The following is a 115,343-nucleotide window of genomic DNA, read 5'->3' as shown; positions in this document are numbered from 1 at the left end:
CAGGCGTTCGACCGCTCAAAAATACATCAAGCACTTTCTTTCGTTAGGTGTCGATTCATTTGCCGTAGCCGACCTGATGCTGTACAACATAGAGGTCGCCCAACGTTATACCGCAAAACGTGAAATGCGCTACTCGTCGTTCTACAAAAGCATGTTCAATTCTTACGAGCAAGCGGTAAACTTCATAATTGCGAATTCACTGCTGTCCGATTTTCGAAAAAGGCTTCAATCCATCGACGCAGTCGTGCAGTCGCAAAATTGGGATAATCGCTATGATTTTGAGGTAGTTACAGAAAATATCGAAGAGATGTAACTTCTAAAATGTGAGAATTATGAAAGATTCGAAGAAAATTCTGTAAGCAAACATATTCGCATTTTGAGACATTTGTAATACAGCGTTTCCAACTCGCTTATCAAAGCCGCCCCATTTCTTTAATTTGATAATGCAATTATGTCGTCTCAGCCAGCAATACATGAGCGGATATCAACAGTTTTGTTTCGTATTCCGCATATATCCAACTTCTTGATTTTTAAGGATATCTTAAAGAATAAAGAGTCGCTGGTATCTGTGATGATCGAGTTTCTCAAGCTTGGTGCCCCGAAATATTGTACCACGGCTACGACCACGCACATTCGCTACGCAAGGATGTCATCGGGAAAAAAGGCAATGCGGCCGTCGTAAGGATTTGCATCCCCGGCAAAGAAGTGATCAGGCGCGATAAGAAAAGAACCATCAATCTTTTGATCAAGGAACTCCAGAAACCTCGCAATATTGTCACGTTGGCATCTCAAACCATTTGTTGGGAGCAGGACATCATCGCGATAGCGATTACGATCGAATCGATCACGCACTATAACAAACACGCCGTCGGATGCACGCCTGTTGTCCTTAACGAAATTGCGTAAACAGTTCATTATTCTCATCCTGCAATCCTTCCTCGAGTTGCGACGCCCTAAAAAGATTAACGAGTTCGTGCGCAATCCTGGTTGGCTCAGGGATGCGATATTTTCCGACGCAATTCTGAACGATGGCAAGGCTTTCATCGGCAGTGATAAGATTTCCGGGTGAAATATAAATGGGTTTCACGGCGTTTTTTGTCCGAAGCGCATAACCGAGCAACTGATCTTTTTTCACGATAGGGCAGGTGCTGCCTTTTTCAAGCCCCAATTCTTCAAATTCACCATGCAACATGCTCTTGGCGCATCCGATGGTTACTTGGTCCTCGAGTATTCCAAAATGGGTCGCGATGCCCATTTTTCGCGGATGCGTGATTCCCTGACCGTCCAATATGAGCAGATCCGGTTTTTCGGGAAGCATTTCCCAGGCTTTTAGAAGCGCCGGAATTTCGCGGAACGCCAGAAATCCGGAAACGTATGGGAAGGTCGCCTCGGCCTGTGCAAGTGCGATGTGTTTGATCGTCAGTTCGGGATAATTGAAAACGACGATTCCAGCGTGAACCGTCGTGCTGAATTTATTGAACGAAATATCGGCGCCCGCAATGGTCTTAATGGCTTTTTGAAGTGGTTTGATTGCGATCCTTTGACGCATTTCCTTTTGGATCTGCGTGGCTTCGGCAATGCTCAGGTTGTCGTAGGTTAACATTAAAATAGGCTTAATTGATTGTTGTTTTGTTTTTGGGGTGGTTTTTCAGGGCCCGAAACCGTGCGTCCTCCGTAGCGCCACGATTCTTCGCGTTCCTTTTGGATGACGGCATCGAAGTTGGCGTTGGGCGTGAAATCCTTCTCGGCATCGCGCGCCATTTCCGACAGTTTTTTGATCGCCTGAAGCTTGTCTCCGTTTCCGATCCTGGATTTCCGGACGGCGGTCTGCAACGTCGAAATCGTCTCGTCGTACACTATCGTCGGCACCGGAAACGGATGTCCGTCTTTGCCGCCATGTGCGAATGAAAACCGCGCCGGATCGTCGAATCGCGATGGAGTTCCATAAATCACTTCGCTCACCAAGGCCAGCGATTGCAGCGTTCTGGGCCCCATTCCTTTCAAAAGTAAAAGCGATTCGAAATCCTCGGGTTGTTTCTCATGCGTGAGCCAGAGCATCGCGCCGAGTCGTTTCAAATCGACATCTTTGGCGCGCACGTCGTGATGTTTGGGTAAGATCAGATGTCGGGCCTCGCGGATTATCCTGTCGGGATTCTCACGACTGATTTCAAGCGACCGCGATCTTGTTTCGGAGGCGTCCTTATCGGTAAAATTCAAGATCGCGCCCTGATTTTGGCCGTAGATGAACGTGTGCGGCTCGTTCACGAACGATTCGATATTCTCTGAATGCCAATGATAGCGGCGCGCCGTCGACGTTTGCCCGTTCATTCCCCGTTGGATCACCGCCCATTTCCCGGTATTGCTGACCATGAAATTGTGCAGGTACAATTGGAAACCGTCCTGTATCGCCGTGTTGTCGACTTTTGCGGTGAGTTTGCTGTTCTGGGCGAGAAGGTTTCCATTGAGTCCCGTGCGTTCGCCGATTCTCAGGAGTTCGTTGGGCGTTTGGAGTGAATGTTTGCCTTTTCCGCCGCAGATGTAGATGCCAAGTTCTTTTGAATGTGGGTTGATCGCACGTTTCAAGGCGCCCATGACCGAAGTCGTAATGCCCGACGAATGCCAGTCCATTCCCATGACCGCGCCAAGGCTTTGGAACCAAAACGGGTCACTCATTCGTTTGATCACTTCGTCCGATGAAAACTCTGAAACCATCGTTTCCACGATCGCGAGCCCAAGTTTGGACATACGCTCATGCAGCCACGCGGGAACATGGCCGTTGTGCAACGGTAAATCGGCGGAACCCGAGCGCTTCATAGGCGAGATTCTAAGTTGTACGATAGTTTGGGAAACCCAAATTTACGTATTAGAAACGTGAAATGCCCGCGAAATATTAGGATTTTCGAATTATTCGATGAACTGCATGTCGCAAAAATCAAGAGGTTTCGTCAGGTGTAAAACTTCACTATAATGTTGCGTCTTCATCAATTTTTACATACGCACGTCGCGTTTAAAGTGTTCACTTGGGGCATGCGCGCGTTGCTGTTTCTGGCATTTTTGCCGTCGGGATATAAGAAGCTGGCGGGTTTGCGTTTTACGCAGATCGGAATCGACAATCCGGTCGGTTTCTTCTTCGAAGCCTTGTACCGATGCGGGATTTACTGGAATTTCCTGGGGTTCATGCAACTGCTCGCCGGAATCCTGCTATTGATCCCGCGAACCTCGACTTTGGGCGCGTTGCTTTATCTGCCCATCGTCCTAAACATTTTGATCATCGTTTGCGGAATGCATTTTACGGGAACGCCGATTGTAGTCGGCTTGATGCTGTTGGCAAATCTGTACCTACTATTTTGGGAATACCCGAAAATGAAGCGGATCGTCCAAATCCTGTTTGCGAAATCCTGACTAGATTCCGGTCTTTTTGCCGTGAAGCTCACACAAAGGTTTCCATTTTCCACCGCGGTTCACTTCCCATTTTTCATCGAAACTTTCTCCATCACGGCTGAATGTCCTGATCGCGCGCTCAGTTTCTCCCGTGAATTTCCAAGAAAGTCCGTCGGTATCCAATTCGTACCGACGCGAGAAACCGAGATTGTCGAAATTGTGCGAAACGAGCGTCTCAGAATCGACATCGAACCCGATAATCGACGTTCCAGAATGCGTTGCCTTCCCGAAGTCGTGGTTCCAATTGCCCTGTAAAAAGAAATCGCCGGCGAGCCATTGGAAGGTTTCGGTGCCCACGACTTCGACCTCGGAATCTTTTCCTGCGCCTTCAAGGTTGCGCCCGACGATGCCCCAATGACCAGTAAAAGCGCGCAATGTTTCGGGTTTCATGTGAATTTCAGTGGTTTTCATATCCGATAGTATTTAAGGAACATAAAAATAAAAACGGGTGCTATTTTGCGCGTTATAGGATTTCGCGAATTTTTGCACGTTCACATTTAAGGTTGTTTGAGTTGCATCACTTCTTCGAGTAAAGGCGGAAGACCGCTCGCGTTAATTTGGTCCTTGTCCCAATAACTGAGCACACAGGCCACATAATTGCCGCGAACCGGTGCGACGACATAGTAGGCGGTAAGTGTCTTTACGCCCGACATCGCAGTCAATAAACCCGTCACGCCCGTAAAATCGAGCACACGTTTTCTGGCCTTTACGGGAACCGATTCGAAGATGATGTCGACTTCATCGTCTTGAAGGATTTTCACGTTTTTCCTGTTCTTCGTAACCGCAAACTGGGCGGCGACCGCCTTCGAAGCCGTATTTTCCTTTTCGTGCACCGACCAGCTTATCTCGCCATAATAAGGGCATTGCAGCGTATTCAAGAACGTCCAGTAACAGCTCGAACTTCGCTTGAATTTTCGGCCCGCGAAATTGATGCTGTCGGGTTCCATCGTCGTGTAGGTGCTTTTTGGGATCGCGTTGTCGAGAAGCATTTTCGTAAATCGCCGTTCGAACGCCGGATTCGGGTCATCCATTGTTGAAAGCCCGACGACGAGAACATTCTTTTCCTTGTTTTCTACAAAATAATACGTGTCCGATTGGACGATTCCATCGGCTATGATCTTTGAACTTTTAACGACGTAGTTTTTATGTCCGAGGCTGTCGTCGGAGACTTTCAATTCATCGACATTTAATTCGTATTTACGTGCCGGTTTCTTCAAGCCTTTCGCGTCAAACTTATTTTCAAATAGTTGACTTGTAATGATATATCCGTCGATGGTGTGAAAAGCGGCATCGGTATTTTGAAGCGACTGGAGACGCGTTTCAAAGCCTCTGTCCTGAGAAAAACCGACGATCGGACACAGCACAAATAAAACAAAAAAGTGACGCATAACTTTGCTTTTTACAACAAGATACGCAAATGATCGGCAATCGCGAAACATAGCCGTTCGATAAATTTAACGATAACGTCGTAGGAAAACTTTTTTTTCACCGTACTTTTGCAAAATTGGACAAACCAGACATGCAAACAGGGGATTTAGCGGCAGAAACGAGCGGACGGAAGGAACTTTACGGCTATCAAAAAGGCGATATCGACGCAATTTTTGAGCGCCTCGACAACGCTGCGCCCAATTATCACCTGCTTTACCAATTGCCGACGGGCGGCGGGAAAACGGTCATTTTCTCAGAAATCGTGCGCCGATATCTCGAAAAGCACGACAAGAAAGTAGTCGTCCTCACGCATCGCATCGAATTGTGCCGTCAGACGTCGAAGATGCTCACGGGTTTCGATGTCAAGAACAAGATCATCAACAGCAACGTCAAGGATTTGCCCGACCAGAACGAGTATTCGTGCTTCGTGGCGATGGTCGAAACATTGAAAAACCGTATCAACGACGCGAAATTGCATCTCGACAACATCGGTTTGGTGATCATCGATGAGGCGCATTACAACTCGTTCCGAAAATTGCTGGCTTCGTTCAAGAATTCATTCATCTTGGGCGTGACCGCGACGCCTTTGAGCTCGAACATCCGATTGCCGATGTACCAGAACTATAACGAGTTGATCACGGGCGACACGATCAAATCGCTCATCGATAACGGTTACCTCGCAAAGGCTTCGACATATACGTACGACGTCGGGTTGACCTCGCTCAAAGTCGGGATCAACGGCGATTACACGGTAAAATCTTCAGAGGAATTGTATTCGACGATGCTCATGCAGGAGAAACTGCTGCACGCTTATACTGAGAAATCTCTCGGAAAAAAGACACTCATCTTCAACAACGGAATCAATACGTCGCTTTATGTGTACGACACTTTCAAGGAGGCCGGTTATCCGATCCGCCATCTCGACAATACCACGGGAGCCGAGGAAAGACGCGACATCCTGACGTGGTTTCGCAAAACGCCCGATGCGATTTTGACGTCGGTTGGGATCCTTACGACAGGTTTTGATGAACCGACCGTGGAAAGCATCATCCTGAACCGCGCCACGAAATCGCTCACGCTGTATTTCCAGATGATCGGCCGCGGCTCGAGGAAACTTCCCGGGAAAAGCGATTTCCTCGTGATCGATTTGGGAAATAACGCCGCCCGATTCGGAATGTGGGACGAACCCGTGGACTGGCAGCTGATTTTTAGGTCGCCCGAATGGTATCTCGAAAACCTGCGCGACGACGCCGAAATCGAATTGTATTTCCGTTATCAGATGCCGCCTGAATTGCGCGCCAAATTCGCGAAGACCGAGAACGTCGATTTCGATGTCGATGAAGAGCATCGCCTGGCTTTGGCCGCGAACCAGCGTTCGAAGGTCGTATTCGAGAAATCACTCGAACAGCACGCCAACATGTGCGTCGACAACAGCGAAACTTTGCCAGAAGCGCGTCAACTTACGAGAGATCTCGACGAGGACATCCGTTCGCGCATGAAGCGCTACGCGTCCTGTTTGAGCCACACGAGCAAGAACTATCGCGAATGGCTCGTGGACGACTACAAAAGCAAGCTCGCGCTCTTGGTCGGAAAGAAATTCCGAGAGGCGATGGTCGACTGAAAACTGTAAGTTATTTACGATTTTTATAAGTTATTTCTTGTTGTTTATCGTTAACAATCAGTCCGTTCGTTCGATAATCGGCAAAAAAAACAGGCACATCTGCATAGTATATTAACAATTGTGCATTTCATCGACTTTATTTTAAGTTCAACAGAACTTTTTTTGCAGGCAATTCCATTGGCCTACCTTTGCTTCATCCTAAACAACTAACGGGAAAGAAATGCAATACGTCGTAGTCAATTTGTTTTCTCTCCCGAATGCCACCAACCTAAGATTAGAAAACTGATTTTGCGGGCGCTCAACAAAAATTTGGGCGTCGGCGACAAGGAAACTAATAGCCTCTAATTATGAGTGAAAAGTACAATGTGTTATTGATTCTCGAAGGAACTTACCCGTACAATGGTGGCGGGGTATCGACCTGGGCGCATATGTTGTGTAACGACGTGAGTAATTCGAACTACACGCTTTACAGCATCAACGCCGATTTTGAAACAAAGTCAAAATACGAACTCAGCGAAAACGTAGCCGGAGTAGTGCAAGTGCCGCTTTGGTCGCCGCTTGAGCCTCAGGAGATGATCAGCTACGGAAAGAAATTCTACAAGTTCGTCGAGCGTAAGGAAAACACGCTGGACAACGACATCGACACCATTTTCCTGCCGATTTTCGAACGCCTCATCAATGCGATATACGCACAGGTTCCCGACAGCGAGGACATGGACGACGTCGTTTTCGACATGTGGCGTTATTTCCAAAAACACGATTACAAGAAAACCATGCGCAGCAAGCAGGTTTGGGATATGTTCTGCTACATGATGAGCGACATCATCTCGGCCGACGGCGATATCGAAGCCACGCTTTACGACCTTACCGTTGCCATGCGTTGGATCTATAGATTCTTGATTCCGCTTTCCATCGATGTCCCGAAAGCCGACCTTTCGCATTTGACGTTGTCAGGTTTTCCGGTAATTCCGGCACTTGTCCTCAAGTACAAATACGGGACGCCGATGATCGTTACCGAGCACGGAGTTTTCATCCGTGAGCGTTTGATCGCGATCAATTCGTCGGAATACTCGTTTTTCCTTAAGCAGATGTTGATCAAATTCTCGGAAGCGATCACAAGTCTGGTGTATTACAAAGCCGACAGGATACTTTCGGTGAACAAATTCAATATGACCTGGGAGAAAATGTACGGAGCCGACCCGAAGAAAATCGATGTGATCTACAACGGAATCGACCATAAATTATTCGTTCCGAAAAAGAAACCCGAACACTTGACGATGACGCCGACGGTTGTTGCCGCAGCGCGTATCTTCGAATTGAAAGACATCATCACGATGATCAAGTCGTGCTCAGTCGTAAAAGGAGCGATCCCGAACGTAAAGTATTTAGTATATGGCGACAACAACGCCGTACCTGAATATACGGCCGAATGTAACAAACTCATCAAGGAACTTGGATTGGAAGAGAACTTCATCCTCGCGGGCTACCATGCAAAACCGCATGAATTGTTCTGCGAAGGCGATATTTCGATCCTGACTTCGATCTCTGAAGGTTTCCCATACACGGTTCTTGAATCGATGAGTTGCGGAATACCTGTCGTAGCTACCGATGTCGGTGGTGTGACCGAGGCTCTCGACAATTCTTGCGGATTCATCTGCAAACCGAAAGATTACGTCGAAATCGGAAACGCTGTCGTAACTTTGCTCCAGAATGAGGAAATGCGTCGCGGCATGGGAATCAACGCCCGTAAAAAAGTAATTGAGAATTTTACCATCGGTAAATTCATTTCAGAATACGAGCAAGTGTATGACCGCATGCTCACCAAACGTACCAAGCAAATTGTTGAACCAATCTTTATCGAGCTGGAAAGACAGGAAGCGTCTTAACATCCTGATTGCATTTGATTCCATTTCCCCCCAAATCTATGGAAATTCAAAATGAAAATATAAAATCCCTGATCGTTGACATCAGAGACAAGGTCGGCAAGCCCGTAAGCAACCGTGTTGTTGTGGCTGCGATCGAATCTTTGGGTATTCGCGACATCGACACGAAATCTGATTTCGGGATGCCGTCGATTTACGATCTGGCTGATTTGGTTTACTACGAGCTCACGACTTCTGAAGAGCACAAAGGCGCCAAGAACATCAAGGAACGCGAAGCAGAGCTCAACAATCCGCAGACGATTCCCGTTTCGGATTACATGGCTGTGAAGGCCAAAATTTTCGCCCAGTATTATTCCCAGGGTATTTTCCATTTGTTTCCCGTGTTGTTGCAGATCATCGCGATCATTTATTTCGGGTATTCGCTCTGGACGTTCGTCGGATTCAACAACCTGCAGTCGACCGCCGTGGTTTTGGGCGTCATCGTAGGTCTCGTCTCGACGGGCGGATTCGTCCAGGTCATTGGCCGACAAGCCTCTTTCTATTGGAACCACGCCGATTATGTGATGACCAAGCGCACCGTGAATTATCTTTTGAAGATCGGGTCTTTGTCGATTTTCGCGGTTTTGGGTGCGATTTTCATCTGCAATTTATTTTTCCATATTTATCCGTATTCCTTCCTTTTCGTCGTGTTCACGTATGCGCTGCTCATCGGGTTGCTCGTACTCTTGCTCGCGCCTTTGCACACGCTCGACCAGCGTTGGGTAATTACCGTGGCGATCACTTTGGGAACTACGGTTGCGATCTTGCTCAAGCAACTCACGCCGATCATGACGTATTTCACGCACTGGATCGGCATCGCGACGGCGGTTTTGACGGCCTGGATTTTCCTTCGCGTGTACTTCAAACGATTGCTCGCCCAAAAGAATGCGAAATCGAACCTCGAAGTAAAACCGAACTTGTTTTTCTACCACAATTACAAATTCTTCCTTTACGGACTTGCGATCTACATCTTCATTTTCATCGACCGATTGCTCGCGTGGTCAGCCGATCATAACGGTCCGCTTCCATTTGTAGTGTATTTCGAAAAGAACTACGAATTGGGAATGGATTTCGCGATTTTGGTTTTCCTGTTGCTTGCGGGCGTGCTGGAATTTGCGATCGCGTCGTTTTCGAAGTTCATGGACATCGGGCAAAAAACCGTGTCGGCCCAGAACGTTTCCAAGTTCGGAAAAGATTTATACCGCATGTATTGGCAACATGTGACGATGCTTGTGGCTACTGGAATTGGCGTTTTCATCCTTGTTTACTTTATGATGTTCGCCAAATGGGGTTATGCCGGGCAGTTTCATGAAACGCTCGATCCGGTCAGCATTCGCGTGTGCTTCATCGGAGGTTTGGGTTATCTGTTCCTGGGTTGGGGAATGCTCAACACGCTTTGCCTTTTTACTTTAGGTCAGCCTGATAAACCATTGAGAGCCATAGTTATTTCGTGCATCGTAAACTTTTCAGTAGGTTTTATCCTAAGCCGATTCGTAGCGTACGAATACAGCGTCGTCGGTTTGCTTTCGGGCGGAATCGTCTTCATGATCATGACATCGATATCGGTCAAAAAATTCTATAAAAATCTCGATTATTACTATTATGCGGCTTACTAGACTTTTCCTTTTCCTGTTGCCGTCGTTAGTTTCGGCAAATACCATCGCGCCGCCGGTTGCAAAAAGCAGCGTGCTGGTTTGTTATGGCAGGCTCGACCCTGAGGAAATCAAAGGCTACAGCTATGTGATTCTCGAATCCCAGTTCTACAATATTTACGAGATCCGAAAAATCAAGTCGCAGAACGAAAAAGTCGTCGCGTATATCAGCATAGGCGAGGTGAACGCGAACGCGCCCCATTACAAGGATTTGAAAGATCATACGGCCGGAAAAAACGAAATCTGGGACAGTTACTATCTCGACTTGAAGTCCGAGAAAACGGTTTCGACATTGTTGCGCATCATGGATGGCATCATGGAAAAAGGATACGACGGGCTATTCCTTGATAACGTCGACAATTATACGACATTCGGCGCGCAACCGAACCAAAAAGCCGATTTGGTGAACCTGCTCAAGAAGATGTCGGAAACTTATCCCGACAAGATTTTCATCCAAAACGCCGGCCTCGAACTCGCCGCTGAAACCGCGCCGTACGTGGACGCGCTTCTCATGGAATCAATCGCGACGAATTACACGTTCGACGACAAGACATACAAACTCCGTAACGAAGCCGATTTCAAGGCATATGTCGCAAAACTTGACGCCATCAATAAAAACCAGAATCTGCCAATCCTTTTGATCGAATACGCCGACACTGAAAAGTTGTACAAACAAGTCGTGCACCGCATCAAATCACTGGGTTACGATTACTTCATCGGGAGTATCGAATTGCAGACCATGCCAAAATTCAACTAAGAAATGCCATTAACCAGTTCCATATTGTGGGGATTCATCCGGCTGTGCTTCATGCTGCTGTTCATCTATTATCTGAACAGGAAGTTCGTGAACACGTCGGGGTCGAACAATTTCCTGGAATTCCTGGTGTGGCAATGGTTCCGATACGGCACGATAATGGGCGTCGTCATTTTCGCGACCGTCCAGCTAAACATCTACAGTCTCGTGAATTGCGTGATTATCTTGATCATGATCATTGCGATCGACTACATCGGGCTGAAAAACCTGCGACATCCGATAACATATTACAACAATGTCGTGCGCAACAACGTGAGTCTCGTGTTGCAACGCATCGAGATCAGCTATCCGAAAACGGCCTGGTTCAAATTCAAGAAGAAAAAGAAAAGCAAGGAAAGCGGCCTGTATGTATTGCTGCTGGTCATCGTGCTGTCTATCATCACATTCGCGAGCCGCGTTTATTTCTTCAAATACGATTCGTATTCGCTTTCTCCGGTTTGGATCGCCGACCTTGAAACCGTGATCGGGTTCGACCTGCAGAATTGGTTTGCGGGCGAATCGACCGTAGTAGGGGATTTGGCCTACGTGAATTTTTACGGAAAGATCGCGAACGTCACGCCTGAAATCGCGTTGCAGTCCATCGGGATCCTCGAATCGATCCTAATCGGCGTGCTCATGTTCTGGGTCGTACGCAAAGTCACCCAATCCAAGAACATCGCGCCCGTGATCGCAGCGTTGACATTCACGGTCGTTTACACGTTATCGCCCGTAAATATTTACTACGTTTTGCAGAACCGTCCGGTATTCCTCGCGCTCACGTTCGGGCTTCCCGTCATGGTGTATTACCTGAAACCCGGCGTGCTCAAAATGAGCAAATGGCAATTTTTCTTCAGTTTCCTCGTCGCATTTTTCGTGATCGGCCTTATCGATCTGTTCACGCTTACGATCTTGTTTCCGCCATTCATGCTCGTCGGAATCTTCTTCGCAAAGAAAAAATCGGGCAATTTCAAATGGGTCGGATTGCTTTCGTATTTGATGTCGGTGGTTTGTATCATTGGAATGTACACGCTTTTCGGTATGTATTTCCAAACCGATCTCAAGATGTTCCTGCATTCGAATTTGCTCGCGGTAAGTTCCTATACGTATATTCCGCAGCTCGTCGTGGAACTCGATACGTTGCTATTGTATTACAGGATAGCATCGGCAGGCGCATTGCTGTTACTGCTGGCGTTTGCGATTTTCAAGAAGGAAGATTGTCGCGCGGCATTGGCGTTCCTGATTTATTTCAATCTTTTGCTCGTGCTCCGATCGATGAACAACTCATGGATCGACGACGATTTGCTTACCCAGGGCCTCGCGGTCTTCATGCCGATCGTGGCCGGAATCTGCCTCGCGTCGGTAATCAGGGTTTTCATGCCTTTGTATGCTCGCTTAGGCAAAATCAGGATTGCGTTCGTGGCCGTCGTGTTGGTTTGCGGCGTTTCGGCTGCGGCTTTTTATCAACAGACGAATTTCGACAAATTGACCGAATCCGATCCCGCGCAGCGCGAAGTCCTCGAAGCTTACGACAACATCACGCGCAATTATTTCCCGTATTCGTATGCCGTCGTCAACAACAACATGACGCAAACGCTGAGTACGAACAAGCACTTTTTCATGAACTACTCTGACTTTATTTACGATTATCCGCAGCAGGATTCGGTGTATTTCAAGAACATAAACAATCCCAAATTTGTCAAACAGCATCCTGATGAGATCATTCCCAAAAGTGTGCTCGTATTCGTTTTCGATGAGGAAAAGGCCGCCGATTCTGAGGTCTATGCTGAAAACGGAGAACTCAAACCTATATTAATGGATCAGCTGGCTTTGCTCAAGAAAAGAGGAAGAAAAGTTGAACTGTTTTACGACAACGACCATGTCAAAGTCTATGAAATAGTCAACGAGCCCAAGTCAAGCCGAACATCCGACCTGATATTCTAAAAATGAACCAACAAACACAAATACAAAAGAAAATACGGTTGCGCTTTCTCGCGATGCTGTCGCTGTTCGTAGCGGCGAGTTGCGGGTCGCTCGATAATTTCGATGCGGACGACTTCAGTTTCTTTAACGACGACAACAAAGGCAGCAAAGCCGAACTGCGCCATTACACGCTTCCGGGTGAAAGCCAGACGCCATTGATCATGTACATTCGGGATAACGCGAGCAACACCAGCGTAGCGAATGACCGAAACATCAGGAAAGTCTGCGATTACACGAAATTGCCGTTCCGTTCGCAGGACATTGAAGGTTTCAATGCGAAGCCCGCGTTTCCGGCATCGACGCGCGTGGTCTGTGTGACCGACATCAAAAAAATGAATCAGGCGGCATTGAACCGACTCACCGATTTTGTCGCGTCGGGCGGAACATTGCTGTTGCCATTGGCAAGTGAAGATCGTCGTATGGGATTCTTCGTCGGATTGAAACCTGAGAACGATTTCGACACCGATATTACGTCCAAAGGTTTCTTTTTCAGCACGGCGCTTTTGCCAAACCTCAAAGGGAAAGTGTATGGAGAACAACAGCTCCACTACGGATACGCGCGCAAGAATTTCAAGAAAGACGTAAAAATCCTTGCGACTTCCATAAACAATCGGGAATATCCTGCAGTCGTTGAAAATCCGATAGGCAAGGGGAAGGTTATTTTTTACAATACGACGTTGGAATACGAAAAAATTCACCGAGGCCTTTTGTTCTCGGGACTGTTGCGCGGCCTTGAAGGAATTCCATACCCGATCGCGAATACGAGTACGATTTTCCTCGACGATTTTCCGTCGCCCGTTTACGACATCAAGTCGGAACCGATCAAATCCGAGATGAACCTCACGATCACTGATTTCGTCAAGGACGTTTGGTGGCCTGACATGAAGGAACTCGCGGTGAAACACAAGATCAGCTATTCGGCCATGATCGCGTTTGACTACAAGAACAATGTCGAGCCTCCATTTTTGTTCGATCAATGGGATTCGCACAAGATCAAGGCGAACAAGAAAACCGAAGTACTTTCAGATTGGCTCATTTTCGACTCGAAGAAAAACGGACATGAACTCGCGTTTCACGGTTACAATCACGTCGAATTCAAGAAAGGCCATTGGAAAAACCCCGAATTCATTGGGATGGCGCTCAAAGCCGTGCAAAAGAAATGGGGAATCGCGAATTACGGACCGTTGCCGGTTACCTATGTTCCGCCATCGAACATCATCGATAAGGACGGCGTGCAATATCTCAGGAAAGGAATGCCGTCGATCCAATACTTGTGCAGTTTGTACCTTGGCGACCAGGCTGAAGGCGGCGGACGCGAATTCGATTTTGACCCGTACAACAAGGATTTCTTCGATTATCCAAGGATTTCCGATGGATTCTATCTGGAAACCGATAAGTCATTTTCGCTCGAATCCATGTATCTATACACGGGAATCTGGACGCATTTCGTCCACCCGGACGACATTTACCAGATCCCAAGCCCGTTCAACAAATCGGCTGGAGATTTCGATCTCCGCAATAGCCGCGAACTGGGTTGGCGCAAGACCAAAGGAAAACCGACATCTATGTTTGGCGAATTCAGCAATCTTTTGGATGCGATGGCCAAGACCTATCCGCAGTTGCGTTACGTGAATGCCGGAGAAGGAGGGAAGATCGTCAACGACTGGCGTGCCTCGCATTTTATCCACAAAAAAGCTGACGGTCTTTACACTGTCGTAGAATCCGAACCTGAAAAGAGCCTCGGAAATACCCAATATTGGTTCATGTACAGCGGTTATCAGGCGGCACCGAAAATGGACGCCTCGTTGCAACGCGAGGAAGCCTTATATTCGAAAACGCCTTTCCTCGATGGATTTTTGTATTCGATCTATACGCACAAATCATCGCTTACCGTTTCGGATTTGAACGACAAGACGCCGTCCCAACTCAAGGAGAGCGCGAAAGTCGTGAAATCGGTCGCCCAACAATACAAGGCGTATCAGGCGAAATTCAAGAAGTATATGCTCGGCACGCCAGACAGCAAATATGTGGAAGAAGATTCGGAAGCATTGCTCGACAAGGAAATGTTCCAGTTGAGCCAACAACTCCTGAAAAAACCTACGATCGATTCCACCCAATGGAACAAATATGCGAAGTTCATGGCTTGGGACAGGGAGAAGCCCGTCGATCCGTGGAAATTGCTCGAGGAATATTGCGTAAAATATCCGACGCCTGAAAACATCATGTATTCCAAGGAACTCGATCGCGTGATCGGATACCCGAACGACCTTACAAGGGAAAAATGGATGTCGGCCCAACTCATCGTAACCCCGAACGACGTGCATTTGCTGAACAGTTATGTCGCTTCTTTCTATTCGGACGAGAATCAGGAAAAAATCAAAAAAGCGTTGCAGGCATTGCTTAAAGTGGAGACGAATTTCGATACGTACCTTCAATACCTGCAGCATTTGCTCACGTATGAACCCGAGACGGCGAAGCAGGAAATCGACAAAATAAAACCGGAGGAAAAATACAGTCCGATCGCGAGCGATGCCGCATGGATGTACGCCGACCATAATGATTATGAGAAAGCGTACGCTTGGTCGGTACTCAGCGACGACATCGATTTTGGCTCGAAAATGTCATGGTTGATGGAACTTAAAGCCTACAAACCGCTTGAAGCCGAATACAAAAAATATATCGCGATCAACCCCGAGGATTACCAGACAAAAGCCGTCATGGCGACTGTTTACCACGAACAAGGCCGTTTCCTCGAGGCTTGGGTCCTCGCCAAATCACTGCCCGACAGCCCTGAAAAAGACGAATTGCGTGCGATGCTCAACAAAGACGTCGTCTACGTCGAGGAAGAGTTGCAACAACTGCTTATCGTAAAACATCCGGAGTTGTTCTATCCGGAGGTCTTGGCCGCGTTGACGAAGGATTATCGCAAACAGTTCGGGGATTTCGTAGCATTGAAGAGCGCGATGGAAACCAACAAGGATCTGCCGCAGTTCTTCAAGAACAGCTTGACTTACGGGCATTTCGACAAGAAAAAAAGAATGCATAGTTTTAGTTTTACGTATGCGAAGATGTACGACATCGACATCGATCTGTTCGACCCGAAAGACAACGTGACGGCGAGTGCCTATGGATTGCAGTACCAATTCAACAATGCCGTAGATGCTGAAAAACTTCAGTATTGGGGAAGCGGACGCGTGGAGTATACTGATTACGGGAACTTTTACGTTCACGCCGGTTTGGGCGCGAGTAAAAATTATGGAAAGAATTTCCTCTCGGTTGAAGCAAGGCTTTTCCCTGCCGAAACCGGTCCGGCGTACCGAAAAGAAATCTACAGGACGCAAGCGGTCGCCTATGGAGAGTTTTACTTTTTCAAGCATCTGAACCAAAATATAACAGTCGAAGGAAATTATTACACGCCAAGCAAGTCAAAAACGCCTGTAAAAATCGATGCGTCGTATGAAGTAATTCTCACAAGCAAGACGATCTGGGACAACGGCGCCGACGTAAGGATGAAGTTTCTTCCATTCGCCGAAGTGTCGTTCTCGCAAGGTTCGATCGGTACTACGGCAAACGCGAATACCGAATTCGGATACCCATATTGGATGCTCGATGAGCGTTTGTATTATGGTGGCGGACTTGGCTGGAGATACGGAAAACTCGAAAGCGATCTGACGGCAAGGCTCGAAGCCGCTTATTTTCTCGACGATTATTCAGGGAACTTCATGCGCTACACGGGCGAAGCGAATTGGCAGATCTGGGATTACACATCGATCTCCGCAACCATGGAAATGTACACCCAGGACAAATTCTACTCGAACGCGTTCCTGTTGGGCGTGAAACACAATCTCAAGAAAAAGCAAAAAAAATAGTTGACGGGAGTAGGTGCCCGCCAACTATTGGAATAATGAACTCAAAAACCGATAGGTTAGTGGCTCACTATGAATTTTCTTGTGGTTTTGCTGCTTCCGTTGTCAAGCTGAACGAAGTAGATTCCGTTGCTCAACTCTGAAGTATTGAACGTCAGTTTGTTTCCTGAAACTTCTGATGAAACACCGACGCGCTGTCCAAGTGAATTGAAAACCGTCGCCCTGAAATCTTCGATACCGTCGTATTGAACCACGAGTTCGTTGTTCGTCGGGACCGGATAGACACGAAGCTCGGTGGCCAACGCCACATCTTCCACGCCAAGCGCAGTTCCGACAGTGATCGTGTGTTTCAAATCGTTATAACCTGTAGCGTTTTCCCAAGTGGCATCGTTCGCCAAACGGATCGAATATTCGGGACGAGTGCTCAAAGCAGCCGCTGGATCGGGTAAATTCAAGTACATTTTATAAGCTCCCGCCGGAATGTTTGCCGGCAAAGTTAATGTCTGAGCCACGGTTTGAGTAGCGTTTGAAGCCCATAAACGCACATTCGTGGTCAACGGCAAGCTGAAAATCTGTCCTGAAACGGTATTCTTTAAAACAACGTAAGCCGTTCTCGGATTGTAAGGTGATGCGAATCCTGTATTCTTGACTTGGAACGAAAAGGCGAGATTGCCTCCGATGTTCGCAGCATTCGGATACGTTCCGTTCAACAATTCGAAGCGGTAACCCAATCTTCGTTCCATGTCGTCCAAACATGAATTCGCTTCGAAACCATCGATAACATCAGGATGATAATCGACATTCAGGTACGACCAGTGGAATTTCGCCATTTCTTCAAGCGCCTTTGCACAACCCGAACGAGGCTCGTTTACTTTGCAGGTTTCGCCTCCCATCGGAGTAAATTTCGTTTCCTGTTCAAGGTATGGATATTCGGTAGTGATATTCTCATACGTTCCGTAATCATCGGCGCTCGCGAGGAAACAATCGTTGTGGTGTCCGATTCTCGCAACCGGCAACGAAGCGTTGAAAGCTTGTGCTGCGGTAAGTGCGGCAGTCGTATTATAGGTGTTTCTCTTCAAAGACGGCGTCCTGATCTGTACCATTCGGCTCGTTGGGAGCGCTGCCAGAATCGCATCGACAACTTGTTTGCGGTTCGCATAATCGGCGGCGGTCGGTTCCATCCCGAAGTGATCGGTGTAATACCATTCGCCCCAAGCTCCGATGAACCCGGCTTGTACGACCGCGATGACGTCGGCATTCGTCTGCAACATCGATTGCAATTGGCTGATGTGCGAAAGGATTTGGGCTTTGCTCGCGTCTTGGGCGTTTCCATTGTCGTTGTCGTCAGAGTAGGCGAAACGCAAAATACATTTCATCCCGGCATTTCTGATCTTCGTGAAATCTGCCTGCATTGCCGTTAAATACGTAGAAGAAATCTGTCCGTCTACGAAATTCTCGAGGTAACAAACGCGCAAAATCAAAGTGTAGTAACTGCTCACGCGGTAATTCGTTAGCGTAGTCTGGTTAAGACTGCTGTAGGAATCGGAATGCGTTTCAGTGTGACGGTAAAATCCTCTTTCCGGATTCGAAAAGTTAGCGGTCGTCGGGCTGTACGATACAGTGGTGTTCTGTGCATTCCCGTAGATGGAAAGAAATGCACCCAAAAGAGCCAATAATTTCTTCATAATAGTAGGTTAAGATTTTTTTCTAAAAGCACTACGAATGCTTTGTGGATTAATATTATGTTTTGGGTATTAGGGCGTTTTGATTGACATTTTGATAAAAACGGGGCATCATTCTGTCATTGGTAAAGCTAAATTGCTAGCGGGATAAAAGTAGAAAAACGAATGTTAAAAAAACTAATTTAATCGATAAAGTGTAAAATTTAAGAATTTATGAAATTTAATTCTTACAAAAATACATAGTACTGTAAGAAATTATCCGACAAAACATGGTTTTGAGTTTTTAACAATTCCATACACAATTGTTCATAACTCAAAATTTTTGACAGAAAAGTAATAAATGTACTTAGTCGATAATAGAATGTAGTTCGTCGATTAATTAAAAACGGAATAAATAACCGTAAAAAATATGTTACAGTTAGACCGACGTAAATCCGCAGACGTATTTGATTTTTTTCTAATAGGTACAAAAAAACCGGAACAAGTCCGGTCTTTAAAAAACGATTTATATGTCAGCCCTTTAATTTTGATTTAGCTTCGCCGTTCACCGAATAAACCAAATATTTATGGTCGTTCGTCATTTGGACGACGAACATTGCGACATTGGTTCCGACGAGATAAATTTCAACCGACGTATCGCCGGAATTGAACTTCAGCACATCATTCTCATATAAGTAATACAAGTCGCCTTGATCTGTAGTCAATAAGTAACATGCGATTCCCGCGGCATCGTACGATTTGTAACCGTCTTTAAGTATCGGGACATCCTTATAATATTTGTGTACGAGCTGCAAAAAATCCTGGGACGAAAACGGAATCGTTTCTTTTTTTTGCGAAAACGCCAAAACTGGCAACGCTAAAAGCATTAAAAAAATGGTTTTCATAATTGTCGGGTTTGCTTGGATAAATGTATTCATTTAAACAGGTCTGATTTACAGTACTTAATAAAGTTATTTACCATGGGTTGTTGAAAACTGTAACGTATCGGATTGCAGATACAAACATGCAAGTTTACGAACTATAATTTATATTATGTAAAATAGAAAATTTGTAAGTTGGATTGTAATATCCTGTATTTTCAACCGCTACATTGACCGCTAACGCTGGCTTTCCCGAATCTACTAATCCTGTTTTCAGTTCTTCTTGGCATGTCGAATTCAAACAAAAATCCCATTAGAAACTTCTGATCCAAATCGTCCTAGAATCGTCTGTATAAAAATAATAATCCCATAGTCCAGAATATCGCCAAAAAAACGCATTTGGATTCTATGCGAATTTTACTCACAAAATCCTCAAAAATCGTCATTCTTACCATAATTATCTGTGCGACAATCCGATTCCAACTTGCACGAAATGCGTTTCGACTTGACCCGGCTTTACCTCAAACTTCCGTTAATTTCAGGCCTCAGCGCATTTGATTCCCGGCTTTAAATTCGTATTTTTAGGCTTTGATCCAAATCATGAGAAACAGTATAGCCGAACGTATCGCCGATTTCCTCAAAGACTTTCCGCCGTTCAACAAGCTTTCGTACGACGACCTGCTTAAAATCGCCACCGACATCCGCGTGGTCAGTCTTGAAAAGAATCAAACCTTATTTACCATAAACGATTCGTTGCATGACAGTTTTTATGTCGTGGCTTCGGGCGTGGTAAATTTGTCGGTGATCGCCGATGCCGAAGAATCGTTATTAAACAAATGTCTTCCCGGAGATATCTTCGGGTTGCGACCGTTCTTCGCCCGAAACAATTACATGATGACCGCGAAAGCCCGCGAAGAAAGCCTTGTCTATGCGATTCCGATTGCGACGTTCAGGCCTTTCGTCGCGCAGAATTCTGAAGTGCTGAACTTCCTGTTGGAAAGTTTCGCGACCAACAGCCGCAATCCCGCCGACCAGGAAACACGTGGCAAATTGTTGTCGGACGATGTAACGTACAGTTCGAAACAGCCTGAAATTCAGTTCTTCCAGTCGCTGAACTACAACAAGACGCCATTGAAAATCTCGACGGCTTCGCTCGTAAAAGATGTGGCGCAATTGATGACCGACAACCTGACCACGAGCGCAATCGTCGCACAGGGAAACCTGCCGATCGGAATCATTACCGACGGCGACATGCGAACCAAAATCGCAACCGGCCGTTTTCCCGTGACGATCGCCGCCGACCGAATCATGTCGTCGCCCGTGATCACTGTTCCCGAGAATGTTTCATTGGCCGAAGCCCAACTCCTTTTATTAAGGAATAACGTCACGCACCTTTGTGTCACGGTCGACGGTTCCGATAAGTCTGAAATTCGAGGCGTGATTTCCCAACACGACCTTATCGTCGCCCAGGCAAGTAATCCCGGCGTGCTAATCAAGGAAATCAAACGCGCACAAAATACGCGCGATCTGCGTCAGGTGCGCGACAAACTTACCGATTTGATCAGGACGTCGATCGCGAAGAACATTCCGCTCTCGCACGTGAACAACATCGCTTCTGAAATCAATATGGCGCTTATAAGACGATCGGTCGAGGTGTCGATTCTCGATTTGGGCTCGCCTCCTGCCCGTTTCGCTTGGTTCGCGATCGGAAGCCAAGGTCGGAAAGAACAACTATTGCTGACCGACCAGGACAACATGCTCGTATTTGAAGATGTAGCGCCCGAAAAATACAAGGACGTACGCGATTACTTCCTTAAACTCGCCAAGCGAACGGTCGCGATCCTCGAGAAAACGGGTTATCCGCCATGCCCGAACGGCCACAACGCCAGCAATATGCTGTGGTGTAAATCGCTGACAGATTGGGTGAAGCAATTCGAAAGCTGGATGAACACGCCCGGAGAAAAAAGCAACGAGATCAGCCCGATTTTCTTTGATTTCGACCTGGCTTTCGGCGAACCCAAACTCGAAGAAGCGCTGCTCGATACCATATATACGAACACGAAACGCAACTCCTTCTTCGATTATCTGGGCAACGATGCGCTGCGAAAGCCGCCGTCACTGAGTTTCTTCAAGAAATTCAACGTCGAGGAAGAAGGCGAAAACCGCAATAAATTCGACATAAAACTGCGTGGAATCATGCCGTTTACCGACGCTGCCCGATTGATCGCGCTCGGCCAGAACCTGCGCGGCGTAACAAATACGCACATGCGTTTCAAGCAGTTGGCGATGCTCGAACCAAAAAATTCCGAAGTATATCTCAATTGCGCCGAAGCCTGGCTCGTGCTTGAAAAATACCGGACGCTCGAAGGTTTGAAATACGACAATTCGGGCCGATACGTGAATCTCGATGATCTAACCAAGATCGATCGCGAGAAGATCAAGGCGGCACTCGAGAATTTCGAGGATCTAACAGAAATAATAAAAGGTAAATTCAGACTCACACAATTTTCGTAATGTTTGATTGGATTAAAAATATAAGTAAGGACTATCCTGAATTCTGGCGAAAATATCTCGCGAAATTCGAACACCGTTCAAAGCGTTTCGTCGCGATAAGCCTTGAAAGTTCGGGCACGAATCCCGAGCGTGACGTGATTTTCTCGTTCGGCGCTATCGGCGTTTTCAATGATAATGTCGTGATCGGCGACCAATTCGAAATCCTGATTCCGCAGTACAAATACCTGCATGACAACGAAATGTCAAATGAATTCATCATTGAAAGTAAACAGGATAAACTCACTGAACCCGAGGCGATTGAGGCGTTCGTGAATTTTATAGGGAACGCCGTTCTGGTCGGACATCGGATCCATCTCGAGGTCGACCTCATAAACGAAGCGCTCGAAAAAATGGGTTGCGGCCGATTGCGAAATGAAGCGCTTGACATCGAGATCATGCATAGAAAACTCAACGATATCACCGACAAGCAATTCTCGCTCGACGACCTCGCACGCCATTACAAAATCCCGGTTTCCGAAAGATTGTCGGCGATCGAGGACGCGTACATGATGGCCTTGCTTTTCGTAAAACTAAAACTGCGCCTCGGCATAAACTAAGACCATGTCAAACATCCAACTCATCATTGAGGAACGTCCCGCCGATATCGGGAATTTCCTCGTAGGCAGGCTCCTTCCATTTCGCGAAAAACGCATGGTCGGGCCGTTTGCATTCATCGACCACATGGGGCCGGCGAAACTCAGCGACCATCAGAATATGGACGTTCCGCCGCATCCGCATATCGGTTTGTCGACGTTGACCTATCTTTTCGAAGGTTCGATCATGCACAAAGACAGTTTGGGTAGCGAAGTTGAAATCCAGCCCGGGCAAGTGAATTGGATGACCGCCGGAAAAGGAATCGTGCATTCGGAACGCACGCCCGAGCATTTGCGCCATTCCGAAAAATTCCTGCACGGGCTGCAAATCTGGGTCGCGTTGCCCAAACATCTCGAACAAGGCGAAGCGTCTTTCCATCACGTCGAAGCCCAGGATATTCCGCATTGGGAAAATGATGGCGTACACTTCAGGCTCATCGCGGGTGAAGCGTTCGGAAAGAAGTCGGCGGTTCCCGTTTACAGCCCGTTGTATTTGCTCGAAATCAAATCGACATTCCCGAAAATTGTCAGCATCGGTAAAGATATGTTCGGCGAAAGCGGCATGTATATTCTCGAAGGAAATGTTTCATCGGACGGACACATCTTCGGTCCGAAACAACTTCTCGTAGCCAAAGACGCCCAATTGTGCGAATTCGAAATGGGCGAAGACACGACGGTTTACATTTTTGGAGGCGAACCGTTTCCTGAAGAACGGTTCATTTACTGGAATTTCGTCGCGTCTTCGAAAGAATTGATCGAGGAAGCCAAAATCCGCTGGACCAATCAGGAATTCGACAGAGTTCCCGGAGAAACTGAATTTGTTCCACTTCCACAACCACGATTTTAATGGCAGATACTACAACGATTATCGGACGCGAAAAATACAAGATGACGATCACATCATCACACGGAAACACCTTAATTTCTGACGAACCGCGCCATTTGGGCGGACAGGATTTGGGCTTCTCCCCTTTCGAATTGCTGGCTTCGGCATTGGGCGCATGCACGTCGGCCACGATGCGCATGTACGCCGATCGGAAAGGCTGGGATTTACAGGAAGTTTCGACACGCGTCAGTTTCGAACGGGACGACAAGGCCGACAAATCTTCGTTTATCCGATACATTGAAATGAAAGGAAATCTCGATCCCGACCAATGCGCGCGACTTCTTGAAATCGCCGAGAAATGTCCGGTTCATCGCACACTAACCGGGAAAATCGAAATTGAGACGATCGCCGATTAGTGCAAGACAAAACTCGAATCGCCCGTGATTACTAACCGTTGCAGGTATTTTTTTTTCGCCCGACATAAAAAACGGAAGGCCGTCGATTTTTTGGATCGCCGTTTTTTCGACCGACAAGATCCTTGAAAAATAACATTTGTCTGAAACCGCTATCGTATGTATTGAATCGTTTTGAATTTCCGTACGACTGAAAATCGCGGCATTCTCATAACGAACCGTACTTTCAGACTCAAGATTTTCACATACAAAATGCTGCGGATTGAACGCGCGGATCCCCGTCTGTCGGTTGAAGATTTTATAAGCCGCCTCTTTCCTGCTCCACAAATCCCAAACGGAAACGTCGGCATTCTGAGATGTTTTGATCAGATGAATTTCGGATTTCGAAAACAATTTTTCAAGAAAACCCTTGCGACGCCAATCGCTCTGAACCGCTGCGAGTTCCAAATCGATGACGTCGTTGCCTATCATTTTTCAGCGAGTTTGGCTTCGATGATTTCGAGGGACGCTTTCACGTTCAGCATTTTTTCCATCGACGCATTGTCGATAGTGATGTCGAACGCTTCTTCCACGTCGAGCGCAACGTCGACCAAATTGGCCGAATTGATCTGTAAATCTTTGATAAAATCAGTGTCTTCGTTGAGATTGTCGAAGGCTTCAATATTCTTGACGTAAGGTTTTACGATGGTTTTTAGTGTGGCGATGGTTTCGTCTCTGTTCATGGTTTGGGTTTTATTCACGCAAATAACGCCTAAATATAACACATCCGCTCACATCTCCAAAACCGAAACTCGCCTTGGCCACGACGTCAATCTGTTTCTCAACGAGTTGCGTCGGAATCTTTTTTCGTGCGACCAGATTTTCGATTTCAGGATGCAAATCCTCGCAGTTGATGTTCGGGAAGACGAAGTTGTGCTCGATCTGCAGGACCGCGGCGACGCTTTCCACGCTTCCGGCACCCGAAAGACAATGTCCGACGCTTGATTTAAGTGAATTTATGTATGGGAAATCGGCTCCGCTCCTGCCCAATGCTTTGGTCCAATTCTCGATTTCAAGCCCGTCTTTTGAAGTTGCGGTCAAATGCCCGTTTACGGTGTCGATGTCATTGGCCGAAATTCCCGAATTCCTGATCGCGTCCGAAATGCATTTCTGGACCGCGACCGGATTCGGAGCCGTCATCGTTCCTTCACCGCGTTGCCCGCCCGAATTTACGTTTCCGCCCAGAACTTCGGCGTATATTTTCGCACCTCGCTCGAGCGCCGATTCCAAATCCTCGAGCAACAACGCGCCCGCTCCCGCTCCGGGAACAAAACCCGAAGCCGTTTCGCTCATAGGTCTCGAACCTTTTTCAGGATCGTTGTTGTGTTTGAACGTACACACGCGCATCGCGTCGAAACCGCCCCAAATGTATGGTCCGGAATCGCTCGTGCTGCCTGCGATGATGCGTTTGGCCTGACCTGAGACGATTCGGTCGTAAGCGAGCATAATTGCTTCGGCTCCTGTCGTACACGCCGACGAATTCGTAGTGACGATATTTCCGAGCCCGAGTTTCCCGCCGATATAAGCGCTCACGCCACTCGCCATCGTTTGGGCGACCGACGTACTTCCGAGGCGGCGCGTCTGCAGATCGTCAATTTTGTAAATGCTTTCACGGAATTTTTCTATGCCCGACGTTCCGCTGCCGAAAATAGTTCCGCTGTCGAAATCAGGCTCGGTCGAATCCATCGGTAAGCCCGCGTCTTTCCAGGCGTCGATCGCCGAAATTACGCCATAGATGATTCCGTCGGCATTGAAATTTCGAAGTTCAAGTTCCGAAAAATAGTTGCGTTTGAGTTCTTCGGAAATTTGCGGTTTGGCCGAAATCTGACAAGAGAATTGCAGATCGGCCAATTGCTGATCGAATCGCACCCCTGATTTTCCCGATTTTAAAGCATCGAGGAATTCAGAAATTCCGACACCGTTCGGCGCGGCGACGCCCAATCCTGTTATGACGACTCTTTTTTTCATCTTTTGTTGGTGATCATTCCTGCGATCGTGCCTGAACAGACGGTTTCGCCTTTTTCATTTTTCATATCGACTTCACATTTGAGTTTCCCGAAACGGAAGTATTTCTTGGTTGAAGTTACGGTTACTTTCTCGTTCGGAAAAACGGGTTTCAAAAATTCGATTTCGGTTGACGTCAAGCCGATTGCGATTCGTGAATTGAATTCGTCATCCAATAGAAAAATCCCGAGGCAAACCAACCCGATCTGCGCCATGCATTCGGTAAGGATTACGCCCGGCGTTATCGGATTGTCTTTGAAATGCCCTTTATAGAAATCGAGATTGTCATCAAAACGAAATGTTCCTTTCGCGCCATTTTCGTCCACTTCGAGAAGTTCATCCACGAAAAGGAACGGCTTCGAATACGGCAATCTCGTTAGTATTTGGTCCGATGTCATCATTGTAAATGCTCGCCTCCGTTCACTGGAATTATCGCTCCGTTGATCCACGCGGCCTCGTCCTTGCAGAGCAAATACACGACATTTGCGACATCTTCAGGCGTGGTCAATCGCCTGAACGGATTGCGCGAGATCGAACCGTCTTTCAATTGTTCGTGTTTCGGGATCATGCGTAAGGCCGCTGTGTCGGTCACGCCGGCCTGGATGCAGTTCGATCGGATGCCGAAGGGTGCGAATTCGAGCGCAATACTTCTCGAGATCGCTTCAAGGGCCGCTTTCGCCGCTGAAACCGCCGCGTAGTTTTTCCACGCCTTTGAACTTCCCTCGCTTGTGAACGCAAGGATACGCGCATCGTCGGCAAACAGCGACGTGTTGAAAAGCAGTTTCGTCCAATCGTATAAGCTCACGGCCATCGCGTCCAGTGTCGTCCGGAAATCATCATTGGAAAGACTTTCGTTTTCGGCCATCGGTTTTAAATTTCCTTTAGCGATGCTGTGTAAAAGGCAGCGGATTTTTCCGTTTCCGATCGTCGACCTCAATTTCGAAAGCACTTCGATCTGCTTGTCGGTGTTCATCGCATCGCAATTGAACTCAACGAATTCGACGCCTGTTTTTCGGATTTCATAAAAATGTGATTCGACGGTTTGGCTTTCAGAACGCGGGCTGCGATAAATCACGCAGATGTTCATGCCGTGAGCCGCGAGTTTCTTCGCCGACGCCAATCCCAATCCGCTGCTGCCGCCCAAAATGACCGCCCAGTACTTTTTGTTATCGAAATCGCCCATTAGAATCGAAGTAAAACACGTTGGGCCGAGAATCCGGGGCCGAAACTCAGCATCAAGCCTGTCTCTCCGGGTTTTGGTTTTTCGTCCATGATTTCCTCGAGTACATACAAAACCGTCGCGCTCGACATATTGCCGTAATTGCGCAGGATCGCTTTGGTCATGTCGATATTCTTGCCCAATCCCGCGAACAAATCTTCGACGGTCTGGATGATCTTCCGTCCGCCGGGATGGAAAATCAAATGGTCGATATCATCGATCTTGAGTCCTTGTTTTTCGAGGAACGGATGCACGATTTTCGGGAAATGGGCCGCGATCGTATCGGGAACTTCCACATCGAGGATCATCTGCAGTCCTGAATTGGTGAGCTTGAAACCCATCATGTGTTCGTTGTCATAGAAGTGGTACATTTCTTCGGCGACCACTTCCGGACCTTCGGCATCTTCCTCGGACGACAATAAAACGCAGGCCGCGCCATCGCCGAAAATCGCGGCGCTCACGATGTTGGGCATCGAATAATCTTCGAGTTGGAACGTCGCCGTCGGGCTTTCGACCGCTAGCACCGCGCAACGTTTTCCCGGATTCGCTTTCAGAAAATTCTTTGCGTAGATGATGCCCGAAATTCCGGCCGCACAACCCATTTCGGTCACAGGCAGACGCACGATATCCTGTCGCAACCCGATCAAGTTTACCAGGTACGCATCTAGCGACGGGATCATGATTCCCGTACAACTTACGGTGATTATGAAATCGAGCGACAACGGATCCCAAGCGGCTTTGTGCAACGCCTTGCGCAATACTTTCTCACCGAGATCGATGACTTCACGGGTGTAGATGTCGTTTTTTTCCTCGAACGAAGTAGCCGTGAAAACTTCCACGGGTTCCATGATCGAATAGCGTTTGTCGACCGCCGCGCCTTCAAAGATTTTCTTGACTTTCCGAACGAAACGCTCGTCCTGGCCGTTAAGCCAATTATCCAGGAAGTCAATGATTTCAGGGGTTTCTTTGCTGTAATTGGGTAATTCTTTGGCTACTGTCTTGATTCGTACACTCATAGAGTCGATATGATCCATTGGTAGCGGAATGCCCATTTCCAACGGATGCTGTATTTATTGAAGTTTAGTTTTTTTGAGAATTTGCGCAGTTCGCTTTTCTTGAAACCGCGTAGGATGGAAATCAATCCATCGTTTTTTGGCATCGCGCCGAGTCCGAAAACGAAACAGACCAGTTGGAACAGACGATACGCGATCGCACTGCGGTGCAAGTCATTTATCACGATCCCAATCGACGACTGTCTATTGAATTTACGCAGCAAATCCTCGATTTCCTCATCTGAAAAATGATGCAAGGTCAACGTGCAGACGATAACATCACATTCAATTTGTTCGAATTCGTCGTCGAAAATATTTTCGCAAGCGTAGGCGATATCGGGATAATGTTTGGAAAGACCTTCGGCGTGTTTGATGGTGTCGAAATTCGCATCGATTCCGACGAGCGAGAAATTCCGTCCCGATTTGTCGCCATAATCGGCGATGTCGCGCAACATGTCTCCATTTCCACAACCGACATCCATGATCCGGACGCGTTTGTCAAGCGGAACATTCTTGATTAATTTTTTGATTCCTTCGAGCGTGAGTCGGTTGCCGCCCAACGTTCGGTTTAGGCCCGCAATCTTGTCGAGCGTGTCGCGCAATTGTTTTCCTTGCATCGACAAATCGTCCATGATTTCAGGCATTTCGCTGCGGTATGTGGTATCTACTGTCAGGTTCATGCTGCTATTTTCAAAGGTTTGCCATGTGTCATTTTTATGATTTCAGGGAGCAGCGACGGGAAGAACAAAAGCGTCCGAAGCAAAATGTGCGACAGGGTTTGTTGTTGCAACGCCGAAGCCAGTAATCGTCCGGTTTTCAATCGTCGGCTGAAATTATCATTCCAAATTCTAGTGTAATTTTCTTCTAATTTTTCTCTCGTGATCTCATCCGACAGGAAATCGGATAAACATTCCGACGCCAACTTCGCGCTGTGGATCGCCATCGCCATTCCATTTCCGCACAACGGATGTATCAAACCCGCCGTATCGCCGATCATCAGGACGTGTTTCTCGATCGGCTCTTTTTTCTCGAACGAGATCTGGCTGATCGTGAGCGGCTGATCGAACAACGGCACGCAATTGTCGAAAATTTCGTTGAGTCGCGGATTCTCACAGACAACGGCCGCCTGATATTCTTCGATATTCCTATATTTTTTGAACGACTCGAAATCGGCGAGATAACATACGTTTATGTTGCCGTTCTCGACTTTTGAAACGCCGCAATAACCGCCGTTGAAATTGTGCAGCCCGACGAGATTATCCGGAAAATCTCCCGAATAATGGGCTTTCACGGCAAGCCAAGGCGATTTTTTCGCGATGAATTCCCGATCGAGCTTCTGGTCGATGTTCGATCGTTTTCCGTGCGCTCCGATCACGACCCTGGCTTTGAGTTTCGTATCGTTTGAAAGTGTCACGGTAAATTGGTCGTTGTCGAACGAAATGTCTGAAACTGTCTCGCGAATCACGGCGCAACCGTTGTTCACGGCGTGTTTATAAAGGAAATTGTCAAGCGCGTATCGGCTGATCCCGAAACCTCCGAGCGGCAAATCGCAATGGATTTCCTTGCCGTCGACGGTTGAGAACGACGCCTTTGTGATTTGCGCGGGATCGAGTTCCATCGGGTTCACGCCCAACCATTTTAGATATGGCAACACTTCGTTCGAAATGTATTCGCCGCAGACCTTGTGTTTCGGGTATTCCTGCTTTTCAACGAGCGTCACATCGGTTCCAATTTTGGAAAGATGAATGGCGGCCGTGAGTCCGGCGAGCCCGCCTCCGATGATGATAACGCGATTGTTCAGCATAGGGGCTAATTTAACAATTTCGGTCGACGTCGGTTTATAAATGCGGGGTAAATATTTACAGGATTTACAGGAAAGTGTTGTAACAAAATTATTGGATCACGGTCGCTACGTTTGGTTTTGAACGAAAAAAAATAGCCACAGACTCACGGATTTTTTATAGCGGTTATCGGAATGATCGGTTTAAAAATCTGTAAATCTGTGGCTAAAAATATCTTCATTCAAGAAAGAGATGTTGGCAATTGACTATTCGACCCGCCCGGCCTGGATTTCCTCAACGATCTCAGGATTCAGCAAGGTCGAAGTATCTCCGAAGTTACTAAAATCTCCCTCGGCGATCTTCCTCAAAATACGTCTCATGATCTTACCCGAACGCGTCTTTGGCAAGCCCGAAACGAACTGGATCTTATCGAGTTTCGCGATCGGGCCGACCTGATCTGAAATCAATTTGTTGATCTCGTTCCTAAGGTTTTTCTGGTCGCGTGTCTCGCCGTGTTCTTTCAAGATGATAAAACCGTACAATGCATTTCCTTTGATGTCATGCGGGAACCCGACGATCGCGCTCTCGGCGACCGCTTGGTGTTCGTTGATCGCATCTTCGATCGGAGCGGTTCCGAGGTTATGTCCCGAAACGATGATCACGTCATCGACGCGGCCCGTAATCCTGTAATAGCCGACTTCGTCACGCAGCGCGCCGTCGCCCGAGAAATATTTACCCGGGAACGTCGAGAAATAGGTGTCCTTGTAACGTTGGTGATCGCCCCAGATCGTGCGTGCGATTCCAGGCCACGGAAACTTGATGCACAAGCTTCCGACGACTTGATTGCCTTCGATCTCGTTGCGTTTCTCGTCCATCAAAACGGGTTGGATTCCCGGTAACGGCAAAGTTGCGTAGGTTGGTTTCGTCGGAGTTACGAAAGGAACGGGCGAAATCATGATGCCGCCCGTTTCAGTTTGCCACCACGTATCCACGAGCGGGCATCGCTTCCCTCCTACGTGGTCGTTATACCAATTCCAGGCTTCCTCGTTGATGGGTTCGCCCACCGATCCGATGACTTTCAACGACGTAAGCGGATGTCCTTGCACGAAATCGATGCTTTCTTTTGCGAGGGATCGGATCGCAGTCGGAGCCGTGTAAAATTGATTGACCTTGTGTTTTTCGATGACTTCCCAGAATCGGCTGAAATCGGGATACGACGGAACGCCTTCGAAAATCACAGTTGTTGCGCCATTCAAAAGCGGCCCGTATAAAATGTAGGAATGTCCCGTGATCCAACCGATGTCGGCCGTACACCAATACACGTCGTTTTCCTCGTATGCGAAAACATTTTTGAACGTGTACGCCGAATACACCATGTAACCCGCGGTCGTGTGCAACATTCCCTTTGGTTTTCCGGTCGAACCCGACGTATATAAGATGAACAACGGATCCTCGGCGTCCATGATTTCAGCGACGTTGTTGTCTGACGCTTCGTCGAGCAACGGTTGCAGCCACATATCGCGGCCGTATGTCATTTCAATTTTCTCGTTCGTGCGTTTCGCGACAAGCACTTTGTGAACGCCCGGACAGGTTTGCAGCGCTTCGTCGATGATTCCTTTGAGGTCGATGGTTTTGTTGCCGCGGAAACCACCGTCGGATGTGATCACCATTTTCGCGTCGCAATCGTTGATACGGGTCGCAACCGCAGCGGCTGAAAATCCCGCGAATACGACCGAATGTATCGCCCCGATTCGCGCGCACGCCAAAACCGAAACCGCCAATTCAGGAATCATCGGCAAGTAGATGCAAACGCGATCGCCTTTTTCTACGCCTTGTTCGCGCAACACGTTCGCCATTTTACAGACGCGTTGGTGCAGATCGTTATACGTTATATGTTGTGCTTCTTCTTTCGGGTCGTTCGGTTCAAAGATGATCGCGGTCTTGTTGCCTCGGCGCGCCAGATGACGGTCGACGCAATTCTTGACGATGTTTACTTTTGCGCCCGTGAACCATTTGATGTCGGCTTCGGCCATGTCGAATTCCATGACTTTGTCCCACATTTGGTACCATGTGAAGTTCTCTTCGGCAATCTTTCCCCAGAATTTGCGCGGTTCACGGATCGATTTGTTATAGTGCTTGAAATATTGTTCGAGATTGCTGATTTTGTAATAACTCATGCGTTTAATTTTTGATAACCAATTTTAATTTGGAAATGTTTTTTGTAAAGATAATTATACGAACCTTTTTTTGCGATATAGTTTTGCTAAAAAGATATACATTATAATCCGATGCGGTTTTTTCCGACGCTTTGCTTCTTGAATTCGATGCGGATTTCGGTTATGATTGACGCGTCGTCGATCGTGGACGGAATTTGAAAGTCGTTCCCGTCGGCGATATCGCGAATCAATTTGCGCAGGATTTTTCCAGATCTTGTTTTGGGCAGACGCTGCACGATCACGACATCCTTCAACGCCGCAAACGCACCGATTCTTGTTCGGACCAATTGGATGATTTCCTGCTCCAGTCGGAACGTTTCCATGTCTTTGCCCGACTTCATCACGACGAGCGCGAGCGGGATTTGTCCCTTCATTTCATCGTGAACACCCACGACGGCACATTCCGCGACGACTTCGTGCGAGGCAACGACTTCTTCCATATCGGCAGTCGAAAGCCTGTGACCCGCGACATTTATGAGATCGTCGATTCGTCCGGTGATGTAAAAGTAGCCGTCAGAATCCTTGTAACCGCCATCGCCGGCCAGATAATATCCCGGGAATTTTTTGAAGTAACTGTTCCGGAAGCGTTCCTCGTTTTCCCAAAGTCCAAGCATATTTCCGGGCGGAAGCGGCAGTTTAATAACGACCAGACCTTCTTCGCCATCAGGAACTTCCTTGCCATTTTCGTCGAAGATCCTAATATCGTAACCGCAAACAGGTTTCGCCGCCGATCCGGGTTTTATCGGGAACATTTCGATTCCCGTCGGATTTGCGATCATCGGCCAGCCCGATTCGGTTTGCCACCAATGATCGATCACGGGAATCGGGATGTGTTTTTGATACCATTCCAACGTCGCGACATCGCAGCGTTCCCCGGCAACGAACTGGGCGCGCAAACTGCTTAAGTCGTATTGTTTTATAAATTCGCCTTCGGGATCGTCTTTCTTGATCGCGCGGATCGCCGTCGGAGCCGTGAACATCGTCACGACCTTGTGTTCTGAGATCACGCGCCAAAACGTACTCGCGTCAGGCGTTCTCACGGGTTTTCCTTCGAAGATCACCGACGTGTTCCGATTCAAGAGCGGCCCGTACAAAATATAACTGTGTCCGACGGCCCAGCCCATATCGGACGCGGCCCAGAAAACGTCGCCGGGTTCGACATTGTAAATGTTCTTCATCGTGAATTTGAGCGCCGTGCAATAGCCGCCCGTGTCGCGCACGATTCCTTTTGGTTTTCCGGTCGTGCCCGACGTATATAATATGTACAGCGGATGATTGGAATTCACGTTAACACAAGGCGTTTCCTCAGATCCATAAACGAGCGCATCGTAATCGACGTCGTATTTCTTGAACGGAATTCTCGCGCCAAGTTTCCGATTTAAAACGATGACTTTCTTTGGTTTATGCGTCGCAATCTCAATCGCTTCATCAACCAAGGGTTTGTATGCGATCAGTCGGTCAAACTCGATGCCCGACGAAGCCGTGATGATGCCGCGCGGTTTGCAATCGTCGATGCGGATCGCGAGTTCGTTCGGAGCAAATCCACCGAATACGACCGAATGGATCACGCCTATTCTCGCGCACGCCAACATTGCAAACGCGGTCTGCGGAATCATCGGCATGTAAATGATCGCCGTGTCGCCTTTTTTGTAACCGAGTGAAAGCATGCCGCAAGCCAATCGCGCGACTTCGGATTTTACTTCGTCGAATGTATATTTCCGAACCGTTTGCGTTACCGGAGAATCGTAGATGAACGCAATCTGGTCGCCGAATCCATCCTCGACGTGTTTGTCGACGCACAAATAGCACGCGTTGAGCTCGCCGTCGGCAAACCAAAGCGGATAATCGGTGTCACTTTTTGAGAGTATGGTTTGAGGCTTCTTGAACCAGTCGAGCGCTTCGGATTGTCGTTTCCAGAATGTTTCGGGATTCGAAATGCTCTCGTCGTAAATTTCTTCGTACTTCATGATGGCTGCGTTAGCTCGGCGGCTTTTTCAATGAGTTTTTTGACCGAGAACGGTTTGGTCATGTACGCATCGGCGCCCAAAGCCAGTCCTTTCTCGATGTCAGATTCTTTGTTCTTGGCCGATAGGATCAGGATTTTACAGCCCGCCAAATCCAAGTTTTTCTTGATATTTTCGATCACCGAATAACCGTCGAGATTCGGCATCATGATATCGAGGATAATGATTTCGGGCGTTTCGGTCTTCAAAATGTCGAGCGCTTCCACGCCGTCGCGCGCGATGAAAACCTGGTATTGTTGTTTGCGGAACGTGTATTCGAGCGACATGATGATGTTGGGTTCGTCGTCGGCGATCAGTATCTTTTTCATTTAATATTTTTTTTCATGCGGAATCGTAAACGTAAAGGTAACGCCTTTGGGTGAATGGTTCGTCGCCCAAATTCGTCCTTTGTGCTGTTCGACGATCTCTCGAGAAATCGCGAGTCCGAGCCCCGTTCCTATTGGTTTTTTCGTGGTTTGGTCACTCGATTGGTAGAACTTGTCAAAGATCGCGTCCTCGTCTTCGGGATTTACGTTCCGGCCGTTGTTGAACACCGAAATCCGCGTTTCTTCTTTCATTTTCTCGATGGAAACCGTGATGCGTCCGTTCTGGTCGTCGGCGAATTTAATCGCGTTCGACAGCAGATTGTTGATGACCTGGATGACACGCTCATCGTCGTAAAGCGAAATGATCGAGCGTTCTTTTTTATAGATTTCGAAATCGATGTTTTTCGACGAGATCAACTGTAACAAAGGTTCAGCGGTCTTTCGGACGGTTTCGATCAGATCGCCTTCAAGCGGTCGGACCGTTTGTTTTCCAGATTCGAATCGCTCGAGATCGAGGATTTTATCGATCAATCGGTTTAAACGATCGCTTTCGGAAATGATGTTCTGCAGAAAGTGTTGACGCATTTCCTGGGGAATTTCATCGTCGTCGTGCAAGATCTCGCTAGCGGCACGGATTGCGGTGATCGGCGTCCTGAGCTCGTGCGTCACCGTGTCGAGGAATTCGTTCTTTTGCTGGTCTTTTTTCAGCAGCGAGCGGTTGGCGTTTTCGAGTTCCGACGAGAGTTTTCGAAGTTCGTCCGAGGTTTCCGTAAGCCGTTTGTTCGTAATCAGATTCTGCTTCGATTCCTCGAGTATCTTCAACACTTCGGGCAAACTGATTTTGTCTTCCTGCGTAACCCCTGAAATCAATATTTTCGCCGACGCCGTACCTATATGTCCCGTCAAAAGATTCTCAGCGAACTTGATCAGTCGCGAATCGGCCATCGTCGTATCGCTGTCGATGTTGTATTTGAGACGGAAAATCCGCATCGCCCGCGTCGTCCTGTCGGCGCCCAAAAAACGAGTGAGCACTTTCTCTATGTCGCGAATGTAAGCCGTTCCTCTCCAGACGAACGAATTCTCGTGGTTGTTGATGTGTCGGTCGATGTCGACATACATTTCGGCATAATTTCGCTCTCGGTAATCGCCTTTGAAACTCACCGAAACGACGAAAAATGTGACGAAATTGAAGAAAAGACTCCAGAAAAGCGCATGCGGAATCGGTTCCAGATAATCGAGTCCGAACAACGCATACGGTTTCAAAAGCGCGATTCCCAAAGGTCCGTTCGCGACGAAACCATTCCCGAAATCGGTCGAGTTCAGGATAAACGGAAACATCAGCGTGTAAAAGCAAATGACCATGCCGATGATCAAGCCCGAAACGGCGCCTTTCAAGGAACCGCGTTTCCAAAAAATCGACCCGAAGAACGACGGAGCGAGCTGAGCGATGATCGTAAATGAAATCATCCCGACCGAAACCAGCGAATAATTGAGCATCAAATATCGGTAGCAGACGAACGCGACGATGATCAACAGGAAAATCCCGATACGGCGGCTGCGGATAATGCGGCGGCTGTTCGTGGTTTCCTTGTCGGCCTGGATGCCGATGAAGCCGTACGGAATCAATAGATTGTTGCTGAGCATCGTGGAGAGCGTGACCGACGAGACGACGATCATCGAGATTGCGGCCGAAAAACCTCCGAGGAAAACCAAAACGGCGATAAATTGTTGGTCGAACGCCTTCGGGATCAATAACGCGTACATGTCGGCGTTGAGGATTTGCTTGCCGTCGAAAAGGATGTTTCCGCCCCAGGCGATCGGGAAAACGAAAACCGTGAAAAGCAACATATACAACGGCAGCAACCAGATCGCGGTTCGGATATGGCGTTCGCGGTTGTTTTCGACGACGGCCATGTGGAATTGTCTCGGCAACAAGAAAATCGCGAAAAACGACAGCATGATGTACCAAAACCAGTTGAGCGCGCCTTGCAATCCGTGGATGGTATTTTTCTCGTGAAAACCTTGCAGTTGCGAAGCTTTGGCATAAATGTCATCGAATCCGTCGAACACGAAAAAGGTTACGTAAAATCCCAGCAACAAATAAAAACACAACTTCAACGCCGACTCGAGCGCGACGACGGCGACGATTCCCTTGCGTTTCTCGGTCGCATCCACGTAACGCGTTCCGTAATAGGTCGAGAAAAGTGCGAGCGCCAACGCGACGTAGGTTGACGTATCGAAGAAGATGTTTTCGGCCCGCGCGTTTCCGGTCATCACGTGGAAGGTTTCGGAAATCGCCTTTAGCTGTAGTCCGACGTACGGCAAAATCGCCAATATCGAGATCAACGTGACCAATGCGCCTAAGAATCTACTGTTTCCGTAACGAAGCGAAATGAAGTCGGCGATGCTCGAAATCTTATTGACGCGCGAAATCCGGATGATTTTCTTGAGGATGTAAATCCACGCGGGGAATGCGATTACGGGTCCGAGATATGTCGGGATGTAATTCAATCCGCTGTTGGCCGCGGTTCCGATGCTTCCGTAATATGTCCAGGCCGTGCAATAGACCGCGAGCGACAACGTGTACACGTATGGATTGTTCACCCATTTGGAATTCGCTTTTTTTTCGGCCCATTGCGCCGCGATGAAAAGCATTCCCAAATATCCGACGAGGATCAAAAGTAAAACCGCGCTATTCATCGAATCGTTTGAAAATAGCGAAACTCATTATGGCCGAAAACAGCCAGACCGAGAAGAAATACACGTAAATCACAGGGAATCCAAGAACCGCTTCGGACGAATTGAACAGTAAAACCAATGGCAAGTTGAACGCCAACAGTAGGAAAGCGCTGATTAATAGGAGTTTTTGGATGTGGCGTTTTTTCATTTACGATTGGTTTTTGCCACGAAGGCACGAAGGCACGAAGTTTTTTATCGGGAATTTAGTTTTTTTGCCACGAAGACACGAAGTCTCAAAGATTTTCTTGGATTAATTTCAGCTTCAAAAAAAACTAAAAAATCCTTTTCTTCGTGTCTTCGTGCCTTCGTGGCAATATTCCTGTTTGTAAGAAGCAACCGAAAGCTAAATTCGCAAAAGAAATTAAATTTAAAACTTTGTGCCTTAGCGCTTTCGTGCCTTCGTGGCAAAAAAAGTCATTCCTTGTATTCGTCCGTCAAAGCATAATACCCAAAAGTAGCCAAACCCAAACAAACCAAAGGCAACAGAATAAAGAAAATAATAATCCCGAAAACAAGGTCATCCTGTTTTCCCGACGAGAGTTTCCCTCCGAAAATGTCAATGCAATAATAAGCCGTCGCCGCAGCGAGCAAGATCCAAACGATCCCGAATATTTTTTTGATAGCGTTCATGATAGCTGTTTTAGTCGTGAGTTGTATTGTTTTTCCTGTTTAAATAAATGAGTCCGATGACAAGCGAAACGCCCGCGATGATAATCGGATACCACAAACCTTCGAGATAGAATTCCGGATCGCCGTTGTCTTTAGCGTTGGTCACGAAATATGTGGAAATCGCCGGAAGCAATCCCCCGAAGATACCGTTTCCGATGTGATACGGCAACGACATCGACGTATATCGAATCTTGACCGGGAACATTTCAACAAGGAAAGCCGCGATCGGTCCGTACACCATCGTCACGAAAACAACCTGTATGAACACGAGGAAAACGAGCATCCATTTGTCTCCGCTTGGAATCGTCTTGGTGACTTTCGTGTCGATTTTCTCTTTGCCTTTGTCGTCGGTGATGCGTTTTCCGCCGTCCATGTGTACGGTTCTGGTTTCTTCGAACGCGGTTCCGTCGGTAAACATTTTGGTCGTCACATAAATCGAGTCGGTTTTGGCGGCTTCAATTTCTTTTGAGGTTCCGACAATTTTCACGCTGCCTGCGACTTCAGTTTTGGTCGACACGTCGGTGAGTTCGTACATCGATTTGTATATCGGTCGGTACAGGAATATCGCGAGCAACATACCGCCGAGGATGATGACTTTACGCCCGATTTTGTCTGACAACCATCCGAAGAATACGAAAAACGGCGTCGCGAGCAACAATGAAATCCCGAGCAACGAATCGACCTGCGTGGAATCGACACCCATAACGGTTTTCATGAAACTCATAGAATAGAATTGTCCCGTGTACCAAACCACGCCTTGTCCCATCGTGGCGCCGAACAACGCGAGCAACACGAATTTCAAGTTGTATTTGTTTCCGAAACTGTCTTTCAGAGGATTCGTCGACGTTTTCCCTTCGGCTTTGGCTTTCGCGAAAACCGGCGATTCGTGCATGTTCTTGCGGATGATGTACGACACGAAAACCATAAGGATCGAAATCCAAAACGGAACTCTCCAACCCCATTCGTCGAACGCTTCTTTGGAAATCAACGCCTTCGTACTCAAGATCACGACGAGCGAAACGAACAATCCGACGGTAGCTGTCGTTTGTATCCACGATGTCCAATATCCTTTTTCGCCTTTGGGAGCGTGCTCGGCCACATAGGTCGCCGCGCCACCGTATTCGCCTCCGAGCGCCAAACCTTGCAGTAAACGCAAGACCAGGACGAGCAATGGCGCCATGAATCCGATGGTTTCATAACTCGGGATACATCCGATAGCGAACGTCGCGCCGCCCATGAGCAAAAGCGTGACCATGAACGTGTATTTGCGTCCGATCAAATCGCCGAGTCGCCCGAAGAACAGCGCTCCGAATGGTCGGACCACGAAACCTGCCGCGAACGTCGCAAGCGTTGAAAGGAATGCCGCCGTCGGGTTATCCGATGGGAAAAACTTTGTCGAAAGCACTACCGCGAGGCTGCCGAACAGATAGAAATCATACCATTCGATAAGCGTCCCGACCGACGAAGCCGAAATTACTTTCCAAATGCCTTTTGTTGAAGTTGCACTCATTTTTGGTTATTTAAGATTTATGGTTTTATTTTTTATATTTTGATTTTTAGATTTTTGACGAATGACGAAAGACTAATGATGAAGGACTTTTCGATTTCGGAAATTAGGAACATCGCGTTCAATTGTTTCTTGTGCGAGTCCTTTGTCATTTGTCATTTGTCTTTCGTCTTTCGTCTTTCGTCTTTCGTCATTTGTCTTTCGTCTTTCGTCATCACAGATAAATTTGAAGTTGCACCACGAAATCGCCCTTCAACTCACTGTCGCTCAACGTCGAATACACAGGTCGCATCGAATACTGCGTCGTGATTTTGGCGTGATGTCCGTCGATGAAGAAGTTCGCGCCTATATCAAACTGGCTGCTGGCTTTGTCGAGCGCTTCGAAATTCTTATACGTGTACGCGCCGAAGGGTTGGATGCGCACCTTTGGTTTTTCGTTCGCATTCGGAAGCAGAAAGCCCGCTTGCGTGTACCAGATATTTCCGGTTCCGATCATCGGTTGCGTGTTTCCGGGACCGGTAATGTTGGTTCCGGTAAACGTCGGATCGAGCGAACCGACATTCATGATGCCGATGTTGCGCAGATAATTCGGTCCGAAATCATAGCTGAAAAATCCGCTGTAAGCCGTGATCGCCATCTTTTTTTCCTTGTTTCCGACGGGCAGATCGAGAAAAACGTCGCCTGCAAATAATTTGATGTCGTGCTTTTCGACGTTTGCATTTACTGACGTGCGCGTTCCATCGGGAGCCGCGTAAAATCCGGCGCCGAGGTTGAACACTTTCTTTGTGCCCAAATACGACCCGACTTTGTATGGCAACAGATTCGATTCGATGTCAAAGAATTGGTATTCGAAATATCCGGCTTTGGACCATTTCGTGTTGCCGTTGTTGTCGACCGCGATCGCCGCGCCTTCAGTTGCGACATCGGTCGGTGCGAGATTCGTCGCATACGGTTTGTTGTAGCTCACGCGGTATTCGAAGCGTCCGTATTTTCCTTTGGCGAAGATTCCCATCTGACGCGCGAACTGATCGGAATTGTCGATCAAAGGCCAGCTGAAAATCGGTGAATCGATCGTCAGGAAATTGAGCGTCGAAGCCATCGTCATACGCGACAATCCCATGTAATAATGCAATCCGCCGCCTAGCGTCAAGCTGAATTTCCCCGATTCTCCGGGCAGGACGACCGCGTATTCGTTCCACGCATCGTGAAAGAACAATCCCGGTTTTTTACCTTGCCCATAGCCTCCGGTGCCCGACGTTCCTGCCGATCCTCCGTTGGTAAATGTCTGGTTGTTGATTCCGATGTGCGTCACGATCATATAACGTTTTGAAAGTTGTGCGTGAAGCAACAGGCGCAAACGGCGGTTCCCGATGTCTTCACTTGAGCTCGCGCCTTCCCCGTTTATGTTCGTTCCGGGATTCATTTCGGTCGAGCGCAACCAAATCTGGTTCCATGCCAAAACGCGGAGGTATTTCGAACCGTCTTCGTTAAGGTTGAACTTAAGTCCGCTTCCGTAATCGGGCGAACCCTGACTGTAACTTGCCATCCCGATAAAGGACAGCAACAGCGTGGCAACTGTTTTTTTCATACTCAGAATTTTAGGAGGTTGGTTGGTTTTTAACTACCGCCAAATTCTGTTTTTATGAAAGGGAAAAAAATTATGGTATATCTTTTTGTAAAAAACTATAGTTAATCCTTGAAACGCTCCCATTTAATGAGCATGAACTTGTCGCCGAGTTCAGTGATAATCATGCCTGCGCCCGATAAATGGCTCTTGTCCTTCAAGAATTCCACGAGCTCGGCATGGTTGTAAATCTTGTACGTCGGATGATAATCCGTATGCGACGGTTTCTTCACCTTGAATTCCTTGACCCAATTGCTCACCGTTACGTGCGAAACCCCGATGATGCGCTCTATCTCGCGATAACTGATTCCTTCGAGATACAACTGCAAAGCCTTCGTAACGTAATAATTGTCAATCTTTTTACCGAGTTTGTTTACCGTGAAATAATACTTGCATTTTTTACATAAATACCTTTGTCTATCGTTGATTACGCCGCTTTTTACGACTTGGTCGTTCTGACATTTCGGACACGCGAAAACTTCCATGTATAATTATTTTGCATAAATATAGCAATTTAGCAAATATGTAAAAACGATTTGAACAAAAAATGTCTGGTATTTTAATGTGATGTAAAATTTTACACCGAATTTTTTGCCACATATTCAAATGTAATGGAAATTCATCCAAATCCTACTTTCAGATTTTCATCGCCCCAACTATACATGCTATGCGAAAAATTCGCTTAATTTGTAGAAACACGACAAGCATGCAATTTGATCCCGAAACGCTCGATCGATCGGCCGTTTACAAACTGTTGACCGGAGCGGTGATTCCACGCCCGATCGGATGGATTTCTACCGTCAGTGAAGATGGAATCAACAATTTGGCTCCTTTTTCGTTCTTCAATGCGATTGGCGAAGATCCGCCTCACGTGATGTTTTCGACAGTCCGCGGTGGCGACAAAAACAAGGATACGCTCAACAACGTATTGGCAACGAAGCAGTTCGTCGTGAATATGGTGACCGAGGATGTCGTCGAGAAAATGAACCTTACCGCTACCATTGTTCCCCAGGATATCGACGAATTCACGCTCGCCGACCTCACGCCTATTCCATCGGTCAGGATAAAACCGCCTCGCGTCGCCGAAAGCCCGATCCATTTCGAATGTGAGCTCGTGCATCATTTCGCGCTTGAAAATCATAGCCATGGCGGCGCGGTGATGCTCGTCGGGAAAATCGTGATGATGCATTTCGACGACAAAGTCCTGCTCGAAAACCACAAGATCAATCTTGAAACATATCGCCCGGTCGCTCGTTTGGCCGGGGCGAATTATTCGAAGCTCGGAGAAATTTTTGCCGTGAAACGGATCGTGGAATAGCGTTGAAAAAGTGTAGGGTTTCGAGTTTAAGGTTTGACGTTGTGCAACGCTAAACACTAAACCCTAAACTAAAAAAAACAAAATAAAAAATGAGAATAACTGTTATCGGCGGCGGTCCCGGCGGATTGTATTTTTCGATTCTTTTAAAGAAAACAATCCCAGACGCGCAAATCGACATATACGAGCGCAATAAATCTGACGACGCTTTCGGCTTTGGCGTCGTATTTTCAGACGAGACGTTAAGCGAATTCCTGTCGCGCGACCCGAAATCGTACGAATTGATCCGAAGTAAATTCGCGTATTGGGACGACCTCGATGTGGCCCGAGACGGCGAAATCGTGCGCATCACGGGAAATGGATTCTGCGGCTGCTCTCGAAAAACATTATTGCAATTACTGCAACAACGATGCGCCGAGGAAGGCGTGAATCTTCATTTTGAAGCCAACGTCGACGATATTTTGCAATTCAAGGATTCCGACTACATCATCGCCGCCGACGGCATCAACAGCCAAGTCCGCGAACGATTCTCGGCCGAATTTGGAACCAAAATCGAATTACAGCGCAACAAATTCGTGTGGCTCGGTTCGACGAAACCGCTCGATGCGTTCACGTATTTCTTTCGTTCGACCGATTTCGGAAGTTTCGTCGCGCATACGTATCAGTACGAACAAGGCAAAAGCACCTGGATTTTCGAATGTACGCCCGAAACATGGAAGAAAGCCGGTTTCACTACCGAAAACGAATCCGATACCATAGAAAAACTCTGTAAAATTTTCGCCGAAGAACTCGACGGCCACGGCCTGATCTCGAACCGTTCGCACTGGCGTCAATTCCCGACGATCACCAACGAACGCTGGCACTACGAGAACATCGCGCTCTTGGGCGACGCGAAGGCAACGGCACACTACTCTATCGGTTCGGGCACGAAACTCGCGATGGAATGTGCGATAGGGCTCGCCGATTCCATAATCGAATTCAGAACTGAAAAGGAAAAAGCATTCGCCAAATACGAGCAACTGCGCCGCAACCGTGTCGAGCAAATCCAATACGCGGCCGCGGTCTCACTCGATTGGTTCGAACACATGGACCGACACATGCAGCACGATTTCTACCAATTCGCATTCGGTGTGATGACGCGCACCAAGAAAGTCACGTTCGAGAACCTGCAGTTGCGCGATCCGAATTTCACCCAGAAAGTATTGACCGAATTCAATTGCGCGATCGGAAATTTCAAAGTTAGCGTCCCGGCTGCATTCACGGGTTTCGATTTGCGCGGCATGCACTTGAAAAACCGGATCGCGATGTCGGCGATGAGTCAATATTCGGCCGAAAACGGTCTTGTCTCCGATTGGCATTTGGTTCATTACGGCGCGCGTGCGACCGGTGGCGTCGGGCTCATCATCTGCGAAATCACGGCGGTTTCCAAGGAAGGCCGAATCACTTTAGGTGACGCCGGATTGTATTCTGAAGAACAGGTGATTGCATGGAAAAAGATTGTCGATTTCGTACATCGCAACAGCAAGACGAAAATCGGAATCCAACTCGGACATTGCGGTCGCAAAGGTTCGACGAAACTTCCGAATCATGGCTTCAACATTCCGCTCGACGAGAACAACTGGGAATTGATGTCGGCATCGGCAATCCCGTTCAACGACCAAATGCCGACGCCTCGCGAGATGACCGAATCGGACATGCACAAAGTCACGGCAGAATTCGTAAACGCGACCGTCAACGCTGACGAGGCCGGTTTCGATATGATCGAACTCCAGGCGCATCACGGTTTTTTGATCGCGTCGTTCCTGTCGCCGCTTACGAACCAACGCAAAGACGAATACGGAGGCAGCATCCAAAACCGTCTGCGTTTCCCGTTGCAGGTTTTCTCAAGCATGCGCGAAGTTTTCAATCCCGACAAGCCGATGTCGGTGCGCATCACGGCATCCGATTGGGCTGAAAACGGAATCACCGACGACGAAGTCATTACGATCGCAAGAGCGTTCAAGGAAGCCGGAGCCGACATCATCGACGTTTCGTCGGGGAACACGGTCGCGCACCAGAAGCCTGAAATTGGGCGAATGTGGATGACGCCGTTCTCGGACGCGATCAGGAATACGGTTCACATTCCTACGATCACCGCGGGCTCCATTCAGGATATCGATCAGATAAATACGATTTTATTGAACGGACGCGCCGATTTGGTCGCGCTCGGAAAGCCGTTGTTGCTCGACCCGAATTTCGTGCGTCACGCCCAGGCTTATGAACAGTTTCAACCCGACGACATTCCAAACCAATACCATTTGGCGACGACATCGGTTTTCGCGCAAAAGAAATCGGAACGGAAGGAAAAAGAAGGAATGAAAAAAGCATTAAAACCTGAATCGCATAAGACGAAATGATTTCTTCTGCGGCAGATTCGGTATTTAAGTGAGGTTGTCGCTACACTTCATATTTAATTTTTTTTGCCACGGATTCACGGATTTCCACGCATCATACCGATGAGATCTTTATAATCTTAAAAAAAACAATAATCTGATTATGATTGTGAAACAGTTTAATATTTCTAAGCAACAATCCGCGACCCGAGCGAAGCGAACTGGCGAAGCAAAATCCGTGAATCCGTGGCAAAAAAAATGCGAACCATCCGTCAAAAATAAAATTCCCACAACTTAAAATCCGTCGCTAAAAAAATATCAAAATGTCCTACGCCGACAATTTCGCCAAAGAAAACCTCCCGCCGACCGAACTCCAGGCGGATTACATTTTAAACGAACCCGATTTTCAATTTTCAGATGACCTGAACTGCGTCGACTACCTACTCGACCGCCATATTCGCGAAGGAAACGGGAACAGGATTGCCGTCAGCACATTCGAACGCGATTGGACGTTCCGGCAACTCTACGAAAAGGCCAACCAGATCGCGCACGTCCTAACCGATGACCTCGGTTTTGAAACCGGCAACCGCGTCATGATCCGTTCGGCAAACAACCCGATGTTCGTCGCTTGCTGGTTCGGGATCCTGAAGGCCGGAGGAATCGTTGTGGCGACCATGCCGTTGCTGCGAGAAAAAGAACTCACGGTCATGTGCGACAGCGCCGAAATTTCACACATCCTTTGCGACAAGCGATTACTCGATGAAATGAAAAACGTGAAATCGGCGTTCCCGAAATTCATTTGTCATTTCGACGGAAGCGAGACGAACCAATCGCAACTCGAGCGCTTCATGGAAACGAAGCCGAAGGAATTCGTGAATTTCAATACGAAATCCACTGACATAAGCTTGATCGGATTCACGTCAGGAACGACCGGAAAACCAAAAATGACGGCGCATTTCCATCGCGATGTGTTGCTCATCTGCGAAGCGTTTCCGAAATATTCGCTGCAACCGACGCCCGATGATATCTTCACGGGAAGTCCGCCGCTTGGCTTTACGTTCGGGCTTGGCGGAATGGTGTTGTTTCCGTTTTACTTCGGCGCATCGACTTTTCTGATCGAGAAACCATCGCCCGAATCGTTGCTTAAAGCGATCTCGGAACACAAGGTTTCTATCTGTTTCACCGCTCCGACGGCGTATCGCGTTTTGACTCCAATGGTCAAAAACTTCGATATTTCCTCTTTACGTAAATGCGTGTCGGCCGGAGAAACCTTGCCGCTCAAAGTCTGGCAGGATTGGTTCGACGCGACGGGATTGAAGATCATCGACGGCATCGGCTCGACCGAAATCCTGCACATCTTTATTTCATCGACCCAGGAAAACATGAAACCCGGTGCCACAGGATTGGCCGTCCGCGGTTACGAAGCGAAGATCGTCGACAACGAAGGAAACGAAATGCCAGCGAACGAACCCGGACGTCTCGCTGTTCGAGGCATGACAGGCTGCAAATATCTGAACGCGCCTGAAAAACAAATGGAATACGTGGAACGCGGCTGGAACATCACGGGAGATATTTTCAGGCGCGATGAAGACGGTTATTTTTGGTTCGTGGCGAGAGGCGACGACATGATTATTTCGTCTGGTTACAACATCTCGGCGATCGAGGTCGAAAGCGTGCTCATCGCGCATCCCGACATAGCCGAATGTGCTGTCACGTCTTGTCCCGACGAGGAACGCGGCATGTTGGTTTGCGCGTACATCGTGCTCAAGAATCCAAGCCAGGCTTCAGGCGAAAAAGCGAAAGAGATACAAGATTGGTTCAAACAGGCCGCGGCGCCATATAAATACCCCAGAATTGTTAACTTTATAGACCAATTGCCCAAGACCGAAACCGGAAAAATCCAACGCTTCCGCCTAAAAACCTAATATGAGAAAAATATTCTTCGTCGCCAGCGCCACAGCACTTGCTCTCACGGCCATCCTGACTTTCGTCAATTGGAAGTTCGTGTTTCTGCTCGTGTTTTTCGTACCGCTGATCGCAATGGGACTGTATGATATGTACCAATCGCGGCATACGATAAGGAGAAATTTTCCACTCGTCGGGCGATTGCGTTATGTACTGGAATCCATCGGGCCTGAAATCAGGCAATATTTCGTGGAAACTGATATCGAAGGCCGTCCGTTCGACCGATTGCAGCGCGGTCTCGTGTATGCCCGAAGCAAAAAAGAGCTCGACACGAAACCGTTCGGAACCCAACTCAACGTGTACGACGAAGGCTACCAATGGATCAACCACAGTATAAAGGCGATCGCATTTTCAGACATCAATGAAAACCCCAAGGTGCGAATCGGTTCGATCCAATGCGAGAAACCCTATATGGCGAGTTTGTTCAACATCAGCGCGATGAGTTACGGTTCGTTGAGCCAAAATGCGATCCTGGCGTTGAATTCGGGGGCGAAACAAGGCGGATTTTTCCATAATACGGGCGAAGGCGGGCTTTCACCGTATCATCTTGAACCCGGAGGCGACGTGGTTTGGAACATCGGAACGGGCTATTTCAGCTGTCGCGACGAATACGGACATTTCTCGGCCGAGAATTTCGCCAAACGCGCCACGCTCAACAATGTAAAAATGATCGAAATCAAGTTCTCACAAGGCGCGAAACCAGGACACGGCGGAATTTTGCCCAAGGAGAAAGTCACCGACGAAATCGCGGCGATCCGATTGGTGAATAAAAATGGCGGCGACATCATTTCGCCTCCGAAACACTCAGCATTCAAAACGCCTTTGGAACTCATGGATTTCCTAAAGCAATTGCGCGAACTGTCGGGTGGAAAACCGGTCGGCATGAAGATATGCATCGGAAACAAATCCGAATTCATTGCGATCTGCAAAGCGATGGTCGAGACCCAAACCTATTTCGATTTCATTACGGTCGACGGCGGCGAAGGTGGAACGGGCGCGGCTCCGATCGAATATTCGGACCACGTTGGAATGCCGTTGCGCGATGCGTTGGCGTTCGTGTACGATTGTTTGAACGGCTTCGGAATAAAAGATCAGATCAAAATCATCGCAAGCGGAAAAATAGTTAGTGGTTTCGATATCATACGCGCGCTTTCGATGGGCGCCGATCTGTGCAATTCGGCTCGCGGGATGATGTTCGCTTTGGGTTGCATCCAGGCGCTCGAATGTCATGCGAATACGTGTCCGACAGGCGTCGCGACCCAGGATCCGAAATTGACGAAAGGTTTGGTTCCCGAACAAAAAAGCATTCGTGTTGCGCGCTATCAGCACGAAACGGTAAAGTCGGCGATGGAACTGATGGCGTCGGCGGGAATCGATCATCCGGATAATGTCGGACGCGATTTGGTGAGCATGCGCATCGACAAGATAAATATCAAGACGTTTGCCGAATTGTTCCCCGAATTAAAACCCGGAAGTTTATTGACGCCCGAAACCGTTCCCGATCGATTTTTTTATGATTGGAAGAAAGCTTCCGCCCAGACGTTCTAAAGAAATGAGATTTTAAAATGACCTGAAACCGCAGCCCGGATCGCAGCGAAAATCCTTTTGATCGCTTCTTTAGCGAGCGAAAGGTTATAGCGCAGAGCCGGAAATGTCTGCCCAAAAAAATAAAAATGAAATTTACAAAACAGGAAACCATCCGTTTCAAACACGTCGACTTCGCAGGCATCGTATTTTATCCGAGATTCCTCGAAATGCTCAACGATCTTGTCGAGGATTGGTTCGGAGAGGAATTGGACCGACCGTTCTCGAAAATTCACGAGACGAACGGAATTCCGACCGTCGATTTGAAGGTACAATTTAGGAAACCGGCAAGGATCGGCGATGAATTGAAAAAATCGCTTTGGGTCAAAAATTTGGGTGGCGCGTCGGTTACGTGCGGTTTCGATTTCAGACATCTGGATGACAGCGTTTGTCTTGAAGGCGAAGTCACGCTCGTCAACGTCGGGTTGGACAAGGTTTCGAACCAGATAAAAGCCGTTCCATTTGCCGACGAAACCAAAACCCGAATTCAAAAATTCATAATTCATAACTCATAATCAAAATGGAGTTTCCAAAATTCAAAGCCGCAACCGTACAGACTTCGCCGGTTTTCCTGGATGTCGAAAAGACGGTCGATAAAGCCGTTTCGATCATCACGGAAGCGGCGTCAAATGGTGCGAAATTAATTGCATTCCCCGAGGTTTTCGTCGCGGGTTATCCGTATTGGAACTGGATCATGACGCCGGTCCAGGGCAGTAAATGGTACGAGGAATTATACCGGAATTCGGTGGACGTTTCGGGTCCCGACATGCAGAAAATTTACGATGCCGCAAAGGAATTTGATATTCATATCGTCATCGGGATCAATGAACGCGGCGAAAGTTATGGGGAGATTTACAATACGAATTTGATTATCGATAACCTTGGGAATTTGATTGGAAAACATCGAAAACTTGTACCGACTTGGGCCGAAAAATTAACCTGGACATCAGGCGATGGCTCGTCTTTGAAAGTCTATAAGACCGACATCGGACCGATCGGAACTTTGGCCTGCGGTGAGAATACGAATACATTGGCGCGATTTACGTTGTTGTCCTTGGGCGAGTTGATCCATGTCGCGAATTACATTTCGCTACCCGTCGCTCCTCCCGATTACGATATGGCTGAGGCGATTAAGATCCGTGCGGCTGCACATTCGTTCGAAGGAAAATTGTTCACGGTAGTTTCGTGTTCGACGATTTCCAAGGAAATTATGCAGCGATTGAAACCCGATGTTCCGAATGTGGAAGAATTGTTGACGCGGAAAAATTCGGCATTTTCGGGTTTTATCGGGCCCAATGGAACGACGATCGGGACGCCGTTGATCGATGATGAGGGAATCGTTTACGCTGAGATTGATCTGGCGAAATGTATTCAGCCGAAGCAGATGCATGATATTTTGGGACATTATAATCGGTTTGATATATTTGATTTGCGGGTGAATGTGGCGCCGACGTCGAAAATTAGGTTTGTGGATGGATTTAACAATTTAGGTGGATAATGTGGAATTTTGGGTGGTTTTGAGTTTTTAACTTGGAACCCTTTAAGAGTTTTAAACTCTTAAAGGGTTAACCAAAAAATCAAAAATCAAAAAACATGAGCCACAAACCCGAAAAACTCCAACCGGAAAAATGCTACCACATCTTCAACCAAGGAAACAATGGAATTGAGATTTTTATGCAAGCTGAAAACTATTCGTATTTTTTAAAATTGTACCGCAAATACATCGATCCGATCGCTGATACATTGGCGTGGTCGTTACTGCCCAATCATTTTCACGTTCTGATTCGTGTAAAGGAATTGGATTCTGTAAATCTAACCGATTTTCATTTTACCACTACGAAATCACCAAAAACGATAGATGCCTCAAAACAGTTTGCCCACCTTTTGAATGCGTACACCCAAGCCGTAAATAAAAGATTTCAACGAACCGGAAGTTTATTCGAGAACCCGTTTAGAAGAACAGAAGTCGTGGGACTCGATATTGTACGTGATTTGATTGTTTCGATCCAACAAGTGCCAAAGACGCAAGGTATATGTGATTCCATAGCGGCCTATAAATGGACATCGTATTGGGAAAATAAAAAAAATCCAAAGTTGATTTTGAAATATTTTAACGATTTGCAAACGTATGACCGACTTCACACTGAATCTGGTGAATCCACATTTTAACTAACCAACCCTTTAAGAGTTTCAAACTCTTAAAGGGTTTCAAAATAAATAAAATGCAAGCAAAACACTCCGACGACATCCTCGGCCGCGCCCGAGTCCAAACCACTCCCGAACTCGAAGCCTACTACAAAGAGCTCGAAACCCTGGGAGCCGGCGCACTCTGGACGGTCGCCAACGACATCGAACCCTGGGAGCCGCGCACATCGTCAATCCCAATGCTTTGGAAATACGATGACTTGCGCGAACTCGTCCTGAAATCATCCGAACTTGTAACGCCTGAAAAAGCCGGCCGTCGCGTGGTATATTTAGTCAATGACAAACGCAAAGACGTATCGGCCGCAGTCGGTTGGTTGTACACGGGAATCCAGGTCACGCGTCCCGGAGAAAGCACATCAGCTCACCGGCACAAAGCATCCGCGCTCAGGTTTATAATGGAAGGCGAAGGCGGTTATACCGTCGTAGATGGAAATAAAGTGACATTCGAAGTCAATGATTTCGTGATCACTCCGAATTCGGCGTGGCACGAGCACGGCGTCGTCGAAGGCGGAAAAACCTGCGTCTGGCAAGACGGGCTCGACATTCCATTGGTCAACGCGCTCGAAGCCAACGATTACGCCGTTTACGACGGAAAGCAACCACTCGTCGCCCCAAACAATTTCCTGCCACTTTCCTACTCCGGCGCCGGATTGTTGCCATCGGGACACAACTGGGACAAACCCTATTCGCCCCTGTTCAAATACGCTTGGAAGGACGTGTATCCCGCTATCGTCGAAGCTTCGAAAGTCAATGAAGATTCGCCTTACGACGGAATAATCATGCAATATTCAAACCCGTTGACGGGCGGCCACGTGATGCAAACCATGGGCGCGTCGATGCAACACCTGCGTCCGGGATTCAAAGGGAAAGCCCATAAACACACAGGTTCGTTCGTATACCAATGCGCCAAGGGAAAAGGTTATTCGATCATCGGAGGCAAGAGATTCGACTGGAAAGAGCGCGATATTTTTTGCGTGCCGAGTTGGGTAAACCACGAACACGTAAATTTGTCCGAATTAGAGGACGCTTGCCTTTTCTCGTTCAACGACCTGCCCGTCATCGAAAAATTAGGATTGTACCAACAACAGGATTTTCAGGAAAACAACGGCTATCAATTTATAGAAGCATGATCCCGCTGCCCGCTTTTAGCTTTCTCGAAACCGCCGGCTTTTGTAAGTCTTGGCAAGAGCTTCCGTTGGTCGCTTCGCCAAGCCAACAAAAGCAAGGCGTTTTCCGCGAAAGGCTAACCGCTTGCATCGGGGCTAAAGGTTCCGTAAACCACGACGAAACGTCATGAATCACGCAAAAACCACAACCGAACGTATCGAGTCCATCGAACGCGAATTGCTCGAAGCCATGAAAACAAGCGATGTAGAAATCCTCGACAAGTTGTTGCACGACGACCTGATTTTCCTGCTCTCGAACGGCCAAACCATCGACAAGAAATCCGATCTCGACGCCCACAAAAACAAAGTCATGATCCTTGAAACCGCCGAATTCGAGCAAGGCGAAATTTCAATCATCGACGATTGCGCCGTCTCAAAAGTAAAATTGACAGCCTCCGGAAAAATGCTCGGACAACCGCTCTCAGGCGAATTTCACTATATCAGGGTCTGGAAAGAGTTTGACGGCCAACTCAAAGTCATCGCCGGAAGCTGCATCCAAACAAAATGAATCTCCCAAAAATTGTCAAAACTTAACTAATCTTAACTACCTTAATTGTTCAAAAAAAGAAATGAATACCGAACTCCGCAACTTAGTGTCTTAAACAAAAAGACAAAAAAACTTACTGCCTTCGTGTCATCGTGCCTTCGTGGCAAAAAAGTAACGAATAACGAATAACGAATAACGAACAACGAACAACGAATAACGAATAACGAATAACGAATAACGAATAACGAATAACGAATTTGAAACTAGCAACTTATACAACGAAAGGCTCCGAACCAAAAATCGGGATCGTACACGGCGATGTCATCATCGACCTTGAAACCCTCGGGTTCAAGCACAACACGGAATTTCCTAGAACGATGCTTGAACTCATTGACGCTGGATTGGACGAAGTAAAGAAAATCGAGAATTCCATCAAGGCCTCAAGCGAAAATGTGATCGCATCGAGTTCTATCCCGATGAGCGAAGCCACATTGCTCGCCCCGATTCCACGCCCGCGCAAGAACATAATCGGCATCGGATTGAATTACACCGAACACGTGGCCGAAAGCGCGCGCACGCTCGACACCGACAACGCACTTCCCCAGAAGCCCGTCATTTTCTCGAAACCGCCCACGACCGTAACGGCCACAAACACGAACATACTTCATAACGAAGACCTCACGAAACAGCTCGATTGGGAAGTCGAACTTGCCGTCATCATCTCGAAAAAAGGGAAATACGTTTCGAAAGCAAACGCCATGGATTACGTGTTCGGTTACACGGTAATCAACGACATTTCGGCTCGTGATTGCCGACGCTCGGGCCAATGGATCGTCTCGAAAGGTCAGGATACGTTCGCGCCGATGGGGCCGGTTCTGGTCACCGCCGACGAAATCGACGATCCGCACAACCTGAACCTTTCTTTAACCGTAAACGGAGTCGAAAAACAGAACTCGAACACCAAATTCATGCTGTTCAAGATCGAGGATCTAATCGAGGATTTGAGCACGGTATTCACGCTTGAACCCGGCGACATCATCGCAACGGGAACGCCAGCCGGAGTTGGAGCCGGACGCGATCCGCAGGAATGGATGTGGGACGGCGATGTCGTCGAAGCCACCGTCGAAAACATCGGAACATTGACAAACACCGTAAAGAAAATAAACCGTGAAAAATAAATCCGTATTACTCGTCTTGATCGTGCTTAACGCATTGGTACTTTTGGGACAGTTGTGGCCTGAAGGCGCGCCACCGTTCGCACGCGTGATCAACATCATATTTCTGATTTGCAGTTTTTTGTTTTTCGCGGCCGCACTTTCAAAGGCAAAAAACGGTAATTAAGACTATATCGCGCTCGCTGCGCCAGTTCGCCCCAAACTTGATAAACACGATTACGTCATTCGGCGCAACGCCCAAATAAAAATAAAAAATAACAATGAAGAAATATAGAATAGGCCAAATCGTCCCATCATCGAATGTGACGATGGAAACCGAAATCCCTGCGATTTTCCGTTCACGCGAAACCATATTGCCTGAAAGATTCACGTTCCATTCGTCCCGCATGCGCATGAAAAAAGTGACCAAGGAAGAACTCGAAGCCATGGATGCGATGAGTTTGAAATGCGCCCAGGAATTGTCGGACGCGCACGTCGACGTCATGGGTTACGCCTGCCTGGTCGCGATCATGAGCATGGGCCGAGGCTATCATTGCGTGAGCGAAGTCAACCTGCATCAGGAAACGGTCGCGAACGACTTCCCTACTCCGATCGTCACGAGTGCCGGAGCGTTGATCAACGGATTGAAGGTTTTAGGTGCGAAAAAGGTGGCCATCATCACGCCTTACATGCGCCCGCTGACCGATTTGGTCGTCGACTACATCGAGCATCAGGGTTTCGAAGTCGTCGATTCTATCGCGCTTGAAATTCCCGATAATCTCGAAGTAGCCGCTCAGGATCCGATGAATTTGCTCGACATCTACAAACGGTTGAACCTTGAAGGCGTCGACGTTTTGGTCGCTTCGGCGTGCGTGCAAATGCCGTCTCTCGAAGCGATCGATTTGATCGAAAAGGAAATCGGAATTCCGGTCACTTCGGCTGCGGTGTGTACGACTTACGAGATGATGAAAAAACTCGGAATCGAAGCAAAATCAACGATTGGCGGAGCTTTGCTAAGCGGAAAATACTAGAATATAAGAATTGTATAACTCAATATGAAAATCCTGTAAGAGTTTCCTAAATCGTTTTCGGCAATTTTGTAACACATCAAAAGCTACTACACTATGGAAACGAACTACTCAAATTACGACTACAACGCCGATAGCGATATGGACAACATCATCCGAATCAATAATTCCGAAGATGAATCTGACGATCTTCAGGATTTCGACTTCGATTATGATCCGAATGAGATGTACTTCGCACTGCTGAATGACAACAACTAAGAAAACAACAACCACAACTAAGCTGACTTCCAGGAGTCGGCTTTTTTTTTATGGTTAATGCTACAAGTTTTCGTCAGAACTGCGTAACGCCAAATCACGAATCAGGCCCTAATTTTATTGAACTATAAAAACACAACTATCATGGCAACAGTAAACAAAGGCGGCCAAGCCCGTCACGACGGTCAAAAAAACTACGACCATTCGAATCAGACGAATCCTGACAACGTAAGGAACGCGACTCGCAAGCATGAATACAAAGAACATGACGAGACGCTGACCAATGATCAGAATTATAATCTGTACAACAAGAAAGTCGAAGGCGATCCCGAATTCGATGACAAACGCCAAAACGTCGACAAGCACAGCAACGACCACGGCATGGAATAATTCCCTAACCCTGACCAATAACTAAAAACAAACACCATGAACGGATTTTTCAAAACCATCATTGCCGGCTTCACGGCCAAAAAACTCGGCGGCGGCTGCCTGAGCATGATCATTATTTTCGTAATCGTATATTGGCTGCTGGGCAAATTCTAAATATGACATTTGACATTGTAGGCCGTTTCTAACGAAGCGGCTTTTTTTATGCACCGAAATCGTACAATTCTTGCTTCGGAATTTGTAAGGTAATCCTAAATTCAAAATCCGACATTTGAGTAACAACTAAAACCGACGATTATGAATACGAACGACAAAGACAGGAAAAATGACAGCGAACTCGATTCGAAAGTCAACACCGATTCCAATTCGAAAGGGAAAGACGACGAATCGCTGACCAATGACGAATCGGCTGATACCGATCCAAATGAAGTGCCCGATAAACCCAGCTTCGACCGAAGCGATGTCTAACTTAAAAACCAAAAATCATGAACACTCCAGATAAAGACCGCAAAGTAGACGACCCGAAACTGAACCAGGACGCGTCAACCTACGACAAAGACGAAACTTTCGAGGATTCCGACGACTTCCATAAATACGACGATACTGACCACAGCAACGTCACACAGGAAGATCCGATCGCCAAGAGCAATGAATCCACGAACGACAACAGCAAAACCGCGACGCCGACGTTCACGCGCACGTACGATAAGAATGCGTCGGATGTTGAGAATTCGGGGAAAGACGATGGAAATATTGGAATTTGACGCGCTGCTGTAGACGCGTTGCACTTTAGACACGCTGCGCTTTGGACACGCTGCGCTTTAGACACGCTGCGCTTTAGACTGCAGGAAGGATCGCGTAAATGCGTAAACTAAGAAATCCCATTCCTTTTGGAACGGGATTTTTCTTTTAGCAAAATCGAATCCAAAGCGAAGCGTGTCTAAAGCGAAGCGTGTCTAAAGCAAAGCGTGTCTAAAGCAAAGCGTGTCTAAAGCGAAGCGCGTCTAAAGCAAAGCGGTCTAAAGCGCAGCGTGTCAAACACTCTAAACCACATCGCGTCCCAAAATCATTCTCCTTTAACCAATCTGTCCAACAAGATGTTTAAATTGACCGTCGCAAATCCCGAACTGTGATCGCTCAAACCATACGGAATGATCAAATCGCCGTTATGCACGATCGACCCGCACGAATACACGACATTCGGCACATAACCTTCGCGTTCGTCCGGATTCGGCATGATCAAAGGTTCTTTCAATCGGCCGATCTCCTTTTCGGGATTGTTGATGTCGAGCAACGAAGCTCCGATGCAATAACGTCGCATCGGCCCGACCGCATGCGTGATCACGAGCCAGCCGTGAGGCGTTTCGATCGGAGAACCGCAATTCCCGATCTGCACCAGTTCCCACGGAAATTCCGGACATTGGATCTTGATAGGATTTTCCCAGACGTTTATGTTGTCAGAATACATCAAGTAATTGTTCCAACCGTCTATGCGTGAAAGCATTGCGAATTTTCCGTTGACTTTTCTCGGGAACAAGGCGAGGTTCTTGTTCTTCGCACCATCGCCGTTGAGCGGAGAGGTTTTGAAATCGTAAAAATCTGTCGTCTGCAATAACTTCGGCATGATGTGCGCGCCGTCGTAAGCCGTATATGTCGCATAATAAACGACCTGGCCGTTTTCCTTTATGAACCGCACGAAACGCGCATCTTCGATTCCTTTGCTTTCGAAATCCGAAATCGGGAAAATCACACGGTCGCTGATGTCGGTGTCTCGCGAAAAACTGATCTTGCGGTAACTGTCACTCAGCGCCAAAATCTGCTTGTATTGGGACAAAGTCGTCTCGTCGGTCGTATTCTGACGCGCTTCGATGATGATTTTCTTCAAACTTTCATAGTCGAAACGTTCCTCGAGTTCCTTGTCGACGACTTGCAGAAACTGCGGATCGATATCGGCTTCCTCTCCTTTTTTAAGGAAAAGTTTTTTCTGGTAAACCGTATTGTGCATTTTTTCGGCCTCATCGATGTAGTTTCCGGCCGGGATAATCGTGATGTTGTTATGTCGGTCGATCATCGCCCTTCTAAAAACCACCGACGAAATATGGCCTTCACCTACCGCCCTGAAACTTATCAAAAGACGCTGCTGGCCTTCTTCCAAATGGCTTTGATCAGGATCGATGATAATAGACGGATTGAAAAATGCCGCTGATTCTATCGAATATTCGTGCGTGAAGTACGATCCGATAAGGTATTTCTGGTAATCGGAAAGCTGTGAATAATCGCTTCCGGCGAGCTCAACATACGGTTTTACCTTCTCGCAATGCTTGAGCAATTTCTTCGTGATGTTCCGGTGCCGTTTCGAAAAATCCTGCAGCAACGGCAGCACGATCGAAATCACGGTCTCGTTATTCAAAGCGAGAATTTTCTTGATGAGTGAAACGGCCCGTTCTTCGCCGTTGAAGAAATAGCGCGCGATCACGCGTCTCGGGTCAGGGTAAACTTTAACGTCCTTGCGTTCTACGGATAATCTCATGTATTGAATTTAGAGGTTTTGGAGCCAATTGTCTTTTCTAAATTACAATTTATATGAAGAGGAAATGTGAAAATAAACCTAAAACGAGGAAGATATTAGTGTTTAGGATTTAGAGTTGCACGCTTACGCCGAACTCGAAACCCTAAATTTCTACCAGCCTGCGTCCCGCTTCCAACAAGGTTTCGTCTTTCTTTGCAAAACACAACCGAATCAATTTATCGTCGTGAGAATCCGAATACAAATGCGAAACGGGAATCGCGGTCACGCCATGATCTTTTATGAGGCGCACGCAGAAATCAAAATCGCTTTCGCGTGAAACGTCCGAGAAATCGAAGAGTTGAAAATACGCGCCGTCGCACTTCAATGGTTTCAATTTGGTTCCTGCCGAAGCTTCGAGCAGCAAATCGCGTTTTCTCTCAAAAAAACCGACGGGATCAGGCTGGGCGAAGTTTTCCATATATAATCCGATGGCTTTCTGCAACGGATGCGAAGCGCAATACGTCGCGGTCTGATGGACTTTCCGAAGCTCTTTCGTCAGCATTTCAGGAGCGACACAATACCCGACTTTCCAACCCGTGACGTGAAATGTCTTGCCGAATGAGAAACACGAGAAAGTTCGTTTTCGCAATTCAGGATATTGCAACGGGCTTATGGGTTTTCGGCCGTCAAAAACCATGTGGCCGTAGACTTCGTCGCTCATGATCAGGATGTCGGTTCCTTCGACGATGCTGCAAAGTGCTTTCATATCCGAATCGTCCAGGACAGTTCCCGTCGGATTGTTCGGCGTGCAGATACAGATCATGCGCGTCTTGTGCGATACAAGTTTTTTGAATTCGGCCCAATCGACCTTGAATTCAGGAGCGCGCATTTTATATACGACAGTCTTCGCTCCCGCCAAATCGATTGCAGGTCGGTAACAATCGTAGCACGGTTCGATGATGATAACTTCATCGGCTGGCCAGACGGTTGCCATGATGGCCGAGAAAATCATTTCGGTCGCTCCGGTTCCGATGGTAATTTCCGATTCGAAATCGACACCGACGCCGTAGTCTGAAGAAATCTTGCGTGCGATCTGCTGGCGAAGTAACGGTAATCCGGGCATGGGCGCGTATTGGTTCGCACCTTCTTTTATGCAGATGTCGACAAGATTCAACAACCTCGGGTCGGGATCGAAATCGGGAAAACCTTGAGAAAGATTTACGGCACCGAATTCGTTTGACAGCGCGGACATATGTGAGAAAATGTGACGCTGTATGTAGGGAAGTTTGGACTTGAGTTGCATGTGAAACGTTTGCCACGAATTTCACAATTTTTCTTTAATGTTTTAGAAGAAATGTTGGCGGCGGATTATTTTCATTGTGAGCCACGGATACACGGATTTGCACGGATTTTTTAAATGGTTTTAGTCGAAGGAAAATGATAGCGAGAATGAGTTGGATTTTTTGATGGTTTTTGAGGAAGGAAATGATAGAGGCTAAGGAATTGGATATTTAACCACGGATATACGAATTTCACGATTTTTATTTAATATTTTAGAAAGAAATGTTGGCGGCGGTTAAATTCGATTTTAGCCACGGATTTATGGATTTGCAGGGATTGTTTCAGGAGTTTTAATTCAAATAAATAGCGACAAATGAATTTGACTTAGCCACGAATGCACGAATCTTTAGGGTTTTTAGCCGAAGGAAATTTCAGTAAAGAATACACGGATTTGGGGAAACTTTCAATGGCTTTTCAGTAAAAATTAGTCAGGGCGATTTTATTTTTAGCCACAGATTCACAGATTTCATAATAGATTTTAAAATCTGTGAATCTGTGGCTAATGTTACTTTACAATCCGAATTGTCGTCGTCTTTCCTGTTGGACACGAGAATCTTCAAGACGTTCGATTTTCTAAAATTCGGAAAATATATAGCCGAGTAAATTCGTGTATTCGTGGCAAAAAAATAAAAAAGCCACAGAAATACTCCGTAGCAAATCAATAGATTTCAAAATCTGTGAATCTGTGGCTATTGTTTAATACTCGCATTACCAAAAGAAAATATTTATAAACTTTGTAATCCGAGTAAATTCGTGTATTCGTGGCAAAAAAATAAAAAACCACAGAAATACTCCGTGGCTAAACCAATACATTTCAACATCTGTGAATCTGTGGCTAATGTTACTTTATTCCGAATTGTCGTCATCTTTCCTGTTGGACATGAGAATCTTCAAGACGTTCGATTTTCTAAAATTCGGAAAAATAGATAATCCCTAAATTTGTGTATTCGTGGCAAAAGTTGCAAAAGCCACAGAAAAATTATGTGGATAAACCGTGATGACATTAATTAAAAATTAACTAACTCGTGCAAAGTCTCCTCAAACTTGCTTGGGCAAATGCTGATCCTCAAGCGCTTTTGTAATTCGATTTTAGCCACCAATATATGGATTTGCGTGGATTTTTTCAGGAGTTTTATTTTAATAAATAGCGACAAATGAATTTGATTTAGCCACGAATGCACGAATCTTTAGGGGTTTTAGCCGAAGGAAATTTCAGTCAAGGATACACGGATTGGGCGAACTTTTAATCATTTTGCAGTTTAAATTAGCTGTTGCGATTTTTATTTTTAGCCACAGATTCACAGATTTCATAATAGATTTCAAAATCTGTAAACGTGTGGCTAATGTTTAAAACTCGCATTACCAAAAGAGAATATTTTATAAGCTTTGTAATTCGTGCATTCGTGGCAAAAAAATAAAAAAGCCACAGAAATACTCCGTGGCAAACCAATAGATTTCAAAATCTGTGAATCTGTGGCTAATGTTACTTTACAATCCGAATTGTCGTCGTCTTTCCTGTTGGACATGAGAATCTTCAAGACGTTCGATTTTCCAAAATTCGGAAAATATATAACCGAGTAAATTCGTGTATTCGTGGCAAAAAAAATAAAAAAGCCACAGAAATACTCGGTAGCTAAACCAATAGATTTCAAAATCTGTGAATCTGTGGCTAATGTTTAATATTTTACCTTACCAACAGAGAATATTTTATAAACTTTATAATCCGTGTAGATCCGTGTATCCGTGGCAAAAAATCAAAAAGCCACAGAAAAAATCCCTGGCTAAACCTATAATGACCTTAACTAAAAATCAACCAACTCACGCAAAGCTTTCTCAAACCTACTCTTCGGCAAATATTGATCCTCAAGCGCCTTCGTAAACGGAATCGGCGTATCCAAACTCGCCACGCGTTTCACCGGCCCGTCGAGCCATTGGAAACATTCCTCGGTAATCATCGCCGACAAATCGCTCGCGATCCCGCCAAACAAACTGTCTTCCTGAAGAATGATCACTTTGCTCGTCTTTTTGAGCGACGCGTAAACCGTTTCCTTATCCAAAGGTTGCAACGTTCTCAAATCGATAAGATCGGCTGAAATGTCCGGATTCTTGTCGAGCGTGTCCAAAGCCCAGTGAACCGCGGCTCCGAACGCCAATATCGTCACGTCTTTCCCTTCGCGCAAAACGGCCGCTTTTCCCAAAGGCAATGTGTAATATCCCGTCGGAACATCTTGATAGATGCTTCTGTATAGTTGTTTGTGTTCGAAAAACATCACCGGATTCGGGTCGTTGATCGACGCGTTCAAAAGTCCTTTCGCGTCGTATGGAAACGCAGGATATACGACTTTCAATCCCGGGGTTTTCGTAAACCAGGCTTCGTTGGTCTGTGAATGGAACGGCCCGGCTTGAGTTCCGCCGCCGCACGGCATTCGCACCACGACGTCGGCTTTTTCGTTCCATCGGTAATGCACTTTTGCGAGGTAATTCACGATCGGATTGAAACCCGTCGACACGAAATCGGCGAACTGCATTTCCACGATCGCTTTGTATCCATTGATCGAAAGCCCCATTCCGGCCGAAACCACGGCGCTTTCGCAAATCGGCGTATTGATGATCCTGTCTTTCCCGAAAAGATCCACGAAACCATCGGTAATCTTGAACGCGCCTCCGTATTCGGCGATGTCCTGACCCATGATGACCAAGTTGTCGTGACGTTCGAACGATTGCTTCAAGCCCTGCGAAATCGCATCGACGAAACGGATATTTTCCACTTCACCATTCGGTTTAAAGTCTTCGAAATCATACGGTTTGTAAACGTCGTCCAGTTCCTGCTCGAGGCTCGCGACGATTTCGGCTTCGGTGTTCGCCAACAGCAAATTGTCGTCGATTTCCTTGCGGATTTCCTCTCGCCATTTTTCGTCCTTATCGGCGCGCAGGATATTCTGTTTCATGAGGTAGCGTCTGAAATTGTCGACCGGATCTTTTTCGGCCCACAAATCCATCATTTCCTGGGGAACGTATTTGGTTCCGCTGGCTTCCTCATGGCCGCGCATACGGAATGTCTTGAATTCGAGCAGGACCGGACGCGGGTTGACGCGCATCGATTCGACGATTTCCGACAATTCGTTATAGATTTCAAGGATGTTGTTCCCGTCGAGAATGTGCGCCTCCATTCCATATCCGATTCCTTTGTCGGCAAGATTTTCACAGCGGTATTGCTCGTTGGTCGGCGTCGATAATCCGTAGCCATTGTTTTCGATGATGAACAGAACAGGCAAATCCCAAACCGACGCGATGTTGAGCGCTTCGTGGAAATCACCTTCCGACGTCGCGCCTTCACCCGTGAAAACCGCCGTTACTTTCCTGTTCTTCTTTAGTTTATTTGCGAGTGCGATTCCGTCGGCGACGCCCAATTGCGGGCCCAAATGCGAGATCATCCCGATTATTTTGTGTTCCTGCGTCCCGAAGTGGAACGACCTGTCACGACCTTTCGTAAAGCCGCTCGCCTTCCCTTGCCATTGCGAGAAAAGTCTATACAACGGAATGTCACGACCCGTGAAAACACCAAGATTTCGGTGCATCGGAAGTATGTATTCATCTTTCTCAAGCACAGCCGTCACGCCGCACGCTATCGCTTCCTGCCCGATTCCCGAGAACCATTTCGATACTTTCCCCTGACGGATCAGGATAAGCATCTTTTCTTCGATGAGGCGTGGTTTGAGCAGGCGTTTGTATAGGTCAAGCAATTGGTCGTCTGACAGGTTCCGGCGTTCGAAATTCATTAGGACTGGGCTGGTTTTAATTGAAAACATGCCCAAAAGTATAAAAAATTGTTTAGAGTTTCGGGTTAAAGGTTTCGTGTTTAGGGTTTAGGGTTTCAAGCCACGCCAGAGCAACTCCAAATGCGAAATCCTAAACACTAAACAATATTTCTATACATTTGTATAATCAGGCCTACAAGGGTTTTGAGATATAAATATAATTGTAAACCTATGCAGAACATTCCAAGTGTGGATTTACGTGATTTCCTTTCGGGCGACCCGGAACGTAAACAAAAGTTTGTAAATGAAATCGGAAAAGCCTACGAAGACATCGGATTCGTAGCATTAAAAGGTCATTTTCTGGATGACAAACTCGTCGATGAATTGTATGGAGAAGTACGCAACTTCTTCAACCTTCCCGTCGAGACGAAAAAAAAGTATGAAATCCCGGGAATCGGCGGGCAACGCGGTTATGTTTCGTTCGGGAAAGAACATGCGAAGGGCCGTTCGGCGGGCGACTTGAAGGAGTTTTGGCATTTCGGGCAGTACGTCGAGAACAATCCGGCGCTTGAGGCCGAATATCCGGACAATGTCTCAGTCGACGAACTTCCGAAGTTCAACGAGGTCGGCAAGGAAGCCTACAAAATGCTTGAAAAAACGGGCATTTACGTACTTCGCGCATTGGCTTTATATTTAGGATTGGACGAATTTTATTTCGACAATTACATCAAGAACGGAAACAGTATTTTGCGTCCGATCCATTATCCGCCGATCACCGACGAACCTGCTGACGGGGCCGTACGAGCCGCAGCACACGGCGATATCAACCTGATCACGCTTTTGATGGGCGCGCAAGGAAAAGGATTGCAAGTGCAAAACCACGACGGGGAATGGATCGATGCGATCGCCGAGCCGGACGAATTGGTCATAAACGTGGGCGATATGTTGTCGCGCCACACGAACAATAAATTGAAGTCGACGATTCACCAGGTCGTGAATCCGCCGAGGGAATTATGGGGAACATCGCGTTTCTCGATCCCGTTTTTCATGCATCCGATAAGCGAGATGAAACTGGACGTGTTGCCCAATACGATTGATGAGAACCATCCGAAGCAATTTGACGACATTACTGCGGGAGATTTCTTGTACGAGCGTTTGGTTGAATTGGGGTTGATTAAAAAATAAATTCATATTTTTATAATTGAAAAGCATTAGGTTTTCCTGATGCTTTTCGTTTTTTTTTATGAACGCGGATTTTGCGGATTTACGCAGATGGTCGCGGATTTATATACGCCACGAAAAAATTGTATTAATGATAGCAGATAAATTATTATTAAAGGATACTACGGATGTAATCCTCAAATGTTTCTACGATGTTTACAACGAATTAGGATATGGTTTTTTGGAAAAAATCTATGAAAATGCTATCTGTTATGAGCTTCGTAAACTCGGCTTCACTGTTGATGTTCAGAAAAGAATCGATGTATTCTATAAAGAAATTTCCGTTGGTCATTATTTTGCGGACCTATTAGTAAACGAAAAAATAATTCTCGAAATAAAGGCCTGCGAAAATTTGATTCCTGAACATCAATATCAGCTGATAAACTATCTTAAAGCTACTGATTGTGAAGTTGGTTTATTGCTTAATTTTGGCAGAAAGCCGCAATTCACCAGAAAAGTATTTGAAAATTACAGAAAATAATCCGCGACTATCTGCGTAAATCCGCAACAATCAGCGTTCCCAAATGGCAAAAAAACTAACATCCCTAAACGACCTCGGCGGTTTCGTATTCTCCACGAACGAAGACTTCGAATTCGATAACGACGAAACGTCGGGCGAAACGATCGATCCCAATAAACAACGCCTCGAAGCCCATCTCGACAAGAAAAACCGAGGCGGAAAAGTCGCCACGATCATCAAAGGTTTCGAAGGAAGCGAAGACGATTTGAAATCGCTCGGCAAAATGCTAAAAACAAAATGCGGCGTCGGCGGCGCTGTCAAGGATGGCGAAATCATCATCCAGGGAAATTTCCGGGACAAGATCATGGAGATTTTAAAAACCGAAGGTTATAACGTGAAACGCGTCGGCGGATAAGGTTAAACGCAAACGTAAACAAAGCCACGAACGATTAGTTTGTGGCTTTTTTGCATTATACATGAATCGTAAGTCGTTCATTAAGAGAAATTTGCTATGTTTGTTCGCCCCATCTTTCCGGCGTTAAAAACAAACATTTATTTAGTTTCGATTGTTAGTGACTGTCGTTGACTTCGGATAATCCAAATTCACCGCATGCGACCGAACCGCAAAAACGCAATCCCATGAAAAAAACTGCTACTTTTTTTATTTCTATTTGAGCCGATTTTTTGTCGGCCAAAATGTGTCCGAGGCGACACTTAATAAAATCATGGCGATCAAAGACCTCAAAAGACGATTGAAAAATTAGAACCGCAACAATCATGAAGAACATCGTGTATTTACTGTGTACGTTTTTGCTGAGTGCGATGGCTTTTGCCCAACTGTCGGATGGCGCGATGGCAAAATATACCAAAGTGCAGAGCCCGAAAGAAAAAAGCATGGTAATCTATGCAGAGTTCGTTTCGGCAAGTTCGGCTGACAGTTTGACGATCGTCAAGGCGATCCGGCTTGGAGAATGGTTCAAACGCGAGGATGACATTGAAGGCAGCGATTATATCGATCTGTATCTGGCGAACGTTTTCGGTTTCAAAGGCGATTACAATTCCGCGTTGAATCTGGCCTTGCCAATCCTGGAACGTTTCCGCCGGCGCAAGGACGATTATGGCATAATGCTTTCGAATCACGCGATCGCATTGTCTTACGCCCAATCGAAAAACTGGGCGCTTTCTTTTGATTATGCTAAAAAAGCGATCGCCTTGGCCGAGAGGATATCGCCCAAACAATTCCTGTCTACGGCCTACAATGACCTTGCCGTTGACTATTCCATAGCGAAGATGCCCGATTCGGGACTCGTATACGCCCAAAAAGCCATCAACATCGACATGTCGAATAAGGACAACCGAAGGCTTTGCGCATCGTTGAGTACGATGGGGGAAAATTACATGGCGGCCGGCGAATACGAAATCGCGTTGCCTTTCCTGAGAAAATCGATGGGTTTTTTCAAGACATTCGGAAATCGCGCCGACAAATATTCGCTCGTCTATGCGCTTAATGATTTCGGGCAGGCGTTCCTTGCGCTCAAGCAACACGACAGCGCGCGTTTTTACACTCGGAAATCAATAGCGATTTCAGAGAACTCAGGGTTTAACGACCAACTTCTGCGGTCTTACGAATACATGTATGCGAGTTTCGAGCAGACGAATTCACAAGACAGCGTCAATGCCTATTTCAGGAAAGCCATGGCGGCCAAGGACGAACTGTTCAGTCTCGAGAAAATGCAAAATCTCGAAACGATGAAATTCCGGGAACAAATCAGGCAGCAGGAACTCGAGGTTAAAATTGTAGAAGCTGAAAACCAAAGACATCAAAACATTCAGTTTATTTTGATCGGTACGTTCATCATTTCTTTTTTTATCGTGTTCCTGATGTTGAGCCGAACGGTCATCGTCAACGAAAAATGGATTTCTTTTCTCGCGATCCTCGCGTTATTGTTGGTTTTCGAATTCGTTAATCTATTGATCCATCCATTCCTGGAAAAAATCACGCACCACTCGCCTGTCTTGATGCTGTTGGGATTGGTGATCCTGGCATCGATGCTGATTCCGATGCATCACAGACTCGAGCATTTCATCAGCCACAAACTGACGGGGAAGAACAAAGCAATCCGTCTCGCCGCCGCCAAAAAAACAATTGCGCAATTCGAGAACGAAACCCGTGCGGAATAACCGGCCAAATCCCTAAATTTACGCTTCAATAATTTTCCAGTGATCCAACCATCTGAACTCATATTAAATCCCGACGGCAGCGTCTATCACCTGAACCTGCGTCCGGAACACATCGCGAACGACATCATTTTCGTGGGCGACCAAAATCGCGTAGAGAAAATCACGCAATTCTTCGATACCATAGAATTTTCGGCCCAAAAGCGCGAATTCAAGACGCAAACGGGAATGTACAAAGGCAAGCGCATGACGGTTTTGTCAACGGGAATCGGCCCTGACAACATCGATATCGTGATCAATGAACTCGACGCGCTCGTCAACATCGACCTCGAAACGCGTGAGTTGAAGGAAGAATTGACGAGTTTGAACATCATTCGTATCGGAACTTCAGGATCGTTGCAAGAGCAGATTCCGGTCGACAGTTTCGTGATGAGCACGTTCGGGCTTGGACTGGACAACATGCTTCGCTCCTACCGGATCGACGACGTTTCGAACGCGGCGATTGAGGACGCATTCATAAAACACACGAATTGGGATGCCAAAAAGGGCCGACCGTACGCGATCGCATGTTCTGAAAAACTCCAACAATTGATGGACGGCGAACGCATGTTCAAAGGAATCACCGCGACAGCCGGAGGTTTTTACGGGCCGCAAGGACGCGTTTTGCGACTCGACATACAGGATTCGGAATTGAATTCAAAGATGGACGATTTCGAATTCGAAGGCAACAATATCACGAACCTCGAAATGGAAACCGCCGCGATCTACGGGCTGAGCGCATTGCTCGGCCACAACGCCCTGTCGTTGAACGCGATCATTGCGAACCGTGCGAGCGGAACGTTCAGCGACGATCCGTACAAGGCTGTCGACGAATTGATTGCGTACGCGCTCAACAAAATCGCAGCTTCGACATAATGGAAAAAGTAGTTTCAAGAATCGAGGAGCTGCTCAAGAAAGGCACGCAGGTTTTCATGAATTTATCCGACGAGCAACTCGAGGTAAAGCCGAGTCCTGAAAAATGGTCGAAAAAGGAAATCCTCGGGCATTTGGTCGATTCGGCCATCCATAATCTCGTTCGGTTCACTGAGGCGCAATATTCGGCCCAACCTTACAAACACCGGACGTACGACCAAAACGAATTGGTTCTCATAAACGATTACCAACACAAGGAAAGCGAGGATTTATTGGTGTTGTGGCTCGCGATCAACCGACAAATCGTCTCGATCATCTCGAGTGCAAGCGAACGAATCCTGCGAATCCCGATCCAATTCACCGACGGAACGACTGCCGATATGCGTTTTCTAATGACCGATTACGCCGACCATCTCGAACATCACCTGCGTCAATTGGACCGAAATCATATGACGCGTTAATATTTGGTGAAAACCGACCGCTGATTTTACCGAAAAACGTACTTTCAACAACGGGTTCGCGTTAGGGATTGAGGCATTTGTCTAAGCTCGTTTATGTAGCTCGCGGAATAAACAGCGAGTGCCGAAAGCCCGGCGCCGCTTGATTGCGAATGGAACAAAGGTCGCGAATCGGCGCAACGCCCAAATCTAAATCTAAAATCTACCCATGAAAATATCCGGAGTTCCCGAACATTTCAACCTTCCCTGGCGCGTCGCGATCGAGGCCGGCGATTTCGAAAAACTCGGCATCGATGCCCAATGGATCGACGTTCCAGAAGGCACGGGCAAACTTTGCCAGATGTTGCGTTCGGGCGAAACCGACATCGCCGTGATCCTGACCGAAGGAATCATCAAGGACATCAATGCGGGAAATCCGTCGCGCATCGTTCAGGTTTACGTGCAATCGCCTTTGATTTGGGGAATTCACGTTTCGGCAAATTCAGGGTATCAAAATTTGTCGGATATTGAAGGAACGGTCGCCGCGATCAGCCGCAAAGGTTCGGGGTCGGAATTGATGACGTATGTGAACGCCCAAAACCAAGGCTGGAACAAGGACGAGCTAAAATTCGAGATTGTAAACACCATTGACGGCGCCGTCGAAGCGCTTACGAATGGTTCGGCCGATTACTTCATGTGGGAACGATTCATGACAAAACCGCTCGTCGACAAAGGTATTTTCAGGCGCATCGCCGATTGCCCGACGCCTTGGCCGTGCTTCGTGATCGCGGTAAGAAGTGATATTTTGGAAACCCAGTCGGAAACCATCGAGGCCATTTTGTCGGTGATCAACAAATGGACGCAACAGTTCAAGAAACTTCCTGAAATCGATATGGATTTCGCGAACCGTTACCATCTGAAGATCGATGACGTGCGCGATTGGCTCGAACTTACCGAATGGTCGCAGCGCAATCTCAACGAGCCAATGTTAAACAATATTCAAAATCAACTCTTTGATTTAGGCATTATAACGAAAAAAGGTACTTTTGCCGATATAGTCCACGGTTAGCGCGGCTTTTGTCCCATGATAAAATTGAGTGAGATTCCTTTCCGCAAAATTCGTGACAGGCTTCGGGTTAAGAAACCGTGGGACAGTGTCATCATTTTCGTGCTCAATTTGCTCATCGCGATCCCGATCTTCATCATTCTGCACCAAAATCTGATCGATCCGCAGTGGCCGTTCCAGATTGACCGTATCCTGCTATTCATAGGAATTATCGTTTTGATCCAGCTCATCCTGCGTTTGCTCCGAACGATCATCATCGTGTGCATGGCGCTTTACGTGATCGTGCTGATTTGGGGAAGTTTGTTCGGTGATTATGGATTCAACAGCGTCTACGAAGATTATCGCTACATGATTTATGCGATGAACGACAGCCCGAATCCTCAGGACCTGATCATTTCGAAGTTGCTCCCGTTCCCGAATAAGTCGCGCATCTTGAAAGCCGTCCAGTACGATAATCCCAAAGTCCGGAATTTCTCGGTCATGGCGACGACCGAATATTTCAAGGACGTCAAAGGTTATGGTGATTACCGCACGATCATCCAATGTTTCGCGGTGTTCAAGGAAATCAACAGCCGATGGAATTACGTGAGCGATCCCAAAGGCCGCGAATATATCGCATCGGCTTCAGAATCGATCCGATATTTGTCAGGCGATTGCGACGACCATTCGATCTTGATGTCGGCTTGCGTGAAATCGATCGGCGGCACTCCGAGGCTGATCCATACGGGCGGACACATTTATCCGGAAATTCTCATCGGTACCAAAGCCGACCTCGAAAAAATCAATTACCTGATCAAAAAAGTGTTGTTCGTCAAGGAAAGCAAGGGCAAGACGATCCATTATCACATAGACGAACGCGGACAAGTCTGGCTCAACCTCGATTATACGGCGACATATCCGGGCGGGCCGTTTATGCATGAGGAGATCTTGGGAGCTTTGACGTTGAATTAGTTTATTCGTTGATGCGTTGATTTGTTTATTTGAGTCATTGCCTAGCGTTGAAGTATCTGCGTTGAATCGACAATTGAATATTGAGAATTGTGTAAGTGATTTTGAATCTGTTTTTTTTTAATTTAGTATGGGCGTTATTTTTGTTCCAATGCCATCAAATCAACGCATCAACTTAAACCCTATCTTAGCCAAAAATTACCAATGAAAAAACTCCTCATAACCTGCCTGCTTTCCACGGCATTCGGGTTCGCCCAGGACAAAGAACCCGAGACGAAGCCTGAAAATCCGATGCTTGCCAAGAAAAACGAAGTCCGCGTCGATCTGCTCTCGCCTTTCGCTTTCGGTAAAGGCGTCGTTTCCTACGAACGCTTTTTGGGCGAAGATTGGTCCGTCGGGCTTAGCGGATCGTTCGCGTTCGGCAAAAAACTCGAAGAAGATTTTGACGAAGGTTACAGCAGCACGCTTTCAGACGTTGAAATCATACCGTATGTGCGTTACCGTTTATCGAAAAGTCCCGCGAATTTTTATTTTATCGAGGCGTTCGCGTCGGCTAACAGCGGGAAATTCCGTGAAATATTGCGCGAGGACAATGGAACGTCAGGTTATTATTCGATCGCCGAAGACGACTATTTCGATGTTGCGCTGGGCGGAAGCGTCGGCTATAAAATGTATTTCAAGGAACGCGTCGCGCTTGAATTCCTCGTCGGCGCGGGATATAACTTGTTCAACACCGATAAAAGTCCTGATGTGATCACGAGAGTCGGCATCAACCTGGGTTATCGCTTCTAAAAAAACGGCCATGAAAAAAATAAAATATTTTGCTTTTGCCCTGTCGGCTCTATTGTTGACAGGCTGTGACGATGAAGATGGTTTCTACAACGAGAAGTATGTCGATGTAGCCAACCTCGTTTCAATAAGTACGCAACCAAGTTATTCGGTTGGCGAGTACATATACGTTCAGGCGGACTTTTCGCGCTATCTCGAAGAACCCGGCCAAACCACCGACCTCGATATTTTCACGACGACGAGCGGCGCACCCGGATTCGTCTTCTCGTACATTATCGAGAAGGAAAATGGTGGCGTCTGGACGGCGGTCGAATCAACGACGAATACGCTCAACATCATAGACGGAACGGCCCAAACGGGAGGTTTCATCTTGGCGACCGCGGTTTACGACGCTACCGACGAGAGTTACGAATACAACATCGGATTTCAATTGGCGACGGCCGGGAATTACCGAATCAGTTTCGGCGTGAACAGCTCGTCCACGAATGAAATTGAATTGAGGTCGAAATCGCCCGCAAACAAGTTGTTCCTGAACCTTATCTCAGACACGACCCAGTTGAATGGCGGTTACTACACGTTTACGGTGAACTGATTACCAGTCGATTTCAGGTAATCCTTTCGATTTCAAGTACTCGTTGGCCTTGCTGAAGTGTTTGTTTCCGAACCATTTTCCTTGATTAGCGCTCATTGGCGACGGATGTCCTGACGTGAGAACGCAATGTTTCGATTTGTCGATATTCTTTCCTTTTTGTTGTGCGAAGGCGCCCCAAAGCAGGAACACGACGTTTTGCCTGTCGTCTGAAATATGCTGTATGACGGCATCGGTAAACGTTTCCCAACCTTGTTTTTGATGGCTTCCCGCCTCGCCTTGCCGGACGGTTAGCGTCGCGTTTAAAAGCAGTACGCCTTGGTTCGCCCAGCGTTCGAGATTTCCGGTTGCTGGGATCGGTTTACCCAAATCGTTTTTTATTTCGACGAAGATATTGCGCAGCGAAGGCCGAATAGGAATGCCGTCGGCGACTGAAAAACACAATCCGTTCGCCTGTCCGGGACCGTGATAAGGATCCTGGCCGATGATGACGACTTTCACTTCATCGAAAGGACAATGGTCAAATGCCGAAAATATTTGAGACTCGGGCGGATAGCATGTTTTTCCATTTTCAGCATCGAATTCGCGCGAAATGAATTCCCGGAGTTCCTTGAAATAAGGTTTTTCAAATTCCGATTGCAATTCTTTTTTCCAGCTTTCCTCGATCTTCATTTTTTTATTTCAAATATACAATCGGCCATGATTTTGCCGACCTATACAACCGCTAATTTTTGACTAAATTTGCACAAAGCCCTTTACAACTAAATGATCAGTATTACCGATAAAACCCTGCAGGATTTACAGTTTCCGACGATTTTGGAAACCATCGCCGAATCGTGCATCACCGACCTCGGAAAAGAAAAAGCCAACGCGATAAAGCCGCTAAGAAACGAAGAACAGTTGATGGCCGCGTTGTTGCAGACGTCCGAATACGTTTCCTCGTTCCAGAACAACAACGCCTTGCCAAACCACGGCTTTGAGTCGGTCGCCCACGAGATAAAATTCCTTGCGATCGAGGACAGTTTTCTGGATGCGGCGAGTTTCCGGAAGATTTCAGTGCTGTCTGAAACCGCGAACGTGCTCATCCAATTCCTTAGGAAATTCGACGATTACTATCCGAAGCTCAACCTGCGCGCCTCCGAAGTTACGTTCACCAAGGAAATCGTCACGAAAATCGATGCCATAGTCGACAAATATGGAGAAATAAAAGATACCGCATCGCCCGAACTCAGGGAAATTCGACAGCAGATGAACTTGGTTCGCGTGAAGGTCAACCAAAGTTTCGGCCAGTCGTTGAGCCAATACAACGGGCTCGGATATCTCGATGACATCAAGGAAAGCATAGTCGAGAATCGACGCGTGCTTGCGGTTTTGGCGATGTACCGACGCAAGGTCAAAGGATCGATCCTCGGAAGTTCAAAGACCGGAAGCATCACATATATCGAGCCTGAGGCGACTTTGAAATTCTCGCGTGAACTCGCCAATCTAGAATATGAGGAAAAGGAAGAAATCAACAAGATTTTGCGAAAACTTTCGAACGATGTCAGGCCGTTCAATGACGTTTTGATCCAATATCAGGATTTCCTGAGCGACGTCGATGTCGTGAGCGCGAAGGCGAAGTATGCCCAGCGTATCAACGGTTTGTTGCCGAATATTACGAAGGAGCGCCGTTTGTATTTCCGCGAAGCGTTCCACCCGATCCTGTATCTGACGAACAAACGCAAGCAGGAAAAAACATTTCCGCAGACTTTCGAACTCGACCAGGAAAGTCGCATTATCGTGATTTCTGGACCGAATGCGGGTGGAAAAACCATCTCGTTAAAAACCGTCGGATTGCTGCAATTGATGTTGCAAAGCGGGATGTTAATTCCCGTGCACGAACGCAGTGAAACGTTTTTGTTTGACAGGATTCTTACCGACATAGGAGATAATCAATCGATTGAAAATCATTTGAGTACGTACAGTTACCGATTAAAGAACATGAACTACTTCCTCAAGAAGTGTAACGACAAGACGTTGTTCCTGATCGACGAATTCGGGACGGGTTCGGATCCAGAACTGGGCGGCGCGCTTGCCGAGGTTTTCCTCGAGGAATTCTATCATCGCGAAGCCTTCGGAATCATTACGACACACTACTCCAATTTAAAAATGCTCGCGAACGAATTGCCGTATGCGACGAACGCGAACATGCTCTTCGACGAGAAATCGCTCGAACCGATGTACAAGCTCGTATTGGGTCAAGCCGGAAGTTCGTTCACGTTCGAGGTCGCACAGAAAAACGGAATCCCGTACGGATTGATCAATCGCGCCAAGAAGAAGATCGAAGGCGGTAAAGTGCGTTTCGACAAGACGATCGCGACCTTGCAAAAGGAACGCTCGAAACTCGAAAAAACATCGGCGAACCTCAAGGAAGAAGAAACCAAGGCTCGTGAGGAAAGTCGCAAGCTCGAAGATATCAATTCACGCGTGCGATCAAAGCTCGAAAGCTACCAGGAATTATACGACAGCAACCAAAAGACGATTTATCTCGGGCAAAAAGTCGAAGATATGGCCGACAAGTATTTCAGCAACAAGGACAAGAAATTGTTGATCGGCGAATTCCTAAAAATGGTTGAGATCGAAAATTCCAAACGCAAGAAAGTCGCGCCGAAGGAGAAAAAAGTCGAGGAACAAAAGAAAAAGGAAATTATCCAGGAAGTAAAAGTCGTCGTCGAGGAAATCCGACAGGAAAAGAAGGAAAAGAAGAAAAAGGAAGCCGCGGCTCCAAAACCGAAAGCCATCCTGAAAGTCGGCGATCGCGTGCGAATGCTTGACGGGAAAGCGGTCGGCAGCATCGACAACATCGAGAAAAACAAGGCGACCGTGAATTATGGTTTGTTCACGTCGAAGGTTAGTATTGATGAACTTGAACTTGTCGAGGCGAAGAGAAAGTAGTCGAAGGTTGGATAAAGAAAGCGGTTTAAAACAACCCTGACAGGGTCATGTTTAAAATTATGAATATCAATAACTTATAACGATTTTTAATACATATTGCATCCAAAGCCAACAATAAAAAACGACCTTTTCAAAAGGTCTCAAATTAAACTATAGACCGTTCACAACGCTGACTGATTCATTACGCCGTACGCTCGACTATCGACTTTGACTAAAATTTCGCCAACGTATCACGTTCTTAAGAACACAATCGCTAATTTTACCCATTCGGGAATTTTTCCACTTTTGACCTCTGACTTTCGAATAAATGACCGCCTCCGAACTCCCAAAAAACAAAAAAATCATCCTCTTCGACGGCGTCTGCAATCTTTGCAATTCGTTCGTGCAGTTCGTGATCAAGCGCGACAAGAACGATGTTTTCAGGTTCGTGCCGTTACAGTCGGAACTCGGCGAAAGTATTTTGAAACACATCGGCATTGATCCGAAGCAAATCGACAGCATTATCTTATATGAACCCGGCGTCGCGTATTATTACAAGTCGACGGCGGCGATCGAGATTGCGAAAGGCTTGGGCGGATTTTTTAGCCTGAGTACGATTTTCAAGATCATCCCGAATTTCCTGCGAAACCCGATTTACGATTACGTTGCCAAAAACCGCTACAAATGGTACGGCAGGAAAGAGAGCTGCATGATCCCGACACCTGAATTAAAGGCAAAATTTTTAGAATAAAAAAAGCCGGACGATATTGCCCGGCTTTATTTTTTGACGCTTTTTTATTGCTTCATTATTTTCTTGGTGACCGAAGCGTTGTCGCCGTTTACCGTCATCAGGTAAAGTCCTGACGACAGATCGGAAAAACTGACCTGCGCCTCTGAAACCGAGTCGAATTCCTGTTGTTTTACCGTTCTTCCGTTCAAATCGGCAATTGTCACCGAACGGATTGCGCCGACTGTCGAAACGTTTACGAAATCGTTCGTCGGATTCGGATAGACATCAAAGTCGGCAGCGGTAATCGGGTTTCTGACATTGAGCAAAGGTCCGTCGGTGGCCAAAGCCCTGAAATTCAAGTTGTCGAATTGATTTGTTGCGGCCACTGTGTTTGTCGTTTGCGTGCTGAACGAGACCGCGGTTGCCACGAAGTTGAGTGATCCGATGGCATCGTTCGCCGCAGCACCTGCGCGGGTTCCGAGTGTAATCGGCAAGGCCTCAAGTGACTTGAACTTGAGTTCACCCGTCGTGCGATTGTAGCTGAATCCAAATGTATACCAAGTGTTTTCGGCCAGGATGACAGCCGCGGGAGCAGTTTCGGTTCCGCCAAGCGTAAACGAGAAATTGCCTGTCGTCGTTCCGTTATTGTAATAGCCGAGCCCACGCAATTCACGTGTCGGCATCGCGATCATGATTCCCGCCAAAAATTTCGTAACGCCCGCGTCGTATAACGCGACCCGCATCGAGTTCGTACTCGTCGTTGCCGGCCCGGTAAAATAACTGAATTGTACCTGCGCGACCTCATTGCCGGTATCGCGCGTCGCCCAAATTCCGCTTACGTCCTTGAACATACGGCGCGTATTTGCGGCAGCCGCGTTCGAACCTGTGAGTTGGATCGTATTTCCGTACGTAGATCCGACGTTTACGACTTGAAAGTCAGTGACAGCTCCCGTTGGGACAGGAACGGTCGTCAGCCAGCCGCCTTGTCCTGGTGTCGTACCCGTTAGATCGGTTCCGACATTGCCGACGGTAAGCGATGTTCCGTCTTCAGTTAGCAATGTTTGTGCTCCGGCAATCGAAGAAACAAGGATTGCAGAGAAAATGAGTAGTTTTCTTTTCATAAATACTTTGTGTTAAGTTCTGTATTGCAGTAAAAATATGCAATTAAAACTTTAAAAAACAAAGTATTACTCAGAGTTATTCATAAAATTTAGAAAATCAATTTTCGATTTGCAGATCCGTATCTTTCTCCCATTTTCCGACGACCGACGTAGCCAGCGCGTTTCCGAGCACGTTCGTCGCGCTTCGGAACATATCGCAAAAGTGATCGATCGGCAGAATCAACGCGATGCCTTCGACGGGAATCTTGAACATGCCGCAGGTCGCCGCGACAACGACCAAGCTAGCGCGTGGCACGCCGGCGATTCCTTTACTCGTAAGCATCAGGACGAGCAACATCGTGAATTGGGTCGGGAGACTTAATTCGATATTGTAGAATTGTGCGATGAAGATACTCGCGAACGTCATGTACATCATGCTTCCGTCGAGATTGAATGAATAACCCAGCGGCAACATGAACGACACGACCTTGTCGCGGATTCCGAAACGTTCGAGTTCTTCAGTCAATTTAGGGAAAACGGCTTCGCTGCTTGTCGTACTGAACGCGATGATAAGCGGCCCGACGATTCGCTTGAGCAAAATTGACATCGCCTTTCCCAGAAACAAATAGCCGACCAAGAGCAAAATCACCCAAAGTGAACCGATTCCGACCAAAAACGAGCCGAAAAACCGCAAATACGTAATCGCCAGTTCGTCAACGTCGCGGATCGCAAAGACGCCTGCAATCGCGCCAAAAACGCCTATCGGTGCAAAATTCATCACGTAATTCACCATTTTCAAAACGATGTGCGACGCTTTATCCAAGGCGTTCACGACGGGTTTCGAATGGCTTCCGATTGACGCCGCGGCCAGTCCGAAAAAGATTGAAAACACCACAATCTGTAAGATTTCATTCGTCGCCATCGCTTCGAACACACTTTTAGGGACGATGTGCGTCACGAAATTCTCGGCCGAAAAATCTTCGGTCTTCGCCGTAACTTCTTTCGCTCCGGCCAGATCGAGGTCGTCTACTTTAAGCCCGACGCCGGGTTCAAGAATGTTCACGTAAAACATCCCGATGAGCAACGAAATGAACGAAGCGGTGAAAAACCAGCCCAACGCCTTTCCTCCTATTCGCCCGACGGTTTTTAAATCGCCGAGTTTCGCGATCCCGACAACCAATGTCGTGAATACCAAAGGCGCGATGATCATCTGCACCAATCGGATGAAAACGGTCGCGAGCAATTTGATGTAACCGCTGAATTCCTTGGCGCTTTCTTTCGGGTAATTCTCGTGGACGTATACGCCAAGCGCGATACCAAGGACCATCGCGATTAAAATTTGTCCCGTAAGGCTTTTGAAAAATGGTGTTTTTTTGGTTTGGTCAGTCATGCGTAAGTTGGCGAAAAGCCTATTTGTAGGTTTTGTTGATCAGGTAAAAATCGGCGAGCACGATGGCCGCCATGGCTTCGACGATAGGAACGGCGCGCGGAACGACACAAGGATCATGACGGCCTTTGCCTTGCATCGCGACGATATTGCCCTGGTTGTCGAGTGCGTCCTGTTTTTGGAGCAACGTCGCGACCGGCTTGAACGCGACCCGGAAATAAATATCCATTCCGTTTGAAATGCCGCCCTGGATTCCGCCCGACAGATTTGTCTTCGTCGTGCCGTCCTCGTTATATAAATCGTTGTGTTCGCTGCCTTTCATGCGTGCGCCGCAGAAACCGCTGCCGTATTCGAAACCTTTTACCGCGTTTATCGAGAGCATGGCTTTGCCTAGTTCGGCGTGCAATTTATCGAAAACAGGTTCGCCCAGTCCGAGCGGAACATTTTGGAGCACGCAGGTCACGGTTCCTCCGATCGAATCGCCTTCCTTGCGGATTTCGCGGATTCTCGCTTCCATTTTTTCAGCGGTCGCTTGGTCGGGACAGCGGACATCATTCGATTCGATCTTGGAAAAATCGAGCGCCTGATACGGTTTGTCGATGAAAATATCTCCGACCGACGACGTGAACGCGTTGATCTTAATGTCTTTCAAAATTTGTTTCGCGATCGCCCCGGCAACGACTCGGCACGCGGTTTCCCTTGCCGATGAACGTCCGCCGCCACGATAATCGCGGATTCCGTATTTCTTTTCGTAGACGTAATCGGCGTGGCTCGGACGATAACTGTCCTTGATATGCGAATAATCGTGGGATTTTTGGTCGGTGTTCGGAATGATGAAACCAATCGGAGTTCCCGTAGTCTTGCCTTCGAAAATCCCCGACAGGAATTGCACTTCATCAGCTTCCTTGCGCTGGGTCACGATTGCCGATTGTCCGGGTTTGCGTCGGCCCATTTCAAATTGGATCGCGTTCAGGTCGAGTTCGATTCCCGCAGGACAACCGTCGATCACGCCGCCCAAAGCGGTTCCGTGCGATTCTCCGAATGTGGTTAGTTTGAATAGGTTTCCGTATGAGTTTCCTGCCATTTTACAAAAATAGCATTATTAGCGAGAAACCAGCCAATACTCGCGCAAACTCAATTGTCGGAGACAACAGAAAAACGTTTATATTTGGATCAAATGCCGCGTAATGAGCACATTCATTCCTCTTTTGTTGTCGATACTTTTCGTGGGTTATCTCGCGTATTTGGGATTCGTGAAAAAACAGCTTAGGCAGAACGTCGCGGGTTTCGTCATGCCGGGCGTTTTCTTTCTGTGCGTCTGGGCGGTATTTTATTATTTGCTGATGCATTGATTTCTTAACTGTCGGAAAAGTTTCAATTAACATTGGCGAAGTTTATTTGCGAAACTTCAGTCCATGAAAAAGCGCAAAGTCGAACTCCTGGTATTATCGGACGTGCATCTCGGAACCTACGGATGCCACGCCAAAGAACTGCTCCACTATCTGAATTCGATAAAACCGAAGACGCTCGTGCTCAACGGCGACATCATCGATATCTGGCAGTTCCGAAAGTCCTATTTCCCGAAATCGCACCTAAAAGTGATAAGTAAGATCATCGACTTCGCCTCAAAAGGCACGAAGGTTTTTTACATCACAGGCAACCACGACGAGATGTTGCGCAAGTTCAGCGATACGAAGATGGGAAATTTCAGCATCCTCGATAAATTGGTGCTCGATCTCGACGGTTCCAAGGCGTGGATCTTTCACGGAGATGTGTTCGATGCGTCGGTGCAACACTCTAAATGGATCGCTAAATTGGGCGGAATCGGTTATGATTACTTGATCTTGGTAAACCGGTTCGTGAATTGGTGTTTGCATAAAATCGGGAAAGAACCGTACTCGTTTTCCAAGAAAATCAAGGGAAGCGTGAAAAAAGCCGTAAAATTCATCTCGGATTTCGAAAAGACAGCCACAGAACTCGCAATCGAAAAAGGTTACGATTATGTCGTCTGCGGACACATACACGAACCCAAGATTACCGACGTGGAAAACCGTCACGGCAAAACGACCTACCTGAATTCGGGCGACTGGATAGAAAACCTTACGGCCCTGGAATACAATAAGAAACGCTGGAAACTGTACCGTTACGCCGACAACAAACCCGAAGTCGACGAGGAACTTTTCGAAATGGAAAATATGCTCAGCCAAGCCGATTTGACGGGAATGTTGTTTTCACGGAAGCGACTCGCCCATCGTCAAAACTAATGTTAAAAATTTGGTAAGCGGCTTTTCACCGCGGTTATGTTGGGGTACATTTATATCAAATAACCCAAAATAACACAACATGAAGAAATTGATCTTTTGCGGCGCATTCCTTATTGCTGCTGCATTTTCAGCTCATTCACAGTCGATTCCCGACAATGCGATCGGAGTCCGATTGAGCGCCGGAGACGGAATCGGAGCCGACGTTTCCTACCAGAGACGCGTATTTACAAACAATAGGTTGGAATTCGACCTCGGAATCCGCGAACAGGATTGGTACGACACCGCCAAATTCGTAGCCGCTTTCCATTGGGTTTTCCCGATTGAGCAAGGTTTCGCATTCTATGCCGGACCGGGAATCGGAGCCGGACGTTGGGAATTCGACCGATACAACGATCCTGACAACGATTGGGATGACGACGGAACGTTCGGTCTGATCACCGGGGTTGCGGGAATCGAATACAAATTCGCGAAGATTCCATTGCAGCTTTCGTTCGACATCAGGCCTGAAGTCCACTTTGGCGACGACCGCGACGATTTCGATGACGATCATCACAACTTGGTTCCGGACGTTGGTTTAGCTGTCCGATATACATTCTAAAAAAAAGCCCGGCAAATTATCGTCGGGCTTTTTCTTTTTATTTTATTTCGATCGTTTTTTTCGAATTGATCTTCACGATCGCATACGGATACGTAATCGCCTGCGTGGTCATCGAATCTTCGTCGGGTTTGGTTTCCTTAACGGTGACCACGATCTTGTCAGCCGTTTCCTCGACCTTCTCGACATCTATGGAATAGCCGCCGGATCGCTTCTCGCCCATGTTCAGGATGATGAAGTTTGCCGAATTGATATCGTCTGGCTTGATTTTTCGCTTGAGGTTCTCGTCGCCCAAAAGCATCCTGAATTCGTCGGAAGTTGATACGACTTCATAGAAACGGATGTTTCCGCCCCCATCTGATTTACTCGTCAATACTTCGTATAAAGGTAACGTCCCGGCCGTTTTTTTGGTTGACGAACAGGCTGCGAGGAACAGGATCAAAAATGCGGTTGCGATTTTTCTCATACTTTTATTTGTAAGGCTTCTTCGTATAACGCTTCGTACAGCGGTAATATTTTCCTGATGTCGAATTGTTTGGCCACACCGAGTGCATTGTTGCGGAATTGTTGCAGCACCGAATCGTCTTTTAAGATCCGAATAGCGTTCGTTCCCATTTCCTCGACATTCCCGACATCACTGAGATACCCTGAAATTCCGTTGAAGTTGACTTCAGGTAAACCACCTGAATTCGTGGAGATTACAGGAATTCCCCAAACCATCGCTTCAAGTGCGGCAAGCCCGAAACTTTCGGTTTCCGACGGCAGCAAAAACAAGTCGGTGTAACTCAAAATCTGGTCGATCTCGTTGCTGTTCCCGAAGAAAATCACCTTATCTGAAATGCCTAATTTTTGACACAATTTCTCGGCCTTTTCGCGTTCGGGCCCGTCGCCGACCATCATCAGTCTCGATGGAATGTCCCGTTGGATGCGCTCGAAAATCTTTATGACATCGGGAATTCTCTTGATCTTCCTGAAGTTACTGATGTGCGTCACTATGCGCTCGTTTTCGCCCGCCATGACCGAACGGCGGCAACGAATGCTTGGGTCCGATGTGTTTTTGTCGAGTTCGATGAAGTTCGGTATTACGTGGATTTCCTTGCGGATATCGAAATGTCGGTACGTATCGTCTTTCAAACTTTGGGAAACCGAGGTCACGATATCCGATTTATTGATGCTGAACGCGACCGCGGGTTTGTAGAACGGATGGCTGCCCACGAGCGTGATGTCGGTTCCGTGCAATGTCGTCACGATCGGCACGTAAATGCCTTCGTCCTTGAGCATCTGTTTGGCCATGTAGGCGGCGTAAGCGTGCGGAATCGCGTAATGTACGTGAAGCAGTTCGATGCCGTACAGTTTCACCATATCGACGAGTTTGCTCGACAGCGCCAATTCATACGGCTGGTAATGGAACAACGGATATTCGGGAACATTTACCTCATGATAATGCACATTCGGGCTCAATTGCGCCAAACGCACGGGCTGGCTGTAGGTGATGAAGTGTATTTCGTGTCCGCGGCGTGCGAGTTCGAGGCCCAATTCGGTAGCGACGACACCACTTCCGCCAAATGTCGGATAACAAACTATAGCTATTTTCATTGTAGTCGTATTGTTTTGCGAAGGTACGAATAGCGGGTCAAACGGCGCATAAAAAACCGGCGGAATGGCCGGTTCGGGTACAGTTTTAATTTTGTTTGAAGCTTCCTTCGAAGGAACCTTGAACCGTAATGTCAGGAGATGGGCTTGTGCTATGTGAGTCGGTTATGAGATCAGTGAACACGATTTTGTAAATGTCATTGCCCAGCTCGGTGATCGAGACCGTTCCTGAAACGAATTGCACGCCGTAATCGCCCATGAGGTAATAGCCGTAATTGTCAAATTCATCGATGGTATAAATGCCCGTGGCGCTCGTTTGTCCTGCCGCATAGTGAATTGAAAACGAAATCGCGCTACCCGACCAAGAATCGTTCATCTTTCCGTTAGAAATGAAAAATACACGCGATTGGAATTCGTTATAGAATTTTGTAGTGACGTTATCGGCTGATCGGCCAATCTCAAAAGGAATGTTATTCACCGTTAGCGTCGACACACCGTTAACGGCGGAATTATCGTCGTCGCTGTTGCAGCTTACCAACATGGAAACCGCCAAAATGCAAAAGAATAGTTTTTTCATGATTTTGTGTTTTGTTTCAGACAATAATTTTCCCGGAAGGTCGCGTCAACAAGATTTAATTCCATTGGCCGTTCGCCGTCCTGTAATCGAACGGAATAATTTGGAAATTTCCCTTGACTTTTCCCGTGAGTCCATGGTTTTGGGACAACATCGTATTTTCCAGAAATGTGAGTTCGTATTGTCCATTTTCGAATGCTATTTGAATACCGCCTGAAATGGATTGCGCACTGTTTTTATAATCGTACACAAAGGCGTAAGGCGATTCCTGAGTTCCGAACGAATACGTTCCCACAAGCAATGCCTGGTTCATCGGTGTGACGACTTTGACATACATTCCGATAGGGCGCGAACAAGGCGCACTGTCGCATGGAATTTCTTGGGTAAGATAAAAATAATGCGTTTTCATTTCAGGGTCCGACAACGGAAACGCACTCGCGTCACTCATCAAAAGCCTGTCGAACGTGTATTTTTGTCCTGAGATTTTTAGTGTGGAATTGTTATCGCCTTCGTTGCCGTCGTCAGTCGAACAAGCGAACGTCACGCAAAACATCGTAAAAATCAAAACCTTTCTCATCAGGATAAATTTCCCGAAATATAGAAAAATTAGTTGTTGATGATCGCTTCCTGAATCACTTTTTGGATGTCTTCGCGAATGTTCTCCTTTGAAAGCGTGTTCACGGTCGAATCAGGGAACGTCCTGTTCGAAAGGAAAATATATACGATTTCAGTTTCGGGATCGGCCCAAGCCATCGTTCCCGTAAATCCGGTGTGGCCGAAACTCTTCATCGAAACGCAGTTGCACGTCGGCCCGGCCTGACCCGGAAGTTGCGGTTTGTCGAATCCGACGCCGCGGCGATTGCCTTCTTTTATGAACCATGCCGTGTTGAAATCGTCGAATGTCTTGTCTGAGAAAAATTGTTTGCCGCCGTAGTTTCCTTTCTGGAGATACATCTGCATGATCTTGGCGACGTCCATCGAATTCGAGAAAATTCCCGCGTGTCCGGCAACTCCGCCTTCCATCGCGGCTTCCATGTCGTGTACGTAACCCTGCACGATCTGGTAGCGGAAATACTTGTCGTCCTCGGTCGGTGGAATCATGCTCATGTCGAATTTGCGCAACGGATTATACATCGTATTGCTCATGCCGATCGGCCTGTAAAAATGCATGTTGCTCAAGCTGTCGAGCGTTTTCGCGGTCGATTTCTCAAGATATTCCTTCATGATGATGAACGCGAAATCGCTGTATTTGTACTCCTTTTTGGGAAGCAGCTTGCTCTTTGCGATTTCCTTCATGATCGTGTCGTGGTAATCGTTTCGGATGTACAGATTCTCGGCGACTTGTTTCGAGAACATCTGGTCGTACATCTTGCGGTAATATTTGTCGGCGGGATGCAACGTGCTGTCGAGCGTCGCCTTGTAGAACGGAATCCACGCCTGGAGCCTTGCGTAGTGTGAAAGCAATTCCTTGACGTTTATGTTCTTCTTGTCGGTGCGTTTGAAAACCGGCAACATTTGGCCCAGACGGCTATCGAAGGTTATCTTCTTCTGGTCGAATTGTTGCATCACGTTGGGCAACGTCGACACGATTTTAGTGAGCGAGGCGATGTCGTAAATATCGGTGTTCTTCACTTTCTGAATCTGCTCGTATGTATGGAATCCGAACGACTTCTGGTAAATTACCTTTCCTTTCCGCGCAACCAGAACCTGAATTCCAGGCGCCATTTTGCCGCTGATCGCCTTGTTCGCGAGCATGTCGATCTTGGTCAGGATTTGAGAGCTCATGCCGACATTTTCGGGAGCGGTGAAACCAAGACGATTTAGTTTTTTGGTCGACAATCCGTCGCCGACCTTAAAGTTCGAATTCAATGAAACCGGAAGTTTTCCTTTGGCTTCAACCGCGCCGAAAAGCAATTCGCCCGAAACGACCTGCGCGACATCGCTGTTTTGGTAGGAAACCACGAGCGCCTTGATGTTCGAATAATCGGTGATCGGCAAAAGCGAGTACGGTTTGGCGAAAATATCGAGGATGACTTTGTTGTGCTTACTGATCGAATCGAGTTTTGCGAGTTCTTCGGGCTTGAAATTGTGGTTTTTCCACGCGCCGTCGCTCTTATGATATCCGACGATAACGGTCGAATAGGGTTTCAGTTTTTCGAGAAGCAGATGGATACTGTCATCGGCTACTTCAGTTACCTCGGTGTATTTCTGGATTGTCGACACGAACGGCGAATTGCTGTCCTCGCCGAGTTTCACGTAAGCGATTTTCTCGTTTTCAAGATTTTGGATCGGAAGCGTTTCGTTGTCATTTTTCAACACCGTAACCGCATTCTCGTACAACGTGTACTGCAAGGCCGCGTTTTCGATCGTATTTACATCCCGGCTTAAATTGTCGAGGTTGATCGGCGTATACATGTCAAGCCCGACGCGGTATTTGTAGCGCAAAATCTTCTTGACCGATTGGGCCAGGCGTTGTTCTGAAATCAAACTGTCCTGATAAGCGACGCAAATCTTGTCGATCGCGAGCGGTACGTTCTCAGGGAAAAGCAACACGTCGTTCCCGGCCATGAATGCCTCAAGATCTATTTCTCCCGCCGATTTGAAATTGCTCGCGCCTTTCATGTTCAAGGCATCGGTAAAAATAAGTCCGTTGAAACCGAGTTCGTTCTGCAGCAGATTCGTCACGACATTATACGAGATCGACGACGGATAACCCTGTCGCGTCTCAAGCGCCGGAACGTTCAGGTGCGCGACCATGACCGAGGCCAGGCCTTCAGAAAACAATTTCTTATAGGGATAAAGTTCGACTTCGTCCAATCGCAGTTTCGAAAAATCCACGAGCGGCAACACATCGTGCGAATCGACGGCCGTGTCGCCATGGCCCGGAAAGTGTTTACCCGTCGCCAGGACGCCTTCGCGTTGGATGCCTTTCATAAGTGCGAGCGCGCGTTCGGTGACTTTGAGTTTGTCTTCGCCGAACGATCTGTTTCCGATGATCGGATTTTTTGGATTCGTATTGATGTCGAGAACGGGCGCGAAGTTGAAATGGATGCCCATTCGCTTGCTTTGCTTGCCGTATTCTTCCCCGACTTTTTCGATAAGGCTCAAATCCTGAATCGCGCCCAACGTCATATTCCATGGAAAACGCGCGACGGAATCGAGTCGCATCGCCAATCCCCATTCGGCGTCGATGCCTATGAACAAAGGAACTTTCGATTGGGATTGATAAAGGTTTGTGAGTTTTGCCTCGCGATACGGTCCGCCTTGAAGGAAAAGCAATCCGCCGATTTTGTTGTTTTTGACGAGTCGGCTGATCGAATTCACGTGGGCCGTATCCTTGTTCGAATATGCCGCGACCATGAACAATTGCCCGACGCGTTCGTCGAACGTCAAATTATTGTAGATACTGTCGACCCAAACATCTTCCTTTTGGCGATGCACGGGCTTTACGTGCCTGAACTGGGCAAGCGCGAATTGGGAAATAAGAAGCAGGGCAACGGTGAGTCGTCTCATCATGGTTTTTTAAAAGAAGCGGCTGTGCCAGCTTTCGGTTGCGGGCACTTCCCAAAAGTCGTTCCACTCTCCGAGCGTATTCACGAGATTGTTGAAAACGACCGTATTTCCGGTTACGGCTTTTTCCTTGGCCATTCGCTTGAAATCAATAAGGCTTTTGTGGGCGATGTGTTCACCGTTTCGGAACGTCACGTTCATTTTATCAAGCAGGTCGATCCCGTATTTTTGTTCGAGGTCTTGTATGAATCGCACCGAATCATCGATCGAACAACCCGTCGCGGCCTGCGTTTCCTGATTGACCGCGATGATGATGAAGCGATTGTACTTCAGTTGGTAAGAAGCTTCGAGCCCTGTGCCGTGAGCCGCCCATTTTTCCAGGAATGCTTCGAGCGATTGTTGGATTTCGGCTGTTTCTTCGTCCGATAATTTACGGTTGGATTGGTAGATCCAGATGCGTGATTCTTCGGGTAAGGTATCAAAGGGTACGTACATGTTTAGTTCTTAGTTTTGAGTAGTGAGTTTTGAGACTTTGCACCTTGCACTCTGTACTTTGCGCTTCACTACAAATCCTGTGCGTTGGCAATCAATTCGGCTATGTCCATAACCTTTACGTCGCCTTCGCGCTCTTTTACTTTAACGCCGTCGGTAAGCATCGTATTGCAGAACGGACAAGCGGCCGCGATGATTTGTGGTTCGGTCGACAACGCTTCTTCTGACCGTTCGACGTTTATTTCCTTGTTTCCGGGTTCGGCGTCCTTGAACATCTGGGCGCCACCGGCTCCACAACACAAACCGTTCGAGCGCGAGCGTTTCATTTCGACTAGTTCGGCATCGAGCTTTTGGATGAGATCACGCGGCGCTTCGTAAATATTGTTCGCCCGACCCAAATAACACGGATCGTGGAACGTGATTTTCTTTCCTTTGAACGTACCGCCTTCAATCGTAAGTCGGCCGTCGTCGAGTAAAGATTTGAGGAAACTCGTATGGTGTACGACTTCGTAGCTTCCGCCCAGTCCCGGATATTCGTTCTTGATCGTATTGAAACAATGCGGGCAAGCGGTCACGATTTTCTTGACTTCGTAGGCGTTGAGCAACTCGATGTTCATCATCGCCTGCATCTGGAACAGGAACTCATTCCCTGCCCTTTTCGCGGGATCGCCCGTGCAACCTTCCTCAGTTCCCAACACGGCAAACGAAACGCCGGCGCGGTTGAGCAACTTCACGAACGCCTTGGTGATTTTCTTGGCGCGGTCATCGAAACTACCCGAACAGCCGACCCAGAACAAGACTTCGGGTTGCTTTCCTTCGGCCATGAATTCGGCCATTGTTGGGACTTTTAAATCTTCAATCATAATTTTTAGATTTACAGATTTACAGATGTCAGATTTACAGAGTCAGAATCCATCTGACAATACGTAAATCTGCAATCTGTCAATCTATTCGTGGATTTACAGATATCAGATTTATAGAACCAGAATCCATCTGACAATCCGTAAATCTGTAATCTGTCAATCTATTCGTGGATTTGCAGATATCAGATTTACAGAGTCAGAATCCATCTGACAATACGTAAATCTGTAATCTGTCAATCTATTCGTGGATTTACAGACATCAGATTTACTGAACCAGAATCCATCTGACAATCTGTAAATCTGCAATCTGTCAATCTATTCGTGGATTTAAAGATATCAGATTTACTGAACCAGAATCCATCTGACAATCTGTAAATCTGCAATCTGTCAATCTATTCGTGGATTTAAAGATGTCAGATTTACAGAATCAGAATCCATCTGACAACCTGTTAATCTGCAATCTGTCAATCTATTCGTGGATTTGCAGACATCAGATTTACAGAATCAGAATCCATCTGACAATTTGTAAATCTGCAATCTGTCAATCTATTCGTGGATTTAAAGATATCAGATTTACAGAACCAAAATCCATCTGACAATCTGTAAATCTGCAATCTGTCAATCTATTCGTGGATTTGCAGATGTCAGATTTACAGAGCCAGAATCCATCTGACAATCTGTAAATCTGCAATCTGTCAATCTATTCGTGGATTTACAGATATCAGATTTACAGAGCCAGAATCCATCTGACAATCTGTAAATCTGCAATCTGTCAATCTATTTGTCAATCTATTCGTGATTTCCGTCATCGAACACCTGAATCGTCACTTCCTTATCAATCAAGTCGGTAAACTTCCCGCGGTAGCGCGTCGCTTTAACCAAATGATTGTCGATCCAGTGGTAGTTTCCGCCGCGTGGTTTCCCGAAAAGGATGCCGTGATATTTGAAACCGTGCTGTTTGAGCCATTGCTCGGTTACTTCGCGGTGTGCTTCGGTTCTCGAGGTAAAGAAAAAGATCACATGGCCTTCGTCGTACCATTTATTCAGTGTGACCAACGCATCGGGATATAATTCGGCCGTAAGCATGCGTTCCGGTTCCTCGTTGGGAATGTCGTCGCAGATCGTTCCGTCGATGTCGATCAGGTAATTCTTGATGTCGGCCGGCAACACAGGGCTGATGTGCTTTCCGTTCTCAGTTGCGGGCTGGAGGTTGTCCTCGATTTCTTCCGTTTTCATTTTTTTTTAATTGATAATTGACAAATGATAATTGACAATTAAAGGTTCTGTTTTAAGCTGGCGAATCATCGGTCGCCTTATCCTATTCTAATATGAATGTTTTTGTTTAAGTTCTGATTAATTGTCAACTGTCAATTGTCCATTATCCATTGTCAATTGTCCATTGTCAATTCTCATTCTTCCAATTCAACCGATCCTGCTGATTATACGGCCAAGGCGCAGCGTTGTTCTCCACGTTGCTCATCATCGCGTTCAATGACATCGGCGCGGCGCTTTGCTCCATCACAAGGAATCTCCTCATATCCATGATGATCGAGAGCGGGCTGATATTCACAGGACATTCCTCGACGCACGCATTACACGTCGTGCACGCCCACAATTCCTCGGGCGTGATGTAATCGTTGAGCAATGTTTTATTGTCGGGCACGAAAGTACCTTTATTCGCGTCTATGTTTTTTCCGACTTCTTCCAATCGGTCGCGCGTGTCCATCATGATCTTGCGCGGTGACAATTTCTTGCCCGTGATGTTTGCGGGACAGGCCGACGTACAGCGTCCGCATTCGGTACACGTATATGCGTTGAGCAATTGTACCCAGTTCAGATCCTGCACGTCCTGGGCGCCGAATTTTTGCGGCACGGCGTCGGGATTCGCAGGCGCCGCGAAAGGATCGGCGGTCGGATCCATCATCAACTTCACTTCGGCCGTAACCGAATCGAGGTTGTCGAATTTCCCCTTCGGATTCAAATCGGCGTAATACGTATTCGGGAACGCCAGCAAGATGTGCAGGTGTTTCGAGAAATATAGATAATTCAGGAAAATCAATATCCCGACGATATGCAACCACCAGAACGCTCTTTCGAATACCCAAAGGTTTCCGCTCGAAATCCCTTCGAACATCGGCGACAAAAAACTACTGATTGGAAACGCGCCATGTCCGAGTTCATAATCGCCGAAACTGCGCAATTGCAACTGATAGTCGGCGGCGTTCATCAATAGGAAAAGCGACATCAGCACGACCTCGAAATATAAAATGTAATTCGCATCGCTTTTCGGCCAGCCTTTCAGGTCGGAATGGATGAAACGTTTAAGTTTGATGATGTTACGCCTGACGAGAAATGCAATCACGGCAACCAAAACCAACAACGCCAAAATCTCGAACGAACCGATCAGGAAACTATAGAATCCGCCCATGAATGAAAGGATCCTGTGTGTTCCGAACAAGCCGTCGATGACGATCTCGAGCACTTCGATGTTGATGATGATAAAGCCCGCGTATACGATAATGTGCAGAAAACCCGAAACCGGTCGGCGTACCATTTTCTTTTGTCCGAGCGCGATCATGGCCATATTCGTCCAGCGCGCCGCGGGATTGTCGGAGCGATCCACGTCTTGCCCGAGTTTGATATTGCGCATGATCTTGCGGATGCTTACGGTAAAGAATCCGACGCCCAATGCCAAAACGATGGCAAAGAATATGTTGTCAAGGTAACTCATGAAAGGCTATTGCTTTGGAATCGTATCTTTTGGCGCGACATACGGCTTGTTCTTTTTGCCGAAAAGCGAAACGTTTACATAACGCGTCGGATTGAGTCGGACGTCCTGCAACAAAAGTTCAAGTTCGCGCGATGTTTTGGCAAGATTGTCATACAGCGCGTCGTCCTTGACGAGTTTGCCCATGGTTCCTTGTCCCGAATCTATCGTCGCCATCAAATTGTCGACTTTTTTCAGCGTCGCTTTTAGGCTTTCGACGGCTTTGTCGAGCTCGGCTTTTTCAAGATCGGTCGAAATCTTGTTGAAATCTGACGATACTTTCTCGAAGTTCGTCACGACATTATCGATCTTCCCTTTATTATTGTCGAGTATCGAATTCAAAGAACCCGACGCCTTGTGGAATTGCTGCATGGTTCCGTTGAGTTCTGCGATCGTATTCTTCAAGTTTGCCTGGCTCGTCTTGTCGAGGATGTTGTTCACGCTCGTGATCGTCGTGGTCAATTCGAGCAACACGCGATCAAGTTTTTCCTGCAATGGCGCGAGTTTATCGCCTACCAAGGCCGTCAGTCCCGGAACGTTTTGTCCGCGAAGGGTGTCGCCCGATTCGGCAAGTTGCTTGTCGGCGAGGTTCGGAACGATCTGGATCTGTTTACCGCCGATGAGTCCGGGCTCGTAAATATTGGCCGTACTCGACTTTGAAATCGGAAAATCCTTGTTCGTGATCTCGATTTCAACAAGCAGTTTCGCAGTCGTGTTATTGAGTGTTATCTTCTTGATTTTGCCTACGACGAGACCGTTGATCGTAACCGGAGCCGCGACAACGAGTCCTTCAACGTTATCATATTCTATGTAAAAAGTCTTGTCGGTGGTAAGGATATCACTGCCTTTAAGAAAGCTGTATCCCCAAATGAACAATAAAATCGAAGCTATGACCAGGATGGCCGTTTTAATTTCCCTTGTAATTTTCAAAGCGCTGTTGTTTTAAACAAAGTTAAGACAATTATATTAAAAAGCCCGCGCTTATTTCTTGTTCAATGCTTCGTCCAGACTGATGCGTTGGCCATTGCGAAACGCCACGACATAAGCCGATGGAAATCCTTTTGCCTTCGCCTCGGACAAACTTTGGCGCGCCTGGCTGTAATCAGATGTTTCGCCGTAGAAATACTTGAAAAGTTTTCCGTCCGATGAAACCGAAACGCCGCTCAAGCCTTTAAAATTGCTTGGTTTCGTCTCAAGCCTATTGCCGCTGGCCGATATTTGGACCTTAAATACGACACCGGCCGAAGATGATGACGACGCTACCGGAGCAGCCGTTTCCACGGGATTCGAAATCGGGATCGTGCGCGCGGGAGTCGAATCGGGCGTCGGAGTTTCGACGATGCGTTGTGACGGACGTTCGTCGGCAAGATCATTGCCCGCGCCTCCGCTGCCGAAGTATTCTTTTTTGTATCCGATGATGGCGTTCGCGATCGCACGTGCGATTTCGTCCTGTCCGTCTTCGGAATCAAGGAACGACCCGTCCTTAGAATTTGAAATAAATCCCATTTCTATAAGGACGCGCGGCATGTACGCCTTGTGCAATACCATATATGGCGCCTGTTTCACGCCCCGGCTTTTCTTCCCGAGCGATTTCACGAACAAATCCTGGATCTTGCTCGCAAGTGAAATAGAGTTGTCGAGGAATTCTTCCTGCATGAGTTCCACGCCTATCATGGTTTCCGGGTTGTGCGGATCGTAGCCTTCGTATTTTTGTTTGTAGTCTTTCTCGAGTGTGATCACCGAGTTCTCGCGTTTCGCCGCTTCAAGGTTGGAGGCGTTCTTGGTCATACCCATTACGTAGGTTTCGGTTCCCTCGGCCGCGCTGTTCTTGTTGGCGTTGCAGTGGATCGAAACGAAAATGTGCGAATCGGCGCGGTTGGCGATGTTGGCGCGCTCCACGAGTTCGATGAAAACATCGGATTTACGCGTGTACATGACCTCAAAACTAGGCGTTCCCTCAAGAATGCGCCCGACTTTCTGCACGACGGCAAGTGAAATGTTTTTCTCGATGTGCCCGTTGTAGACCGCGCCGAAATCCTTGCCTCCGTGACCTGCGTCGAGCGTGACTTTGAATTTCGGGTTCTGTGAGAAAGCTCCTATCGAAAATGTTAGGAAAACGAGTAGAAACGACGCTTTAAGCTTGTCGGAAATTCCCATAAATATAAAAGTTAATTTTAATGAAAACCGAGAGGCTAAACTCATTATTTGATTATTTTTGACCGAAAATTATACGTAAGTTTGGCGCTTAATTCCATAGTCATATTTTTACAAAATTAGCATTAATAGCGTTGCGGACAAACTTATTCCATATCGTTTTATCAGCAATCTTGCTAACAGTCGGAGCCTCAAAATCCTACTCACAAGAAACCAAAACCGATACTACCAAAACGAGCGTGTCAACTCGTATTGACTCTACGTTAGTAAACGCGGCCGACAGCACAAAAATTGCTCCAGTTCCACTCAACGATTCCCTAAAACAGAAAAAACCGATGCTTTTGAGCCAGGTTCGCCGTAAATCCAAGGATTACGAGCGCATCGACCAGAAGAACAAGAAGCTTACCTTATATAATGAGGCCGAACTTTATTACGAAGACATCGAACTCAAATCGGGAATTATCGTAATGGATTACGAAAAGAGTGAAATCTACGCGGGTCGCATTAAAGATTCGGCCGGAGTCTTGTCGCAACGACCGATGTTCAAGCAAGGTTCGAACGTCGTGGAACCCGATTCCATCCGATTCAACACCAAAACCAAGAAGGCGCTCATCTGGAATTCCCGAACCGAACAGAGCGAATTCCGAATAAAGGCCGACATCGTAAAGCGCGAGAACGATTCGGTTTATTACATGAAGAAGGCGCGATTCACGACATCGAAAGACATTGACGATCCCGAATACTATTTCGTGACCTCGAAGGCGAAGTTCGTTCCGGGTGAAAAAGTCGTGGTCGGTGGAACCAATATGGTAATTGCCGATGTTCCGACGCCGATCTATTTGCCGTTCGCGTTTTTCCCGATGACCGACGAAGCCCAATCGGGAATTTTGTTGCCGTCGTACGGAGAGAATAACACGCGCGGTTTCTTCCTCCAGAACCTGGGTTATTATTTTGCGCTGAGTGATAATTACGATCTCGCCGTCATGGGCGATTACTACACCAACGGAAGTTACGCGATGCGTTTCGAGTCGCGGTATGCGTGGCGTTACAACTTCAGCGGAAACATAAACGTGCGTTTCGAGAACCTGATCGCGGGCGAACGCGGATATCCCGATTACGCGAAAACGAAGATATACAACATCCAATGGTCGCATACGCAAGATCCGAAATCGAATGTGAATTCGCGCTTCTCGGCGTCGGTAAACCTTGGTAGTAGCCGCTATTTCCAGCAATCGATCAATCAGATCAACGTCGGATCGACACTTAACAACACGCTGAGCTCGTCGATTTCCTATTCGAGGACGTTCAACACGGTTCCGCAGGTCAATCTTTCCCTGACGGCGTCGCATCAGCAGAACACACAGACGCAGGCGATCAACATGACGTTGCCGACGCTTCAGGTGAACGTAGATCGTATTTTCCCGTTCGCTCCCGCCGACGGCCCGAAGAAAGGGTTCATCAAAAATTTGAACCTACAATATACGTTGCGAGGTGAAAACAGGATCGCGACGACCGATTCGTTGTTTTTCAAACCCGAGATGTTCCGCGACGCAAAAGTCGGGTTCCAACATTCGATTCCGATTTCGACGAACTTCAAGCTCTTCAAATATTTCAGTGCTTCAACCAGTGCGAACTACAATGAGGTTTGGTACTTGAAAACCATCCGAAAAGAATATGATCCCGTGAATATCCGCGACACGACGATCAACGTCAACGGTTTCGACCGATTTGGGACGTACAATTTCGGTGCGAGTCTGGGGACGACGATCTACGGTACGTTCAACTTCGGTGAAGACAAGAAAATCCAGGCCATCCGTCACGTGATGCGCCCGAACGTGTCGTATAGCTATACGCCGAGTTTCGAACAATATTACGACACGTACGTTACCCAGGTTACGGCCGAGACGATCGTCAGGGAATACACGAGATTCGAAGACGGAATTTTCGGGGCGCCGGGCAAGAACTATTCGAACAGTATCGGTTTCAGCTTGAGTAATACCTTCGAAGCCAAAGTGCGCGAGCGCGATTCGACAAAAACGGAACCCCGAAAGGTAATGTTGCTCAACAACTTCAATTTCTCTACAGGTTACAATCTTGCCGCCGACTCGCTGAAATGGTCGCCTTTGCGCATCACTGGAGGAACGACGTTGTTCAAGGATAAGATGAACGTGAACTTCGGAGCCTCATTGAACCCGTATGCACTCGACAATGCGGGCCGAACGATCGACATGTACAACATTGAAAACGGCGGAAGTCTTTTCAGGTTGACAGCCGCTAACCTTACGATCGGGTACTCACTCGCAAGCACCGATGGAGACGAAGCCGCCAAAAAGAAAAGTCCCGGTTCCCAAGGCGTGCGAAATGGAGGACGCGATGATGATTTGTTCGGTGTCAACACTGACCAAAGCGACCCGCGACAGGACGACGATGAAGACGAAGAGGAAGAAGCGATTACCGAATTCTTCAAACTCAACATTCCGTGGGACATGACGCTCGCCTATTCGCTCACCTATTCGAACACGCGACGCGAAAGTGACGTAACGGGAAACTCGATAATGGTCTCCGGAAATACCGACATAACACCGCGTTGGAAAGTCGGGGTTTCTACGGGTTATGATTTCGTGCAGAAAGGATTCACGTTCACGCAACTGCGTTTCGAGCGCGATTTGTTGAGCTGGAGAATGAATTTGAGCTGGGTTCCGTTCGGGACGAATACGTACTGGAGTTTCTTCATCGGAATCAAATCGAGCATCTTGCAGGATGTTAAGTACGACAAACGCAGCGTTCCGGATAGGACGATTGGGAATTGATTTTTGTTGATTCGTAAATTGTTGATTTGAAGAGAGATTTGACTTCGTCTGAGTGTTTTCGTTTTTTTGGATGCCGCTTCATCAATTTAATTTCGAGTATTAAAATTACAGTCCGATACCGCAAAATTTTAGGGATTTTACGTCAAATTTGAATTGCGTGGAAAAAAGTGCTTTCCGCGAAGCAACTCAACTCAAATAAACAAATCAACAAATCAACGAATCAACGCATACGACATGAAAACAATCATCAATACCAAAAACGCCCCCTCTCCAATCGGTCCATATAGCCAGGCAGTTCAATTCGGCGATACGCTGTACACGTCGGGACAAATCGCGATAAATCCGGAAACCGGAGAACTCGTGTTGGGCGATGTCGAAGCCGAAACGAAGCAAGTCATGGAAAATCTCAAGGCCGTACTCGAGGCCGCCGACATGACGTTTGAAGATGTAATCAAGACCTCAATTTTCATCATGGATATGAACGACTTCGCGAAGATCAACGCCGTTTATGGAAGTTATCTGAATGAGGAAACCGCTCCTGCGAGGGAAACGGTTCAGGTTGCGGGTTTGCCGAAGGGCGTGACCGTTGAGATTTCTATGATAGCGAGGAAGTAATTTAAGAAGATAGTGCCTGAGTGCCAGGTGCCTTAGTGCCTGAGTTTCGTGTGCGTAAATTGAACAATCCGATTTCAAATACTCGAATGTCGCAAAGCGGTGTACCCGCCCGAATATTCCGGATGAATCCAGAAAAACAAAACTGAAAAAAAAAGTATAAAAAAAGTCGGTCCAATCAGAACCGACTTTTTTCATTTTGTAATTTCACTCAGGCACTCAGGCACTCAGGCACTCAGGCACTCAGGCACTCAGGCACTAATTCAACGAATGATACGCAATCAATCCATCAATCGGACGACGCAACACATTCCCTAAATTGATCTTGTGCTTTTCAAGAACTTCTCTCAATTCCTCACGCAAGTAAAACGCGATCGATCCGATGAAGTGAACCGGATACGTTTTGTGTTCATCGTATTGTTTGATATACAACTCCACGAAATCTTCCATGGCCGAAAAAATCAACTTTTTGCAAAACGGATGATCTTTGTGCTGGATCAAAAACTTCGCGAACGTTGCCAAATAGGCGTTCGGGTTGGGTTCTTTGTACAGGTTGTGTTTGATGACATCGGGATCGAGGTTGTGCGCTTTTTCAAACTCCACGACAAGATCCTTGGGCATTTTATTGAAGTAATACGAACGGATCAATTCGCGGCCGAAACGATTTCCGCTGCAATCGTCCATCGCGATATAACCAAGCGACTGCACTTTCTGATGCAATTCCTTCCCGTCGAAATAACTGCAGTTCGAGCCCGTTCCAAGAATGCAGACGATCGCCTTCTCGTTCTTGGGCGTAGTCGCGTAAACAGCGGCGTACGTATCTTCATTTACTGAAATGTTCGCGTTCGGGAAATAATCCTTGAAGATTGATGCGAGAAAACTGCGCATGCGTTCCGTTCCGCAGCCCGCTCCATAAAAATAAAGGTGCGTGACGCTTTTCTTGTTGTGCGAAATATCAAAGCGGTCGTCCAATCGCGCGAGCACCTCGTCTTTTCCAAGCACCTCGGGGTTTACGCCGAGTGATTGCGTGGTGAAAAGCACTTTACCGTTATCGTCGATGGCGATCCAGTCGGCTTTGGTCGAACCACTGTCTACTAGTAATTTCATTGGGAAATGGTATTTCTTGTTGGTTTGTGTGTTATAATGTGTGGCGCTTGCATGATTTCGCAGATCATATGGTTTACTCGCGCCGATGGTTTTGCAATATAAAAAGAAAAATCCCGCCTGTATCTCAAACGGGATTTTTCGGGGTAATTATTACTTCAAACCTGCAGTGTGAACCGCCAGGTCAATAAGTTTGCTTGAATAGCCGTACTCGTTGTCATACCAAGAAACGATCTTGAAGAACGTAGCGTTCAAACCGATTCCGGCTTTGGCGTCGATGATTGACGTGCGAGAATCTCCGACGAAATCCTGTGAAACCACATCTTCGTCAGTATATCCGATAACGCCTTTGTAATCAGTTTCCGAAGCATTCTTCAAAACGCTCATGATTTCCTCATATGTCGTTTCTTTTTCCAATCGCACGGTCAAATCCACTGCTGAAACGTCGATCGTCGGAACACGGAAAGACATTCCCGTCAATTTTCCATTCAACGCAGGAATTACTTTTCCAACCGCTTTCGCAGCCCCGGTCGATGATGGAATGATGTTAACGCTGGCCGCGCGTCCGCCTCTCCAGTCTTTTCTCGAAGGTCCGTCGGCAACCATTTGTGTCGATGTAGATGCGTGAACTGTCGTCATCAAGCCTTCAACGATACCAAAGTTGTCATTGAGTACTTTGGCCAATGGAGCAAGACAGTTTGTCGTACATGAAGCGTTAGAGATCACGGTATCCGTAGCTTTTACTTCAGTGTGGTTCACGCCCATGACGAACATCGGTGCATCAGCTGACGGCGCTGAGATGATAACTTTTTTCGCTCCGCCTTTGATGTGCGCCTGAGCCGTTTCGATCGTCGTGAAAATTCCGGTACATTCGGCAACGACGTCCACTCCTACTTCGTCCCATTTCAAGGTTGAAGGGTCTTTCTCGGCAGTCGTGCGGATGTGTTTATCGTTTACGAACAATTTCCCGTCCTTCACTTCTACCTTACCGGCAAAACGTCCGTGAACTGAATCGTATTTAAGCAAATAGGCCAAATGGTCTACATCCAAAAGATCGTTGATGGCAACAACTTCAACGTTGTCGCGGTTGTAAGATTCGCGGAACACGATGCGTCCGATGCGTCCGAAACCGTTTATTCCTAATTTAACTTGTGACATTTTTCTTGTTTTTTATTTGATTTTTATATAGTTCAAAAGTGCAAAGTGCAACGTACAAAGTGCAAGGTACGAAGTGCGGTTCTTTGCACTTTGTACCTTGCACTTTGCACTATGTCGACATGATATCCGAAACCCGCAACAACTCGCGGTCAATCTCCGAATGTCCCTTGATCGCCTGGTCGATCGGCGTCAACGTGATTTTATCTCCAAGGATCCCGACCATGTAGTTCGATTTCCCGTCGAGCAATGATTCCACGGCCCTAACTCCGAGTCGGCTTGCGAGAACGCGGTCGAAACAAGTCGGTGCGCCTCCGCGTTGCATGTGTCCGAGGACCGAAACGCGAACATCGTATTCAGGTAAATTCGCTTCCACGTAATCTTTCAATTCGAAAACGCTTTTTCCGATTTTATCGCCCTCGGCAATCACGACGATACTCGACGATTTGCCCGATGCCTTACTTTTCTTGAGTGAATCGAGCAGACGTTCCAGACCGAGATCTTCTTCAGGAATGAGGATTTCCTCGGCTCCGGCTCCGATTCCCGCATTAAGCGCGATATGTCCTGCGTCGCGGCCCATTACTTCCACAAAAAAAAGACGGTTGTGGGATGAAGCCGTATCTCGAATCTTGTCGATGACTTCCACAACCGTGTTCAGTGCCGTATCGTAGCCAAGCGTAAAGCTCGTGCCGTAAATGTCGTTGTCGATGGTTCCCGGAATGCCCATGATCGGCACGCCGTATTCGGAATTGAAGATTTCAGCTCCGGTAAAACTTCCGTCGCCCCCGATGATCACAAGCGAATCCACGCCTGCTTTCACGATGTTGTCATATGCTTTTTTGCGGCCTTCGGGCGTCATGAATTCTTTTGAACGCGCCGATTTCAGGATAGTTCCGCCTTTGTTGACGATGTTATTCACGCTGCGCGGTCCCATTTCCTTGAAGTCGCCCTCAATCATTCCCTGGTAACCCCTGTAAATACCCATGCATTCGATGTTGTGATACGCACAGGTACGCACTACGGCGCGGATGGCGGCATTCATACCGGGAGCATCTCCGCCCGATGTAAGCACGCCAATCTTTTTTATTGGTTTTGACATTAATTATGGTATTAAAATGTAAACTTAGCAAAGATGAACCATTTCCAGCCTACGATTATTACTACTTTAGCATTTTTCGGTATTTTCAAACGTTTTCGTTGATAAGTTTTCGAAAAGCGCCTATTTATTAAATGCGCGGTTCAAGTATAAGTAGTAACTTAATCGTCGGTCGACGGGATTGCGGGTTGGTTCACGGGCGTTTTTTGGGCCGCTTTCCTCTTTTTCTTGTCCTCTGGCGAATAGAAATTCATGCCTTCGGGAACGACCGAATCCGGAACTTCACTATCGGCCTTATCCACGTCGATTTTCGTATTGAACAACCTGTCGATCAATTCTTTGAACGTATCGAAATCAACTTCGTACGTTACACCGACGCCTTGCGTATACCCGATTCCCTGACCTATATAGTTGATGTCGTTCTCGCGGTTGAACACGCGCAGGTTCATCGTCCCGTCATCGTTGACGCGATATTGCACTTCGAGGTTTCCGACGATGGCCGATTCGTTCACGCCCCCGATCGGAACCCCGACTTTTCCATTTATCGAAATTCTGTCGTTGATCTGTGTCGTGATATTTACACCGACGCGACCATCGCTTTCCACGCCGGGACGTCGGTCGGCGGCTACATAATCAAGACCGACCTTGATCGTACTGTCGGGATCCTGCAGGATATCGCCGAGCAAACCACTCGCCGTCTCGAACAAGTTTCCTGCAAAATCTGATTCGTTCACGCCTTCCGGACTCAGGAAAGTTCCCGATGAAAGCAAATACAACGCCTGCGTCTGACGCGTATCCTTATCGTCCAGTTTATATTGTATCTCCGATTTAAGGACCGATGAAACCGTCGGAAAATTAATATTGAAATCCGGCTCAGGGCTCGCCAAACTTCCGCGAACGCCGATTACGACCTCGACCGGAACTTTCCTGTTCACCGACGGATTGTCGAGCAAGATCGCCGGATTCGCCGTAGTCGTATATACCGCTTCCATATTCAAAACGGCTCGCATCGGGTCGCCTTCCCAAGTGATGGAGCCGCCTTTCTTGAGCTTGAATTTCTTGTCGATGATACCGCCGTACTTGAAGTTATACGTTCCTTCGCTCGCCATGAAATCGCCCCACATGTTGAACTTCCCGAGCGTGTTGATCTTGAACAGAAGCGCTCCGTTTCCGCGACCTTTGATCCCGTGGCCGTTGCTGCGGTCGAGAATCACTTCGACTTCGGCTTCGGGCGTGATGTCGAAGTCGAACTCGAGTTCCAAACCGTTGTAATCCTTGGTTTTGGCGATGATGCCTTTGTCGAGATCGTATTTTTCTTTCGGGCTCAGGAATCGGATATAGCTGCGCGTTCCCGTAGCTTCGGTGTTGTTGATCGGGATCTTGATCGACGTGCCGCTCTCGGATTTCGCATCGACCTTGATGAACAAGCCGTTCGTCGGCCCTGAAATCGACGCGCTTCCATCGATGAACGCCGTTCCGTAATACGCCGCGTCATCGCTGTCTTGAGTGTCGAGCGCGAGCAAGCGTTTCGAATTCACGTTGATGTCGAGTTCCCAATTGCTGAATTTCTCGTGTTCGATCCGGCCTTCGAGATAACCGACGGTTTTGTATTTGGTGTCGGTGATCGACGTATTCCGAACCAAAAATTGCGTCTCGGTCACGTCGACGACCGAACGTTTCTCCATTTCATATTCGACGTTCAGGTACGGAATCGTAATCGCCGCGTCGTCGACATACAAACGCCCGTTCACGTCAGGTTCGGCTACGGTTCCGTCTATATTGATGTTGCCCGAAGCGAAACCCTTGATGTCCGATATCGCGTCGCCGCTAAGCAACGGATTGAGCATGCCGAGGTTGAATTTATTAAAGCGCAAATCCACGTCCATTTGGGTTTGGCCGCCTGAAACGGTGAATTCCCCGTCGGCGCGGAACGATTCGAAGTTCTTGTTCTCAAGCACCGAATTCACATAGAATTTCCTGAAGCTTTCGTCCCCGTCGATGTCGAGCATCAAGTTGCCCATCTCGATCTCGTTGACCAAAAGATTGTCGACGCGAATGGACGACATCGGTTGGTATACTTCCCCATCCTGCTTGAGGCTCACGGTTCCGTCGAGATTCCCCGAGAGCTTGAATCCTTTCGTCTCGGGCGTGACTTTTTGTAAATCGACATTGTCGAACGTGAGTTTCAAATCTTTGTAGTTCTTACCTTTGACAAGCCCGACGAGTTGCATTTTCTGGTTCTCGTGCGACAAAATCAGGTTGTCGATGTTAAAGTTCGTAAACTTGCGATCGACCACGATCTTGTTGTTGTTTTCGTCCTTCTCATTCAAAAACCAAACATTGTCCTTGAACGTGAGCTCCGATTTGTTGAATCCGACGACAACGTTTTTCTGTTTGTCGAGCGTGTGATATAAATTCAGGTTGAAATTGTCCTGTCCGGTCTGTCCGCCTTTGAATTCGGTGCGCACGAATAATGTATCGCGAGACGTCACGTTGATCGCGCTGAAATCGGACACCTTATAATATTTTGTACGGATGCTGTCGATCTCTACGAATGCGTTGTACAGCGGATTTTTGTTATCGATGCTGATCCTGATATTGTCGAAATAATTCTCGAAAGCCCCGATTTGAGGCGAATCGAAATTGAACTTGAATTCGTTGTTGCTCGAATTTATGCTGCCGCGCACCGACGTGTTCGCGCCGACCGAAATTCCGGGCAGGAACAACTCGACGATCTTGTTGTAGATCGTGAAGTCGAAACGCAGGAATTGGCCTTTGTCGATCTTGTTCGGAGAATAATTCGCGTACAGGCTTCCGAGCGAATTCTCGACCATTTTCTGCACCTGCCCGAACTTGTATTTTCCGACGATCTCACCCTCGATAATGTCGGGCGAATTGATTGCGATCGTGCGCACGCGATTGGCGTCGAACGTCGAACTCACCGTAAAGTTGTCGAAATAATACGTGTCCCGTTTGTTTTGGTACGATGTCTCGTTGATGTACACGTTTCCTTGGATGTCGTCGATCGAATTACCCGAGATCGCCATTCGGATGTCGCCCTTGAACACTGCGATCGAATCGTTCTTGACCCAATTCATCTTGCCTAAATTGGCGTAATCGATCTTCGTGTGGAAGTCGTAGGCCATGACTTTTTTGCCCAGGTTGACCGAACCCGCAAAATCCATGAACAAATTCGGATCGTTCACGAAAACCTGGCCTTCGAAAACGGGATTCGTGAATTTCCCATTGACGAGAATATTGCTGTACGTGTAATCGCGGTATCGGATCTTATAGATATCGCCCGTAAAAGACGTGTTGAGGAATTCCTGTTTGAAACCTTCCCCGTCGACGTCCAAATCCAGGCTGACCCTGCCCAAATCCTTCTTGTCGAGGAAATTTCCGATGTCGAAATCGTCGAGCACGACATGGCCTGTGTAAACTGCCTTGTCGATGTTGTCGATGTCGGTCATGACCATTTCGGTCGTGATATTTCCGAGCGACGTCGTCATGTAAAAGTCGGTCTGGATCGAAGTCGTCGTGATTTCGGCCGAACCGTTCAGGTTGAAATTTCCGATCTTCTTGAGCGACGTCGGCAGTTTCTTCCCAAGCACGTTCGGAAGCAAATCCACGAGATTCTGGTAATTCGAATACACTTTCTGGAACGTGCCATTCATGTAAAAACCTTGCCCGCTTTTACCGAAAAGGTTTTTGAACGTCACATCGCCGATAATCTGCGAATTCTTATCATCGATCAAACGCAGATTCCGGGCACGCAGATTATTCAGCGTTCCCGTCACGTGCGATTTGAGGTTGAAAAACTTGTCGCGCCCCATTTCCTTGTAGAAATAGTAGATGTCGTTTGTGGAAAGTGTGGCTTCTTTTACGTTGATGTCGAACTTTACCTTGTTGTTGAAATCGGTGAAATCGGATTTTATATAGGTTAGCAGCACATCGCCTTTCATAGTCGATTGCGTCGTCGCCAAGTCCAAATCCTTAAGTTCGATATTGGTCTTGTTGTATTTGAAAAGCGCCGACAATTTCTTCACGTAAAGCCCGCGATGATCCAAAAACGCGAGTTCTTTGATGTCCATCGTGACTTCGGGTCCGTGAACCTTGAAGTTCTTCAAACGGCCGTCGAGTCGTCTGAAATCGGCGTCTTTAGGGTTCGCACGATTTTCGTCGATCAAAATAAATCGGCTGTTGCTCACGTAGACATTGTTCGCCTTTAAAAGGAATTTTCGCGTGGAAGGCTTCTTTTCGGGCGAATCGAAAAGCGAAATGAATCTGTCGAGGTTGGTGTTCTTCTCGCCCTTGTAGGTTTTCATGTTGAAGGTCAAACCGTCGGCGCGGATGTCTCCGAAAAGCAGGTCGCCGTTGTAGAGTTGGCGGAAACTTAAAATGTTGGTCTGAAGTCGGTTCGCATAGACCAGCGTGTCTTTTTTATGGTCGCGGATCATCACTTTCTTGAGCTTCACGCCACCAAAAACACTGATTGCGATTTGGTCGATGTTGATGTCGGTTCCGTAATCTTCGTTGATTTTCTCGGTCGCGAATTGGGCGATTTTAGTCTGGACAGGCGGGAGAGAAAGAAGTATGCCGAGTAGCAGCAAAAACAGCAGCAGTCCGATGACCGAACGAATTACTATTTTTTTAAATTTTTTGATACCCGCGAATGTTTTAATTTTGTCCCAAATATAATCCAAAAAACCGCCTGTTTATGCATCCGAGCGACACATTTATCCTTGCAATCGAAAGTTCGTGCGATGACACGGCGGCGGCCGTACTCCATAACGACAAGGTGCTTTCCAATGTTGTGGCCAACCAAAGCATCCACAACGAATATGGAGGCGTCGTTCCCGAGCTTGCCTCGCGGGCGCATCAGGCAAACATCGTGCCTGTAATCGACACGGCTTTGAAAAGAGCGAACATCGATAAAAAACAACTGTCGGGCATCGCATTTACGCAAGGTCCGGGACTCATGGGATCGTTGCTCGTGGGCGGTTCGTTCGCGAAATCTTTGTCTCTCGCGCTCGGCGTTCCGTTGGTCGCGGTGAACCACATGCAGGCGCATATCTTGGCGCATTTCATCAGCGAGGACGGTTTCGATAAACCCGAGTTTCCGTTTCTGGCGCTCACGATTTCAGGCGGACACACGCAGATCGTGAAAGTGAATTCGTATTTCGACATGGAAATCATAGGCGAAACAACTGATGACGCCGTCGGGGAAGCCTTCGATAAGAGCGCGAAAATACTAGGCCTTCCCTATCCCGGCGGGCCTTTGGTCGATAAATATGCGCAAGTCGGAAACCCCAAGGCATTCACTTTTACGAAGCCGAAAGTTCCGGGATTGGATTTCAGTTTTTCAGGATTGAAAACGGCGATATTGTATTTCGTACAGAAAAACGTGGCGGCGAATCCGAACTTCATCGACGAGAACCGCGACGACATTTGCGCTTCGATCCAACATACGATCGTTGAAATCCTGATGGACAAGATCAAACTTGCGGTCGAGCAAACGGGAATAAAACAAGTCGCTATCGGCGGTGGCGTTTCGGCCAATTCGGGAATCCGCAAAGCCATGAAGGACGCCGAATCGCTGTACGGTTGGAAAACGTTTATCCCAAAATTCGAATACACGACCGACAACGCCGCGATGATTGGAATTGCGGGTTATTATAAGTATCTTGACGGAAGTTTTGAGGACGCTTCGGTCGTCTCTAAAGCACGAATCGAATTCTGATGCAATTATTTTACAATCCCGACATTTCAACCGCTACGCAAACCCTGTCATTCGACAAGGAAGAAAGCCGTCATATCGTTAAAGTACTTCGGAAAACCGTTGGCGATAAATTATTCGTTACCAATGGATTTGGGTTTCTTTTTAAAACGGAAATCACTTTAGCTTCCGACAATAAATGCGTCGTTAGAATCGTCTCGTCGGAACAACAGGAACGAGGCGTTCAAAAATTGCATTTGGCCGTCGCTCCGACCAAGATGAATGACCGGTACGAATGGTTTTTGGAGAAGGCGACCGAGATTGGTATCTCCGAGATCACGCCTTTGATCTGCGACCGATCAGAACGGAAAATCGTAAAGAACGAACGGTTCGATAAGATTTTGGTGTCGGCGATGAAACAATCGGGACAATATTATTTGCCGAAGTTAAACGAATCGACGACGTTCAAGGAGTTCATGAAACAAAACCCGAACGGGCAAAAGTTCATTGCACACTGTCTCGAAACCGACAAAAAATCGCTCAGGAACGAGTTGCAAAAAGCCTCTGATGCCACGATTCTGATCGGACCCGAAGGCGATTTCTCAGAAAAAGAAATCCAACTCGCGCTCGACAACAGCTATATTCCCGTATCTTTAGGCAACACGAGACTTAGGACAGAAACCGCGGCCGTCGTGGCGTGTCATTCATTTGTATTTGTTAATGAGGATTTAAAAATTGAAAGATTAAAAGATTGAAAGATTACGAATCGTTAAATATCAACTTATATCGCCATCAACCAATAACCAAAAACCTAGACTTCACCGGAAGACAATGACTCAAATCAACAAATCAACGAATCAACAAACTTCACCCGATTAACCAAAACCTACATTCCACCGGAAGACAATGACTCAAATCAACGCATCAACAAATCAACAAATCAACAAACTCCACACAATCGTGCACCGATTCGTCTTCATTTGCACAATCATGTTCGCGACGCACGCCACATCCCAAGAAATCGCCTTATTAAAATACAACGGCGGCGGCGACTGGTATTCCAACCCAACCGCGCTTCCGAACCTCATAAAATACTGCAACCGCACGATCAACACGAAAATCAGCGCAAAACCTGCGACCGTCGAACCCGGTAGCCCGGATCTGCTTTCGTATCCTTTCGTGCACATGACCGGACACGGAAACGTCGTGTTTAGTGACAACGACATCCAAAACCTGCGCAATTATCTCGAAGGCGGCGGATTTCTGCATATCGACGACAATTACGGAATGGATCAATACATCCGACGCGAGATAAAACGCATTTTCCCCGCAAGCGAACTGGTCGAACTTCCCGCGAGCCACGTGATTTTCCAGAAACCGAACCCGTTTCCATCGGGAATCCCGAAAATACACGAGCACGACGGCAAGCGCCCGCAGGCATTCGGCGTTTTCCTCAACGGACGATTGGCGGTGCTTTACACGTTCGAAACCGATCTCGGCGACGGATGGGAAGACACCGAAGTACATAACGATCCGGCTGAAGTGCGTGAAAAAGCACTCAAAATGGGCGCGAACATCATGAGTTACATCTTTAATAATTGAGTATGACTTCAACTACGATTGCAAAAGGAATTTTAAAAGCCATTGGCGTGATCGTGGCGGTTTTGCTGCTGTTTTACTTTCTTTACCTCGTGCAGTCGGTGATCATTTATCTTGTCGTGTCGCTGATTCTCACGATGATGGGCATGCCGATCGTGCGCTTCCTCAAGAACAAATGCAAGTTCAAGAACATATTTGCGGTGATTACGACACTCGTGATTTTCGTGGGTTTCATCTTTGGGTTCATCATGTTGATCGTGCCGCTCGTCGCATCCCAGGGCGAAAACCTGTCGTTGCTCAATACGGCCGCGATCGAACAGAGCGTCATCCAGCTTATCGACCAGATCGGGACGTTTTTGGAAGGCCACAACATCGATTCGGGAAAATTGCTCAAGGAATCGAATCTTACGTCGAAAGTCAATTTCAATTTTATCCCGAATTTCCTCAACATCGTGCTCGGGACGATCAGCAGTTTCGGCGTGGGGCTCGCCTCTTGCCTGTTCATTACTTTCTTCTTTCTCAAGGACAGGGCGATTTTCGCGCAGGGAACCAAAAAACTTCTTGCCGGTCCTCATGAGGAAAAAATCTTGAATTCGCTTGATAAGATCGATCATCTGCTTTCCCGATATTTCATCGGATTGCTGATGCAGCTCACCGTAATATTCGTTTTATATTTGATCGTATTGCTGATTTTCGGTGTTCAAAATGCGCTGATCATCGCATTGCTGTGTGCGATCCTGAACATCATTCCGTACGTCGGGCCGCTCATCGGATCCATTTTGGCGGCGCTTCTCACGATGATGAGCAACCTCGGAAGCGACTTTCAAAGCGAGATTTTGCCGACCACGATTTATGTCCTGATCGGATTCTCAATCGTCCAAATGATCGACAACAACCTGACCGGACCGCTGATTTTCTCCAAAAGCGTCGATTCGCACCCGCTTGAAATTTTCCTTGTAATCTTGGTCGCGGGCTTCCTTTTCGGGATATTGGGAATGGTAATCGCCGTTCCGCTTTACACGATCTTAAAAGTAATCGCGAAGGAATTTTTCCCCGACAATAAGATCGTACAAATGCTTACGCGAAATATCTGACCGTGGACAAGGAGTTGCTTTCAGATGAAATCCAGGCGTTTATAGACGAATCGGTTGGAACCGACGTGTCCAAATTGGCATTGCTGAAAAATCCGTTTCCCGATTCCGACTATAAGGAAATCCTGAACCAGATCGCGGCGAAGACCAAGGCGAAGGACAAGCTGCCGACTTGGTTCTCCGCATCGGAAATCTATTATCCCGCGAAGGTTTCGGTCGAACAAACGTCTTCTGAGAAAACGGCTGACTACAAAGCGAACTTGATTTCAGGTCACGATCTTATTGATTTGACGGGCGGTTTCGGTGTCGACGATTATTACTTCTCGAAGCGATTTGAAAAAGTCGTGCATTGCGAACTGGATTTGGAGCTGTCAGGAATCGCGGCGCATAATTTTGATCGTCTGAAAGCTTTTAACGTCCGATGCGAAACCGGCGACAGCACTGAAATACTCAAACACGAACGTGGCAAATTCGATTGGATCTACATCGATCCGTCGAGGCGGAATGAAACCAAAGGCAAGGTGTTCATGCTCAGGGATTGCTTGCCGAACGTACCCGATCTTTTGGATTTCTACTTCGGACATTCTGATAATATTTTGATTAAAACGGCGCCTATCCTCGATATTTCGGCTGCGTTGTCGGAACTTAAGAACGTTCGCGAAATCCACATCGTCGCACTCGAAAATGAAGTAAAGGAATTGCTTTTCGTAATCCAAAAAAACTTCGTCGGAAGTCCGAATTTGGTTTCGGTCAATATCACCAAAGATGGAATGCAGCGTTTTGAAAGCAGTTTCTCCCAATCGGCCGACGCGAATTACGGTAATCCGAAAACGTATTTGTATGAACCGAATGCCGCGATCATGAAGTCGGGTGCGTTCGACGCGATCGGATTGGCGTTCGATCTCGACAAGCTGCATAAACATTCACATTTGTATACATCGGACGAAAAAATTATGGATTTCCCGGGACGGATTTTTGAAGTGAAACGAGAATTTGCATACGACAAAGCGAACATGAAAAACTACATGCTGCAATCAAAAGCAAACGTCTCGACGCGTAATTTCCCCGAGACCGTCGAAGCGCTTCGCAAGAAATGGAAGATTCGCGACGGAGGCGATCACTATTGTTTTTTCACGACTGTCGCGTCCAATGACAAAATTGTGTTATTTTGCGCCAAAATTTAAAAATGAAACGCTTTTTACTGATCTTGTTTTTCGTCGCACAGGCTGCGATCGCCCAAAAACCTTGCGAATACGCGACAGATGTCGTGGACAGCATCGGTACGTATAAGGCTACGAAGGATTTTATTTTTTACGAGAAAAATTTCGGAGGCACGAGTTCGCGCCTGTTCTTCTCATTGGTTCTTACCGACGAACTTCCTACGTTGAACACCCAATTCATCACGCGAAGCAAGGAATTCATCAAAGCGTATTGTTTCGATAAAAATTCAAAAATGTACTTGCAGTTGGCGAACGGAAAAGTTGTGACACTCGTACATATCGACAGTGAAAATTGCGGTACGTCGTTACGCGATCCCAAAGGCGGCGCGACAAATCGCGTACATTCGGGGATTTTCATGTTCATGAAAGATTCGTTCGAGGAGCTTAAGAAATCACCGGTTATCCTGATGCGGATCCGATATGGAGGCGAAACCGTGGATTATATCGTGAAAAGCGAATTCGTTTCGGAATCCGACGGGAAGACTTACAAGCCCGAAACGTATTTCATGGACAATCTTCGCTGCATAGTCGATTAATTGCAATCCCATTTAAAATTCGAGACTTTTTCAGTCGACGCTCCTTTGTAATTAAAGTGCCACCACTCTGATTTCAATACCGAAAAATCGTGTTTCGACATGACTTCCTGCAATAATTTACGATTCGATTTCACCGACTCGGAAAGTTTCGCGTACTCGACTGCGGCTTCAGGCCCGAAATGATCGAAAGCCGTTCCCATGTCGAGTTGTTTTCCGTTCGAATCTATGAGCGTAATATCGACCGCGCCACCGCGATTGTGGATCGAGCCTTTTGCGGGATCGGCGACGTAACTTGGGTTCGACACGATTTTCCACATGCGTTTTTGGATGTCGAGCGGCCTGTAGCAGTCGAAAATCTTGATGCGGTAGCCTTTGCCGATAAATTCTTTGTTTGCTTCGATTAACGCTTCGGCGGTCTTTAGCCGAAGGAAACACTCGGCGCAGTCGTATACTTGGCTTTTGAGGAAATTGTCTGACGTTGCGTATTTCATGTCATAGACGAAATCGGTGCTGTAATTTTTGAGGTCGACAAACACGCTGTCCGGAGTTGCAGGCATTAATTTCGTCTGTTTTACCGGGACTTGACGGGATTTCGTGTCGATTTTTGGGAAATTTGCTGTGGCGATGACGTCATTTTTGGGTTGTATCCCTTCGAAATTCTGAGGATTGCTTTTGCATCCGACGGTCATCATTCCAAACAAAACGGCTGATAAAATAAAGGCTGATCGCATTTGGCAGTATATTTTGCTCAAGGTACGAAAAATACGAAGCTTAAAAAACCACTCTATTCTCGTTATATAATTGAATATTAACACATTTAAAAAACAACCTCAAAAAGTTTTAAAAAAAGAACGCATTATTTTGTAAAATATGGATTGAACGTTTACATTTGCAACCGCAAAAAGATGAGAATTCTTTTGCATTGGAGAGGTGCCGGAGTGGTAACGGAGCAGATTGCTAATCTGTCGGCGTGCAAACGTCGCCAGGGTTCGAGTCCCTGTCTCTCCGCTTTTTAGAGTATAATTTAGTATTCCACGTACTAAATTCTCGGGGTGTAGCGTAGCCCGGTCATCGCGCCTGGTTTGGGACCAGGAGGTCGCAGGTTCGAATCCTGCCACCCCGACAACAAAATCCTTCCGCACGTAGTGCGGAGGGATTTTTTGTTTTGTGTAAAAAGTGCCGAGCTCGCTCGAGCACTTTTTACACAAAACAAAAAAGACCCCGCGGCCGCAGGCCGCGGAAAGGATTTTACTGAACGACTCCCCAACTCAGGATCACGCGCCAGCGTAATCCCATCAAATAACTAATCATCCGCCATCGCAGGCCGCGGAAGGATTTTATTGAACGACTCCCAAACTCAGGATCACGCGCCAGCGTAATCCCATCAAATAACTAATCATCCGCCATCGCAGGCCGCGGAAAGGGATTTCATTGAACGACTCCCCAACCCAGGATCACGCGCCAGCGTAATCCTGCCAATCGGATTCAAACCTTCTAAACACCCGGAACCTTTTGATAAATTAACCCACCCAGAATCAAGCACCAGCGTAATTCTTCCACGAGAATCAAAACCCGCGATTACTTAAGATCAACCCAAATCACAAGCGCGTGCCAGCTTAATTCCGAACAACCTACTTCTCCATAACAATATACGCCGGATAAGATTCCTTCTGCGGCAAATCAAATTCCTCATCATAAGGTTGCGAACCTTTACCGTTGTTATACATTGCCACACGTTTCACGCCACTCGCCGTGCTTCCGCCGACGCCGTTGATGACATTCTCGATATTGCCCGGCCCTGCAAAACGGGTAATGCACATTTTTTCAAGTTTTACATTTGGGCTGTTTGGAGTTTCAAAGCCATTTTTCTTGTTCACGTCGCCGTCGGTTCCCGTGAAGACCGCGTACGATCCCATTCCCAAACTATGGTGTTCTTTTACGCTATTGGCGACTTTGAAAGCCGCATAACCGTCAACCCTGCCCGCTTGGCTGCTCCAACTTTCTTGATTCGGGGCGTCGTAGGGTGGCTCGTTCTGCAGGAAATATGTCCGGCCGCGTTCCCCTAGCCAAAGCACCTCGTATTCTTGGAAGTGTTCGGCGAACAGCGCATAAAGCGTAACATCGTCGCCTGTGACGACAAGTCCATTTTTGCATCGGTCTCTTGTCCAACGTGCTTTTCCGCCGGGTTGGGAGCCGTGGTCGGCGCGCCACAGCCAAAAGTGGTCGCCCACGACATTGTTGCTGTTGATTTGCATCGATGCTTGTATCTGGACGTTTTTTGATTGGACGCCGCCTACCCTGCAAGTAATGTCGGTAAGCAATATGGGATTTGCGGAATGGTCGGCATCGGCTCCCTCGTTGCCGATCCTGATTTGATAGGTCGTACTGTTGAAGGAATCCATAAGAAGCCCCGCAATGATGATTCCGTCCTTGTCATCGGCATAAATGCATCCCCAGGTATTTTTATCGGTCGGTTCAAGAGTTACCGAAGCGATCCCGGTGCCTAACAATATCGCATCTTTTCTATTTATCTGGATCGGAGCATTCAACGCGTAATGCCCAGGCGTGAAAAATATGTTCTTACCTGATTTCAGGGCCGCATTGATCTCGACGTCGGTGTTACCTTCTTTGGCTACGAACCAATCGGTGAGCAAGTCCTGTACTTTGCCTTTGCCCATATCGTTTGGCGACCACGAAATTCCTATTCTGTCCTTTTGCCATGACGGCACGAAAATTTTGTACTCACCGTCGCTATCGATAAACAGGAATGGTTTTTCCCTGATTATTGGTGTCGCGGAAACGGGAGTGTTGATACTGTCGGCCTTCGGGGGATTCACGCAACCTTGCCAAACCATGTTGTACGAACCGCCCATCGAAGTCGAGCCTGAAGGGAAAACGGTGTTCCTCGTGTACCATTGTTGTTGGCCGCCCCAGTTCGGTCGCGATGTCGTGTAATCGGAGTCGGCGATGAAACCACCGCTTCCCCAAAAGTTTGTGTTTCCAACGTCCGAAATATATTTTGATGTGCTCTCGATCGACATTCTTCGGGCACTCGTCGATTGTGAAACCGTCCAGGCGAAGTCTCTCATGACAGCCACATTCTCAACCGAACGCCAGAACGTACACGTCGCATTTGCGCCACCCGAAAGATGCGGCCTTGTGAAAATAGCGCCCAGTTTAACGGCTGCCGGAACTTTGCCCAACCCTCCGATGTGGGAATAGAAACCCAATTCTATGGAATTCGCCGTCGCCGATGATGCGGAACCCGACCCGCCCGGATCATACGTCTGGCCGTTGACGTTCGCCTTGAAATAATAGGCCTGTCGCTTCGTAGTCCATTCGCCGTTCGGTCCGCCCAGGCCGATTGAGCTGAAGTGCGAATTGATGTCTTTCAGCGCGGCATCCGCTTTTTCGTGCTTCCTGTCGTAGAAATACATGTTGTTGCCAAAAATCTGGTTTTCGAGAGATAATAAGATCGTTATCGAGTTGCGCGTGACGCTGTAATAGTTTTCGTATTTATCGGCGTTTGGTTTTTTATCGATGAAGGTCAATTTGGAAGTTGAGCCGACCGACACAAATTCAGACGCCAAGCGACTACCGCCTCTTTTAACCACATAATTCCCCGAAGTACCGAACGCCGGCCACGACAGCGTCATTCGATGCGTTTTCCTATCGTAAATAATCTTGCCCTCGATTTTCTTTTCCTGTTTTTCGGACGGACTGGCTATTGCAAAACTGCACATGTTAAGCGTAAGTACGACCGTTAAAAGTGAAGATATTATTCTTGTACGCATATGTATTGGTGTGTTGTAGATTCGGTTGTTGCGATATCGGTTATTTCTAACTTTCGAAGATGGGAAATAATCTTTTATCCTGTATATCCGATTTGCTATTTTCTTATCGCGAATGCGCTCGGCAAACTAAATTCATAGGAGTCTCATAGGGCACCTTTTTATCACCGACGTAATGTCGACGCGCGATCCTGCAAAAGATCCTAATTGAAAATGCCCAGTACAAACAAAAAAAAGCCGCAAATGAACTTGGGCTTTTTTGTCTGCACTGGGCATTTATCGTGATCGCACTAGGATTCGAACCTAGGACCGCCTGCTTAGAAGGCAGGTGCTCTATCCAGCTGAGCTATGCGACCTTTTTAACGGGTGCAAATATAGGTATGTTAATCGAATTTGGCAACGATTGGAAGTGAATAAATTTTTTACGCTTGAAATGATTTGGGAACTAGGATGTTGCCGTTGCTGACGTAACCTTTCCTCACAGCAAACCATTCCGGAAGTTTTTACGAAATCCGGAACAAGTTCCAAAAACATATCACAACCTTAACAAACGCCATCCTCCGATCAAAGAAACAATGCTATCTTTAACCAAGATATTGACACGCATCACAATAGCTCCCCGACGAAAACCGTAAACCATGAAAATCCCTTTCCTGTCGACAATCGGATTACTTATGATAATCCCATCGTGCAAAAACACCCAACAACTTTCAAATAATAAACAAAAAGTGGAAGTTCAAGGACATAGAGGCGATCGCGGAAATTTCCCCGAGAATTCCCTGCCCGCGTTTTACAGCGCCATCGATAAAGGAGTCGATGTCCTCGAATTGGACGTCGTAATTTCCCAGGATGATCAAGTCGTAGTGTCGCATGAACCATTCATGTCAAGCGCGTATGTGTTGCAACCCAATGGCGATTCGATCCCAAAAAGCACCGAAGCGACGTTCAACCTTTACAAAATGCCCTATTCCGAAATCAGGAAATTCGACATCGGATCAAAAGGCAACAAGCTTTTTCCCAAGCAGAACAAGATAAAAACCTACAAGCCATCGCTCGCTGAAATGATCGACTCGGTAGAAGCGTATGCCTCGCGAAAAAAGGCGAAACCCGTCCGATACAACATCGAAATAAAATCGGTGCCTTGGGAATACGCGAAGACACAGCCGAATCCTGATGTTTTCGTCGATTTGGTCATGAAAGTTATCCGACAGAAAAAAATCGACAACCGAATCAACATCCAATCTTTCGACCCGTTCATTCTCAACGAAATAACAAAACGATACCCTCAAACCGTAACCGCATTTCTCGCCGACAAACCGGGAATTGCGAAAAACCTTTCGATGCTGAAGAAAAAGCCCGAGATCTTCAGCCCGCACTACTCTGCCGTAAATGCCGCAATGATTGATTCGCTTGCAAAAATGAACATCAAGATTATACCATGGACGGTCAATGAAACCAAGGACATCGATCGAATGTTATCGCTGAAAGTCGACGGTATCATCACCGATTATCCCGAAAAAGTTTTGGAAAGACGATAATCTTTCGAAAAATGAATTTTCAGATTAAATTTTACGGTATTACTATTTATCGTCGCCCGATGTAAATATCCATAATCACATTCTGAATTTTAACGTCCATTTTTTAAAAAATAGTTTAAATTCGCGCATACAGTTTTAAACTCAAATTATGAAGAAAGTAGTTATCGTATCGGCTGTGAGAACCCCGATCGGAAGCTTTATGGGAGGTTTGTCGACCGTTCCCGCACCGCAATTGGGCGCAGCCGCTATCAAAGGCGCACTCGAAAAAATAAACCTGAATCCCGAATTGGTCGATGAAGTCCTCATGGGCAACGTCGTACAGGCCGGAGTTGGCCAAGCACCGGCACGTCAGGCCGCGTTGGCTGCAGGTTTGCCGAATTCGGTCATCACCACGACCGTAAATAAAGTGTGCGCTTCGGGCATGAAAGCCGTGATGCAAGGCGCGCAAGCCATCCAATTGGGCGACGCCGAGATCGTCGTTGCAGGCGGCATGGAAAACATGAGCATGATCCCGCATTACGTTCATTTGCGAAACGGCGTGAAATTCGGTCCGACGACGATGGTTGACGGCTTGCAGAAAGACGGTCTTACCGATGCTTACGACAACAACGCGATGGGAGTTTGCGCTGATTTGTGCGCAACGGAATACGAATTCTCACGCGAAGACCAGGATGCGTTCGCGATCCAATCGTATGAGCGTTCGGCCAAGGCATGGGAAGCTGGGAAATTCGACAACGAAATCGTGCCCGTTTCAGTACCGCAACGTCGTGGCGAGCCTGTAATCGTTTCAAAAGACGAAGAATTCACAAATGTAAAACTTGATAAGATCCCATCGCTTGCGCCCGCGTTCACGAAAGACGGAACGGTTACGGCCGCTAACGCTTCGACGATCAATGACGGTGCGGCCGCGTTGGTCCTGATGAGCGAAGAAAAAGCGAACGAACTTGGGTTGAAACCGCTCGCCTACATAAAAAGTTACGCCGACGCAGAACAGGAACCGAAATGGTTTACGACGTCTCCCGCGAAAGCGTTGCCCAAAGCACTCGACAAAGTTGGAATGACGGTTAACGATGTCGATTTTTTCGAGTTCAACGAAGCATTCTCGGTTGTCGGACTGGCCAATGCGAAAATCCTCGGTTTGCCCGCCGACAAGGTAAACGTGAACGGTGGTGCGGTTTCATTGGGACATCCGCTTGGA

Annotated in this window: 101 protein-coding genes and 3 tRNA genes (1 of these 104 running past the window's edge); 56 read left to right on the top strand and 48 right to left on the bottom strand. The window is 47.2% G+C overall.

What is annotated here, in order from left to right; all coding sequences use genetic code 11:
- A protein-coding gene (locus EOO50_RS06405; protein WP_290838718.1) for a DUF6155 family protein crosses the window boundary here: on the top strand, positions 1-313 show its 3' portion. Its footprint begins 206 nt before the window's first position; only the last 313 of its 519 coding nucleotides appear in the window; the start codon falls outside the window, past its left edge; the stop codon is at positions 311-313.
- Between the two features lie 293 nt (positions 314-606).
- The gene (locus EOO50_RS06400; protein ID WP_290838717.1) at positions 607-906 is read left to right on the top strand and encodes a hypothetical protein; all 300 of its coding nucleotides are present in this window, start codon (positions 607-609) and stop codon (positions 904-906) included.
- Here the strand turns inward: EOO50_RS06400 and nfi are convergent.
- Positions 890-1,603, bottom strand: a complete 714-nt coding sequence (gene nfi, locus EOO50_RS06395) for a deoxyribonuclease V (RefSeq protein ID WP_290838716.1) — start codon at positions 1,601-1,603, stop codon at positions 890-892. The genes EOO50_RS06400 and nfi overlap by 17 nt on opposite strands.
- Positions 1,603-2,814, bottom strand: a complete 1,212-nt coding sequence (locus EOO50_RS06390) for a DUF763 domain-containing protein (protein WP_290838714.1) — start codon at positions 2,812-2,814, stop codon at positions 1,603-1,605. Before EOO50_RS06390 ends, nfi begins: the two co-directional genes overlap by 1 nt.
- 153 nt (positions 2,815-2,967) lie before the next feature.
- Between EOO50_RS06390 and EOO50_RS06385 the strand changes: the two genes are divergently transcribed.
- Positions 2,968-3,402, top strand: coding sequence for a hypothetical protein (locus EOO50_RS06385; RefSeq protein WP_290838713.1), 435 nt, complete (start codon positions 2,968-2,970; stop codon positions 3,400-3,402).
- Here the strand turns inward: EOO50_RS06385 and EOO50_RS06380 are convergent, their stop codons facing one another.
- Both EOO50_RS06380 and EOO50_RS06375 read right to left on the bottom strand, forming a co-directional pair.
- Positions 3,403-3,852 (bottom strand): DUF1579 family protein, encoded by a 450-nt coding sequence (locus tag EOO50_RS06380; protein ID WP_290838712.1) that lies wholly within the window; start codon positions 3,850-3,852, stop codon positions 3,403-3,405.
- Between the two features lie 86 nt (positions 3,853-3,938).
- Positions 3,939-4,829 (bottom strand): hypothetical protein, encoded by an 891-nt coding sequence (locus tag EOO50_RS06375; RefSeq protein ID WP_290838710.1) that lies wholly within the window; start codon positions 4,827-4,829, stop codon positions 3,939-3,941.
- A gap of 131 nt (positions 4,830-4,960) precedes the next feature.
- On the opposite strand from EOO50_RS06375, the gene EOO50_RS06370 reads away from it, so the two are divergent.
- The 6 genes from EOO50_RS06370 to EOO50_RS06345 all read left to right on the top strand — a co-directional run bounded on the left by EOO50_RS06370 (position 4,961) and on the right by EOO50_RS06345 (position 16,706).
- Positions 4,961-6,490, top strand: a complete 1,530-nt coding sequence (locus EOO50_RS06370; protein WP_290838709.1) for a DEAD/DEAH box helicase — start codon at positions 4,961-4,963, stop codon at positions 6,488-6,490.
- A 347-nt stretch (positions 6,491-6,837) separates the two neighbouring features.
- Positions 6,838-8,376, top strand: a complete 1,539-nt coding sequence (pelF, locus tag EOO50_RS06365) for a GT4 family glycosyltransferase PelF (RefSeq protein WP_290838708.1) — start codon at positions 6,838-6,840, stop codon at positions 8,374-8,376.
- Positions 8,377-8,414: 38 nt separating this feature from the next.
- The gene (locus tag EOO50_RS06360) at positions 8,415-10,028 is read left to right on the top strand and encodes a hypothetical protein (RefSeq protein WP_290838707.1); all 1,614 of its coding nucleotides are present in this window, start codon (positions 8,415-8,417) and stop codon (positions 10,026-10,028) included.
- Positions 10,015-10,821: an endo alpha-1,4 polygalactosaminidase gene (locus EOO50_RS06355; protein ID WP_290838706.1), complete on the top strand. Its 807-nt coding sequence runs from the start codon at positions 10,015-10,017 to the stop codon at positions 10,819-10,821. The genes EOO50_RS06360 and EOO50_RS06355 overlap by 14 nt, the downstream gene beginning before the upstream one ends.
- A 3-nt stretch (positions 10,822-10,824) precedes the next feature.
- Positions 10,825-12,798, top strand: coding sequence for a hypothetical protein (locus EOO50_RS06350; protein WP_290838705.1), 1,974 nt, complete (start codon positions 10,825-10,827; stop codon positions 12,796-12,798).
- 2 nt (positions 12,799-12,800) lie between these two features.
- The gene (locus EOO50_RS06345; RefSeq protein WP_290838703.1) at positions 12,801-16,706 is read left to right on the top strand and encodes a DUF2194 domain-containing protein; all 3,906 of its coding nucleotides are present in this window, start codon (positions 12,801-12,803) and stop codon (positions 16,704-16,706) included.
- 56 nt (positions 16,707-16,762) lie between these two features.
- Here the strand turns inward: EOO50_RS06345 and EOO50_RS06340 are convergent, their stop codons facing one another.
- Positions 16,763-18,388 carry a DUF4832 domain-containing protein gene (locus tag EOO50_RS06340; RefSeq protein ID WP_290838702.1) on the bottom strand — a complete coding sequence of 542 codons (1,626 nt, stop codon included), beginning with the start codon at positions 18,386-18,388 and terminating at the stop codon, positions 16,763-16,765.
- Positions 18,389-18,897: 509 nt separating this feature from the next.
- Positions 18,898-19,269, bottom strand: coding sequence for a hypothetical protein (locus tag EOO50_RS06335; RefSeq protein ID WP_290838701.1), 372 nt, complete (start codon positions 19,267-19,269; stop codon positions 18,898-18,900).
- Between the two features lie 576 nt (positions 19,270-19,845).
- Between EOO50_RS06335 and EOO50_RS06330 the strand changes: the two genes are divergently transcribed.
- Genes EOO50_RS06330 through EOO50_RS06315 form a run of 4 tightly spaced genes read left to right on the top strand, consistent with a single transcriptional unit; the run spans position 19,846 to position 23,633 of the window.
- The gene (locus tag EOO50_RS06330) at positions 19,846-21,759 is read left to right on the top strand and encodes a DUF294 nucleotidyltransferase-like domain-containing protein (RefSeq protein WP_290838699.1); all 1,914 of its coding nucleotides are present in this window, start codon (positions 19,846-19,848) and stop codon (positions 21,757-21,759) included.
- Positions 21,759-22,355: a 3'-5' exonuclease gene (locus EOO50_RS06325; protein ID WP_290838698.1), complete on the top strand. Its 597-nt coding sequence runs from the start codon at positions 21,759-21,761 to the stop codon at positions 22,353-22,355. Before EOO50_RS06330 ends, EOO50_RS06325 begins: the two co-directional genes overlap by 1 nt.
- Before the next feature lie 4 nt (positions 22,356-22,359).
- Complete coding sequence (locus EOO50_RS06320; RefSeq protein ID WP_290838697.1) at positions 22,360-23,238, top strand: pirin family protein; 879 nt, start codon at positions 22,360-22,362, stop codon at positions 23,236-23,238.
- The gene (locus tag EOO50_RS06315) at positions 23,238-23,633 is read left to right on the top strand and encodes an OsmC family protein (protein WP_290838695.1); all 396 of its coding nucleotides are present in this window, start codon (positions 23,238-23,240) and stop codon (positions 23,631-23,633) included. Before EOO50_RS06320 ends, EOO50_RS06315 begins: the two co-directional genes overlap by 1 nt.
- On the opposite strand, the gene EOO50_RS06310 is transcribed toward EOO50_RS06315, so the two are convergent.
- The 17 genes from EOO50_RS06310 to EOO50_RS06230 form a co-directional block, all read right to left on the bottom strand.
- Complete coding sequence (locus tag EOO50_RS06310; RefSeq protein WP_290838694.1) at positions 23,595-24,101, bottom strand: 4'-phosphopantetheinyl transferase superfamily protein; 507 nt, start codon at positions 24,099-24,101, stop codon at positions 23,595-23,597. The two genes, EOO50_RS06315 and EOO50_RS06310, sit on opposite strands and share 39 nt — an antisense overlap.
- Positions 24,098-24,352: an acyl carrier protein gene (locus tag EOO50_RS06305; RefSeq protein ID WP_290838692.1), complete on the bottom strand. Its 255-nt coding sequence runs from the start codon at positions 24,350-24,352 to the stop codon at positions 24,098-24,100. Before EOO50_RS06305 ends, EOO50_RS06310 begins: the two co-directional genes overlap by 4 nt.
- A 10-nt stretch (positions 24,353-24,362) precedes the next feature.
- Positions 24,363-25,637, bottom strand: a complete 1,275-nt coding sequence (locus EOO50_RS06300) for a beta-ketoacyl-[acyl-carrier-protein] synthase family protein (protein ID WP_290838691.1) — start codon at positions 25,635-25,637, stop codon at positions 24,363-24,365.
- A complete protein-coding gene (locus EOO50_RS06295; protein ID WP_290838735.1) occupies positions 25,634-26,071 on the bottom strand; it encodes a 3-hydroxyacyl-ACP dehydratase FabZ family protein in 438 nt (145 codons plus the stop codon). The genes EOO50_RS06300 and EOO50_RS06295 overlap by 4 nt, the downstream gene beginning before the upstream one ends.
- On the bottom strand, positions 26,071-26,856 hold the full coding sequence (locus tag EOO50_RS06290) for an SDR family oxidoreductase (RefSeq protein ID WP_290838690.1): 786 nt from the start codon (positions 26,854-26,856) through the stop codon (positions 26,071-26,073). The genes EOO50_RS06295 and EOO50_RS06290 overlap by 1 nt, the downstream gene beginning before the upstream one ends.
- On the bottom strand, positions 26,856-27,908 hold the full coding sequence (locus EOO50_RS06285; protein ID WP_290838689.1) for a 3-oxoacyl-[acyl-carrier-protein] synthase III C-terminal domain-containing protein: 1,053 nt from the start codon (positions 27,906-27,908) through the stop codon (positions 26,856-26,858). The genes EOO50_RS06290 and EOO50_RS06285 overlap by 1 nt, the downstream gene beginning before the upstream one ends.
- Positions 27,905-28,624 (bottom strand): methyltransferase domain-containing protein, encoded by a 720-nt coding sequence (locus EOO50_RS06280; RefSeq protein WP_363331725.1) that lies wholly within the window; start codon positions 28,622-28,624, stop codon positions 27,905-27,907. The genes EOO50_RS06285 and EOO50_RS06280 overlap by 4 nt, the downstream gene beginning before the upstream one ends.
- Positions 28,621-29,766 (bottom strand): NAD(P)/FAD-dependent oxidoreductase, encoded by a 1,146-nt coding sequence (locus EOO50_RS06275; RefSeq protein ID WP_290838732.1) that lies wholly within the window; start codon positions 29,764-29,766, stop codon positions 28,621-28,623. Before EOO50_RS06275 ends, EOO50_RS06280 begins: the two co-directional genes overlap by 4 nt.
- A gap of 225 nt (positions 29,767-29,991) precedes the next feature.
- Positions 29,992-31,902: an acetate--CoA ligase gene (gene acs / locus EOO50_RS06270; RefSeq protein WP_290838688.1), complete on the bottom strand. Its 1,911-nt coding sequence runs from the start codon at positions 31,900-31,902 to the stop codon at positions 29,992-29,994.
- Positions 31,903-32,003: 101 nt separating this feature from the next.
- The gene (locus tag EOO50_RS06265; protein WP_290838687.1) at positions 32,004-33,908 is read right to left on the bottom strand and encodes an acetate--CoA ligase; all 1,905 of its coding nucleotides are present in this window, start codon (positions 33,906-33,908) and stop codon (positions 32,004-32,006) included.
- Positions 33,905-34,273 (bottom strand): response regulator, encoded by a 369-nt coding sequence (locus tag EOO50_RS06260; RefSeq protein WP_290838685.1) that lies wholly within the window; start codon positions 34,271-34,273, stop codon positions 33,905-33,907. The genes EOO50_RS06265 and EOO50_RS06260 overlap by 4 nt, the downstream gene beginning before the upstream one ends.
- Positions 34,274-36,970, bottom strand: a complete 2,697-nt coding sequence (locus tag EOO50_RS06255; protein WP_290838684.1) for an ATP-binding protein — start codon at positions 36,968-36,970, stop codon at positions 34,274-34,276.
- On the bottom strand, positions 36,963-37,157 hold the full coding sequence (locus EOO50_RS06250) for a hypothetical protein (RefSeq protein WP_290838682.1): 195 nt from the start codon (positions 37,155-37,157) through the stop codon (positions 36,963-36,965). The genes EOO50_RS06255 and EOO50_RS06250 overlap by 8 nt, the downstream gene beginning before the upstream one ends.
- A gap of 266 nt (positions 37,158-37,423) precedes the next feature.
- Positions 37,424-37,639 carry a DUF6814 family protein gene (locus EOO50_RS06245; RefSeq protein WP_290838681.1) on the bottom strand — a complete coding sequence of 72 codons (216 nt, stop codon included), beginning with the start codon at positions 37,637-37,639 and terminating at the stop codon, positions 37,424-37,426.
- Positions 37,640-37,649: 10 nt separating this feature from the next.
- A complete protein-coding gene (locus tag EOO50_RS06240; RefSeq protein WP_290838680.1) occupies positions 37,650-39,188 on the bottom strand; it encodes an MFS transporter in 1,539 nt (512 codons plus the stop codon).
- Positions 39,189-39,399: 211 nt separating this feature from the next.
- Positions 39,400-40,773 (bottom strand): porin, encoded by a 1,374-nt coding sequence (locus EOO50_RS06235; protein WP_290838678.1) that lies wholly within the window; start codon positions 40,771-40,773, stop codon positions 39,400-39,402.
- 101 nt (positions 40,774-40,874) lie between these two features.
- Positions 40,875-41,294 carry a helix-turn-helix domain-containing protein gene (locus EOO50_RS06230; protein ID WP_290838677.1) on the bottom strand — a complete coding sequence of 140 codons (420 nt, stop codon included), beginning with the start codon at positions 41,292-41,294 and terminating at the stop codon, positions 40,875-40,877.
- A 221-nt stretch (positions 41,295-41,515) separates the two neighbouring features.
- Between EOO50_RS06230 and EOO50_RS06225 the strand changes: the two genes are divergently transcribed.
- From EOO50_RS06225 to EOO50_RS06150, 16 genes are all read left to right on the top strand, one after another.
- Entirely contained in the window at positions 41,516-42,127 is a 612-nt protein-coding gene (locus EOO50_RS06225; protein WP_290838676.1) for a flavin reductase family protein, read from the top strand.
- Between the two features lie 89 nt (positions 42,128-42,216).
- The gene (locus tag EOO50_RS06220) at positions 42,217-44,520 is read left to right on the top strand and encodes an FAD-dependent monooxygenase (RefSeq protein WP_290838674.1); all 2,304 of its coding nucleotides are present in this window, start codon (positions 42,217-42,219) and stop codon (positions 44,518-44,520) included.
- A gap of 299 nt (positions 44,521-44,819) precedes the next feature.
- A complete protein-coding gene (locus EOO50_RS06215) occupies positions 44,820-46,421 on the top strand; it encodes an AMP-binding protein (protein WP_290838673.1) in 1,602 nt (533 codons plus the stop codon).
- A 1-nt stretch (position 46,422) separates the two neighbouring features.
- Entirely contained in the window at positions 46,423-48,009 is a 1,587-nt protein-coding gene (locus EOO50_RS06210; protein WP_290838671.1) for an FMN-binding glutamate synthase family protein, read from the top strand.
- 125 nt (positions 48,010-48,134) lie between these two features.
- Positions 48,135-48,560 carry an acyl-CoA thioesterase gene (locus EOO50_RS06205; RefSeq protein WP_290838670.1) on the top strand — a complete coding sequence of 142 codons (426 nt, stop codon included), beginning with the start codon at positions 48,135-48,137 and terminating at the stop codon, positions 48,558-48,560.
- Between the two features lie 5 nt (positions 48,561-48,565).
- Positions 48,566-49,543: a carbon-nitrogen hydrolase family protein gene (locus EOO50_RS06200; protein WP_290838669.1), complete on the top strand. Its 978-nt coding sequence runs from the start codon at positions 48,566-48,568 to the stop codon at positions 49,541-49,543.
- Positions 49,544-49,638: 95 nt separating this feature from the next.
- Positions 49,639-50,214, top strand: coding sequence for a hypothetical protein (locus EOO50_RS06195; protein WP_290838668.1), 576 nt, complete (start codon positions 49,639-49,641; stop codon positions 50,212-50,214).
- A gap of 53 nt (positions 50,215-50,267) precedes the next feature.
- Positions 50,268-51,380: a cupin domain-containing protein gene (locus tag EOO50_RS06190; RefSeq protein WP_290838667.1), complete on the top strand. Its 1,113-nt coding sequence runs from the start codon at positions 50,268-50,270 to the stop codon at positions 51,378-51,380.
- Positions 51,381-51,543: 163 nt separating this feature from the next.
- Positions 51,544-51,924, top strand: a complete 381-nt coding sequence (locus tag EOO50_RS06185; RefSeq protein WP_290838666.1) for a nuclear transport factor 2 family protein — start codon at positions 51,544-51,546, stop codon at positions 51,922-51,924.
- 236 nt (positions 51,925-52,160) lie between these two features.
- Positions 52,161-53,081, top strand: coding sequence for a fumarylacetoacetate hydrolase family protein (locus EOO50_RS06180; protein WP_290838665.1), 921 nt, complete (start codon positions 52,161-52,163; stop codon positions 53,079-53,081).
- Positions 53,071-53,244: a hypothetical protein gene (locus EOO50_RS06175; RefSeq protein ID WP_290838664.1), complete on the top strand. Its 174-nt coding sequence runs from the start codon at positions 53,071-53,073 to the stop codon at positions 53,242-53,244. The genes EOO50_RS06180 and EOO50_RS06175 overlap by 11 nt, the downstream gene beginning before the upstream one ends.
- A 94-nt stretch (positions 53,245-53,338) precedes the next feature.
- Positions 53,339-54,088 carry an Asp/Glu racemase gene (locus EOO50_RS06170; protein WP_290838663.1) on the top strand — a complete coding sequence of 250 codons (750 nt, stop codon included), beginning with the start codon at positions 53,339-53,341 and terminating at the stop codon, positions 54,086-54,088.
- Between the two features lie 93 nt (positions 54,089-54,181).
- Positions 54,182-54,343: a hypothetical protein gene (locus EOO50_RS06165; protein WP_290838662.1), complete on the top strand. Its 162-nt coding sequence runs from the start codon at positions 54,182-54,184 to the stop codon at positions 54,341-54,343.
- 141 nt (positions 54,344-54,484) lie between these two features.
- Entirely contained in the window at positions 54,485-54,730 is a 246-nt protein-coding gene (locus EOO50_RS06160) for a hypothetical protein (protein WP_290838661.1), read from the top strand.
- A 294-nt stretch (positions 54,731-55,024) separates the two neighbouring features.
- Positions 55,025-55,195 (top strand): hypothetical protein, encoded by a 171-nt coding sequence (locus EOO50_RS06155; protein WP_290838660.1) that lies wholly within the window; start codon positions 55,025-55,027, stop codon positions 55,193-55,195.
- Positions 55,196-55,212: 17 nt separating this feature from the next.
- On the top strand, positions 55,213-55,491 hold the full coding sequence (locus EOO50_RS06150) for a hypothetical protein (RefSeq protein ID WP_290838659.1): 279 nt from the start codon (positions 55,213-55,215) through the stop codon (positions 55,489-55,491).
- A gap of 302 nt (positions 55,492-55,793) precedes the next feature.
- Here EOO50_RS06150 and EOO50_RS06145 read toward each other — a convergent pair whose 3' ends face one another.
- The 3 genes from EOO50_RS06145 to EOO50_RS06135 form a co-directional block, all read right to left on the bottom strand.
- Positions 55,794-57,257, bottom strand: a complete 1,464-nt coding sequence (locus tag EOO50_RS06145; RefSeq protein WP_290838658.1) for a glycoside hydrolase family 130 protein — start codon at positions 57,255-57,257, stop codon at positions 55,794-55,796.
- Between the two features lie 142 nt (positions 57,258-57,399).
- A complete protein-coding gene (locus EOO50_RS06140) occupies positions 57,400-58,539 on the bottom strand; it encodes a methionine aminotransferase (RefSeq protein WP_290838657.1) in 1,140 nt (379 codons plus the stop codon).
- Between the two features lie 1,840 nt (positions 58,540-60,379).
- On the bottom strand, positions 60,380-62,356 hold the full coding sequence (locus EOO50_RS06135; protein ID WP_290838656.1) for a dehydrogenase E1 component subunit alpha/beta: 1,977 nt from the start codon (positions 62,354-62,356) through the stop codon (positions 60,380-60,382).
- A gap of 210 nt (positions 62,357-62,566) precedes the next feature.
- Here EOO50_RS06135 and EOO50_RS06130 point away from each other — a divergent pair, with 210 nt between their 5' ends.
- The 10 genes from EOO50_RS06130 (at position 62,567) to EOO50_RS06085 (ending at position 70,938) form a co-directional block, all read left to right on the top strand.
- Positions 62,567-63,520 carry a 2-oxoglutarate and iron-dependent oxygenase domain-containing protein gene (locus EOO50_RS06130; RefSeq protein WP_290838654.1) on the top strand — a complete coding sequence of 318 codons (954 nt, stop codon included), beginning with the start codon at positions 62,567-62,569 and terminating at the stop codon, positions 63,518-63,520.
- Between the two features lie 127 nt (positions 63,521-63,647).
- On the top strand, positions 63,648-64,037 hold the full coding sequence (locus EOO50_RS06125; RefSeq protein WP_290838653.1) for a GxxExxY protein: 390 nt from the start codon (positions 63,648-63,650) through the stop codon (positions 64,035-64,037).
- Positions 64,038-64,080: 43 nt separating this feature from the next.
- Complete coding sequence (locus EOO50_RS06120; RefSeq protein WP_290838652.1) at positions 64,081-64,431, top strand: translation initiation factor; 351 nt, start codon at positions 64,081-64,083, stop codon at positions 64,429-64,431.
- 362 nt (positions 64,432-64,793) lie between these two features.
- The gene (locus EOO50_RS06115) at positions 64,794-66,197 is read left to right on the top strand and encodes a tetratricopeptide repeat protein (protein ID WP_290838651.1); all 1,404 of its coding nucleotides are present in this window, start codon (positions 64,794-64,796) and stop codon (positions 66,195-66,197) included.
- A gap of 39 nt (positions 66,198-66,236) precedes the next feature.
- Positions 66,237-67,109: a nucleoside phosphorylase gene (locus EOO50_RS06110; protein WP_290838649.1), complete on the top strand. Its 873-nt coding sequence runs from the start codon at positions 66,237-66,239 to the stop codon at positions 67,107-67,109.
- Entirely contained in the window at positions 67,109-67,567 is a 459-nt protein-coding gene (locus EOO50_RS06105; protein WP_290838648.1) for a DinB family protein, read from the top strand. The genes EOO50_RS06110 and EOO50_RS06105 overlap by 1 nt, the downstream gene beginning before the upstream one ends.
- A 205-nt stretch (positions 67,568-67,772) precedes the next feature.
- On the top strand, positions 67,773-68,612 hold the full coding sequence (locus EOO50_RS06100; protein WP_290838647.1) for a substrate-binding domain-containing protein: 840 nt from the start codon (positions 67,773-67,775) through the stop codon (positions 68,610-68,612).
- 15 nt (positions 68,613-68,627) lie between these two features.
- The gene (locus tag EOO50_RS06095) at positions 68,628-69,560 is read left to right on the top strand and encodes a transglutaminase (protein WP_290838646.1); all 933 of its coding nucleotides are present in this window, start codon (positions 68,628-68,630) and stop codon (positions 69,558-69,560) included.
- 201 nt (positions 69,561-69,761) lie between these two features.
- Positions 69,762-70,349, top strand: a complete 588-nt coding sequence (locus EOO50_RS06090; protein ID WP_290838644.1) for a DUF3575 domain-containing protein — start codon at positions 69,762-69,764, stop codon at positions 70,347-70,349.
- Positions 70,350-70,359: 10 nt separating this feature from the next.
- Positions 70,360-70,938: a hypothetical protein gene (locus EOO50_RS06085; protein ID WP_290838643.1), complete on the top strand. Its 579-nt coding sequence runs from the start codon at positions 70,360-70,362 to the stop codon at positions 70,936-70,938.
- On the opposite strand, the gene ung is transcribed toward EOO50_RS06085, so the two are convergent.
- Complete coding sequence (gene ung, locus EOO50_RS06080; RefSeq protein ID WP_290838642.1) at positions 70,939-71,607, bottom strand: uracil-DNA glycosylase; 669 nt, start codon at positions 71,605-71,607, stop codon at positions 70,939-70,941.
- A 93-nt stretch (positions 71,608-71,700) separates the two neighbouring features.
- Here ung and EOO50_RS06075 point away from each other — a divergent pair, with 93 nt between their 5' ends.
- Complete coding sequence (locus EOO50_RS06075) at positions 71,701-73,869, top strand: DNA mismatch repair protein MutS (protein ID WP_290838641.1); 2,169 nt, start codon at positions 71,701-71,703, stop codon at positions 73,867-73,869.
- A gap of 307 nt (positions 73,870-74,176) precedes the next feature.
- Positions 74,177-74,599 (top strand): thiol-disulfide oxidoreductase DCC family protein, encoded by a 423-nt coding sequence (locus EOO50_RS06070; RefSeq protein ID WP_290838640.1) that lies wholly within the window; start codon positions 74,177-74,179, stop codon positions 74,597-74,599.
- A gap of 44 nt (positions 74,600-74,643) precedes the next feature.
- Here EOO50_RS06070 and EOO50_RS06065 read toward each other — a convergent pair whose 3' ends face one another.
- From EOO50_RS06065 to aroC, 3 genes are all read right to left on the bottom strand, one after another.
- Complete coding sequence (locus tag EOO50_RS06065; protein ID WP_290838639.1) at positions 74,644-75,699, bottom strand: T9SS type A sorting domain-containing protein; 1,056 nt, start codon at positions 75,697-75,699, stop codon at positions 74,644-74,646.
- Positions 75,700-75,796: 97 nt separating this feature from the next.
- A complete protein-coding gene (locus EOO50_RS06060) occupies positions 75,797-77,068 on the bottom strand; it encodes a cation:dicarboxylase symporter family transporter (RefSeq protein WP_290838638.1) in 1,272 nt (423 codons plus the stop codon).
- A 19-nt stretch (positions 77,069-77,087) separates the two neighbouring features.
- Positions 77,088-78,149, bottom strand: coding sequence for a chorismate synthase (gene aroC / locus EOO50_RS06055; RefSeq protein WP_290838637.1), 1,062 nt, complete (start codon positions 78,147-78,149; stop codon positions 77,088-77,090).
- Positions 78,150-78,252: 103 nt separating this feature from the next.
- Here aroC and EOO50_RS06050 point away from each other — a divergent pair, with 103 nt between their 5' ends.
- The 3 genes from EOO50_RS06050 to EOO50_RS06040 all read left to right on the top strand — a co-directional run bounded on the left by EOO50_RS06050 (position 78,253) and on the right by EOO50_RS06040 (position 79,927).
- On the top strand, positions 78,253-78,417 hold the full coding sequence (locus tag EOO50_RS06050) for a hypothetical protein (RefSeq protein ID WP_290838636.1): 165 nt from the start codon (positions 78,253-78,255) through the stop codon (positions 78,415-78,417).
- Positions 78,418-78,480: 63 nt separating this feature from the next.
- A complete protein-coding gene (locus tag EOO50_RS06045; protein ID WP_290838635.1) occupies positions 78,481-79,329 on the top strand; it encodes a UDP-2,3-diacylglucosamine diphosphatase in 849 nt (282 codons plus the stop codon).
- A gap of 79 nt (positions 79,330-79,408) precedes the next feature.
- On the top strand, positions 79,409-79,927 hold the full coding sequence (locus EOO50_RS06040) for a hypothetical protein (RefSeq protein WP_290838634.1): 519 nt from the start codon (positions 79,409-79,411) through the stop codon (positions 79,925-79,927).
- Positions 79,928-79,964: 37 nt separating this feature from the next.
- Here the strand turns inward: EOO50_RS06040 and EOO50_RS06035 are convergent, their stop codons facing one another.
- The 11 genes from EOO50_RS06035 to EOO50_RS05985 all read right to left on the bottom strand — a co-directional run bounded on the left by EOO50_RS06035 (position 79,965) and on the right by EOO50_RS05985 (position 91,880).
- Positions 79,965-80,390 carry a protease complex subunit PrcB family protein gene (locus tag EOO50_RS06035; RefSeq protein WP_290838633.1) on the bottom strand — a complete coding sequence of 142 codons (426 nt, stop codon included), beginning with the start codon at positions 80,388-80,390 and terminating at the stop codon, positions 79,965-79,967.
- Entirely contained in the window at positions 80,387-81,520 is a 1,134-nt protein-coding gene (gene bshA / locus EOO50_RS06030; RefSeq protein ID WP_290838632.1) for an N-acetyl-alpha-D-glucosaminyl L-malate synthase BshA, read from the bottom strand. Before bshA ends, EOO50_RS06035 begins: the two co-directional genes overlap by 4 nt.
- A gap of 85 nt (positions 81,521-81,605) precedes the next feature.
- Complete coding sequence (locus EOO50_RS06025; RefSeq protein WP_290838631.1) at positions 81,606-82,094, bottom strand: hypothetical protein; 489 nt, start codon at positions 82,092-82,094, stop codon at positions 81,606-81,608.
- A 55-nt stretch (positions 82,095-82,149) separates the two neighbouring features.
- Positions 82,150-82,668, bottom strand: coding sequence for a hypothetical protein (locus EOO50_RS06020; RefSeq protein WP_290838630.1), 519 nt, complete (start codon positions 82,666-82,668; stop codon positions 82,150-82,152).
- A gap of 29 nt (positions 82,669-82,697) precedes the next feature.
- Positions 82,698-85,604 carry a glycoside hydrolase family 3 N-terminal domain-containing protein gene (locus EOO50_RS06015; protein WP_290838730.1) on the bottom strand — a complete coding sequence of 969 codons (2,907 nt, stop codon included), beginning with the start codon at positions 85,602-85,604 and terminating at the stop codon, positions 82,698-82,700.
- A gap of 9 nt (positions 85,605-85,613) precedes the next feature.
- Positions 85,614-86,096: an ABC transporter ATPase gene (locus tag EOO50_RS06010; protein WP_290838628.1), complete on the bottom strand. Its 483-nt coding sequence runs from the start codon at positions 86,094-86,096 to the stop codon at positions 85,614-85,616.
- 68 nt (positions 86,097-86,164) lie between these two features.
- Positions 86,165-86,956 (bottom strand): (Fe-S)-binding protein, encoded by a 792-nt coding sequence (locus tag EOO50_RS06005; RefSeq protein ID WP_290838627.1) that lies wholly within the window; start codon positions 86,954-86,956, stop codon positions 86,165-86,167.
- A gap of 789 nt (positions 86,957-87,745) precedes the next feature.
- Positions 87,746-88,192, bottom strand: coding sequence for a phosphoheptose isomerase (locus EOO50_RS06000; RefSeq protein WP_290838626.1), 447 nt, complete (start codon positions 88,190-88,192; stop codon positions 87,746-87,748).
- A gap of 166 nt (positions 88,193-88,358) precedes the next feature.
- Complete coding sequence (locus EOO50_RS05995) at positions 88,359-89,687, bottom strand: (Fe-S)-binding protein (RefSeq protein ID WP_290838625.1); 1,329 nt, start codon at positions 89,685-89,687, stop codon at positions 88,359-88,361.
- Positions 89,688-89,693: 6 nt separating this feature from the next.
- A complete protein-coding gene (locus EOO50_RS05990; protein WP_290838624.1) occupies positions 89,694-90,653 on the bottom strand; it encodes an MlaD family protein in 960 nt (319 codons plus the stop codon).
- Positions 90,654-90,704: 51 nt separating this feature from the next.
- Entirely contained in the window at positions 90,705-91,880 is a 1,176-nt protein-coding gene (locus EOO50_RS05985; protein ID WP_290838623.1) for an N-acetylmuramoyl-L-alanine amidase, read from the bottom strand.
- A 131-nt stretch (positions 91,881-92,011) separates the two neighbouring features.
- Here EOO50_RS05985 and EOO50_RS05980 point away from each other — a divergent pair, with 131 nt between their 5' ends.
- The gene (locus EOO50_RS05980) at positions 92,012-94,687 is read left to right on the top strand and encodes a putative LPS assembly protein LptD (protein ID WP_290838622.1); all 2,676 of its coding nucleotides are present in this window, start codon (positions 92,012-92,014) and stop codon (positions 94,685-94,687) included.
- Between the two features lie 234 nt (positions 94,688-94,921).
- Entirely contained in the window at positions 94,922-95,302 is a 381-nt protein-coding gene (locus tag EOO50_RS05975; protein WP_290838620.1) for a RidA family protein, read from the top strand.
- A 255-nt stretch (positions 95,303-95,557) separates the two neighbouring features.
- Here EOO50_RS05975 and EOO50_RS05970 read toward each other — a convergent pair whose 3' ends face one another.
- The 4 genes from EOO50_RS05970 to EOO50_RS05955 form a co-directional block, all read right to left on the bottom strand.
- Positions 95,558-96,406, bottom strand: a complete 849-nt coding sequence (locus tag EOO50_RS05970; RefSeq protein ID WP_290838619.1) for an N-acetylglucosamine kinase — start codon at positions 96,404-96,406, stop codon at positions 95,558-95,560.
- A 150-nt stretch (positions 96,407-96,556) separates the two neighbouring features.
- Positions 96,557-97,561 carry a type I glyceraldehyde-3-phosphate dehydrogenase gene (gap, locus tag EOO50_RS05965; RefSeq protein WP_290838618.1) on the bottom strand — a complete coding sequence of 335 codons (1,005 nt, stop codon included), beginning with the start codon at positions 97,559-97,561 and terminating at the stop codon, positions 96,557-96,559.
- A gap of 109 nt (positions 97,562-97,670) precedes the next feature.
- The gene (pfkA, locus tag EOO50_RS05960; RefSeq protein WP_290838616.1) at positions 97,671-98,657 is read right to left on the bottom strand and encodes a 6-phosphofructokinase; all 987 of its coding nucleotides are present in this window, start codon (positions 98,655-98,657) and stop codon (positions 97,671-97,673) included.
- Positions 98,658-98,815: 158 nt separating this feature from the next.
- Positions 98,816-103,357 (bottom strand): translocation/assembly module TamB domain-containing protein, encoded by a 4,542-nt coding sequence (locus tag EOO50_RS05955; protein ID WP_290838615.1) that lies wholly within the window; start codon positions 103,355-103,357, stop codon positions 98,816-98,818.
- Positions 103,358-103,371: 14 nt separating this feature from the next.
- Here EOO50_RS05955 and tsaD point away from each other — a divergent pair, with 14 nt between their 5' ends.
- From tsaD to EOO50_RS05925, 6 genes are all read left to right on the top strand, one after another.
- The gene (gene tsaD / locus EOO50_RS05950; protein ID WP_290838613.1) at positions 103,372-104,394 is read left to right on the top strand and encodes a tRNA (adenosine(37)-N6)-threonylcarbamoyltransferase complex transferase subunit TsaD; all 1,023 of its coding nucleotides are present in this window, start codon (positions 103,372-103,374) and stop codon (positions 104,392-104,394) included.
- On the top strand, positions 104,394-105,125 hold the full coding sequence (locus EOO50_RS05945) for a 16S rRNA (uracil(1498)-N(3))-methyltransferase (RefSeq protein ID WP_290838612.1): 732 nt from the start codon (positions 104,394-104,396) through the stop codon (positions 105,123-105,125). Before tsaD ends, EOO50_RS05945 begins: the two co-directional genes overlap by 1 nt.
- Before the next feature lie 235 nt (positions 105,126-105,360).
- Positions 105,361-105,972 (top strand): DUF4159 domain-containing protein, encoded by a 612-nt coding sequence (locus EOO50_RS05940; RefSeq protein ID WP_290838610.1) that lies wholly within the window; start codon positions 105,361-105,363, stop codon positions 105,970-105,972.
- 2 nt (positions 105,973-105,974) lie between these two features.
- A complete protein-coding gene (locus EOO50_RS05935; RefSeq protein WP_290838609.1) occupies positions 105,975-107,063 on the top strand; it encodes an AI-2E family transporter in 1,089 nt (362 codons plus the stop codon).
- Between the two features lie 2 nt (positions 107,064-107,065).
- Positions 107,066-108,244: a class I SAM-dependent methyltransferase gene (locus tag EOO50_RS05930; RefSeq protein ID WP_290838607.1), complete on the top strand. Its 1,179-nt coding sequence runs from the start codon at positions 107,066-107,068 to the stop codon at positions 108,242-108,244.
- Between the two features lie 2 nt (positions 108,245-108,246).
- Positions 108,247-108,816: a hypothetical protein gene (locus EOO50_RS05925; RefSeq protein WP_290838606.1), complete on the top strand. Its 570-nt coding sequence runs from the start codon at positions 108,247-108,249 to the stop codon at positions 108,814-108,816.
- On the opposite strand, the gene EOO50_RS05920 is transcribed toward EOO50_RS05925, so the two are convergent.
- Positions 108,813-109,547, bottom strand: coding sequence for a M15 family metallopeptidase (locus EOO50_RS05920; RefSeq protein ID WP_290838605.1), 735 nt, complete (start codon positions 109,545-109,547; stop codon positions 108,813-108,815). The two genes, EOO50_RS05925 and EOO50_RS05920, sit on opposite strands and share 4 nt — an antisense overlap.
- 193 nt (positions 109,548-109,740) lie before the next feature.
- On the opposite strand from EOO50_RS05920, the gene EOO50_RS05915 reads away from it, so the two are divergent.
- Both EOO50_RS05915 and EOO50_RS05910 read left to right on the top strand, forming a co-directional pair.
- Positions 109,741-109,824, top strand: a tRNA-Ser gene (locus EOO50_RS05915).
- 40 nt (positions 109,825-109,864) lie between these two features.
- Positions 109,865-109,939 (top strand) — tRNA-Pro (locus EOO50_RS05910).
- 508 nt (positions 109,940-110,447) lie between these two features.
- Here EOO50_RS05910 and EOO50_RS05905 read toward each other — a convergent pair.
- Positions 110,448-112,610 (bottom strand): hypothetical protein, encoded by a 2,163-nt coding sequence (locus EOO50_RS05905; RefSeq protein WP_290838604.1) that lies wholly within the window; start codon positions 112,608-112,610, stop codon positions 110,448-110,450.
- Positions 112,611-112,889: 279 nt separating this feature from the next.
- Positions 112,890-112,963, bottom strand: a tRNA-Arg gene (locus EOO50_RS05900).
- A 282-nt stretch (positions 112,964-113,245) separates the two neighbouring features.
- Here EOO50_RS05900 and EOO50_RS05895 point away from each other — a divergent pair.
- Both EOO50_RS05895 and EOO50_RS05890 read left to right on the top strand, forming a co-directional pair.
- Positions 113,246-114,145 carry a glycerophosphodiester phosphodiesterase family protein gene (locus EOO50_RS05895; RefSeq protein ID WP_290838602.1) on the top strand — a complete coding sequence of 300 codons (900 nt, stop codon included), beginning with the start codon at positions 113,246-113,248 and terminating at the stop codon, positions 114,143-114,145.
- Between the two features lie 145 nt (positions 114,146-114,290).
- A partial coding sequence (locus tag EOO50_RS05890; protein WP_290838729.1) for an acetyl-CoA C-acyltransferase occupies positions 114,291-115,343 on the top strand: 1,053 nt, incomplete at its 3' end.

Source organism: Flavobacterium sp. (assembly GCF_004211145.1).
Taxonomy (GTDB): domain Bacteria; phylum Bacteroidota; class Bacteroidia; order Flavobacteriales; family Flavobacteriaceae; genus Flavobacterium.
Note: the sequence above shows the minus strand (reverse complement) of the source record. Positions and strands in the feature narration are given on the sequence as shown.

Excerpts from the sequence above, each read along its gene's own strand:
- EOO50_RS06250 (WP_290838682.1), bottom strand. The coding sequence starts at position 37,157 with ATGAAAAAACGCCACATCCAAAAACTCCTATTAATCAGCGCTTTCCTA.
- EOO50_RS05985 (WP_290838623.1), bottom strand. The coding sequence starts at position 91,880 with ATGGGAATTTCCGACAAGCTTAAAGCGTCGTTTCTACTCGTTTTCCTA.
- EOO50_RS06035 (WP_290838633.1), bottom strand. The coding sequence starts at position 80,390 with ATGAGAAAAATCGCAACCGCATTTTTGATCCTGTTCCTCGCAGCCTGT.
- EOO50_RS06040 (WP_290838634.1), top strand. The coding sequence starts at position 79,409 with ATGAAGAAATTGATCTTTTGCGGCGCATTCCTTATTGCTGCTGCATTT.
- EOO50_RS06295 (WP_290838735.1), bottom strand. The coding sequence starts at position 26,071 with ATGACATCGGACCAAATACTAACGAGATTGCCGTATTCGAAGCCGTTC.
- EOO50_RS06370 (WP_290838709.1), top strand. The coding sequence starts at position 4,961 with ATGCAAACAGGGGATTTAGCGGCAGAAACGAGCGGACGGAAGGAACTT.
- EOO50_RS06100 (WP_290838647.1), top strand. The coding sequence starts at position 67,773 with ATGAAAATATCCGGAGTTCCCGAACATTTCAACCTTCCCTGGCGCGTC.
- EOO50_RS06265 (WP_290838687.1), bottom strand. The coding sequence starts at position 33,908 with ATGAAGTACGAAGAAATTTACGACGAGAGCATTTCGAATCCCGAAACA.
- EOO50_RS06345 (WP_290838703.1), top strand. The coding sequence starts at position 12,801 with ATGAACCAACAAACACAAATACAAAAGAAAATACGGTTGCGCTTTCTC.
- EOO50_RS06255 (WP_290838684.1), bottom strand. The coding sequence starts at position 36,970 with ATGAATAGCGCGGTTTTACTTTTGATCCTCGTCGGATATTTGGGAATG.
- EOO50_RS06300 (WP_290838691.1), bottom strand. The coding sequence starts at position 25,637 with ATGAAAAAAAGAGTCGTCATAACAGGATTGGGCGTCGCCGCGCCGAAC.
- EOO50_RS06285 (WP_290838689.1), bottom strand. The coding sequence starts at position 27,908 with ATGAGTGTACGAATCAAGACAGTAGCCAAAGAATTACCCAATTACAGC.
- EOO50_RS06280 (WP_363331725.1), bottom strand. The coding sequence starts at position 28,624 with ATGAACCTGACAGTAGATACCACATACCGCAGCGAAATGCCTGAAATC.
- EOO50_RS06000 (WP_290838626.1), bottom strand. The coding sequence starts at position 88,192 with ATGAAAACGGAAGAAATCGAGGACAACCTCCAGCCCGCAACTGAGAAC.
- acs (WP_290838688.1), bottom strand. The coding sequence starts at position 31,902 with ATGAGTTATTACAAAATCAGCAATCTCGAACAATATTTCAAGCACTAT.
- EOO50_RS06335 (WP_290838701.1), bottom strand. The coding sequence starts at position 19,269 with ATGAAAACCATTTTTTTAATGCTTTTAGCGTTGCCAGTTTTGGCGTTT.
- EOO50_RS06340 (WP_290838702.1), bottom strand. The coding sequence starts at position 18,388 with ATGAAGAAATTATTGGCTCTTTTGGGTGCATTTCTTTCCATCTACGGG.
- EOO50_RS05975 (WP_290838620.1), top strand. The coding sequence starts at position 94,922 with ATGAAAACAATCATCAATACCAAAAACGCCCCCTCTCCAATCGGTCCA.
- EOO50_RS06190 (WP_290838667.1), top strand. The coding sequence starts at position 50,268 with ATGCAAGCAAAACACTCCGACGACATCCTCGGCCGCGCCCGAGTCCAA.
- EOO50_RS06225 (WP_290838676.1), top strand. The coding sequence starts at position 41,516 with ATGCAATTTGATCCCGAAACGCTCGATCGATCGGCCGTTTACAAACTG.
- EOO50_RS06210 (WP_290838671.1), top strand. The coding sequence starts at position 46,423 with ATGAGAAAAATATTCTTCGTCGCCAGCGCCACAGCACTTGCTCTCACG.
- EOO50_RS06095 (WP_290838646.1), top strand. The coding sequence starts at position 68,628 with ATGATAAAATTGAGTGAGATTCCTTTCCGCAAAATTCGTGACAGGCTT.
- EOO50_RS06305 (WP_290838692.1), bottom strand. The coding sequence starts at position 24,352 with ATGAACAGAGACGAAACCATCGCCACACTAAAAACCATCGTAAAACCT.
- EOO50_RS05970 (WP_290838619.1), bottom strand. The coding sequence starts at position 96,406 with ATGAAATTACTAGTAGACAGTGGTTCGACCAAAGCCGACTGGATCGCC.
- EOO50_RS06230 (WP_290838677.1), bottom strand. The coding sequence starts at position 41,294 with ATGGAAGTTTTCGCGTGTCCGAAATGTCAGAACGACCAAGTCGTAAAA.
- EOO50_RS06235 (WP_290838678.1), bottom strand. The coding sequence starts at position 40,773 with ATGAAAAAAACAGTTGCCACGCTGTTGCTGTCCTTTATCGGGATGGCA.
- EOO50_RS06045 (WP_290838635.1), top strand. The coding sequence starts at position 78,481 with ATGAAAAAGCGCAAAGTCGAACTCCTGGTATTATCGGACGTGCATCTC.
- EOO50_RS06375 (WP_290838710.1), bottom strand. The coding sequence starts at position 4,829 with ATGCGTCACTTTTTTGTTTTATTTGTGCTGTGTCCGATCGTCGGTTTT.
- pfkA (WP_290838616.1), bottom strand. The coding sequence starts at position 98,657 with ATGTCAAAACCAATAAAAAAGATTGGCGTGCTTACATCGGGCGGAGAT.
- gap (WP_290838618.1), bottom strand. The coding sequence starts at position 97,561 with ATGTCACAAGTTAAATTAGGAATAAACGGTTTCGGACGCATCGGACGC.
- EOO50_RS06140 (WP_290838657.1), bottom strand. The coding sequence starts at position 58,539 with ATGCAACTCAAGTCCAAACTTCCCTACATACAGCGTCACATTTTCTCA.
- EOO50_RS06135 (WP_290838656.1), bottom strand. The coding sequence starts at position 62,356 with ATGAATTTCGAACGCCGGAACCTGTCAGACGACCAATTGCTTGACCTA.
- EOO50_RS05935 (WP_290838609.1), top strand. The coding sequence starts at position 105,975 with ATGACTTCAACTACGATTGCAAAAGGAATTTTAAAAGCCATTGGCGTG.
- EOO50_RS06170 (WP_290838663.1), top strand. The coding sequence starts at position 53,339 with ATGAAGAAATATAGAATAGGCCAAATCGTCCCATCATCGAATGTGACG.
- EOO50_RS06240 (WP_290838680.1), bottom strand. The coding sequence starts at position 39,188 with ATGAGTGCAACTTCAACAAAAGGCATTTGGAAAGTAATTTCGGCTTCG.
- EOO50_RS06125 (WP_290838653.1), top strand. The coding sequence starts at position 63,648 with ATGATAGCAGATAAATTATTATTAAAGGATACTACGGATGTAATCCTC.
- EOO50_RS06330 (WP_290838699.1), top strand. The coding sequence starts at position 19,846 with ATGAGAAACAGTATAGCCGAACGTATCGCCGATTTCCTCAAAGACTTT.
- EOO50_RS06245 (WP_290838681.1), bottom strand. The coding sequence starts at position 37,639 with ATGAACGCTATCAAAAAAATATTCGGGATCGTTTGGATCTTGCTCGCT.
- bshA (WP_290838632.1), bottom strand. The coding sequence starts at position 81,520 with ATGAAAATAGCTATAGTTTGTTATCCGACATTTGGCGGAAGTGGTGTC.
- EOO50_RS06005 (WP_290838627.1), bottom strand. The coding sequence starts at position 86,956 with ATGATTGAAGATTTAAAAGTCCCAACAATGGCCGAATTCATGGCCGAA.
- EOO50_RS06155 (WP_290838660.1), top strand. The coding sequence starts at position 55,025 with ATGAATACGAACGACAAAGACAGGAAAAATGACAGCGAACTCGATTCG.
- EOO50_RS06060 (WP_290838638.1), bottom strand. The coding sequence starts at position 77,068 with ATGACTGACCAAACCAAAAAAACACCATTTTTCAAAAGCCTTACGGGA.
- EOO50_RS06120 (WP_290838652.1), top strand. The coding sequence starts at position 64,081 with ATGGCAAAAAAACTAACATCCCTAAACGACCTCGGCGGTTTCGTATTC.
- EOO50_RS06105 (WP_290838648.1), top strand. The coding sequence starts at position 67,109 with ATGGAAAAAGTAGTTTCAAGAATCGAGGAGCTGCTCAAGAAAGGCACG.
- EOO50_RS05945 (WP_290838612.1), top strand. The coding sequence starts at position 104,394 with ATGCAATTATTTTACAATCCCGACATTTCAACCGCTACGCAAACCCTG.
- EOO50_RS05905 (WP_290838604.1), bottom strand. The coding sequence starts at position 112,610 with ATGCGTACAAGAATAATATCTTCACTTTTAACGGTCGTACTTACGCTT.
- EOO50_RS06315 (WP_290838695.1), top strand. The coding sequence starts at position 23,238 with ATGGCAGATACTACAACGATTATCGGACGCGAAAAATACAAGATGACG.
- EOO50_RS05940 (WP_290838610.1), top strand. The coding sequence starts at position 105,361 with ATGTTCGCGACGCACGCCACATCCCAAGAAATCGCCTTATTAAAATAC.
- EOO50_RS06115 (WP_290838651.1), top strand. The coding sequence starts at position 64,794 with ATGAAGAACATCGTGTATTTACTGTGTACGTTTTTGCTGAGTGCGATG.
- EOO50_RS06070 (WP_290838640.1), top strand. The coding sequence starts at position 74,177 with ATGACCGCCTCCGAACTCCCAAAAAACAAAAAAATCATCCTCTTCGAC.
- EOO50_RS06220 (WP_290838674.1), top strand. The coding sequence starts at position 42,217 with ATGAGAATAACTGTTATCGGCGGCGGTCCCGGCGGATTGTATTTTTCG.
- EOO50_RS06090 (WP_290838644.1), top strand. The coding sequence starts at position 69,762 with ATGAAAAAACTCCTCATAACCTGCCTGCTTTCCACGGCATTCGGGTTC.
- EOO50_RS06200 (WP_290838669.1), top strand. The coding sequence starts at position 48,566 with ATGGAGTTTCCAAAATTCAAAGCCGCAACCGTACAGACTTCGCCGGTT.
- EOO50_RS06145 (WP_290838658.1), bottom strand. The coding sequence starts at position 57,257 with ATGAGATTATCCGTAGAACGCAAGGACGTTAAAGTTTACCCTGACCCG.
- EOO50_RS06385 (WP_290838713.1), top strand. The coding sequence starts at position 2,968 with ATGTTGCGTCTTCATCAATTTTTACATACGCACGTCGCGTTTAAAGTG.
- EOO50_RS06310 (WP_290838694.1), bottom strand. The coding sequence starts at position 24,101 with ATGATAGGCAACGACGTCATCGATTTGGAACTCGCAGCGGTTCAGAGC.
- EOO50_RS06025 (WP_290838631.1), bottom strand. The coding sequence starts at position 82,094 with ATGAAAAAACTATTCTTTTGCATTTTGGCGGTTTCCATGTTGGTAAGC.
- EOO50_RS06065 (WP_290838639.1), bottom strand. The coding sequence starts at position 75,699 with ATGAAAAGAAAACTACTCATTTTCTCTGCAATCCTTGTTTCTTCGATT.
- EOO50_RS06020 (WP_290838630.1), bottom strand. The coding sequence starts at position 82,668 with ATGAGAAAGGTTTTGATTTTTACGATGTTTTGCGTGACGTTCGCTTGT.
- EOO50_RS05925 (WP_290838606.1), top strand. The coding sequence starts at position 108,247 with ATGAAACGCTTTTTACTGATCTTGTTTTTCGTCGCACAGGCTGCGATC.
- EOO50_RS06160 (WP_290838661.1), top strand. The coding sequence starts at position 54,485 with ATGGCAACAGTAAACAAAGGCGGCCAAGCCCGTCACGACGGTCAAAAA.
- EOO50_RS06165 (WP_290838662.1), top strand. The coding sequence starts at position 54,182 with ATGGAAACGAACTACTCAAATTACGACTACAACGCCGATAGCGATATG.
- EOO50_RS06150 (WP_290838659.1), top strand. The coding sequence starts at position 55,213 with ATGAACACTCCAGATAAAGACCGCAAAGTAGACGACCCGAAACTGAAC.
- EOO50_RS06085 (WP_290838643.1), top strand. The coding sequence starts at position 70,360 with ATGAAAAAAATAAAATATTTTGCTTTTGCCCTGTCGGCTCTATTGTTG.
- EOO50_RS06050 (WP_290838636.1), top strand. The coding sequence starts at position 78,253 with ATGAGCACATTCATTCCTCTTTTGTTGTCGATACTTTTCGTGGGTTAT.
- EOO50_RS06195 (WP_290838668.1), top strand. The coding sequence starts at position 49,639 with ATGAGCCACAAACCCGAAAAACTCCAACCGGAAAAATGCTACCACATC.
- EOO50_RS06010 (WP_290838628.1), bottom strand. The coding sequence starts at position 86,096 with ATGTACGTACCCTTTGATACCTTACCCGAAGAATCACGCATCTGGATC.
- EOO50_RS06015 (WP_290838730.1), bottom strand. The coding sequence starts at position 85,604 with ATGAGACGACTCACCGTTGCCCTGCTTCTTATTTCCCAATTCGCGCTT.
- pelF (WP_290838708.1), top strand. The coding sequence starts at position 6,838 with ATGAGTGAAAAGTACAATGTGTTATTGATTCTCGAAGGAACTTACCCG.
- EOO50_RS06260 (WP_290838685.1), bottom strand. The coding sequence starts at position 34,273 with ATGAAAAAGATACTGATCGCCGACGACGAACCCAACATCATCATGTCG.
- EOO50_RS06205 (WP_290838670.1), top strand. The coding sequence starts at position 48,135 with ATGAAATTTACAAAACAGGAAACCATCCGTTTCAAACACGTCGACTTC.
- ung (WP_290838642.1), bottom strand. The coding sequence starts at position 71,607 with ATGAAGATCGAGGAAAGCTGGAAAAAAGAATTGCAATCGGAATTTGAA.
- EOO50_RS06350 (WP_290838705.1), top strand. The coding sequence starts at position 10,825 with ATGCCATTAACCAGTTCCATATTGTGGGGATTCATCCGGCTGTGCTTC.
- EOO50_RS06380 (WP_290838712.1), bottom strand. The coding sequence starts at position 3,852 with ATGAAAACCACTGAAATTCACATGAAACCCGAAACATTGCGCGCTTTT.
- EOO50_RS06320 (WP_290838697.1), top strand. The coding sequence starts at position 22,360 with ATGTCAAACATCCAACTCATCATTGAGGAACGTCCCGCCGATATCGGG.
- EOO50_RS05920 (WP_290838605.1), bottom strand. The coding sequence starts at position 109,547 with ATGCGATCAGCCTTTATTTTATCAGCCGTTTTGTTTGGAATGATGACC.
- EOO50_RS06360 (WP_290838707.1), top strand. The coding sequence starts at position 8,415 with ATGGAAATTCAAAATGAAAATATAAAATCCCTGATCGTTGACATCAGA.
- EOO50_RS06215 (WP_290838673.1), top strand. The coding sequence starts at position 44,820 with ATGTCCTACGCCGACAATTTCGCCAAAGAAAACCTCCCGCCGACCGAA.
- tsaD (WP_290838613.1), top strand. The coding sequence starts at position 103,372 with ATGCATCCGAGCGACACATTTATCCTTGCAATCGAAAGTTCGTGCGAT.
- EOO50_RS06390 (WP_290838714.1), bottom strand. The coding sequence starts at position 2,814 with ATGAAGCGCTCGGGTTCCGCCGATTTACCGTTGCACAACGGCCATGTT.
- EOO50_RS06185 (WP_290838666.1), top strand. The coding sequence starts at position 51,544 with ATGAATCACGCAAAAACCACAACCGAACGTATCGAGTCCATCGAACGC.
- nfi (WP_290838716.1), bottom strand. The coding sequence starts at position 1,603 with ATGTTAACCTACGACAACCTGAGCATTGCCGAAGCCACGCAGATCCAA.
- EOO50_RS06075 (WP_290838641.1), top strand. The coding sequence starts at position 71,701 with ATGATCAGTATTACCGATAAAACCCTGCAGGATTTACAGTTTCCGACG.
- EOO50_RS05895 (WP_290838602.1), top strand. The coding sequence starts at position 113,246 with ATGAAAATCCCTTTCCTGTCGACAATCGGATTACTTATGATAATCCCA.
- EOO50_RS06130 (WP_290838654.1), top strand. The coding sequence starts at position 62,567 with ATGCAGAACATTCCAAGTGTGGATTTACGTGATTTCCTTTCGGGCGAC.
- EOO50_RS05995 (WP_290838625.1), bottom strand. The coding sequence starts at position 89,687 with ATGAGTTACCTTGACAACATATTCTTTGCCATCGTTTTGGCATTGGGC.
- aroC (WP_290838637.1), bottom strand. The coding sequence starts at position 78,149 with ATGGCAGGAAACTCATACGGAAACCTATTCAAACTAACCACATTCGGA.
- EOO50_RS06325 (WP_290838698.1), top strand. The coding sequence starts at position 21,759 with ATGTTTGATTGGATTAAAAATATAAGTAAGGACTATCCTGAATTCTGG.
- EOO50_RS06290 (WP_290838690.1), bottom strand. The coding sequence starts at position 26,856 with ATGGGCGATTTCGATAACAAAAAGTACTGGGCGGTCATTTTGGGCGGC.
- EOO50_RS06355 (WP_290838706.1), top strand. The coding sequence starts at position 10,015 with ATGCGGCTTACTAGACTTTTCCTTTTCCTGTTGCCGTCGTTAGTTTCG.